The sequence below is a fragment of the Curtobacterium sp. 314Chir4.1 genome, from assembly GCF_900215175.1.
In the GTDB taxonomy this organism is placed as follows: Bacteria; Actinomycetota; Actinomycetes; order Actinomycetales; family Microbacteriaceae; genus Curtobacterium; species Curtobacterium pusillum_A.
On the sequence record NZ_OCMI01000002.1, the window covers coordinates 515,828 to 628,675 of the forward strand.

Here is a 112,848-nt window from a genome sequence, read left to right on the forward strand (position 1 = left end):
CGGCTGGTCGACGCTCGTGAAGGGGACGGTGAGCCCGATCGCGCGGTGCATCGCCTCGAGCTTCCGCAGGTACACGGGGTCGGAGCCGTACGCGCCGTACTCGTTCTCCACCTGCACGAGCACGATCGGGCCGCCGTTGTCGATCTGCCTCGGGACCAGCACCGGCGCGAGGTGCTCCAGGTACCCCTGCACGGCGTCGAGGAACCCGGGCTCGTCACGCCGCACCCCCACTGTCCCGTCGGCGAAGAGCCAGTAGGGCAGGCCACCGTTGGTCCACTCGGCGCAGATGTAGGGGCCGGGGCGGACGATGGCGTGCATGCCCTCCTCGGCGACGAGGTCGAGGAAGCGGCCGAGGTCCAGACCGTCCTCGAGACTGAACGAAGCAGGCGACGGCGCGTGCGCGTTCCAGGCGACGTACGTCTCGATGGTGTTGAGCCCCATCAGCTTCGCCTTGCGGATCCGGTCGGCCCACAGGTCGGGGTGCACGCGGAAGTAGTGGATCGCGCCGGACAGGATCCGGTGCGGCTCGCCGTCGAGCAGGAAGTCGGTGTCGCCGATGGCGAAGCGCATGAGATGACTCTTTCAGGAGACGGGGCCGTGCGGAAGGATCCGCACGGCCCCGGTCGAACGTGTGACGGACTACTTGGTCGAGACCGTGAAGCCCTGGTCCTTGCCGTACTTCACGAGGGCCTTCTGCCAGGCGGCGAGACCGCTCTCGAGCGAGGTGCCGTTCTCGTACGACTGCCCGACGGTGTCCGCGTAGACGCTGTTCGCGTACACCTGGTACGGCAGGTAGGTGAAGTCGTTGTCGGACGACTTCGACGCGTCGACGAGCACCTTGTTGATCTGCTGCCCACCGAAGTAGGAAGGCTTCTCGTCCAGGAACGCCGAGGAATCGAGGTCAGCGGTGGTCGACGGGAACCCGCCGGACTCCATGAAGACCTTGGTGGATGCCTTCGACGAGTTCAGCCACTTGAGGAAGCCCGCGGCGAGGGCCGGGTCCTTCGACTGCTTCATGACGACCTCGGCGCTGCCGCCGTTGTTCGCGGTCTGCGCGGTGCCGCCGTCGTAGGTCGGCATCGGGGCGACACGCCAGTCACCGGACGCGTCGGCGACGCTCGCCTCGAGGTTGCCGGGCATCCAGGCACCCGTGATCAGCGTGGCGATCTGGCCGTTGCCGAGCTGCTTGTACCAGTCGTCGCTCCAGCCGACCGTCTTCGACAGCAGGCCCTGCTCGACGAGCTGGTTCCAGGTGCTCGTCCACTTCTTCGTGCCGGCGTCCTCGAGGTTGATCGTGACCTTGTCGCCCTTGGTGGTGAACGGGGTGCCGCCGGCCTGGGCGATCATGCTCGTGGTGAAGCCGGCGTCGCCGGAGTCCGCCGCGATGTAGGCGTTCGGGTCGGCGTCGTGCAGCTTCTTGGCCGCGGCGACGTACTCGTCCCAGGTCTTCGGGATCGCGATGCCGTGCTCGTCGAACACCTTCTTGTTGTAGAACAGCGCCATGGGGCCCGAGTCCTGGGGCAGCCCGTAGATCTTCCCGTCCATCGAGACGGAGCTCCAGGTGCTCTTCGCGAACTTGTCCTCGAGCGAACCGAACCCGTACGAGGACAGGTCGAGCAGCGAGTCGGACAGGGCGAACTGCGGGAGCGCGTAGTACTCGACCTGGGCGACGTCGGGGGCACCCGACCCGGCCTTCACGGTGTTCTGCAGCTTCGTGTACTGGTCGGCGCCGGTGCCGGCGTTGACGAGCTTGACCTTCACCTTGGGGTACGCCTTCTCGAACGCGGCGACCTGGGCCTTCGCGGACGGGGTCCAGGACCAGTAGGTGAGCGTGCCGCCCTTCTCGAGGGCCTTGTCGATATCGTCCGACGATCCGCCGGACGACGAACCACCGGAGGCGCAGGCCGCCAGGGCGATGGCGGCGGTGACGCCGATGGCGAGGGCGCTGAGCCCGCGCCGGATGCGCTTGTGCATTCGGGTGCCTTTCACTTCTTCGTGTTGGGGGTGGTGCAGTGGTGCTGCTGTGTACCGGACGGGAGACGCGTGGCGGTGGTGGCCCGCGCCTCCAGTCCGGTGGTTCAGGCCTTGACGGAGCCGGCCGCGAGGCCGGACTGCCAGAAGCGCTGGAGGAAGAGGAACGCGACCACGATCGGGATGATCGTGAGGAGCGATCCGGTGACGACGAGGTTGTAGATCGGCTGCGCGCCGGATCCGGTGGCCTGCGCGTTCCACTGGTTCAGGCCGACCGTCAGCGGGTACCACTTCGGGTCGCTCAGCATGATGAGCGGCAGGAAGTAGTTGTTCCAGGTGGCGACGACCGCGAACAGCAGGACGGTGACGACGCCCGGAGCGAGCAGGCGGAGCGCGATGGTGAAGAAGATCCGGAACTCGCCGGCGCCGTCCATGCGGGCGGCCTCGAGGAGTTCGGCCGGGATCGCGTCGACTGCGTAGGTCCAGATCAGGTACATGCCGAACGGGCTGATGAGCGACGGCAGGATGATCGCCCACGGGGTGTTCGTCAGGCCGAACTGCGAGAACAGCAGGAACGTCGGGACGGCGAGGGCGGTGCCGGGGACGGCGATCGCGCCGAGGACGACGGCGAAGACCGCGCGACGGCCGACGAACTGGAACTTCGCCATGCCGTAGCCGGCGACGGTCGCGAGCAGGGTCGCCCCGCCGGCACCGACGACGACGTAGAGCAGCGTGTTGCCGAGCCACTGCACGAAGATGCCGTCGTTGTACGTCAGCGTGTCGACGATGTTCTGCCAGAGGTTGAACTTCCCGCCGAACCACAGCCCGAACGTCGACAGCAGCGATGACTGCGTCTTCGTGCTGTTGACGAGCAGGTAGAACAGCGGCGCGAACGAGTACACGACGAAGACGACCATCACCGCGGTGAGGAGGCCGGAACGCTTCTGCTTGCGTCCGCCCTCCGCGTTCCGCAGGCGGCGGGTGCGGGTCGGCCTGGAGGCGCGGCTCGCCTTCTCGCGCGGGTCGCGCTGCGTCGTGGTCGCCTCGGTGACCGTGGCCGGTCCGGTCGCGGCGGGTTGCTGCAGGGTGCTCATCGGTTCTCCTGGCGGGTTCCGCGGACCTGGACGACGTATGCGATCACGGCGGTGATGACGCCCATGACGATCGCCACGGTGGCGGAGTAGTTGAACTGCTGGCCGCTGAACGACAGCGAGTAGGCGTACATGTTCGGGGTGAAGGCGCTGCCGATGACGTTCGGGGCGAGGGTCTTCAGCAGGTTCGGCTCGTTGAAGAGCTGGAAGCTGCCGATGATCGAGAAGATCGTGGCGATCACCATCGGGCCGCGCAGGGCGGGGAGCTTGATGGAGAACACCGTGCGCAGGGGCCCGGCGCCGTCGAGCTCGGCCGCTTCGTACAGGTCACCGGGGACGACGCGGAGCGCGGCGTAGAAGATCAGCATGTTGTAGCCGAGGAACTCCCACGTGACCACGTTGCCGATCGACGTGAGGACCCAGTCGGGGCTGAACGGCTGCAGCAGGTCGATGCCGAGCGCGTGGTTCGCGGCGCCGGTCAGGCCGAACTGGTTGCCGTAGATGAAGCCCCAGATGAGCGCCGCGACGACACCGGGGACCGCGTAGGGCAGGAACACGGCGATGCGGAAGAACGACGTGCCCCAGAGCCGCGCGCTGTCGAGGGCCAGGGCGGCGACGAGTGCGAGCCCGAGCATGATCGGCACCTGCACGAGGAGGAACAGGGCGACCCGGCCGAGTCCTGACCAGAACTTGGCGTCCTGGAACAGCTGCACGTAGTTGGCGAACCAGACGAACTGGTTGCCGCCGATCAGCTGGTCGCGGAACAGGCTGAGCCAGAGCGCGTAGCCGATCGGGACGATGAGCATCGCGACGAGGACGACGACGAACGGGCCGACGAAGAGCCATCCCGTGTACCTGCCGCGCGGCTTGGCGCGGCGGCGCGGTGGCACGGTCGGAGCGGTGGCTCCGGCTGCGCGCGCTTCGAGCGTGCTCATGTGACTCCCTTGTCGTGCTGCGTTCCGGTCCGTCGATGTTGACGTCAACATCGAACGGCGCGACGATAGCATGGCAACGTCAACATGCGCTAGCGTTCGGGGACGCCGGAGTACTTCGTCCGGCTCTGGACAGAAGGGGCGCCCGTGACGACCGAGCTGTCCGCCGCCGCGCGCCGCTCCCCCTCGATGGCCGCCGTGGCCGAGGCCGCCGGGGTCTCGATGCAGACCGTGTCCCGCGTCGCCCGCGGCTTCGACAACGTCTCCCCGGACACCCGCGACCGCGTCCAGCGCGTGATGGACGACCTCGGGTACCGCCCGAACCGCGCCGCACGCGCCCTGCGCTCCGGCCGGTTCCGCACCATCGGCGTGATCATGTTCACGCTCGCCTCGTACGGCAACATGCGCACGCTCGAGGCCATCGCCGACGCCGCGGGAGCCGCCGACTTCACGATCACCCTGCTGCCGATGGCCTCCCGCACCGAGGAAGGCGTCCGCTCGGCGTTCTCCCGCCTGCACGAACAGGCCGTCGACGGGGTCGTCATCATCATCGAGTCGCACATCATCGACACGGCCGAAGTGGCACTGCCCGACGGCGTCCCGATGGTCGTGATCGACTCGACCGGCACGACGCAGCACCCCGCGATCGACACCGACCAGGCCGACGGGGCACGCCAGGCCACGCAGCACCTGCTCGACCTCGGGCACGAGACCGTCTGGCACGTCGCGGGGCCCGAATCGTCCTACTCCGCCGCACGCCGCCTCGCCGCCTGGCAGGCCACGCTCGAGGCCGCCGGGCGACCGGTCCCGCCGGTGTTCCACGGCGGGTGGAGCGCCGAGTCCGGCTACCGCGCCGGGCTGGTGATCGCTGGTCGGCCGGACATCACCGCCGTCTTCGCCGCGAACGACCAGACCGCGCTCGGTGTGCTCCGTGCCGCCCACGAGCTCGGTCGCGCCGTGCCGGAGACCCTGAGCGTGGTGGGCTTCGACGACTCCCCCGAGTCCGACTCGTTCTGGCCGCCGCTCACCACCGTGCACCAGTCCTTCGACGAGGTCGGCCGTCGCGCGGTCACGAACCTCCTCGCCCAGATCGACGGGCAGCAGGTCAGGGCCGAGGCCGACCTGGTCCCCGTCCGGCTCGTCGAGCGATCCAGCACGGCCGCCCCACCCACCCGGACGGCGCGCTGACGCGATCAGCCTCCGGGGCGTACCGTGCACTCGGAGCCGGATTGCTGTCCCGGCCCCGGGTGTGCGCCACTTCCGTGTGTCCGGAGGACGAGCCGTCGGCTGCGGTCCTCATCTCCCCACCTCGGCGTTCGGATCATGAAGAACATCGTCTACGGGCTCACCGCCGTACTCACCACCGACGAGGCGGCCGATGCGGTCCTCGACTACGCGGCCGCCCTCGCGCACGCCGGACTCGCAGACACCGTCGCCGTCCCGACCGTCGATGCTTTCGGGAGCACCACGACCACCTCGTTCCTACTGGCCCCCGCGCTCGGCCTGCTGGTCGAGGACGCGGCGGACGACCCGCTCGGCCCCGACACCACCGCGTTCGTCGAGGAGATCTCGTGGCGAGCGCGCGCCGTGCGCTGCACGCCGCCGCGCGTCTGAGCGGCGCGGACGGCGCGCGCGGCGCGCGGCCGCGGTCCGCGAAAGCGACACTTTCCCGCTGAACTCCCCCGGGCATCTGTCGCCCTGGCGGCACGGACGAACCCGGAAGGCAGCAGCGAGTCGCTTTCGCGGCACTGACGGCGACCACCCCTCGGCCGGGAGGCACGGCGCCAGCCCGCACCGCGCCTCCCGTCCGCCGTCGCGAAAGCGATAGATCCGCGCTGGATTACTGCGGACAGGTGTCGCCTTCGCGACACGGACGAGTGCGGCCCCCGGAACACCGTCGCGTTCGCGGGACACAGCCAGCACGGCAGAGGGCGCCGGGACCGCGAAGCAGCCCGACGCCCTCTGTGCTCACTCGACGCCCGCCGGAGCGTACGCCGAGGCGTCTCAGCCGATCGACACGGCGGTCCAGGAGACCGGCGGGAGCTCGATCGTGATGGTGTCGCCCTCGCGGCGGACGGACTCGTTGGTACGTAGCCCGACACGGGTGGTGTTCGCGAGGTCGTTCACGGCGTGCACGTCGTCGTCCCAGATGCCCTCGGCACGGACGTCACCGTCGACCGTCAGGCCGGCGAGGTCGATCGTGACGGTCGTGGACTCGGAGGGGTGGCGGTTCACGAGGAAGACCGCGGCCGTGCCGTCGGCGTCGACGGTGGCCGCCGAGTCGACGACCGGCACCTCGCCGTACTTGCCGCCGTCGACCGTGTCACCCGAGGCCTTGACCTGCAGCGACGTGCCGTTGGCGAGCTTCGACGTCAGCGAGAACGGGAAGAACGTCGTCTGTCGCCAGGCGGGGCCGCCGGGCTCGGTCATGATCGGGCCGATCACGTTGACGAGCTGCGCGAGCGACGCCGAGGCGACCCGGTCCGCGTGGCGGAGCAGCGAGATGAGCAGCCCACCGACGACCACGGCGTCGGCGACGGTGTAGACGTCCTCGAGGAGGCGCGGGGCGACCGGCCACTCCTCGAGCGTGAACTCCTTCGCCTGCTCGTGCCACTTCGTGAGCGACCAGACGTTCCACTCGTCGAACGAGATGTCGATCCGCTTGTCGGACTTCTTCTGCGCCTGCACGTGGTCGGCGGCGGTCGTGACCGTCTTGATGAAGTGGTCCATGTTGACGCCGGACGCGAGGAACGAGGCGAGGTCGCCGTCCTCCTCGTAGTAGGCGTGCGCGGAGATGTAGTCGACGTCGTCGTAGGTGTGCTCGAGGACGGTGCGCTCCCACTCGCCGAACGTCGGCATCGAGGCGCCGGACGAACCGCAGGCGACGAGCTCGAGGTCGGGCTGGATCTGCCGCATCGCCTTGGCGGTCATCGCCGCGAGCTTGCCGTAGTCCTCGGCGTTCTTGTGGCCGAGCTGCCACGGACCGTCCATCTCGTTGCCGAGGCACCACATCTTGATCCCGAACGGCTCGGTGCGGCCGTTCGAGCGGCGGTACTCGGACAGCGCGGTGCCGGCGTCGATGTTGGCGTACTCGAGGAGCTCGATGGCCTCGGCGGTGCCGCGGGTCCCGAGGTTCACCGCGAGCATGAGCTCCGAGCCGACCTGGTCGAGCCAGTGCTGGAACTCGTGCAGACCGACCTCGTTCGTCTCGGTCGAGTGCCAGGCGAGGTCGAGCCGGCGCGGGCGCTGCTCGACGGGTCCGACGCCGTCCTCCCACTTGTACCCGGAGACGAAGTTGCCGCCGGGGTAGCGGATCGCGGACACGTTCAGCTCCTTGACGAGGTCGACCACGTCACGACGGAAGCCGTGCTCGTCAGCGGTCTCGTGCGCGGGCTCGTGGATGCCGTCGTAGACGTGGCGTCCGAGGTGTTCGACGAACCCGCCGAACAGGCGACGTCGCACCGGCCCCACGGTGAACGCGGCGTCGAGGACGAGGTGTGTGCGGGGCATGGATCTCCTTCGATCGTGGGGCTGCCTGCGCTCGACGAAAGTGAGCGCTCACGTTCCTGAAACGCTAGCGGCTTTCCGCGCGACACGAAAGGGGCGGCCACGAACGTCACGGATCGGCCGTCACCCTCGCAGAAAGGGTGGCGGTGCACCGGGGCGCGCGCTAATGTGAGCGCTCACGGAGCACCGACCCTGCTCCGACTCGGCCCGTCCCGATGGAGTGATGCCATGCCGAACCGAATCCCCGTACCCACCCCGCACCCACGAGGCGGCGCCTTCACACGGCGGAGTCTCCTCGCCGCGGGCGCAGCCGCCGCGACGGTCCTGCCGCTCGCCGCCTGCTCCAGCCCCCTCGCCGCCGGCATCGCCGGGGCGCCGCTCAACCCGGAGACCCTCGTCTTCTGGAACCTGTTCGGCGGCGGTGACGGCCTCCGCATGCAGGAGATGGAGGCCGGCTACGCCAAACAGCACGGCGGCTCCTCCTCGCTGCAGGCGACCACGTTCGCGTGGGGCAACCCGTACTACTCCAAGGTCACACTGGCCACCGTCGGGAACAAGCCGCCGGACGTCGCGATCGCACACCTCACCCGCGCGAAGCCGCTCTGGGACGGCGACCTGCTCGACCCGATCACGAGCGACGACCTGGCGAGCGTGGGCCTGAGCGCGAGCGACTTCAACCAGAAGGCCTGGACGGCGCAGAAGACCGACGGCAAGAACATCTGCGTCCCGCTCGACACCCACCCGTTCGTGCTCTTCTACAACGTTGATGTCTGCCAGAAGGCCGGCCTCATCGACAGCGACGGCAAGCTCAAGGACCTGACCGGGATCGACGCCTTCGAGAGCGCCCTCGCCGCGGTCGCGAAGGTCACGGGCGGCACGGCCCTCAACGTCGCGAACGTCAGCGAGATCGCAACGCCGTGGCGGTTCTTCTGGACGATGTACAACCAGATCAACGGTGCGACGCCGTTCATCAGCGACGGCGGCTCGAAGCTCACGGTGAACGAGGACGCGTACACGAAGGTCACCGACATGACCCAGAAGTGGGTCAAGAACGGCTGGCTCAACAAGGGTCTCGACTACGCCACCGCGCAGACGCTGATGTTCACCGGCAAGGCGGGCTTCTTCATGCAGGGCGAGTGGGAGATCAGCACGGCGCAGTCGATCAAGGGCCTGAAGTTCGGCATGGCGCCGATCCCGCAGCTCTTCGACAAGCCGGCGACGCAGGCCGACTCGCACACGTTCATCCTCCCGAGGAAGGACCGCACGCCCGAGCAGCGCAAGGCGCACATGCTCTTCATCAAGCAGATGCTCGAGCAGAGCCTCACGTGGGCGCAGGGCGGACACGTCCCGGCCTACATGCCGACCTACAACAGCACCGCGTACAAGAAGCTCACGCCGCAGTCGAACTACGCCTCGGCCGCCGAGACCGCCGTGTTCGACGACCCGGCCTGGTACGGCGGATCAGGGTCGACCTTCGAGAACACGGTCGGCGCGCAGCTCGCCCTCGTCCAGCAGGGCAGCAGCTCCTCGGCGCAGGCCATGTCCGCGATCAAGTCGCAGCTGTCCACCTACCTCAACACCCCGAGCCCGCTGTAAGCCCGCGCGAAAGGCACGACGACGTGACCACAGCACCTGTCCTCGACCGGCCCACCGACGCCGCCACGGCGCCGCGTGCTCGCCGGGCCGGCTCCTTCCGAACCAGCCTCACGCGCGGCCAGGGCCGCTCGGGGTGGCTCTTCCTCGCCCCCTTCGGCCTGTTCTACCTGGCCTTCCTGCTCGGCCCCACGGTGTGGATGATCGTGTCGAGCTTCTTCAACACCTCGACGGTCCGCACCGGGCTCGGCAGCTTCGCCGGGTTCGCGAACTACGCGGAGATGCTCGGCCGTGACGACTTCTGGTCGTCGCTCTGGCACACCCTGCAGTTCACGCTGTACACGACGCCGCCGCTCGTCATCCTGGCGTTCCTGTTCGCCGTGCTCACGAACCGGATGAACCGCGGCCAGTGGTTCTTCCGACTGGCGTTCTTCCTGCCGTTCATCCTGCCGTCGGCGACGATCTCACTGATCTGGGTGTTCATCTTCACGCCCGCCACCGGTCTGTTCGCGTCGATCCAGTCGGCGATCGGCCTGACCCCCGGCGCCGGCGTCCTGGCGAGCCCGAACACCGCGATGATCGGTGTCGCGATCGCCACGGTGTGGTGGACGCTCGGGTTCAACTTCGTGCTCTACCTCGCCGGCCTCCAGGAGATCCCGCGCGAACTGTACGAAGCCGCTGCCGTCGACGGCGCGTCGAACTGGCAGCAGATCAAGTCGATCACGCTCCCACTGCTCGGCCGCACCACGACGCTCGTCATCCTGTTGCAGATCATCGCGAGCCTGAAGATCTTCGACCAGGTCTACCTGATGACGAACGGCGGACCGGGCATCTCGACCCAGGTCTCGCTGCAGCTCATCACCGGCGTCGGCTTCACCGACAACCGACTCGGCGCAGCATCGGCCGCATCGGTGCTCCTGTTCATCGTGATCGTCGCGATCGCGATCATCCGGCAGCTCGTCGAGCGCGCTGCCGCCAAGCGAGAGATGGGTGCCTGACGTGACCACCACCGAGAGCATCACGACCGACCGCCCGAAGCTCCGGACCGGGGTCTCCGCAGCGGCACCGGCGAACGCCGCGAAGATCGGCGTCTCCGGCAAGGGCTTCAACCTCGTCGCCGGCATCATCCTCGGCGTCTTCGCGGTGATCTGGCTCATCCCGAGCCTGTTCGCCCTGAAGACGTCCCTGTCCGACAACGGCGTCGCGGCCCTCGGCGCCAACTCGATCCTGTCGAACTGGAACCCGACGCTGCACTCCTACGCGGCACTGTTCCAGGCCGGCGACATCTGGAACTGGTACCTGGCGAGCGGCATCACGAGCCTCGTGACGACCGCCCTGACGGTACTGTTCGCGTCGATGGCGGCGTTCGCGCTGTCCCGGCTCGCCTTCCGCGGGCGGAACGTCGCGTTCCTGCTCATCATCCTGGGCATCATGATCCCGACGCAGGTCCTGATCATCCCGATCTTCCAGGAGCTCAACTCGGTCGGCCTGCTGAACACCTACTGGTCGGTCATCTTCCCGCAGGTGCCCGCCGTCATCGCGGTGTTCATCTTCAAGCAGTTCTTCGACGGCATCCCCCGGGAGCTCGAGGAGGCGGCCCGCATCGACGGAGCCGGCATGTGGAAGATCTACTGGTCGGTGATCCTGCCGCTGTCGCGTCCGGTCATCGCGGCGGTGGCGATCCTGACGTTCGTCGGGGTGTGGAACAACCTGCTGCTGCCGCTGTTCGTGCTGTCCAACCCGGACCTCATGACGATCCCGGTCGGGCTCGCCACGGTCCAGGGCAGCTTCGGGCAGCGTTACGCCGACATCCAAGCCGGGGCGATCCTGGCGGCGTTGCCGCTGATCATCCTCTACCTGATCTTCCAGCGGCAGATCGTGGAGGGTGTGACCGGGTCCGGGCTCAAGGGCTGACGCGACCCCACATCGGACTGGAGGCGCGGTGCCAGCTGGCACCGCGCCTCCAGTCCGTCCGTGGTCGGGTCCGCACCTGCCTGCCGGAGGTACGCGCCCCTGGTGGAATCGGGCGTACCCGGCGGAATCGGGCGTACCTGGTCGGAAGTTTCGTGGCGGTACGCCCGTTCCGACCAGGTATCGCACGCGCTTTGGGAAAGAACGGGCATACCCGGCGGCGTCGGCGGTACGGGGCGGAACGGCGATGCCCAGCGGAACCGGGCGTACCTCGCGGAACCGGGCGCACCCGGCGGAACCGGGCGAACCTGCCGGAACCGGGCGTACCTGGTCGGAAGTTTCGTGGCGGTACGCCCGTTCCAACCAGGTATCGCACGCGCGTTGGGAAAGAACAGGCACACCCGGCGGCGTCGGCGGTACGGGGCGGAACGGCGGTGCCCAGCGGAACCGGGCGTGCCTGCCGGGAACGGGCGTACCTGGCGGGAACGGGCACACCGGGCGGAACCGCGCGTACCTGCCAGAATCGGGCGTGCCTGGCAGGAACGGGCGTACCTGGCGGGGACGGGCACACCGGACGGAACCGGGCGTACCTGCCGGAATCGGGCGTGCCTGCCAGGAACGGGCGTACCTGGTCGGAAGTTTCGTGCCGGTACGCCCGGAAACGCCAGGTACCGCACGCGCTTTGGGAAAGAACGGGCGGAGCGCGCTCAGGCGGAGACGGACTCGCGCGCCTCGTGCTTCCAGAACCCGGAGAACGTGATGCGGGACTTCGGCAGGCCGGCACGGTGCAGGTGCCGACGCCCCTCGGTCGCGAGCGTCGACTCCCCCACGACGAACGCGTACCCGCGGTCGTCGGCCGGCACGTACCGCTGCAGTTCGGCGAGCGCCGCCCGACCGGGCACGCTGTGCTGGGTCTCCGCGCGGACGATCCACGTGACGGTGACCCCGGCCGGGGCGTCGAGTTCGCGGACGTCCCCGGCGGTGGGGACCTCCTGGATGATGCGGCCGACGGCGTCCCGCGGCAGGGCGGCCGCGATGCCGACGACGCCGGGCAGACCGGTCTCCTCGGCAGCGATGACGATCTCGCTCGTGCCCTCGGGGACGTCGAAGATGCAGCCCTGGTCGAGCATCGCCAGCTCGTCACCCGGGCGGGCGGCGCAGGCCCAGATGGCGGCGCGGCCCTCGGGTTCGCCGTCGGCTCCGGTGTGCACGACGAAGTCGATGTCCATCTCGCGGGACTCGGCGCGGAACTCGGCGACGGTGTAGTTCGCGCAGTGCGGGCGGACGTCCTCGGGGATCGCGAGGAACGTCGGCCACCACTTCTTGCCGTCGAGGTCCGGCATCCGGAAGGCGTCCTGGTCGGGGCGCTGGACGAACAGCCGGAACCAGTGGTCGAAGCCGAGGTAGCCGAACTCGGCGAGGTCGTCGCCGGTCACCGTGACGCGCTGCATCGACGGTGTCAGGCGCTCGCTCCGGAGGACACGAGCGCGGAAGAGCCGGGGGTTCTCGGGCAGGAGCCGCGGGGTCTTCGCCATGAGGCAAGGCTAACCTAAGATGATCTCCGTGCCAGCCCCCACCCCCGCCCTGGCTTCCGCTCCGGATGCCCGCGCCGTCGACCTGACGGATGCCCTCGGCGTCCACCGAGCAGCCGTCCGTCGCCGCGTCCTCGTGATCGTCGGCCTCCTCGCGGTGCTCGCCGCGGTGGCAGTGGCGAGCATGCTGCTCGGCAGCAACCGGATCGGTGTCGACCGGGTCCTCGACGGCCTGACCCGCTCCGGGAGCAGCACCGACGAGGCGATCGTCTGGGGCTCGCGGATCCCCCGCACGTTCATCGGTGCCGCCGTCGGCGCGGCCCTCGGCATCGCCGGACTCCTCATGCAGGGCCACACCCGGAACCCGCTCGCCGACCCCGGTCTGTTCGGTGTCTCGTCGGGTGCGGGGCTCGCGGTCGTCATCGGTGTGTACGTCTTCGGCGTGACGAGCACCGGCGCGACCGTCTGGTTCGCCCTCGTCGGGGCCGTCGTCGCGAGCGTCGTCGTGTTCTCCGTGACGATCGCGGGCAGCGGGACGGCGAGCCCGGTCCCCCTCGCCCTCGCCGGCGCTGCGGTCTCGGCGCTCCTCGGCGCACTGACGTCCTTCGTCGTGCTCACCGACCAGGACTCCCTCGACGCGTACCGACTGTGGGTGGTCGGGTCGCTCGCCGCCCGGCAGCTCGACGTGCTCGGTGCCGTGTGGCCGTTCCTCGTCGCCGGACTCGTGCTCGCCGTGCTGAACGTGCGGGCCCTCGACGCGCTCGGGCTCGGTACGGAGCTCGCGAAGGGCCTGGGCGAGAACATCGTCGTCGCGCGGCTCGTCGGGCTCGGCGGGATCACGCTCCTCGCCGCCGGGGCGACCGCTGCCGCTGGGCCGATCGGCTTCGTCGGGCTGACCGTCCCGCACGTCGCCCGCGCCCTCGTCGGCACCGGACACCGCTGGACGCTGCCCGTGTCCGCACTCGTCGGGGCGTCGCTCGTGCTGCTCGCCGACGTGGTGGGTCGGCTCGTCGGCGGGTTCGCCGAGGTCGAGGTCGGCATCGTCCTGGCCGTCATCGGCGGTCCGGTGTTCGTCGCGGTCGCCCGCCGCCGATCGCTGGTGTCGCTGTGAGCGCGACAGGCACCGGCGCGACAGGCACCGGCGCGGCCCGCCCCGACACGAGCCCGAACACGGTCCCCACCGCCCCCGGCCGCCGCGGCGTCGTCGTCGGCCCGGTCGGCCTCGCCTGGCGCCCCCGCGTCTTCTGGTACACGGTCGCCGCACTCGGCTCCGCCGTGCTGCTCGTCGTCCTCGGCGTCGCGATCGGCTCGACGTGGATCACCCCCGTGACGGTCGTGCGGTCGCTGCTCGGGCTCGAGACCGGCCCCGACGCGTTCATCGTCGAGAACCTCCGGCTCCCGCGCGTGCTCACCGGCGCCCTCGTCGGCCTCACCCTCGGCGTGGCCGGAGCCCTGACGCAGACCTTCACACGCAACCCGCTCGGCACGCCGGACATCATCGGCGTGACCTCGGGAGCGAGCGTCGGCGCCGTGGCCGCGATCGTGCTCGGTGGCGGCACGTACTCGGTGTCCGCGATCGTGCTCGGCGGCGGGATCCCGATCGCTGCGACCATCGGCGCGCTGGTCGCCGCCGTCGCGGTGTACGGCCTCGGGTGGCGGGGCGGCGTGCAGAGCTACCGACTCGTCCTCGTCGGCATCGGCGTGAGCGCGACGCTCGACGCCGTGACGAGCTACCTGCTCGTCCGGGCGAAGATCACCGCGGCGGCGGCCGCGTCGCAGTGGCTCGTCGGCAGCCTCAGCAGCACGTCGTGGACCACCGTGTGGCCGTTGCTCGTCGTCGCCGCCGTGGCGGTCCCCCTCGCCCTGGCGACCAGTGCGGCGCTCGGCATCGGGCAGCTCGGGGACGAGGTCGCGACCGGTGTGGGCCTGGCCGTCCAGCGCCACCGGCTCGTCGTGATCGCGCTCGCGGTCGTCCTCACCGCCGCTGCCGTCGCCGCTGCCGGCCCGGTCGGGTTCGTGGCGTTCGTGGTGCCGCAGATCGGGCTCCGGCTCGCCGGGACGAACCGTCCCCCGCTCCTGCTCGCGGGAGCGCTCGGCGCCGTCCTCGTCCTCGCCGCGGACCTGCTGGCCCGTGCGGCGTTCCCGTGGCAGGTGCCCGTCGGCATCGTCACGACCGTCGTCGGCGCCCCGTACCTGATCTGGCTGCTCGTCCGTCACCGCAAGGAGATGTCCCGATGAACAACGTCCCCGTCCTCGAGGCCCGCGGCCTGTCCGTCGGCTACGACCGCCACCCGGTGCTCGCCGACCTGGACCTCCGGATCGAACGCGGCACCGTGACGACGTTCCTCGGCGCGAACGGCTGCGGCAAGTCGACCCTGCTCAAGGCGTTCGGCCGGGTGCTCAAGCCACAGGCCGGCGAAGTCCACCTCGACGGCGTCCCGATCCGCAACGAGCCGAACCGCGCGGTCGCCCGGAAGCTCGCGATCCTGCCGCAGTCCCCGGTCGCCCCGGCCGGTACGAGCGTGCTCGACCTGGTGATGCGCGGCCGGAACCCGCACCAGTCGTGGGCGAAGCCGTGGACGGCGGGCGACGCCGACGTCGCCGAGCAGGCCATCGCCGCGACCGGGCTCACCGAGGTCGCACACCGTGACGTCGCGAGCCTGTCCGGCGGCCAGCGGCAGCGCGCCTGGATCGCCCTGGTCGTCGCGCAGCAGGCGGAGACGCTGTTGCTCGACGAACCGACGACCTACCTCGACCTCGCGCACCAGCTCGAGGTCCTCCGGCTCGTCCGACGTCTCAACCGCGAGCAGGGGTCGACCGTCGTGATGGTCCTGCACGACCTGTCCCTCGCCGCGCGCTACTCGGACCGGCTCGTGGTGCTGCACGAGGGCGGGGTCGCTGCGGACGGCACCCCGTCGGACGTCCTGACCCCGGAGCTCCTGGAGCGCGCGTTCGGACTGCACGCCCGGGTCGTCGCGGACCCGGTGACCGGCGCGCCGATGATCGTCCCCGAAGCGGACGAGCACGACGTCATCCACGACCGAGAACTGGCGAGTGCGGCGAACTTAGGTTAGCCTCTCCTAACGTGAAGATCCCCCGCCGCGGCTCCCTCCGTGCCGCCCTCGTGACCTCCGTGGCCGTCTCGGCCCTCCTCCTCGCCGGCTGCTCCAGCACGAGCAGCTCGAACGGCTCCGACTCCGCTGGCAGCGGCAGCACCGCCGCCGCCGACGGCGCCTGGTCGTACAAGGACGCCACCGGCGCGACCGTCAAGGTCGACCACACCCCGAAGCGCGTCGTCGTGCTCAACGACATCGCGCTCTCGTTCATCGAGTACGGCCTGCAGCCCGTCGGGACCTTCGGCCAGCTCACGATGGCGAAGGACGCCCGCTTCACGGGCCTCGACACGGACGGCATCACGCAGCTCGGCGAGGCCTACGGCGACATCGACCTCGAGCAGCTCGCAGCGCTCAAGCCCGACCTCGTCGTGACCTCGGTCTACCCGACCGACGAGCAGGGCACGCTCGACACGACGCAGCCCGGGTACGGCTTCAAGGACATGGAACAGCAGAAGCAGATCCAGGCGATCGCTCCCGTCGTGCAGGTGAAGTGGGGCGGCAAGGGCGAGGACGTCATCGAGAAGATCGCCGACCTGGCGGAGTCGCTCGGCGCGAAGGAGTCAACGGTCGACAAGGCCGAGAAGCGCTTCGACACCGCGGCCGACGAGCTCGAGAAGGTGGCGAAGGACAAGGACCTCTCGGTGGTGTCGATGTACGCCGACGGCGACGGCGCGTACGTCACCCGACCGACCGACGAACCGTCGCTCCAGATGTACTCGTCGTTCGGCGTCGACTTCGTGAACCCGAAGCCGAAGGGCTTCTACTGGGGCATCTACTCGTGGGAGAACGCGGGCCAGATCACCGGCGACGTGATCCTGCTGTCGCAGCAGGGCTACCAGGTCGCGGACCTCGAGAAGCAGCCGACCTTCGCGGACAACGCCGCCCTGCAGGCGGGTCAGGTCCACAGCTGGACCTTCCCGGCCCTCGACTACGCGTCGCAGGCCGACTACATGCAGAAGATGGCGGGCTGGCTCGAGGACAGCAAGAAGCTGTCGTAGACGCGACCGACCGGCGGACTGGAGGCGCGGTGCCAGCTGGCACCGCGCCTCCAGTCCGTTCCACTGGTCACCTGCAGAGCGTCAGTCGCCTCGCCGGATCCGGGCGAGCACTGCGCGCACCTGCTCCAGGTGCGCGGCGGGCACCCCAGCTGTCGCCGCCTCGAGCGCGCCGTCGAGCGCCGCGCGCGCCACGGCCAGGGCGCGGGCGCCCTCCGGCGTCACCTCCAGCCGCGAGGACCGGCGGTCGTCCGGGTGCGGGACACGGCGCACGCACCCCTCGCGCTCGAGACGATCGACGACCTTGCTCGCCGCGCCCACCGTGATGACGACGGTCTCCGCGACGTCCTGCACCCGTGCCGTGCCCCCTCGTCCGTCGACCACCCGGAGCGCGGTGACGCTCCCGAGGGACAACCCACTCGCCGCGGTGACCGCCGTGTCGGCGGCGTTCCACACCGCGATCTGCGTCCGGACGAGCGCATCGAAGAACTCGAGACGGTCCTGAGCACTCACGACCGACCACCCTCGACGCGCACGACGAGCTTGCCGCGCACGGTTCCCGACTCCATGTCACCGTGCGCCCGCACGACGTCCTGCTCCGTGAAGTCGTAGACCCGGCTGATCGGGAACGTCATCGTGCCGTCCGCGACGGCGTCGACCACACGCTGGAGGACCTCGGCCGGCAGGTCCGCCGCGGTGCCGGAGTACGCCGTGAGCCGGACGCCGTTCGGGATGACGTCGTTCGGGGAGAAGTCCGGCACGATCCACTCGTCCGAGAGCATCCCCGTGAAGCACACGGTCCCGTGCACGGCGACCGCGCGGAGGGTGTCGCGGAGGACTCCGGCACCGACGAGCTCGACCGCACCGTCCACCCCGTCCGGCCGGATCGCGCGGACCTGCGCGGCCACCGCCCCGTCATCGACGAGCACGTGGTCGACACCTGCGGCGCGGAGCACGTCGGCGTGTGCGGCCGATCGCGTGGTCGAGAACACCGTGGCCCCGCGCTCCTTCGCGAGCACCGCGATCGCCAACCCGACCGACGAGGTCCCGCCACGGACGAGGACCGTCCCGCCGTCACGCAGGTCGATCCCGGTGGTGAGCGAGCCGTACGCCGTCTGCACCATCTCCGGCAGGGCACCGAGCACCGCCGGGTCGAGCGTGCTCCGGACCGGGACGACGCTCGCCGCCGGGACGCAGGCGTACTCGGCGTACCCGCCGTCGATGGTCCGCCCCATCCCGCCCATCAGCGCGACGACCTGTTGTCCGGGTGCGAACTCCCCGCCAGGCGCACGGACGACACGGCCCGTCGCCTCGATGCCCGGGATGCGCGGGAACGACCCGAACGACCCGAGCCCCTGCCGGAAGTGCTGCTCGGAACGGTTGAGGCCGAATGCCTCCACCCGGACGAGGACCCACCCCTCCGCAGGTTCCGGAACGGGGACGGTCCGCATCCGGAGGGCATCCGGCGCCCCCGGTCCGTCGAGGACGATCGCGCGCATCGCATCAGCCATGCGACGAGATTAGCATTCCACGGAAGATACTTCCACAGACGGTTTCGTCGATCAGCCGGCCGGCAGAGCCGCGTTCACCCCCGTCTGCGCCTGCCGCCAGACCGCGGCACGCGTACCGGCGTAGGTGCCCTCGCCGCTCGAGTAGTGCCGCAGGTTCGTCGTGCCGCCGTCCGTGTTGCCCTGCCAGTAGGCCGTCACCGCGCGCTTCGTCCCGCCGACGAGCCAGATCTGGTCGGCGGCGTCGGTGGTACCGGTCTTGCCGAACAGCGTGGCGCCGTCCGGGGTCTGGCCACCGCTCGCGGTGCCGCCCCGGAACGCGCCCTGCATCACCTCGAACGCGGTCGACGCCACCGTGGGCGAGACGGCCTGCCGGCAGGTCTTCGGCTGCCCGCCGAGCTGCTTGCCGTCGCGGTCGGTCACCTGGTCGACGACCACCGGCGCGCAGTACACCCCGCCGTTCGCGATGCCGGCGTACGCGGCTGCCATCGTGAGCGGGGCGATGCTCGTCGTGCCGAGCACGGCCGCCGGGTTCGCCGGCAGGTCGCCGCCGCGAGCCGGATGCACGCCGAGGCTCGCGGCCACGTCGCGGATGTCGCACAGGTCGAGCTGCGCGGCCATGGACGCGTACGCCGCGTTCACCGACTGCGCCGTGGCGGCACGCACCGTGTAGGGACCGGTCTGGCCAGGCGAGTCGTTCTTCGGGTCCCAGAACGCGGTGATCGTCTGCCCGCACTGGGTCCAGGTGCTCTGCGCGTGCCGCGTGCCGTTCACGACCGCGTCGGGGCTCTTGCCCGCGGCGAGCCACGCCAGCAGCGTGAACATCTTGTACGTCGACCCGACCTGGAAGCCGCTCGATCCCCCGTACGCGTGGTCGGTCGCGTAGTTGAGCGACGTCGCGGTGGCCGGGGCACGGTCCGAGCGGTCGTAGTCCGTGTTCTGCGCCATCGTCAGGACGCGTCCGGTGCCGGCCTCCACCGTGTCGAGGGTGGCACCGAGGGCGAACCGGGACTCGGACGCCGGGTCGTACCGGTCGAGCAGGTCCTTCTGCTGCCCGTTCAGGTCGAGGTCGAGCGTCGTCTGGATCCGGTAGCCGCCCTTCCGCCACGCGTCCTCGCGGCGTTCCTCGGTCGGGCCGAGCTGCGGCAGCTCCTGCGCGACGCGCACCGCGTAGTCGCAGAAGAACTCCGCGCCGTGGGCGACCGCCTCGCAGCCCTGCTGCGGCGCGGTGATGCGGACGTAGTCGGCCGGCTTCGACGCGAGCGCCTCGGTCAACTCGGCCCGGGTCAGGTGCCCCTGGTCGTGCATCGAGCGGAGGATGACATCGCGCCGGGCGACGTTGCCGTCGTAGTGCGACGGCGTCGAGAGGTCGCGGCGTTCGGGCCACTGGACGATCGCGATCAGGGACGCCGCCTCGGCCGGGCTGAGGTCGGTGGCGTCCTTGCCGTAGTAGTGCTGCGCGGCCGACTGCACGCCGTACGTCTGGTCGCCGAAGTAGGCGATGTTGAGGTAGGCCGTCAGGATCTCCTGCTTCGAGTACTCCTTCGCGAGTCCGATCGCGAGCTTCATCTCGGCGAGCTTCCGGTTCGCGGACCGCTTGGTCGCCTCCTTGTAGCCCGCGTCGCGTTCCGCCTCGGTGGGGAGCTCGCTCGCCTGCTGGATCTTGATGTTCCGCACGAGCTGCATCGTCAGCGTCGAACCCCCGGAGCCGCCCTTGCCACCGGCCGCGATGACGCTCACGAGCGACCGGACCATGCTCGTCGCGTCGACCCCGCCGGTCTCGTAGAAGCGCTTGTCCTCGCCGTCGACTGCCGCGTGCTCGAGGGTGTCGCTGATCTGGTCGAGGGTGAGTTCCTGCCGGTTCTGCGCCCACACGTTCGCCAGGTGCACGGGCTGCCCGCCGCGGTACGCCCAGATCTCGTTGCGCTGCGGGAGGTCCCCGATCTCGATGTACTCCGGCATCGAGTCGAACACCCCGATCGCCGAGCTCGTCCCCACGCCCGCGACCGCGAGCACCGGCGTCACGCCGACCCCGACCAGCAACCCGGCGAGCACACTGCCACCCACGAAGCCGAACACGGCTCCCCCTGCACGTCTGAACGTCATGGCCGGAGCGTCCCAGCCGTCCTCGGACGACCGCCGGGACTTCGCCGGAGAAGTCCGACACGTCGACTGGGAAAGCGCCGAGGCGGTACGGATCGTTACGAAGCGCGAGCCAGCCCGTGTTCGTACGCGAAGATCACCGCGTGCACACGGTCCCGCAGGCCGAGCTTCGCGAGGACCCGACCGACGTGCGTCTTCACCGTCGACTCGCTGGTGTGCAGCGCCGCCGCGATCTCCTGGTTCGACAGTCCACCGGCGATCGCGAGCAGCACGTCCCGCTCCCGGGGTGTCAACACCGACGCCGCGTCTCCCCCGCCGTCCTCCGGGTCGGGCAGCCGCGTGCCGAAGAGCTCGAGCATCCGCTGCGTGACCCGCGGCGACACGACCGCCTCGCCCGACGCCACCGCCCGGACCGCGTCGAGCAACTGCGCCGAGCTGATGTCCTTCAGCAGGAAGCCGCTCGCCCCGGCGCGGAGCCCGCCGAACGCGTACTCGTCGAGGTCGAACGTCGTGAGGACGAGCACCCGCGTGTCGGGCACCTGCTCCACGATCGCCGCCGTCGCCGTGACCCCGTCCACCCGCGGCATCCGGACGTCCATGAGCACCACGTCCGGGTGGTGGGCGCGGGCGAGCTGGACACCGGCGGCTCCGTCCTCGGCCTCCCCCACCACCTCGATGTCGGGCTGTGCCTCGAGCAGCAGCCGGAACCCGGTCCGGATGAGCTGCTGGTCGTCGACGATCGCGACGCGGATCATGCGGTCACCTTCCTGATCGGGATCGAGGCCCGGACCTCCCAGCCGCCGTCGGGCCGGGGACCGGCGCCGACGCTGCCGTCGAGCGCGTGCACCCGTTCGCGGATGCCGATGAGTCCGCGGCCGGCGCCGATGGGGGTGTCGGGGGCGGAGCGGCGTCCGTCGTCGGCGACCAGGACGACGACGCTGTCCGTGGTCGACGTCACGACCGCCGAGACGGCGCGGGCGTCGGGGGCGTACCGGACGGCGTTCGTGAGCGACTCCTGCACGATCCGGTACACGGCGAGCTGGAGGGCGTCGTCGTCCGGCGGGGCACCGACGAGCTCGAGCGTGACGGGGGTGCCGAGCGTCCGGAAGCCGTCGACGAGCTGCGGGAGGTCCCGGATCGCGGGCTGGGGTGCATGTGGCGCCGGCGTGTTCGGCTGCGCCCCGGTGTCCCCGTCGTTCAGCACCCCGAGCATCCGCCGCATGTCGGTCATCGCGCTGCGGCCCACCTCGGCGACGCCGTGCATGGCGACCGCGGACGGCTCCGAGGGCGGGAGACCGGCGGCGGCCCCCTCGGCCAGCCGGACCATCACCGTCACCGAGTGCGAAACGATGTCGTGCATCTCGCGCGCGATCCTCGCGCGCTCCGCCACGGCGGCGAGCCGGGCCTGCTGGTCCCGTTCCCGAGCGAGTTGGCGTGCGCGTTCGATCAACGCCTCGGTGTAGCGGCGCCGGTCCCCTGTGGTGGTGCCGATCAGGACCGCGATCACGAGGAAGGCGGGCAGTGCCGGCGCGAAGACCTCGCCGAGGCCACCCGATCCCGGCGCGACGACCCACACCCGCACGGCGGTCGCGGCGGCTCCGAGCACCGACGCGACGGCGATGCTCCACCAGCCTGCCGCCCGGGACCACCAGACGCACGCGGCGAAGGCGGCGAAGAGCATCGGCGAGTACCCGGCCTCGGTCCACGCCATCGCGATGACCGACACGAGACCGGCCACCACGGTGACCTGCGGCCGGGTGCGGCGGAACGGGATGCCCGACACCGCGATGCCCACGAGGACCAGGACGATGACGGTGTTCGCGACGGACTCGTCCGCGCGCCACACGCCGGCGATCGCGAACGCGAACTCGGGACCGCCCCAGAACAGGATGAGCAGGGCGTCCGCGACGCGCGGGTGCCCGGCCCACAGGCGTCGGATCGGGCCGGGCGGGACGGGCAGCGTGACGTCCCCGGCGCCGTCGAGGGCGCCGGAGAACGTTCTCGCTGGCGTCACGCGTCTCGCTTCTGGGCGAGGACGAGGGCCGTCATCGTCGCGACGACCACCCACGCCGCCAGCACCGCGAATCCACTCCACCCGCTCAAGGCTAGGACGCCGTCGTGCCATCCGGACGTGTCCTCCGTGCCGAACTGCATCAGCGGCTGTCCGGCGTTCTGCGGGAGCACGTTGTTCACCGTGCCGAGCCACTTCGCGTTCGTGAAGCCCTGGACGAGCTGCACGATCACCGGGGCGACGAGCATGAGGCCGAGCACACTGGCGATCGCCCCCGCTGTGGACCGCAGGATGATGCCCACCGCGAAGGCGAGCAGGCCGATGAGCGTCAGGTACACGGACGCCCCGAGCAGCGGCATCGCGACGCCGCCGTCGAGCGATGCCTCGACGCCGTTGGCGTTGGCGATCGGCATCGTGATGAACGCCGTCGCCCACACGCTCACCGCGCTGGCGACGAACACGCTCGCGGCCAGGACGACCCCCTTCGCAGCGAGCGCCTCCCACCGCCGGGGCACGGCGGCGAAGGTCGACCGGATCATGCCGGTGCCGTACTCACCGGTGACGACGAGGGCGCCGATCACCGCGACGACGAGGACCGAGATCGTCGCGCCGCTCGTGCTGTACTGCACGAGCGCGTTGCGGGCGGCGTCGCCGGTGAGCGTCTTCCCGTCGGTGTTCGCCAACGAGGCCAGCAGGACCCCGATGCCGATCGGCAGCAGGATCAGGACGAGGTAGCTCCAGATCGTCGAGCGGAGCGACCGCAGCTTGACCCACTCGGAGTGCAGGACCCCGGAGAACCGCAGGCGGACGTCGTCGTGGTGGACGGTGGTGCGCGGCCGTTCGGCCGTCATGGTGGCGCTCATCGCGCGACCTCCGATCGGTACTCGACCTCGTCGTGCGTCAGCTCGAGGTAGGCCTGTTCGAGGCTCGCCGCGGTCGAGGCGAGCTGGTGCAGGACGATGCCGGACGCCGCAGCGGCCTCACCGATCTGCTCGGCGCCGAGGCCGCGGACGCGCAGGCCGCCGCCGTCCTCGTACGCGATCGCGACGTCCGGCCCGGCGATCGCCGTCATGAGCCGATCGGGTTCGGGCGTGCGCACCGACACCGACCGCTCGGTCGACGAGGCCACGAGGTCGGCGAGGTCCGTGTCGGCCAGTACCCGCCCGCGACCCATCACGACGATGCGGTCCGCCGTCAGCGCCATCTCGCTCATGAGGTGGCTGGAGATGAACACGGCGCGCCCCTCGGCGGCCAGGCTCCGGGCGAGCTGTCGCACCCACACGACACCCTCGGGGTCGAGGCCGTTGACCGGCTCGTCGAGGATCAGGGTCTGCGGGTCGCCGAGCAGTGCCGCCGCGATGCCGAGACGTTGCCCCATGCCGAGGGAGAACCCTCCGACGCGCTTCTTCGCGACGTTCTCCAGCCCGGTCATGCCGATGACCTCCTCCACCCGCGACTTCGGGATGCGGTGGGTGACGGCGAGGGCGAGCAGGTGGTCGTACGCGCTGCGGCCCTTGTGCACGGCCTTCGCCTCGAGCAGGGCCCCCACGCGGCGCAGCGGGTCGCGGAGCTCGCGGTACGGACGTCCGTCGACCACGGCGCTGCCGGACGTCGGGCTGTCCAGGCCCATCACCGCGCGCATCGTGGTGGACTTCCCGGCGCCGTTCGGCCCGAGGAACCCGGTGACGACACCGGGCCGGACGGTGAACGACACGTCGTCGACGGCGGTCTTCTCGCCGTAGCGCTTCGTCAGGTTCTGGATCTCGATCATGCGGCAACGCTACGAATCCGCGCCCCTCGCCCACATCGCCGCCAGCGCCCATCTTCCGGCACCGCAGGTGGTACCCCGGTACCACCTGGCCGGCGCACGGCACGGCCCGGAGGCTGCGCGGATACGCTCGACGGATGGCGGACTCCGGCTGGCACGAGGACGTCCTCGGGGCGCCGTTCGAACGCCTCGAACTCCCGCTGGGCGAGGACTCCGAGGGGCCGGTCGTCGCGACCCTGGTCCGCCGTCGCCGGTCCCCCGCCGACCTCCTGCTGCACGCGCACGGCCCGCTGCATGGTGTCGACGTCCTGTACGTGCACGGCTGGTCGGACTACTTCTTCCAGGTCGAGCTCGCCGACCGGGTCGAACGACTCGGGGCACGGTTCCACGCACTCGACCTCCGCAAGTACGGGCGCAGTCTCCGGCCGCACCAGACACCGGGGAACGTCGACGACCTCGCCACGTACGACGAGGACATCGGCGCCGCCCTCGACGCGATCGCCGCCGAGCACCACGGCGACTCCCGTCGACGACTGGTGCCGATGGGGCACTCGACCGGCGGGCTCACCCTGTCCCTGTGGGCGGCACGGCACCCGGAGCGCGTCGACGGCCTCATCCTGAACAGCCCGTGGCTCGAGTTCCAGGCGAGCGCGGTCGGCCGGGCACTCGTGGCACCGGTGATCAAGCTCGGGGCACGGCGGAACCCGCTCGCCCCGATGCCGGCCGTCGACCCGGGCTTCTACACCCGGACGGTCTCAGCAGCGGGCGAGGGCTCGTGGACCTACGACCAGCAGTGGCGGCCCGACCGGGGCTTCCCGCTGCACCCGGGCTGGCTCGCCGCGGTGTTCGACGGCCAGGCCACCGTCGAGGCCGGCCTCGAGCTCGAGGTCCCGGTGCTCGTGATGCTCAGCGACAAGAGCATGCTGCAGCCGCGGTGGGACGACGGGATGGCCCGGGCCGACGTCGCCCTCAACGTGGACGTCGTCGCGCACCGCGCCCTGTCCCTCGGCAGCGAGGTCACGGTCCGCCGGCTGCACGGGGCCGTGCACGACGTCGTGCTGTCGACGCCCGACGTGCGCGAACACGCCTACGAGTCGATCGACCGGTGGGCCAGGTCCCTGCCGCGCTGACCCGTCGGCCGTTACCCTGAGCGCCATGACCGCATCGTTCAACCACACGATCATCGCGGCGAAGGAGCCCGCGGTGTCCGCGGCGTTCTTCGTCGACCTCCTCGAGGCAGCCGAGGCTCCGTCCTGGGGTCCGTTCACCAACCTGCAGCTCCCCGACGGCGTGCTCCTGCAGTTCGCCGCTCCCCCGATCGACTTCCCGCCGCAGCACTACGCGTTCCTGCTCGACGACGAGCACTTCGACCGCGCCTACGCCCGCATCACCGCCGAGGGCCGCGAGCACTGGGCCGACCCGCAGCGCCAGCGACCGGGCGAGACGAACACCGAGCACGACGGCCGTGGCGTCTACCTCCTCGACCCCTCGGGCCACTACGTCGAGCTGCTCACGAGGCCGTACCTGTGACGATCACGCTCGCCCGGCTCGACCCGACCGGCGCCGACCGTGCGGACCTCGTCGCGTTCCTGACCGGCGAGGACTTCCCGTTCCACGTCCGCCGCACGATCGCCCGCGTGGACGCCGAGGCCGCGATCGACGCCGGCGCCTACCGCGACGACGAACACGACACGTACTGGCTGGAGCACGACGAACTCGGACGCATCGGCATCGTCCGACTCGAGGACCTCGCCGATCCCGTTCCCCTCTTCGACCTGCGCATCGCCGGCCGGTTCCGCGGCCGGGGCCTCGGCGTGCCGGCGCTCCGGGCGACCACCGACCACGTGTTCCGCACGATGGGCGACGTCACACGCTTCGAGGGACAGACCCGGGAGGACAACGTCGCGATGCGCCGTGTCTTCGTCCGCGCGGGATGGGTGAAGGAAGCGCACTACCGCGAAGCGTGGCCGGTCGAGGGCGCTGCACCCGTCGCGTCGGTCGCGTACGGGATGCTCCGGCGCGACTGGGAATCGGGCACGGTGACGCCCGTCCCGTGGGACGACGACGTCATCGCGAGCAGCGAACGGGGTCGCTGAGGCACCGGCCTGGAGGCGCGGGTCGTCTCCGCCACGCGACGAACGTCGACAGGCGCGAACCGCCCAAGGCATCCGACCCGTGAGAGCGTCACTTCGGGCTGATGGGTACTGTGTACGAGGCGGCGCCGTTCCCGGCGGCGTTGACGGCGGTGACCCGCACCATGTTGTTCCCAGAGGGCAGGCCGGTGAGGGTGAGCGGGCTCGACGTTCCGCTCACCGTGTACGAGCCGTACATGGTGGACAGCACGTAGCTGGTGATCGGCAGTCCGCCGTCACTGGCCGGTGCGGTGAACGCCACTGTCGCGGACCCGGTGCCGTTGGTCGTGCTGGTGATGGTCGGCCGGCCGGGTGTCATCACCGTCACCGGAGCGGTACCGAACCGGACGACGGCGGCCTTGCTGACGTTGCCGGTCGCGTCGACGGCGAACAACGCCACCGTGTACTGCTGCCCCGTGGGAACTGACGGCACCGCCGCTGAGGTCCCGGTGACGGTCAGCGGGGTGCCACTCTGCGGTGTCGCGTTCGCGCCGGAGCCCTGCACGAGCCGGGCGACGACGGACTTCGCGTCCTTGGACGCCGACGCCTTCCACGTGACCTTCCGCGGCGACGTCGCTGAGACCGCGACCGAGGTCGGCGCTGCCGGTGCCGTGACGTCTGCGCGGGCCTGCCACTGGAGCGTGCCGGTCTGCGGGTACTTCTCGCCGTTGTCGCAGTACTGGGTGAACGACATGTCCACGGTGTCTGGCAGCCCGGTCACCGGGTCGTTGATGAACTGCTTCACGGTGACAGTGCCGTTCGAATCGCAACCGCTGGAGTTCACCGTGTCGACGAGGCTGTAGTCACCGCTGACGGTGGTCTTCGTCGTCCCGACCGGAAGGGGCCGGCTGTTCGGACTCGTGAGCCGGATGTTGAGGGCGCTGCCGGAACCGTCGAGACGGTCCGCGTTGAACGTCCACCCGGAGACGCCGGAAACGACCGTCATGGCCGTGTTCGCCGCGGTGACCTTGGTCGTCTTGCCCTGGTCGACGATGCCCTTGCCGGATGAGGTGATCCCGGTCGTTCCGAGGAACGCGGACCCGGTGAGCGGCACGCTACGAGTCGTTGCTCCGACCTTCATGCTCACCGCAGCAGTGGCAGGACCGGGAGCCATCGGCGCGAACCCGACCCTGAACGAGCAGGTGGCGCCGGCAGCGAGGGTGGTCTTGCAGGTGCTGCCGCTGACCGAGAACGACGATGCGTTCACCCCGACGACTGCAGGCGTGCCGAGCGCGACAGCCGCGGTACCGGTGTTGTGCACCGTCTCGACCTGCACCGTCTTCGGCAGTCCGATGAACGTCTTCGCGAAGACGACGTTCCGAGCTCCGAAGACCACGGATGCGGCGGCGTCCTCTCCGAACCGGAACTCACCGACGCCGGGCACGACGCCGTCGAAGCGGGTGATCGTGCCGTTCTTCGGGTCGGACGCGATGTCGACGATGTCGAACTCGCCGTACAGGTACTCCCCGTTGATGGCCAACGTGGGCACTTTCGCACCGTACGGCTGCTGCCCGACGAGGCGGTACACCCCGGTGGTCAACGGCTTGTCGTCCGGTGGCGTCAGGATGAACGACGCGCTACTGGTGCTCGAGACAGTCATCCGGGCGTCGATGCCCCGGGTGGTGTCGGAGAGGTACCGCTGCACGTTCGACCCGTCAGCGAACTGCGGCGTTCCGCGGTCCGAGTAGTGCGGGGAGAGGATCTGCAGCACCCCTCCGGTCGGCGTGGCTGCTTCGGCCGGTCCGGCACCGATCGTGCCGACGAGCCCAGCGGTGAGAAGCACGGCAGCACCGAGTGCTGCTGAGCGGGCGATGCGCTGCATTGCGTGGTCCGTTCCGTCCCCGTGCGCGCCTCGGGTAGGCGGCGCCGCAGACGCTACTCCCGAGCGTCCTCGTTGCGCCGGACGCAGGTGGTTCGGTTGGGATGCGACGGAGGGTGTGCGCAGTGGTGCGGACGGGAGCCTCCCGCCGCACGGCTACGGAGTCAGCGTCACCGATCGGATCCACGTGTGACGATGAACGCGTCGAACAGTGCTCGCTCGGAGGTGTCGGTGGTGGTCGCCTCGAGCGTGATGCCGTCGCGGCCCTTCGGCACGTCGATGGGGATGCGGGTCGTCGCTCCGCAGTGGATGCTCGCGTCGCCGATGAGCGCGTCGGTGTCGTACGAGTAGCCGTACTTGTCGTGCTTCGTCGTGATGTCGTGGATCGCGAGGTGCACCGTCTCCGTGGATCGGCACACGGCGAGGACGTCGTACGGGCCGGCGAGCTCGGTCTCCAGTGTGATCGCTGCGCGGGCCTGCTTCGTGTTCTCGTCGTCGACGAGCAGCTGCCCGCCACCGCCGCCGTGATCGCCACCGAGCTGCGATGACATCTGGCTGAGCCAGTCCTGCCCGTAGTTCTTGGGGAGGCCGTTCCCGGTGCCGTGACTGGTGCATCCGGCGAGGAGGAGCGCCGAGCCGATGGTCAGAACTGCGACGGTCAGTCGGCGGCGAGTGTTCAGCACTCGTTGATCATGCCTGTAGTGCAACGACGCGGCCACCCCATCATCGCGGGGTCTTGCTCCCACGGCTATGGGTGATTGCACCCTGTCGAGCTTCGGAAGGGCTCACTCTCGGGAAAGCCCCACGCTCCAGCGTTCGTTAGACGATCGGCTATCGGAACTCACGCATGGTGACCACTAGGCCTGTCCGCCTGAGTTGACCGCATCACCCGACCAGGTCAGGTCATCGCTGTCGGCGATGGCGAACGCCTCGAAACGAGGGTCTTCGAGCACACCGTCGATGAGGCCGTGGCTGCCGGCGACGATGGTGAAGTCCCAGTCGATCTCGGTCGCGAGCACCCAGCTGTGGTCCTCCGACCACAGCATCTGCGGCGTGTGCCCGGCGGCGGGCCAGACGTCGACGGAAGCTGTATCGAGCCAGTCTGGCTCCGCGAACAGAGCGAGGGACGCGGACATCAGGTGGAACTCCCGTCCCGGCCACTCGAACGTCGGACCACCCAATGCGTCCGCGACGGCGGCTTCTCGGAGCCGTCGCCGTTCCGCATGCTCTTGCAACTGTCGCAACTGTTCCTCGCTCGGTTCCCCGACCACGAAAGAGCCTGACGCGGAACCGCCGTTGAGGTCGCCCCAGCCGTTCCACACGGCTGCGACCAGGTCGTCCGGCGTGGTGGTGGCTCGTCCGAGGTGCTCCGTGAGTGCTGCGAGGATCGCCGAGTCGAGCTGCCCCTCTTCTGGAGGACCGACGGTCCACCCGTCCTCGAACTCGATGCCCTGAGGTGGCTCCTCTCCGGACAGACGCACCCACTGCACGAGGGGATGCACATGTCGACCGTTCAGGGCTGCGAGCTCTGCCCAGGTCCACGCGCGATGTTCGACGATCGGATGTCCTCCCCAGCCGTCGAACGCCCTGAGGTCCTCCCGGTGAGCGGGCAATGGGTGCAGGACCCGGGCATATGCCTCAAGCCCAGTTCCCGCGACCCCACCCGCAGTCGCCCAGTGTCCTGCGCGCTGGCGCAGCCAGTCGCCTCGACTGGTGTCCGAGATGAGAGCCATGACCGCACAGTATCGCCGCAGCAGCGACGTCTTGTAGGGAAGCCGATCGATTACCGGAACGACCCAGGACGCTCAGTCAGACGGAGCCGCCACCGTGCCATCCCCGGGGTCCGGCGGCAGCGGTGAGGCGTGCGTGTTCTTCGGTGTCGGTCTGGTGCCATCCGTAGTTCGCGACGACGACGTAGCTCTCGCCTCCGTGTTCTTCCCGGAGGCGTCCCGGTCCCAAGCCGTCGGTGAACACCTCTTCGTCGATCCAAGTGAGGAGTTGCCCGACCCAGTCAGCAGCATCCCCTGGTCGGGCGTAGACCCAGTACTGATGCGAGCCGGAAGCGGGCATCCCGATGAGCAGACAAGCGGACTCGCCGTCGCGCTGTGTGATGCGCACGTCGAGGACGTGTCCGTCTCGCGCGCGGACGTCCGTGAGTCGGTAGTCCAGCCGACTGCTCTTCCGAGGGTCGAGAAGGCGCCATGCTGTTTGCCGGCGCAGAACCTCAACGATGGCATCGTCACTCAGCATGATCGGATCCTCCCATGCGCCCGGTGGCCGATCCATCGAGACAATGACCGGTCGCTGAGGGGCGGTAGCATCCACGGGAACCCGCCCAAGGCGCATCTACCCGGTGAGGAAGCGTCCTGCCCGCAGCATGGCGAGGGTGGCTGCTCGTTCAAGCCGGGCCGGGTCCGTAGGCCTCACTTCGCTGCGGGCGATGTCGGAGGTCATCAACGGCGACGTCCGATGAGCGATCGGCCACCGGACGCGAAGAGGCGACAGTGGCAAGCTCGGCTCATGAAGGTTCCGGGTTGGCTCGCGGCACTCGTCCTGGGTGCGCTCGCCTTCGTAGTCGGGCTTGTCCTCCAGCTCACCGGTTCTTGGCACATCGGCCTCGCTATTTCGATGGTCGGCATGATGGTGGGAGTCGTCGGCGGCATGTGCCGTCCCCGAAGCTCGCACTAGGGCAACTCGCGCTACTGTGCGCGAACCCCGCCGTGCAGGACATGGCAGCCGTCCGGTAGCCGATCGGCTACCGTTCGCCTCATGCGATTGCCGCTGAACGAGTTCGACGACGACGCGATCGTGCGACCCTCTCCTGTTCGCGTTGACGGGCGGTTTCCGTCCTCCGCGGTCCTCTGCTTCTTCCCGGAAGCGATCGAAGAAATGGAGCGCCACGGAGAGCTCGAGCGGATCGGGAAGTTCAGCGCTCAGCTCGGCGGGATGGCGATCTACGCGACTCCCGGCCAGCAAGTGGCCGTGTTTCACCCAGGAGTGGGTGGTCCGTTGAGCGCCCACTGCTTCGAACAGGCGATCGCGTCGGGGGTGCGTGCAGCGATCGCCGTCGGGGGCGCGGGAGCGATCGCTCCCTCATTCGGGAAGGACGACGTGTTGGTGGTCTCGGGTTCCATCCGAGACGAGGGGACGTCGTTCCACTACGTCCCGGCGAGTCGGTTACTGCAGTTCAACGAGGACGAGGTTCGACGTCTCGTCAACGGATGCGTCGAAGCAGGACTGCCGGCCGCCGCCGGTGTGACCTGGACCACTGACGCGGACTTCCGTGAGGCCCATGGACGAATGGCTCGCCGGCGGGCGGAAGGATGTGTCGCTGTCGAAATGGAGGCCGCTTCGCTCGCGGCCGTCGCGCGGTTCCGCGCGGTCCGCTACGGCCACGTCCTGTACAGCGGCGACGACTTAACCGGCGACGTATGGGCAGAACGAGCATGGACGGGATCCAGCCGTCGGGCCGCGCTGCTACGAACCGCGATCAAGCTCAGCGTCCGGTAGCTGATCGTTGAACGGAGAGCGCAGCTACCGGTCATGCTTCAGCCGTGGGGCTGTCGATGCAAGGTAGGTGGCAGCGAGCTGGGCGACCTCCTCGCGGTAGCGGCGTTCGACTGCGCGGTGCTGGGAGCTGCCCGTGAGTCCCTGGGTCGCGTACAAATCGTCAAGCACGTCGTCGACTTCGACAAGGGTCTGCGCCGCTTCGGGGCCATCGTGTCCGATGCTGTTGTGAGCCCAGGAGGAGAACTCGCGCAGGCAGAGCTCGCCGTCCAGGAAGCGTCGGCACGCGACCCGCAGGGCGAGAAGCGGGATCTCCTCACCATCTCGGTCAAGCGGTGGGACGCCCGCTTCGGTGAGGACCGTTGAACTGAGGTCGACGACATCCGCAGAAGTCGCGCTTGCATAGAGGGAGGCGAGGGCGAGCAGCGACGGGCTGTTGTGTCCTTCCGCGACGAGATCCGCCGCTAGCGCGATGACGTCGCTGCTACTGCAGAGGCCTAGTACCAGGGCCGCAGTCACTTCGCGCAGGTCAGCCATCGCAAGACGAAACAACTCTCTCGCCTCGTCGTCCACACGATCTCCTCACGACAGGAGTCACGCTAACGCCTCTCAGCTGACCTGGCCTGCTCAAGAGTAACTAGCACGCCTCTTATGAGGATCGCTCTGCGGACTAGTCCTGGCGGGCGAAGGTACGCGCCCTCGCGACGGCGCGGCGTCGAAGATCAGCAGGGGTAGGTACATCCCTGCTGATTGACGATCGAAATGAAGATGGTGACGGCCCCGCCGATGAAGGCAATGGCCAGGATGCTTCCGATGATGATGGCTGCCACCGCGAGCTTTCGACCGCGCTGACCCGTTTCCGCGATCTGGTGAAGAGCGACAGCGCCGAGGATGACCCCCACGATGCCCATGACGAAGGCCAGAACGAATGCGAGGACCGCCAGCTCGTTGCGAGACGCTTGCTCGCTCGGGTTCGGTGATGCAGTCAACGTCATCACTCCAACTTATCGGCCCAGTCCCGATCAACGATCGGCCACCGGACTGAACGTCAGTCCTTGGCCTGGTACCGAACGGCGCCATCGGTGGACCGGTACGGAATCGAGAAGCTCGAACAGATCACGCCGTTCTCGTAGTCGTCCTTGACCGTGTCCATGAAGGCGTACGCCTCGTCGTCCGTGGCGAAGACGCCCAGGACCGTGTTGTGGGGTGACTCGTCGTGCTGGACGATCCATACCTCCCCGCCAGCGAAAAGCTTCGGGCGTCGGAAAAAGCGTGGCCGAGGACTCCATCTACTCACGAGGGAGAGTGTAGGAGGGCGCTGTCCGTGAGCCGATCCATCAGGAAGACTCGAACACATGCCCGCAGACCAACTCGCTGTACCCGCGTTCGTGCTGTCGATCATCGGGGTCGTCGTCGCCAGCGTCGGCATGATTATCGGCGTAGCTGCATCCGCCTGATCAATGCTCCCGGTGGACCGGCGGGACCGTACATCCAGGTAACCCTCCGCAACCGAGGAGCTGCCCCCGTCGATGTCGAGAACTGGTTCATCCTGCTCGATGACGGTAACGCTCTTTGTCATTCCGGCGCCGTTCCGGCCTAACTCGCCACTACCCCACTCACTGGCGGCCGGCGCTAGCGTCACGTTCTACACACTCGCCTCCGAGATCAAGAAGGCCGCCGGAAAGCGGGACCTCGCACGTGCACGCGCCGCAGCACAGCTCGCCACCGGGCAACGGGTCCGGAGCAGGAAAGGCATCACGGTCAGATGACCATGATCGAAACAAGGACCGGCCCACGATTGAAGCCCTGTCTGCGCGAGTGGCTGCAATACGTTCACTGCATGAGTGACCAGAAGAGCGCACGCGACACCCGGGAATCTGATGAAGACGCGCAGCGCGGCTTCCGGTTCCTGCAACTCGGTTTCGCACGGCTCACCGCGCTGGAACAACAGATTGAGTCCCTCGAGGTGCGCGAGGGCTCATCACTCGATGGTGACCGCGAAGCGACGCGGTACAACCCGATCCCGGATCAACTGGTCGGACTGCTAGTGGCCGCTACTGACCACCTCCGGGCGGTGCAGGTGACTGTCGAAGACTCCGGAGGGAAGATCCTCGCGATGGCCCTGTTTACCCTCGTACGCAGTGCCATCGAAATGAGTGGAACGGGACTCTGGATCCTCGCGCCAAAGAGCCGCGACGAGCGCGTGCTGCGCTCGCTCGCACTGACGTGGGACAACCGCCGACAGGTTCGATCTGTGAAGACGGCGCTCGGCCAGGACCCTGCGCAGGACGCCGGGTTCAACCGGATGCAAGCCCGGGTGGAACAGCTCATCGACCAGCGTCCGGGGATCGGCGGCACACGGATATCAAAGGTTGAATCCGTCACCGGACGTCTCGGGTCGATCTCGGATCTCGTGCCACATCTCGTGGAACCGCCTCTGATCCTCTGGCAGATGGCCAGCGGAATCGCTCACGGGAACACGTCGATGATGCAGGGCGTCCTGGAACAGAAGCAGCTCAGTCCCTTCGTCGGTGGTTCAGCCTCGTTCGAGCTCACAACATCGGTAGTGACACTTGCCATGTTCTACGACGCGGCCCTGACCCTCGTCGCCCGCCTACTCGAGCTGCACGAGACCCGGAACACGTCTCGATAGCCGGTCCCCCGATGATCGTCCCGGCGCCCCGGTTCACCGGGTCACCCCACCCATGCTGCTGGCCGCTGGCGCTGTCTCACATGGGTGGTCCGCAGTCGTTCGCGACAGCGGCCCGCCAAACGAACACGACCGAGACCCTTCCTCGTTGGCCGTTGCTCTGCCCGCGACCTCCTGCGTCAACGTCACGACGAGCCAGGAGGAGGACCCCCAGACGCGCAGCGTCCGAGCACGTCATGGCCCCGGACCGTCTCGACGAGCGCGACGACGTTCAGGGCCGACGGCCCGACGGAGCAGTTCGTGGCGCGCCTGGTCAGACCGGACGGCTGAACAGGTTCACCAGGTTCCCGTCCGGGTCCCGGAACAGCGTCGACCGGTTGCCCCACGGCATCGTGGACGGCGGCAGCACCACATCGCCGAGCCCGTCGCGGAGCCGTTCGAACGCAGCATCGACGTCCTCCACGAGGAACTCGACGATGACGCTCCCGTTCGACGCCGCGGTCGGCGCGGCGTCCCCGAGCATCCCGACGGTCGCGGGCGTCCCGAGCGCCAGGACGGCTCCACCGGTCACGATCTCCGCGAACACCGGCGCCGGACGCCGCGCGGCGGTCCCGGTGACGCGCTCGTAGAACGCGACCATCCCGTCCAGGTCCTCGGTGATGATCCGGATCGATGCGAACTCCATGGTGTGCCTTCCCGGGCGGCCTCGGTGACCGCCCGGGTCGAGCATCCTCGCCCGGTGCGACAGCGTCCTGTCGGTGTTTCCCGGATCGGTCGGGTCAGTCGCCGAGGACGGGCCGGAGCACCCCGTGCGGGATGTCGAGCTCCTCGACCCGGACCACTCGTGGCGGGGCGGCCTCGTCGGTCTCCTCGACGGCGAGGACCCGGTCGCCGCGGAACGCCCGGACGCCGTCGCGCAGCCGGCACCAGGCGACGAGGTACCAGTCCTCGCCCTTGCCAATGTACCCGAGCGGTTCGACGGTCCGCTCGGACTCGGCTCCGGCTCGGTCGCGGTAGCGCATCCGCACGACACGGCCCCGGGTGAGTGCTGCTGCGAGCGCCGTCGGTGCGGGCACCCGGTCGCCGGCCTCGAGCAGGTGGACCCTGCCGGCGAGGCGTGCCGTTCGTCGGGCGTCGTCCTCGGTGAGGACCGCCGTGACCTTCCGGGCGGCGTTCCGGGCGGCTTCGCGGAACGGGCTGTTCCCGAGGGTCGCGAGGCCGATCGCCACGGCGAGGGCTTCCTCGACCGTGAACCCGAGCGGTGGGAGCGTGGCGCGCGCGTCGATCGTGTAGCCGCCCGTGCGTCCCGGTTCGGCCCAGATCGGGACCCCGGCCTCCTGCAGTGAGACGAGGTCTCGTTCGACCGTGCGTGTGCTGACGCCGAAGTCCTCGGCGAGCCGACGTGCGCTCCGGCGCTCGGGTGCGGCGGCGCGCAGCGCCTCGACGAGCGCGTACAGGCGGTCGGTCCGGTTCACGACGCGACCATAGCGCCCTGGACGCGACGGCTGACAGCCTGGAGGCGCGGTGCCAGCTGACACCGCGCCTCCAGTCCGATCGTCGGTCGCGTCTCAGGAACGCGACAGGCGCGTCACCGTCGCGTGCGCACCCTCGGTGATGAGCCCGTCGAGGGCGTCGCGGTACGCCGCGACGAAGCGCTCGTCGTCGACGAGGTCCCCGAAGACCTGCCGGTTCGCGATGAAGGCGAGTCGGTCGTCGCGCTGGGTCTTCGCGATCGCCGTGAGCTGATCGGCCAGGCGGTCGACGACGGTGATCGGCTCGCCGGACTCGTCGGTGCCCTCGGCGTACCGCGCCCAGGACGCCACGATCCCGGCGGACAGCGTGACGGGCCCACCGGACGCGAGGTTCTCGCGGACGACGGGCAGCAGCCACTTCGGGATGCGGTCGCTCGACTCGGCGCAGAGGCGTGCGAGCGTGTCGCGGACCTCGGGGTTCTGGAAGCGCTCGATGAGGGTGGACTTGTAGTCCTCCAGGTCGATGCCGGGGACGGGCGTGAGCGTCGGCGTTCCTTCCTCGTCCATGTAGCGGCGCAGGAAGGTCGCGATCGCCGGGTCCTGTGTGGCCTCGTGGGCGTAGCGGTAGCCGGAGAGGTACCCGAAGTAGCAGAGACCCTGGTGCGACGCGTTGAGCAACCGGAGCTTCATGAGCTCGTACGGTTCGACGTCGTCGACGAGCTGCACCTCGGCCTGCTCGTACGGCGGGCGTCCGGCGGGGTGGTCGTCCTCGAGCACCCACTGGAAGAAGGGCTCGGCGACGACGGGCCAGGCGTCCTCGATGCCGAGTTCGTCCCGCACCCAGGCACGGTCCTCGTCGGCGGTGACCGGGGTGATCCGGTCCACCATCGAGTTCGGGAACGACACGTGCTCGTCCATCCAGTCGGCGAACGCGGGGTCCTGCAGGCGGGCGTAGGCGGTGAACATGTCGCGCGCCACGTGGCCGTTGCCCTGGATGTTGTCGCACGACATCACCGTGAACGGCTCCGTCCCGCGGTCACGGCGTCGGCGGAGCGCCTCGACGACGAGCCCGAACACGGTGCGCGGCGGCGCGTCACCCCGTAGGTCGGCTGCGACGCCGGGCTCATCGGCGACGAACTCGCCGGTCACGTGGTCGAAGTTGTAGCCGCCCTCGGTGATGGTCAGGCTGACGATCTTCGTGTCCGGGTGCGCCATCTTCTCGACGACGGCGTCCGGGTCGTCGACGGCGAGCAGGTAGTCGACGATGCTGCCGATGACGCGAGACTCCCGGGTGCCGTCCGGGTGCTTGAGGACGAGCGTGTACAGGCCGCCCTGCTCGGCCATCGCGGTCGCCATCCGACGGTCCTGCTCGAGCACGCCGACACCGCAGATGCCGTAGTCGCGGGCCTCGCCCTGCTGCAGGAGCCGGTCGACCACCATCGCCTGGTGGGCTCGGTGGAAGCCGCCGACGCCGAAGTGGACGATGCCGGCGGTGATCCCGTCGCGGTCGTAGGTCGGGACGGCGACACCGCTCGCGGCGATCTCGTCGAGGGTCTCCGGGGACAGGCGGACGGGCATCGGGTACTCCTTCGTACGGCGAACGTGCTCGGGCCAGTCAACCACGCACAGTTGTGCTGCACATCGTTTCTAGGTGAGCAGAACCCTCCGGGGTACGAACCTGAGGATGCACTCCTACTCGTTGCACCGAGTGCATCGATGCACCTAGTGTGCTCATCGTGACCCTGTCGATCGACCGCCGCGCTGCCCTGAAGGCGAAGCACCGAGCGGCGATCCTGCAGGCAGCGCGCGACCTCGTCGAGGAGCGCGGCGGCCGCGGGTTCAGCGTCGACGACCTGGCATCGCGGGCGGACATCGCACGCCGGACGGTCTTCAACCACTTCGGGTCCCTCGACGAGGTCCTGCTGGCCGTGTGCGAGCAGGAGCTCTCGGTCATCATCGACCGCTTCCTGGCCGACATGGCGAAGACCCCGGTCGGCGACGGCAGCCGGGCCTCGATGTTCGACGAACTCGAGTCGGCGGCCCGTGGCGCGGACCTGGCGCCAGCCATCGCCGGCATGTACCGGATCCTCGGCGACCCCGGCAAGGACGACCCGAAGGCTGCCGTCCTCACCCAGACCGCGTTCGCCCGGGTCACCGAGCGCCTCCGAGAAGAGGTCGCCCGACGCCACCCGGCCGCCGACTCCCTCGACGCCGCCCTGCTCGTCGAGTCCCTGATGAGCGGGATCGTCGTCATCGCCGAGCACTGGCTCACGACGACCGGCCCCCGGCTCGACCAGGACGCGCTCGACGCCTGGGACGCCCTGCTCGCCCGCCTCGTGCACAGCGTCCGCAGCGGCTACATGCCCACCGACTGACTCCACCTCCAGGGGTTCACCGGCGCACCCCACCTCCTCCACAGCACCTGACACGAAAGGAACGGGGCAACCGCATGGCCGGTCTCCTCTACCGTCTCGGACGGTTCTCCGCACGACGCCACTGGCTCGTGATCATCGCCTGGGTGGTGATCATGGGCATCGCCGGCGTCACGTACACGCTCTTCGCCGGGACGATCTCGTCGTCGATCACCATCCCGAACACCAAGACCAGTCAGGTGCAGGACGAGCTGGCCGACAAGTTCCCGTCCGCGAACGGCGGCAACGGGACGATCGTCTTCGAGACGAAGAACGGCAAGGCGTTCACCGACACGCAGAAGTCCGACGTCGCGGACTTCCTGAAGGACATCGAGCAGCTCGACGGGGTCAAGGGCGCCACGAGCGGCTTCGACACCCAGAAGCAGCTCGACGACGGCCGCCAGAAGATCACCGACGGTCAGGCGCAGATCGCCGACCAGGAGTCGCAGATCTCCGACGGCCAGAAGCAGATCGACTCCGGGAAGCAGCAGATCGCCGCGGCCCAGAAGCAGCTCGACGCGCAGAAGCAGCAGGTGGCCGCCCTCACCGGTGCCGCCCAGAGCGCCGCGCAGGCGCAGCTCGACGCCGCCCAGCAGCAGCTCGACGCGCAGCAGCAGACGATCGACGCATCGCAGCAGAAGCTCGACGACGGCAAGACCAAGCTCGCCGACGCGAAGCAGACGCTCGACGAGAACGCGCGACTGCTCGACCTGTCGAAGGACATCCGGTTCGTGTCGTCGAACGGCAGCGCCGTCATCGGCACCGTGCAGTTCACGAAGTCGACGTTCGAGGTCCCCGCGGACACCAAGACCGCGATCGCCGACAAGGCGGACGACGCCGACATCAGCGGCGTGAGCGTGTACGTCTCGAACGACATCGCGCAGGGCGTCCCGTCGATCCTCGGCCCCGGTGAGATCATCGGCGTGGTCATCGCCGCGATCGTGCTGTTCCTCATGCTCCGCACGATCATCGGCGCCGCCGTGCCGCTCGTCAGCGCCGTCCTCGGCGTCGGGGTGGCCTCGCTCGCCGCCCTGTCGTTCTCGAGCCTCGTCGAGTTCATCTCGGTGACGCCGGTGCTGGGGGTGATGCTGGGCCTGGCGGTCGGCATCGACTACTCGCTGTTCATCCTGAACCGACACCGGACCCAGCTGAAGCAGGGCATGCAGGTGCACGAGTCGATCGGGCTCGCGAACGGCACCTCCGGCAACGCCGTGGTCTTCGCGGGTGCAACCGTCATCGTCGCCCTGCTCGCGCTGAACATCACGGGCATCCCGTTCCTCGGCCTGATGGGCACGGTCGGCGCGGTCGCGGTGTTCTTCGCGATCCTCATCGCCACGTCCTTCACCCCGGCGCTGCTGTCGCTCATCGGCATGCGGATCCTCCGGAAGAAGGAGCGCGCGAAGATCGGCAACACCGACTCGACGCGGGTGCCGAACAAGCCCATGTCGACCTGGCGCGCGGTCATCACGCTCGTCGCCGGCGTCGCGGTCCTCGGCACGATCGCCCTCCCGGCCACGCAGATGCGCCTCGGCCTGCCGACCGGTGCGTCCGAGTCGGTCGACTCCAGCCAGTACAAGGCGTACAAGGCGCTCGACGAGGAGTTCGGCGCCGGCCAGAACGGCCCGCTCCTGGTCGTCGCGACCCTGCCGAAGGCGGTCAGCAAGGACGACGTCACCGCGACCGAGGTCACGATCGGCGAGGCCCTGGCGAAGAACGACGACGTCAAGGCCGTCCTGCCGATCGGCGCCTCGAAGGACCGCGACATCATCGCGTTCCAGGTCAAGCCCGCCGGCGGCCCGGACAGTGTCTCCACCGAGACGCTCGTGAAGGACCTCCGCGCGCAGGACGTCACCGTCGACGGCGGGAAGGCCACGCTCGGCGTCGCCGGCAACGCCTCGGCGAACATCGACGTGTCCGAGAAGCTCGCGGACGTCCTGCCGCTCTACCTGGTGGTGGTCGTCGGCCTGTCGCTGATCATCCTCATCATCGTGTTCCGGTCGTTCCTGGTGCCGATCACCGCGACGGCGGGCTTCATCCTGTCGGTGATGGCGTCGTTCGGCGGCCTGACCGCGATCTACCAGTGGGGCTGGCTCGGCAGCGTGTTCGGGGTGCACGACCCCGCACCGATCCTGAGCTTCCTGCCGATCATCGAGATCGGCATCCTGTTCGGACTCGCGATGGACTACCAGCTGTTCCTGGTGTCCGGCATGCGTGAGGCCTACGCCCACGGCGCCTCGGCCAAGGTGGCGGTCCAGCGCGGCCTGCACGCCGGCCGCGCCGTGGTCACGGCGGCCGCGATCATCATGATCTCGGTGTTCGCGGGCTTCATCTTCTCAGACTCCTCCACCATCAAGCCGATCGGGTTCGGCCTGGCGTTCGGTGTCCTGGTGGACGCGTTCGTCGTCCGGATGCTGCTCATCCCGGCCGCGATGCACCTGCTCGGCACGAGCGCCTGGTGGTTCCCGAAGTGGCTCGACCGGATCGTGCCGGACGTCGACGTGGAGGGCGCGAAGCTCGAGCGGTCGCACCCGGTCGCCGGGCACGAGAGCACCCACACCGGGTCGCACGCGCTGCCCGTGGAGCCGGACGCGCACGCGCACGAGTCGGGGCACCCGCCGGCGCACCGCGCGTAGTCGACGCACCCAGCCTGGAGGCGCGGGTCGACCCACGTGGGTCGACCCGCGCCTCCAGGCGGTTGCGGCGCACCCCCGCGCGATCGCGCGCCGCGACGCTTCGTGGGCGAACGGTATGGTGGGCGGATGACCGAGACCGACGTCGACCCGCTCGCCCTCGACCGGCAGCTCTGCTTCGCGCTCGCGGCGACCAGCCGGAGCGTCATCGGGCTCTACCGCGACCTGCTCGACCCCATGGGCCTCACCCACCCGCAGTACCTCGTGATGCTCGCGCTGTGGGAACGCGACCCCCGCTCGGTCCGCGAGATCGCCCGCGAACTGCGGCTCGACTCCGCCACCCTGAGCCCACTGCTCAAGCGGCTCGAGGCCTCCGGCTACGTCCGACGCTCGCGGAGCGCCGCCGACGAACGCCAGCTCGAGGTCTCGCTGACCACGGCCGGCCGGGCACTCCGCGACCGCGCTCGAGCCGTCCCCCTCGCGGTGGCCGACCGGCTCGGCTGGCCCCTGGCTCGACTCGAGGCCCTCAAGGACGAGCTCACCGAGCTCCTCGAACGCGTCGACACCGTGTGATCCGGAGCCATTCGTGGCACAATGGTTCGTGCACGAACGAAAGGACGGACCGTGGGTCGCTTCGGACAGTGGTACGAACGGTGGAACAGCACGCTCATCGCCAAGATGGGGCCGTCCCAGATCGGCGCCGGGCACCCCGAGGGCATCGACGACCGCACGATCGACCGCGGCTGCCCGATCTGCGGTCAGCCCCTCTCGCTGCACCAGGTGATCCGCCCGGAGGGGCAGGTGCGCTCGTCCACGCTCGTCTGCCCGCGATCCTGACGATCCCCTGCGCGCGGGAATTGCACCGAGCAACACGTCGTTCCAGCCGGGCGTGAAGCTCTTCGAACCCGCCGACTTCGGCGCACTCCCCCTGTCGAACCGCATCGTCATGGCGCCGCTCACCCGCGTGCGCGCCGGCGAGCACGGCGTCCCGAACGACCTGCTCGTCGAGCACTACGCGCAGCGCGCCGGCCTCGGCCTGATCGTCACCGAGGGCACCTGGCCCGTGCAGGAGGGCCGCTCGTACCCCGGCCAGCCCGGCATCGAGACCGAGGAGCAGATCGCCGGCTGGCGTCGGGTCGCCGATGCCGTGCACGCCGCGGGCGGCACCATCGTCATGCAGCTCATGCACGGCGGCCGCGTCTCGCACACCGACATCTCGCAGACCCCGCGGATCGTCGCCCCCTCGGCCCTGGCTGCACCCGGCCAGACCCACCTCGCCGACGGGTCGAAGGTCGACATGCCGGTCCCCCACGAGCTGACGACCGACGAGGTCCAGGAAGCCGTCCAGGGCTTCGTCCAGGCCGCGCGCAACGCCGTCGCCGCGGGACTCGACGGCGTCCAGGTGCACGGTGCCAACGGGTACCTCGTGCACGAGTTCACCTCCTCCGCGTCGAACACCCGCACCGACCAGTACGGCGGCTCGCCCGAGAACCGGGCCCGCTTCGCGATCGAGGTCACCACCGCCGTCGCCGAGGCCATCGGCGCCGACCGCACCGGCATCCGCCTCTCCCCGGAGCACGGCATCCAGGGCGTCATCGAGGACGACCCGGCCGACGTCCGTGCCGTCTACACCGCCATCGCCGAGGGGCTCGCGCCGCTCGGACTCGCCTTCGTCGACGTCCTGCACGCCGAACCGACGGGCGACCTCGTGCAGCACATCCGCCGCACCGTGCGGGCGCCGTTCATCGCCAACTCCGGCTTCAGCGCGCTGACCACCCGCGACGAGGCACTCGCCCTCGTCGAGGACGGCCACGCGGACGCCGTGGGAGTCGGTCGCGCCGCGATCGCCAACCCGGACCTCGCCCACCGCTGGGAGCACGACACGGAACTCAACGAGCCGCGTCCGGAGCTGTTCTACGGCCAGGGTGCCGAGGGCTACACCGACTACCCGACGCTGGCCGAGGTGCGCGAGCGGGTCGCGTAGTCGACGCAACCGCCTGATCGACGGGAGGCGCGGTGTCAGCCGGCACCGCGCCTCCCGTCTGTGGAGAGACCGCTCGCAGTCGGACGATCACGGTCGGTGCCGTCCCAGAGGTCCGTGCAGTCGACCGGCGCCACGCCCGCTCGCCGCAACCACAGACCCGCACGACGGTCCCCCGGGTCCGCTGCGACCGCCGAGACGAGCGATGCCCGGTGCGCCGAGCCGACGAGCACGGGGTGCCCCGGTCGGGCCCCGAAGACCGCACGACGGAGCGTCGTCGGGCCGCCGCCGTCGCCGAGCACCCGCCGGACGGCGGCCGCGGGGAGTCCGGGCAGGTCGACGAGGGAGACACAGGCCGTCGCCGACCCGGTGACCGCGGTGAGCCCGGCGACGAGGGACGCACCCGGGCCCGCGGCCCAGTCCTCGGCGACGACGACGGTCACGCCGTCCCGTCGTGGAAGGAGCGGTCGCGCACGCTCCGCCGCGGCGCCGAGGACGACGACGACCCGGTCGCAGCCGCCGTCGAGGAGGGCGTCGACACCGACGTGCAGCCACGGGGTGCCGTCCGGGTCGGTGACGAGCGCCTTCGGCCGGCCCATCCGCGTACCGGCGCCGGCGGCGAGCAGGACGCCGACCGCCTCGGTCACACGAACGCCGGGACCGACTGCCACGCGGCCGGCGCCTCGGCGACGCCGTCCCGCACGACGGTCCCGGAGATCAGGCCGTAGGGGCGGTCGGCGGCGTAGAACACCTCGCCGGGGTTGTCCAGACCGAACGGCGCGAGGTCGACCAGGAAGTGGTGCTTGTTCGGCATCGAGAACCGGACCTCGGCGATCTCGGGGAACGCCTCGATCGCCGTGCGGCCCATCGCGAACAGGGTCTGCTGCAGCGCCAGGGAGTGCAGGTCGGCGAAGGTCGCGAGCATCCGGTCGAGGACCCCGGCGTACAGCGCGTCGTAGTCGATGCCGGCGGCCACGGCCTCGGGCGTGTACCGCCAGCGTGCCGTCACCGAGGTCGCGAGGATCCGGTCGTCGGTCTCCGCGAGCGTCGTGTAGCCGTCGCGGGGGAACCCGTGGAACTCGCTGCCCGTCGACTTCAGGACCGTGAGGTCGGTGACCCCGGCGAGCACGTGCACGTCGTCGCCGTCGACCTGCACCACGGCCGTGCGGGTGCCGCGGCCGGCCCGGACGAACGAGTGGTCGTGCTCCCGGCCGTCGACGACGATCCGCTCCCACGTGTGCTGCTCGGCGGACAGGGTCGAACCGTCGTACCAGTCGAAGGCGGTGCTGAAGTGCCGGCCGAGTCGCAGGAGGAAGTCCTCCGGCGTCCCCACCCCGTGCTCCTTCGCGAAGGCGTAGACCGTGTTCTTCTGCGTGTCCGTCGCGACGACCTTGGCATTGTCGCCCTCGGTGTACGAGTCGGCGAGCGCCGCGCCGCGCAACTGCGTCGTGACGGTCAGGTCCTCGATCTCGTGCCGGTCGGTGTCGCGTGTGACCCGGACGAGCCGGACCTCGGCCTTGCCGTACTGGTTCGCACCGAGGTGGACGGTCGTGGTGGTGGGGACTGGCTGCACGTCGGTGATCTCCATGGAGGTGACGATGACACCCGTGTGTTTCGGCGGTGGGTCGAACAGGTCACGAGCTCCGTCAGCGGCTGCGGCCCGGTCGTGACGCACCCGTCGAACGCCCGTAACCACACGGAAACACCCGTTCCATAACGTTGCCGCCACGACGCACCCGATCGAGGAGGGCCCCGTGGCGCACACATCCGCACCCCGGCGGTCCTCGGCGTGGAACCGCGGGATGATCGCGCACGGACGACGGTCCGACGGCGCCATCGACATCCGCTCCCCCATCCCGATCGGACCCTGCAATGGACCTCGTCTCCGTCCGCACCGTGCGGACACCGTCGCACCGCGACGACCTCTCCTTCGGTCCCGGTGAGCAGCCGCTCGCCGGCGGCACCTGGCTGTACTCGGAGGAGCAGCCCGGTCTGACCGGGCTCGTCGACCTCACCGCACTGGGGTGGCGCGACACCGAGCCGACCCCGGACGGACTCCGGATCGCGGCGACGTGCACGATCGCCTCGTTGCGTCGTGTGGTCCCCCGAGACGACTGGGCCGCCTGGCCGCTCGTCGACCGGTGCGCCAACGCCCTGCTCGCGTCGTTCAAGGTGTGGAACCAGGCGACCGTCGGCGGCAACGTCGCAGTCGCGTTGCCGGCGGGGGCGATCACCGCGCTGCTCGTGACGCTCGACGCGGTCGCGGAGGTCTGGACCCCGGGCGGCGGGGAGCGCCGGGTCCCGGTGGCGGAACTGGTCACCGGGCCGCGGACGACCGACCTCGCGCCGGGTGAGGTCATCCGGGCGTTCGACGTGCCACGAGCGGCCCTCGAGGCACGCACCGGGTTCCGCCGGGTGTCCCTCAGCCCCCACGGCCGGACCGGCGCGCTCGTCACGGCACGGTGGTCGGCGTCGGGATTCGTCCTCGTCGTGACCGGCGCGACGCCGCGTCCGCTCGTGCTCCGCCACCCCGGGGTCCCGACCGCCGCGGAGGTCGACGCACGGCTGGAGGCCCACGACGCCTGGTACGACGACCCGCACGGCTCACCCGACTGGCGTCGCGCGGTGACCCGGCGGTTCGCGGCGGAGCTCGTCGCCGAGGCGCGCGGGACGACGGGCGGTGCGGCATGAGGTTCGAGGTCGACGGCGCGACGGTGGACGCCGAACCACAGCCAGGTCAGGTCCTCCGCACCCTGCTCCGCGAGCACGGTGTGACGTCCGTGAAGAAGGGCTGCGACGCGGGCGACTGCGGCGCGTGCTCGGTCCTCGTCGACGGTGTGCCGGTCCACTCCTGCATCACGCCGGCGCACCGGATGGCGGGTCGCGCGGTCACCACGGCGGCCGGGCTCGGCACGCCGGAGGACCCGCACCCCGTGCAGCGCGCGTTCGCCGAGGCCCCGGGCTTCCAGTGCGGCTTCTGCACCGCCGGGTACGTCGTCACGGCGTCCACGCTCGACGAGGACGCCCTGGCCGACCGGCACCGCGCGTTGAAGGGCAACCTCTGCCGGTGCACCGGGTACCGGGCGATCGAGGACGCCCTGGACGGGGTCGCGAACACGTCGTGCGCACCGGCCGGCCAGGCGATCGGCACGTCGGTCGCGGCTCCCGCCGCGATGGCGATCGTGACCGGGCGCGAGGAGTACACGCTCGACGTGCGGCGGACGGAGCGGCTGCTGCACCTCGCGGTCCTCGGCAGCCCGCACCCGCACGCCCGCATCGTGTCGATCGACACGGCGGAGGCCGAAGCCCTGCCGGGTGTGCACGCCGTCCTCACCCACCACGACGACCCCGGCGTGCTGTTCTCCACGGGCCGGCACGAGTCCCGCCTGGACGACCCGGACGACACCCGGGTGCTCGACCGGGTGCTCCGCTTCCGCGGGCAGCGTGTGGCCGCCGTCGTCGCGGACAGTGTCCGGATCGCCGAGCAGGCCTGCGCCCTCGTGCGGGTGCGCTACGAGGTGCTGCCGAGCGTGCACGACCCGGACGCGGCCCGTGCCGCCGGCGCTCCGCTCCTGCACGGCGACAAGACGACGGAGGAGCACCGGATCGCTGAGCCGGGGCGCAACGTGGTCGCCGCCCTGCACGGCGAGACGGGCGACGTCGAGGCGGCCCTGGCGACCGCCGCGGCCACCGTCGAGGGCACCTGGACGACGGGCCGTGTCTCGCACGCCGCGCTCGAGACCCACGCGACCCGCGGGTCCCTCGACCCGGACGGACGGCTCGTGCTCCGGACCGCGACGCAGGTCCCGTTCCTGGTGCGGGACGAGATCGCGCACGTGTTCGGTCTCGACCCGAGCCGTGTCCGTGTGGTCGCGAAGCGCGTCGGCGGTGGGTTCGGAGGCAAGCAGGAGTTGCTGACCGAGGACCTGGTCACCCTCGCGGTGCTGCGGACCGGTCGCGCGGTGCAGTACGAGTTCAGTCGCCGTGACGAGTTCACGATCGCCCCGACCCGGCACCCGATGCGTGTGCGGGTCCGGCTCGGGGCCGACGCCGACGGGCACCTGGCGGCGCTGCACGTCGACCAGACGATGGACACCGGCGCGTACGGCAACCACGGCGTCGGCGTCATGTTCCACTCCGTCAGCGAGTCCGTCGCCGTCTACCGGTGCCCGTCGAAGCGTGTGGACGCGGAGTCCGTGTACACGAACAACCTGCCGTCCGGGGCGTTCCGCGGGTACGGGCTCGGCCAGGTCGTGTTCGCGATCGAGTCCGCCATGGACGAGCTCGCCCGGGAGCTCGGCATCGACCCGCTCGACCTGCGGCGGCGGAACGTCGTGGTCCCCGGCGACCCCCTCGTGGTCACGGACCCGGACGAGCAGGACGACCTGCGCTGGGAGGGCAGTTACGGACTCGACCAGTGCATCGACCTGGTGGAGGACGCCCTCCGCGCGCCGGTGCCAGAGGTCCCCCGGATGGACGGTCCGCCGTTGGACGACTCCGACGACTGGGCGTACGGCACCGGGGTCGCCCTCGCGGCGATCGCGACCATGCCCCCGCGCGGGCACCACGCGCACGTGTCGGTCGAGGCCACGGCGGAGGGCCGCTACCGCATCGGTGTCGGCACGGCCGAGTTCGGCAACGGGACCACGACGGTGCACACGCAGCTCGTCGCCACCGCCCTGGGCACCACCACGGACCGGGTCGACGTGCACCAGTCCGACACCGACGCGGCCCGGCACGACACCGGGGCGTTCGGGTCCGCCGGGGTCGTGGTCGCCGGCAAGGCCCTGTACGCCGCGGCGCAGGCACTGCGGGAGGACATGACCGGGCGCGCCCTCGGGATCGTCGCCGCCCGGACCCCCCGGACCGCGTCGGGGCCGCTCGGGCCGGCGGTCTCGGTCGGGCCCGACGGCGTCCGGATCGGGGAGGAGCTCGTCGGGCACGCCGAGTTGCTCGCCGACGGTCCGCTCGTCGCGCACGGCAGCCACGACGGCACGCCACGGTCGCTCGCGTTCACCGTGCACGGAGCCCGGGTGGCGGTGCACCGGCCGACGGGCGAGGTCCGCGTGCTGCACAGCGTGCAGGCGGTCGACGCCGGCACCGTCCTGAACCCGGAGCAGCTCCGCGGCCAGGTGGAGGGCGGCGCCGCGCAGGCGATCGGCTCGACGCTGTACGAGGAGGTCGTACTGGACGACACCGGTCGGGTGACGACCGACGCGTTCCGGGCGTACCGGGTGCCGAAGATCTCCGACGTGCCCCGCACCGAGGTCCGCTTCGCCGACACCCACGACCCGCTCGGCCCCCTCGGCGCGAAGTCGATGAGCGAGGCGCCGTACAACCCGGTCGCGCCGGCCGTCGCGAACGCGGTGCGCGACGCCGTCGGCGTGCGCCCCCACCGGTTGCCGATGACGCGCGACCGGGTCTGGGCGATGCTCCAGGACGCGACCGACGCCGGGGGTGCGTGATGTTCGAACTGGCACCGCGCCTCCTGGCAGCCCTCGACGCAGGGGACCCCGTGGTCGTCGCGACGGCCGTCGCGATGACGGGCAGCGCACCGACCGGCGTCGGCTCGTCGATGGCCGTCCTGCCCGGCGGACAGGTCGTCGGCACCATCTCCGGCGGGTGCGTCGAGGGGGCGCTCTTCGACACCGCGGAACAGGTCCTCGAGACCGGCGACGCGGTGCTCGAACGCTTCGGGTTCGACGACGATCCGGACGACGTCGACGCGATCTGGGCTCCGGCGCTCCGCTGCGGCGGTCGCGTCGAGGTCCTGGTCCGTCGCGTCCGTCCCGACGACGCCGACGTCGTGGACGCGCTCCGGCGCGCGGCGACCGGGATGCCGACGTCACTCGGCCTCTCGCTCGACCCCCCGACGCTCGGCGCGGTCGTGCACGTCCCCGACGGCTGCCGCGGTCGCGTCTTCGTGGAGCGTGCGGACGTCCGGCCGCGGTGCATCGTGGTGGGCGCCGTCGAGTTCGCCGTGGCCCTGACGAACGCGGCCGCGGTGCTCGGCTACGCCGTGACGGTCGTCGACCCGCGCCCGGTGTTCCTGACCGACGAACGCTTCCCGGCCGCCGACGAACGCATCGTGGGCTGGCCGACACGCGTGCTCGAGGCGCTGCCGGTGGACGCGACGACGGCCGTCGTGGTGCTCTCGCACGACGACCGGTTCGACGCCGCCGTGATCGACTCCGCACTCCGACGGGGCGCCGGGTACGTGGGGGCGATGGGCTCCCGCGCGACGAACGCGCGCCGGACGGAGGAGCTCCGGGCGCTCGGCACACCGGACACCGACCGGCTGCGGTCCCCGATCGGGCTCGACATCGGTGCGTCGACGCCGGCCGAGATGGCGGTGGCGATCATGGCCGAGGTGATCGCGGTGCGGACGGGCGCCGGCGGCGGTGCGCTCGTCGACGGGTCCGGTCCCATCCACCGCCGCCCGGTGGCGACGGGCTGAGCGGGCCGGGCGTACTTGGTCGATCCGGGCGATCCGGGCGTACCTGGTCGATCCGGGCGTACCCGGTCGATCCGGGCGTACCTGGTCGATCCGGGCGTATCCGGTCGAACCGGGCGTACCTGGTCGGAAGTTTCGACCAGGTACGCCCGTTCACGCTTTCCACCGCACCCGTTCTGGGAAGGAACGTGCGCGACGCCGCCCGCCCGCTCCCGTCAGGCGACCGCGGGCGTCCGAGCCAGCCGCTCCGCGAGCCGCGCCGCGAGCTCGTGCTCGTCCGCCTCGACGAGCACACCGTCCCGCACCACCACGCGCCCGCCCACCACGACGTGCCGCGGCCGACGACCGGGCGATGCCCAGAGCAGCCCCGCGACGGGGTCGGCCACGCCCGCGTCCGCCACCCCGGAGACGTCCCACACGCACAGGTCCCCCGCGCTCCCGGCACCGAGGTGCCCGAGCTCCGGCCGACCGAGCCCCGCCGCGGAGCCCTCCGTCGCTGCGCCGAGCACCTGGCGCGCCGGCAGCTGGGGACCGACGAGCGCCGAGACCTGCATCGCGAGCCGGGCGTCCGCGAGCAGGTGTCCGGCGTCGTTGCTGCCGCCGCCGCTCGTGCCGAGACCGACCGGCACCCCTGCCGCGAGGAGCTCGGCGACGGGCGCGACGCCCCACCCCATCGGCACGTCGCACCCGGGGGCGTGCGTCGCGGTCACGCCGGCCGCGGCGAGTCGGGCGATCTCGTCGTCGGTGACGTCGCAGAGGTGCGCAATCGTGACGTCCGGCGCGAGCCACCCCCACTCCTCGAGCAGGTCGAGCGGACGACGGCCGTAGCGCTCGAGTGCGATCGCGGTGTCGACCTGCTCGTTCGCCTGGGTCCGGCGGCGGAGTCCGTGCCGCGCCGCCACCTCGCCGAGCGCCCGGAAGGTCGCCTCGCCGTCGGAGTGCACGCCTGCCGGGCCGACGGCGACCTGGAGCCTGCCGTCCGGGTCCACACCGCCGACGGCGTCGTCGTGCAGCAGCCGCGACGCGATCGCGTCCGCCGAGGCCGCGGCGCGGTCCGGGTCGTCCCGTGCCGAACCACGGACGAAGACGAGCCGACCGCCGAGACCGCGGACCGCCCCCACCGTGGCCGCCGCGAGCGCGACGGTGTCGTCCGCGGTCGCGTCCGCTGGCCAGTTCAGGTGGTGGTCGGCGATGGTCGTGACACCGGACAGGAGGCCCTCCGCGGCTCCGGCGGACGCGGCCAGTGCGTAGAGCTCGGGATCGTGCCCCACCCGGCCGTACGCCGCGGCCATCGCCGGGAGCCAGTCCGCCATCGGCACGCCGCGGGTCCCGGGCAGGGTGCGGAACGCGGTCTGCAGGAGGTGGTGGTGCGCGTTGACGAGACCGGCGGTGACGACGCACCCGGACGCGTCGAGGGTGGTGGCGAGGTCGCTGCCGTCGTCGACGACGACGTCGCCCTCCCGTTCGGTCCGGGGGTCGACGAGGACGCGGAGGGCTCCGGTGACGGTCAGCATGGTGGTGTTTCTAGCAGTCCCCTGTTTCCGGCCCGTGACGGGGTGGGGCACGGACGACGCACCTGCTCGGTCCCGGCGTTCCGGGTCCCCCGGCCGGCACCGCGGGGTAACCGGGCGGAAACACCCGGGGAACACGCCGACCGTAGGTTCGCCCCATGACGCAGACCCTGATCCGCGCCGGATGGGTGCTCACCGCAGCACCCGACGGCGCCGCCACGCCCGCCGCGATCCGCGACGGGGCCGTGCTCCTCGACGGCGACCGGATCGCCGCGGTCGGCACGTACGCCGACCTCGCCGCCGCCCACCCGGACGCACCGGTGCGCGGCGGTGCGTACGACATCGTCACGCCCGGTTTCGTGAACACCCACGGCCACTTCAGCGAGGGGCTCATCACCGGGATCGGTTCGCAGTACACGCTGTGGGAGTGGCTCACGGCGTTGATCGGACGCGTCAACCCGGTGATGACCCGCGACAAGGCCCACGCGGGCACGGTCTTGCAGGGCATCCAGCTGCTCCGGAGCGGGGTGACGACGGCGAACGACATGTTCTGCGCCGACCCGGTGCCGGACGAACCGGCGACGCCCGGTGTGGTGCAGGCGCTCGAGGAGCTCGGGCTGCGCGGGGTCGTGTCGTTCGGCTCCGGCGACGTCGACCGCGACTTCGGCGCGACGCCCATCCTGGAGGAGTTCGAGGCCCTGCGCGAGGCGGCCGCCGCCAGCCGGTACAGCACCTTCCGGGTCGGCGTCTCGTCGATCGGGCGGTACACGGACGACACCTGGCAGGAGCACGTCGACTACGCGGTCGCCGGCGGTCACGGCGTGCACGTGCACTTCCACGAGGTGCGGGAGGAGGTCACCGCGGCCCGACAGCGCACCGGTCGGACGGCCATCGGGCACGCCGAGGCGACGGGCATGTTCCAGGTCCCGGTGATCGCCGCCCACAGCGTCTGGGTGGATCGCGAGGACCGGGAGCGGTACGCGGCCAACGGCGTCGGTGTGGCCCACAACCCGGTCGCGAACGGGATCCTCGCCAGTGGCATCGCGCCGATCGCGGAACTCCGAGCGCTCGGCGTGCCGGTGGGCATCGGGGTCGACGGCCCGGCGTCGAACGACTCCCAGGACTTCCTGCAGGCGATGAAGACGGCCGCGCTGCTCGCCCGGGTGCGGGACCTGCAGGCCACCGCGATGAGCGCCCGCGAAGCATTCGAGATGGGCACGATCGGCGGCGCCCGAGCCCTGCGCATGGAGGACGAGATCGGCTCGCTGGAGCCGGGCAAGCGCGCGGACCTGGTCGTCCTCGACGGCGACTCCCCGACCCTCGCCAACGTCCACGACCCCTACCAGGCGGTGGTCTTCGTCGCCGGCAGCCGCGAGGTCCGCGACGTCTGGGTGGACGGCGAGCTGAGCGTCGCGGACGGCGACGTCACCCGGGTGGACGTGCGTGAGGCGGTCGAACGAGCACGTCCGCTGGCCCGACAGCTCGTGGCCGAAGCGGGGCTGGAGCGCCTGTCCGTCCTCACCGGCGGCGCGCTCGACGGCACCGAGCGTCCGTAGTCCCGCCGGTCAGAGCTCCAGCACCAGCCGCGGGCAGCCGCGCCGGGCGCGGGACACGCAGACCATCATGGTGCGGTCGTCGGCCTGCTCCTCCGGGCTGAGCACAGTGTCCCGGTGCTCCACCGAGCCCTCGAGCACGGGGGTCTCGCAGGTGCCGCACGTGCCTTCCCGGCAGGACGAGAGCACGAAGGCACCGGCGTCCTCCGCGACTTCGAGCAGGGTCCGGTCGGCGGGGACCGTCACGGTGACGCCGGTGACCGCGAGCTCGACCTCGAAGGCCTCGCCGGGGGCGTCGACGTCCGCGGCGGGCTCGAAGCGCTCGACGCGGACGCTGCCCGCCGGCCAGTGCGCGGCAGCGGCCTCGACCGCGTCCATGAGCCCGCGCGGCCCGCAGCAGTACACGACCGCGTCGCGCGGTGCGGCGAGGAGCGCGTCGACGTCGAGCCGGACGCCCTCGTCGGCCGCGGCCACCGCGACCCGGTCGGGGTACGCGGCGACGAGCTCGTCCACGAACGCCATGCGGTCGCGGGACCGCCCCGCGTAGTGGAGCTCCCACGGGGTGCCGGCGCGTTCGGCGGCGGCGATCATCGACCGGATCGGCGTGATCCCGATGCCCCCGGCGACGAAGACCGCGGGGCGCGCCGGGTCGTGGCCGAAGTGGTTCCGCGGTCCGGCCACCACGACCTCGTCGCCGACCGCCAGTCCCTCGTGCACGGCGACCGATCCACCGCGGCCGTCGGGCTCGCGGAGCACGGCGATCCGCCAGTGCCCGTCGGGCGTCGTCGTGACGAGCGAGTACTGCCGCTCGGTCCCGGGAGCGACCTCGAGGTCGACGTGGGCTCCGGGTTCCCAGTCCGGCAGCGCCGGCCCGTCGACCGGGGCCAGGTCGAGTGCGACGACCTCGGTGGCGACCTGGTGGCGAGCGGCGACGCGCAGCCGCCGACGCTCCGGCACGGCGCTCACGCGATCGCTCCGGCGCGCGGGGTCTCCTTGACCACGATCATGTGGAAACGGGTGCCGTCCGCGCTGCACCACCGGTGGCCGGTGCCGCCGCGGTAGTACGCCGAGTCGCCCGGACCGAGGTCGAGTGGTCCCTGTCCGCGCAGGTCGAGGTGCACGCGGCCGGCGAGCACGGTGAGGAACTCGTCCTCGTGGTGCTCGAAGTACTCGCCGAGGTCCGTGTTGTCGCCGACCCACTCCAGCGGCTCGAACGCGTGCGGGCCCGCGTGCACGAGCAGCCGGGCCTCGCCGCTCGAGAACGGTCCGCGGGCACCCTCGCCGGCACGAATCACCTCGGGCAGGCGGACGTCGCGCTCCGGTCGTTCCGGGGCACCGGCGGCGAGCAGTTCGACCTGGGTCGTCCCGAGCGCCGCGGCGATCTTCTCGAGGGACACCATGCTGGCGCGCGAGTGCCCGCGCTCGACCTGACTGAGGAACGGGTGCGACAGACCGGTCAGCTCGGCGACCTGCACGAGCGTCAGTCGTGCGGCGCGTCGACGGGCACGGATGTGCTCACCGATCCGCTGGGTCTGGTCGTCGACGACGCGGTCGGTCTCGGTGGTGGTGCCGGTGCTCACGCGCGCTCCTCTCGTCCTCGGTGGGGCCGTCCCGACCGGTCGGCCGGAACACTCGTTCCCGCTCCCGGTCGCGTCGGGGCGGGCGTCACACACGGCAACCGCCTCGAAACGAGAGGGAAACACTGCCGCCCTAGCATCGGAGATGTTGATGCGATCAACATTCTCACACACGATCGAGAGGCTCCGGATGGACTCGTCAGCGCCCCGCCCGATCGCCCTCCTGCGCTCAGCGCTGCTGCCGGACGGCCGCTCCGTCGACGTCGCGATCGAGGGCGCGACCGTCTCGACCGTGGCACCGGCCGGCACGCTCGCTGCCCCGGCGGAGGAGACGATCGACCTCGGCGGCCGGCTGCTCCTGACCGCACCGGCAGAACCGCACGCCCACCTCGACAAGGCCCTCAGCGCCGACGCCATCCGGCCGCCGCTCGGAGATCTCGGTGCCGCGATCGCCTCGTGGACAGCGCACGCGACGACCATGACCGTCGAGGACATCGCCGACCGGGCCCGGACCGCCGCCCTCACGCTGCTCGCCGCCGGCACCACGGCCGTCCGGAGCCACGTCGACGTCCTCAGCGGCCGGCACAGCGCGGCCGACCGGCCCGCCACCACGGAGCAGGCCCTGCGCGGCGCCCGTGCCCTCGTGCAGGTCCGCGACGAACTCGCTGGCCTGATGGACATCGAGCTCGTCGCCCTCGCCGGTCCGCTCGCCCCCGACGAGCACGTCGAGGCGGTGCTCGACCTCGGCGTGGACCTCGTCGGCGGTGCCCCGCACCTCGCCGAGGACCCCCTCGCCGACGTCGACCGGCTCCTCGCCATCGCCCGCCGACGGGGCCTCGGGGTCGACCTGCACGCCGACGAGAGCCTCGACGGCCCGGTGACCCTCGACCACTACGCCCGGGCGTCGCGCTCGCTGCGGCGGGACCGGCAGTACTCCGCCGGGCACTGCGTCCGGCTCGGCACCCTGGGGCCCGAGCGTCTCGCCGAGGTGGTCGCCGACGTGGCCGCAGCCGACCTCGGGGTGATCACGCTCCCGATCACGAACCTGTACCTGCAGGGCTGGCAGCACCCGGTCGCCACGCCGCGGGGACTGACCGCCATCCAGGCGCTCCTCGACGCCGGCGTCCGCGTCGCCGCCGGCGCGGACAACGTCCGCGACCCCTTCAACCCGGTCGGCCGGAGCGACGCCTTCGAGACCGCGTCGCTGCTCGTCTCCGCCGGCCACGTGACGCCGGACCAGGCGTTCGCGATGGTGAGCGACACCGCCCGGAGCGTGATGGGCCTCCCGGCCGCCGGTCCCGTCCCCGGGCGGCGCGCCGACCTGCTCGCCGTGGCCGCGACGAGCGTCACCGACGCCGTCGCGAACGCTCCAGCCGACCGCATCGTCCTGTCCCGCGGGCGACTCGTCGCCCGCACCGAGGTGCGACGGACCGTCGCCGCGCCGGCCACGGCCGCCGTCCCCGCCTGACCCCACCGCCCGCCCGCACCGAGACCCCGAGGTGATCGTGACCACCACCGCCCCGCCACCCGTCGCCACGACGGACACGCTGCTCGACTTCCGCAACGTCGAGATGACCTTCCCGAACGGCACCATCGCCCTGCAGGGCGTCGACCTCACCGTGGACCGCGGCCAGTTCGTCTCGGTCGTCGGCCCGTCCGGCTGCGGCAAGTCCACGCTGCTCCGCATCGCCTCCGGCCTCGAGACCGCGTCGGACGGGTCGGCCGGTGTCGCAGCCGACCGCATCGGCTACGTCTTCCAGGACGCCACGCTCCTGCCCTGGCGCACCGTCCAGGGCAACGTCGAGCTGCTCGCCGAGCTCGGACACGTCTCGAAGGCCGAGCGAGCCGCGAAGGCCGCCCACGCCATCGACCTGGTCGGCCTGAACGGCTTCGAGACGAACCTGCCGAAGCAGCTCTCCGGCGGCATGCGGATGCGTGTGTCACTCGCCCGGTCGCTCACGCTCGACCCGGAGCTCTTCCTGTTCGACGAGCCGTTCGGTGCCCTCGACGAGATCACCCGCGAACGACTCAACGACGAGCTCCTCCGGCTCTTCGTCGAGCAGCAGTTCGCCGGGCTCTTCATCACCCACTCGGTCTCCGAAGCCGTCTACCTGTCCACCGAGGTGATCGTCATGTCCGGACGCCCCGGCAGCATCGTCGGCCGGTTCGACGTGCCGTTCCCGATGCCCCGCGACCCCGACATCCGCTTCACCCCCGAGTTCGCCGAGCTGGTCGGCGAGGTCTCGCACGCGCTCCGGGAAGGACACCGCTGATGGTCACCCTGCAGGAGGCCGCCGAGACCCGGGCGGTCCGGGCCGCCGCCCGTCGCGCCGCTCCCCGGACCCGGCGCGGCATCGCGTGGTGGCAGCCCGTCGTCGTCCTCGCCGTGCTCGTCGGCATCTGGTACGCGGCCGCCGCCTACTACGACCACGTCCGCGGCCTGGCGTTCCTCGTGCCCTACCCGCACCTCGTGGCGAAGGCGATCGTCGCGCCGACCATGCCGGACGGGTCGCCGTCCACCTTCGGCTCCGACCTCTGGTCCGCCCTCGGACGCACCACCGTCGTGTCGCTCACCGGCCTCGGCTTCGCGATCGTGATCGGCGTCGTCTGGGCCATGGCGATGGCGCAGGCGAAGTGGCTCGAGAACTCGCTGTACCCGTACGCCGTGGTGCTGCAGTGCGTGCCGATCCTCGCCCTCGTGCCGCTCATCGGCGCCCTGTTCGGCTACGAGTTCGTCAGCCGCGTCATCGTCACCGTGATGATCGCGCTGTTCCCGATGGTGTCGAACACGCTGTTCGGCCTGCAGTCCGCCGACCGCGCGCAGCGCGAGCTGTTCCAACTGCAGCGCGCCGGCCGGTTCGCCCAGCTCGTCAAGCTGCAGTTCCCCGCCGCGCTGCCGTCGATCTTCGTCGGCCTGCGCACCTCGGCCGGGCTGAGCGTCATCGGCGCGATCGTCGGCGACCAGTTCTTCCAACGCGGAAACCCCGGGCTCGGGGTCCTCATCCAGGTCACGGCCTCGCGCCTGATGGGCCCCGAGCTGTACGCGACCATCCTGATCGCCTCGCTCTACGGCGTCGCCGTCTTCCTCGTGTTCGGACTGATCGGCCGCCTGGCCGTCGGTCGCTGGCACGACTTCAGCTGACCACCTTCCCCGTACCCACCCCCTTCCCACCACAGCACCACGAGACCCGCACCACGAACGGAGCCTCCATGCGCACCACCTCCCGCCTCGGCGTCGCCACGGCCGCCTTCGCCGCCACCGCCATCGCCCTGACCGGCTGCGCGGCCGGCTCGGCCGGCAGCACCGGCACGACCGCCGCGACCTCGACGACCGCCTCCGGGCCGAAGGTCGACCTCTCCGGCGCGTGCCCCGCGACCGTCGTCGTCCAGACCGACTGGAACCCCGAGGGCGAGCACGGCCACCTGTACCAGATGCTCGGCCCGAACCCGTCGATCGACGCGTCCGGCAAGACCGTCACGGGCGACCTCTACGCCAACGGCAAGAGCACCGGCGTCAAGCTCGAGATCCGTGCCGGCGGCCCGGCGATCGGCTACACCAAGGTCGCGTCGCAGATGTACCAGGACAAGGACATCACCCTCGGGTACATGTCCACCGACGAGCAGGTGCAGTTCTCCGGCAACCTGCCCACCACGGCGGTGTTCGCCGAGAACGACCAGTCCCCGATGTCGATCATGTGGGACCCGAAGACGTACCCGGAGGTCGACAGCATCGAGAGCCTCGGCAAGGCCCTCGAGAAGAACGACGGCGTCGTGCGCTACTTCAACGGTGCGGCGTACATGACGTACCTGGAGCAGTCCGGCATCCTGCCGAAGAAGGTCCTCGACGGCAGCTACGACGGCACACCGTCGAAGTTCGTGTCCGCGGGCGGCAAGGACGCGCAGCAGGGCTTCGCGACCGCCGAGCCGTACATCTACCAGAACCAGGTCGCGGCCTGGGGCAAGAAGGTCGACTACGCGCTCGTCTCGAGCACCGGCTGGAACCCCTACCCCGAGGCGATGTCCGTCCGCACCGGCGACCTGACCAAGCTCGAGCCGTGCCTGAAGAAGCTCGTGCCGGTCATGCAGCAGGCCGACGTGGACTACCTGAAGTCCCCCGGTGCCACGAACGACCTCATCACGAAGCTCGTGCAGCAGTACAACAACGGCTGGACCTACGACTCGAAGGTCGGCGCGTTCGCCGCGGCCCAGATGGTGAAGCTCGGTCTCGCGAAGGACACCGACGGCTACATCGGGTCGATGGACGAGCAGCGCATGCAGGACTTCATCGAGAAGGCGACCCCCGTGTTCGCCGGCACCGGTGACGTCAAGAGCGGCCTGAAGCCCTCCGACCTGTACACGAACGAGTTCCTCGACAAGTCCATCGGTCTGGGCAACTGACACCGGTCGGCTCGCGTCGTCCGCGGGCCGACCACCCACCGGACGGGAGGCGCGGTGCACCACCGCCCCGCGCCTCCCGTCCGCTGTCTCCGCACCACCCACATCCCAGGAGTGAGCATGACCACCGTCACCCCCGTCTCCCCCACCGCCGTCGAGGCGCTCCGCGCCGAGCTCGTCGCCCTGCTCGGCGAGCGCGGCGTGAGCGCCGACGAGCGCACCCGGGCCCGCGCCTCCGTCGACGAGGCGACCATGAGCCCCATCCTCAGCGAGCAGCTGCCGCTCGGCCTCGCCGACCTGGTGGCGTCGCCGGCCTCCGCCGACGACATCGCCGCCACCCTGCAGGTCGCCGTCCGGCACGGCGTCCCCGTCACCACCCGTGGCAAGGGCACCGGCAACTACGGCCAGGGCATCCCGCTGCACGGCGGACTCGTCCTGGACACGTCCCGGGCACGCGCCGTCGTCGAGGTCGGCGACGGTTGGATCACCGCGGAGGCGGGCGCGTCCATGGTCGCCCTGGAGCAGGCGGCCGCGGCCACGGGCCAGCAGCTCTGGATGTACCCGTCCACCGCGCAGTCGACCATCGGCGGTTTCCTGTCCGGGGGTTCCGGCGGAACCGGGTCGATCGCACACGGGTCGAACTGGCAGGGCTTCGTCACGGCGCTCGACGTCGCACTCCCCGGCGCCGACGACCTGCTGCACGTCGAGGGCGACGAGGCGCAGCCGTTCGTGCACACCTACGGCACCGCCGGCGTCATCGCCCGCGCCACCGTCCGGCTCGAACCCCTGCAGGAGTGGCGCGCGGTCTACGCGGCGTTCCCGACCTTCGAGGACGCGCTCGTCGCGGTCCGCACGCTGCGTGGACTCGACCCCGTGCCGCGCCTGGTGAGCGCCGACCGCGCCGAGGTCGCCGCGACGCTGCCGTCCGACCTCGCGATCCCCGACGACCGCGCGAGCCTCCGGGCGATCATCGACGACGCCGTGCTCGACGAGGCACGTGCGCGCATCGAGGCTGCCGGTGGCGAGGTCCTGGACGTCCGCGAGGGGCTCCAGCAGACCACGAAGGTGTCGATGCTGTCGTACAACCACCCGATCTGGTGGCTGAAGCGGAACACGGCGGACACCGAGTACTTCCACGTCGAGGTCGGCGGCGAGGCGCTCATCGACAGGATCGCCGAGGTCGAGGCCGTCTACCCGGGCGGCATGCTCCACATCGAGGCCGCGCACGTCGGCCCGATCGGGATGCTCACCGCGCCGTACACCGGGGCCGAGGACGTCTACGCCGGCTACCCGGTGCTCCGCGAGCTCGGCGTCCGGGTGCACAGCCCCCACCAGTACTACGTCGACCACGGGGTGGAGGAGCTCGTCGCGCTGAAGCAGCGCACCGACCCCGCCGGACTGCTCAACCCCGGGCACGTCATCGACCCGTCGCTCGTGGTCAGCGGTGGCTCCACCGCGTCCGCGCAGCCCGTCGTGCCGGGGTTCGGGAAGTGAGCACCGTGGGTACCGCGCGCTCGCGTCGGCTCGCGGAGCTGTCGGGGCCCGCCGTCGCTGCCGGCTTCGGGCCGGACACGATCGTCGTCCAGCCGACCGGTGCCGTCGAGCACCACGGTCCGCACCTGCCGCTCCTCACCGACCACCTCCTCGCCGAGCACATCGGTGGGGCCGCCGTCGAACAGGCCGCGGCGGAGGGCCTCGACGTGTGGCAGCTCCCGACGCTGTCGTTCACGAAGTCCGACGAGCACAGCTGGGCGCCAGGCACCGTGTGGCTCGACGCGGACACGATGTTCGACACCGCGGTGCAGATCGGTCGCGCCGTCGCCCTCACCGGCGCCGGCACCCTGGTGTTCGCCAACGGGCACGGCGGCAACGTCGCCCTGCTGCAGGTCGCGCTCCGGGAGATCCGGAAGCGCTACGGGCTGAAGACCTTCCTCATGCCGACCCTCGCCCGCGTACCGGGCCCGGACGGCGAGGACGCCGACGAGCTCGGACTCGGGATCCACGGCGGCGCGGCGGAGACGTCGATGATCCTGCACCTGCGCCCCGACCTGGTCGACATGTCGCTCGCGGAGCGCTGGGTGCCGGAGCACATCGCCGGCTTCGAGAAGATCGCCTTCAACGGCGGCCCGGTGTCCTTCGGGTGGCTGTCCGACGACTTCGGCACCCCCGGGGTCGTCGGTGACGCCAGCCGAGCGTCGGCGTCGTACGGTGCCGCCCTGTGGGAGCACTCCGTCGCCGAGGCCGTGGCGTCCCTGCACGAGATCGCACGGTTCGACCCGGCGGTGGCCCGTCCGCTGCCCGTCGCCGCCACGGCGGTCTCGTGACCGTGCCGTCGGGGCCGGACGTGGTCGACCAGGAAGCGCCGGCCCCGGCGGACCCCCTCGCACTGGCCGCCACCTGGCTCCCGTCCGCGGCCGACGGACCGGGTCCGACCATGACGCTCTCCACCGTCGGGCTCGACGGCTACCCCGCCGCCCGCACGGTGCTGCTCTCGCTCTTCGACGGGGAGCGCCTGCACTTCCACACCGACGCGCGCAGCCGCAAGGTCGCCGAGCTCGCTGCGCTCCCCCGCGCCGCCGTCACCCTGCACTGGCCGGAGGACGCCCGCCAGCTCGTCGTGGTCGGCGACGTGGCAGCGGTCACCGACCGGGAAGCACGGCTCGCCTACCTGGCCAGGTCGCGGTACCTGCAGGTGCTCGCGTGGGTGAACGACCACGCCGCCGCCGCGGACACCCCGGACCGGCGCCGCGAGGTCTGGGCGGCGTTCGACCGCGAGCGGGCGGGCACCGACCTGCAGCCGCCGAGCACGTGGGCGGGGTTCGCGCTCACCCCGATGCGGATGGTGTTCTGGCGCGGGGCGACGGACGCGGCGAGCAACCGGGTCGCGTACGAGCGGCGCACGGACGGTTCGTGGTCGACGGCGTCATGGCCGGGGTGATCGACGCGATCCTGTTCCGGTCCGGGAACGACGAAGGCCCCGTCGCGATGCGACGGGGCCTTCGGTCTGTTCGGTGTTGCGTGCGCTCGAAGGGACTCGAACCCCCAACCTTCTGATCCGTAGTCAGATGCTCTATCCATTGAGCTACGAGCGCAGGTGGCCTTGCGGCCGTGGAAGACTCTACAACAGGTGCCGCCCCGACGCCAATCGAGCGGGGCGCAGCACGACCGTCCGGCGTGTCGCCCGCTCAGAGCCCGCCGAGCTCCTCGTCGAACACCTCGGCGAGGAACACCTCGAGCGCCTGCCAGGACCGACGATCCGCACGAGCCTGGTACTGCGCCCCGTGGTCCGGCGCGTCGGTGCCGGGCACCGCGAACGCGTGCATCGCCCCGGCGTACGTGACGACCTGCCAGTCGACGTGCGGCGCACCACGCATCTCGTCCTGCCACGCCGCGACCTTCTCGTCCGGCACGACGGGGTCCGACGCCCCGGTGAGGACGAGGAGCTTCGCGCGGATCGCGTCGGCGTCGGACGGGTCGTGGGCGAGCAGGTTGCCGTGGAACGACACCGCCCCGACGACGTCGGCCCCGGTACGGGCGAGCTCCAGTGCCGCCGAGCCACCGAAGCAGTAGCCCATCACGACGATGCGTGAGTGGTCCACGTCGGGATCCGCGCGCAGCCGGTCCAGGCCGGCCTGGGTCCTCGCCCGCATGAGCGGGAGGTCCTGGTAGAACGAGCCCGCGACCTGCCCGGCGGTGTCGTCCCCCGGGCGCACGCCTTCGCCGTAGACGTCCGCGCCGAACGCGACGTACCCGAGGCGGGCGAGCATCGTCACGCGCGCCTCGACGTGCTCGTTGACGCCGTGCCAGTCGTGCACCACCAGCACGGCCGGGCGAGGACCGGCGATCGCGGCGTCCTTCGCGAGGACGCCGCGCAACGCGGTGCCCTCGTGGTCGTAGCGCACCGGCTCGACACGGATGTCGGATCCGGCGGGTTCGGGAACGGTCTGCAGGACGTCGTCGATCGTGGTCACGTGGGGGACGTTACGCGGCGGTGCTCGTCACGCGTCGATGTTGTCCCAGGACCCGGGTCCCGCCGAGCCGGCTGCGTACTCGTCGAGCGGGGCCTTCCCGTCGCGCCAGGCCTGCAGGAACGGCTCGACGACCTTCCAGCCCTGCACGGCGCTGTCGCCGCGGACGGAGAGCGTGGCGTCGCCCTCGAGCACGCCGGCGAGGACCTCGCCGTAGGCGCTCAGCCGACCGGGGTTGAAGGTCGTCTCGAGCGTGGTGTGGTCGATCGTGTACGGATCCCCTGGACCGTTGACGTTGAGCTCGAGCTGCATCTCGTCGGGGGCGATCCAGATGCGCAGCCGGTCGGGACGCTGCGCGCCGGTGAGTCCGACGGGGACGTGCGGTGAGTCCTTGAACGTGATGACGATCTCGCGCCGCTGCTCCGCGAGCGCCTTCCCGGACCGCAGGGTGAACGGCACACCCGCCCAGCGCCAGTTCGCGATCTCCAGGGTGAGCTGCGCGAGGGTCTCGGTGCCGAGCGAGGGGTCGACCCCGTCCTCGTCGACGTAGCTCGGCAACTCCCGATCGCCCACCGAACCCGCCGTGTAGCGAGCGCGCTTGCCCGCGGCCACGACGTCGCCGCCCCACGGCCGCACGGCGCGCAGCACGAGTTCCTTCTGGGTCCGGAGGTCGTCGGCGTCGATCGACGCCGGTGCCTCCATCGCGACCACGGCCATCACCTGCAGGAGGTGACTCTGGATCATGTCGACGAGCGCGCCGGCCTTGTCGTAGTACCGGGCACGTCCCTCCAGACCGAGGGTCTCGTCGTAGACGATGTCGACGCGCTCGACGTGCGCGCTCGAGAGCAGCGGCTCGACGATGCGGTTCGCGAAGCGGAGGCCGAGCAGGTTGAGGACCGTGGAGCGCCCGAGGAAGTGGTCGACGCGGTGGATGCGCTCCTCCGGCAGGAACGAGTGCAGCAGGTCGTTCAGGGACTCGGCGCTCGCCGCGTCGGTGCCGAACGGCTTCTCGAGCGCCAGTCGGGTCCCGGCGGGCAGGTCGATGCCCTTGAGCACGGCGCAGCTCTTCTCGGTGACGGCGGGCGGCAGGGCGAAGTAGATCGCCGGGTCGTGCTCGCAGTCACCGAGCAGGGCGCGCAGGTCGTCGGCGTCGGTGACGTCGGCCTTCCGGTACGACGAGGCCTCGATGACGTCCACGAGCCGCTTGCTCAGCCGCTCACCGCCGTCCTTCGCCCCCTCGTCCTCCTCGTTCTTCGACGCCTGCGCGTTCTCGAAGGACTCGCGGACCTGCGCCTTCCAGTCGGCGTCCGAGATGTCCTCCACGCCGGCGCCGACGAGCTGGACGTCCCAGTCGGTCTTCACCTCGAGCAGGGTGGCGAGGCCGGGCAGCAGCAGGCGCTTGGACAGGTCGCCGCTGGCACCGAGGATGAGCAGGGAGGTCTGGAGGCTCGACATGCCCCAGAACGTACTCATGCGTTCCGGCGCGTGGCCGGGAGACGCCGATACGGTGGGACCAGTTCGGCGCGAGGGAGCACCATGAGCAGTGGGTACGGAGGGCGACGCCTGCGCGTCGCCGTGGTCGGGACCGGGATGATCGCCGGGGTCCACGCGCGGGCCGCTCGCGCGGCCGGGGCAGAGGTCCTCGGGGTGCTCGGCAGGAACCAGGCGCGGTCCGAGCAAGTGGCCGCGCAGCTCGACCTCCCCCGCGGGTACGCCTCCCTCGACGAGGTGATCGCGGACGCACCCGACGTCGTGCACATCTGCACGCCGAACGACCAGCACCACCCGCAGGCCCTGGCAGTGATCCGTGCCGGCATCAACGTCGTGTGCGAGAAGCCGCTCGCGATCGACGCCGCAGAGGCCGCCGAGCTCGTGGACGCGGCACGTCAGGCGGGCGTCGTCGCGACGGTGCCGTTCGTGTACCGCTACCACCCGATCATCCGCGAGATCCGGGGCCGCATCGCCGACGGTGACCTCGGCCGCGTGCTCGCCGTGCACGGGCACTACCTGCAGGACTGGATGCTCGACGAGGACGCGTCGTCGTGGCGGGTCGACGCCGGGTCGGGCGGGCTCTCCCGGGCGTTCGCCGACATCGGCTCGCACTGGTGCGACCTCGTCGAGTTCGTCACCGGCGACCCCTTCGCCTCGGTCTCCGCCGCGACCGACGTCGTCTACCCCACCCGACCGGCTGCCTCCGGCCCCTCGTTCTCGGGCTCCCCCGACCCCGACCCCGTCGCGGACGCCTCGCAGCGGGCCGAGGTCACGACGGAGGACACCGCGGTCGCCACCTTCCGCACCGGCACCGGTCGGATCGGCAACGTCGTCATCTCGCAGGTGTCGGCCGGGCGGAAGAACCGGCTGTGGTTCGAGGTGGACGGCACCCGCGGGTCGGCGGCGTTCGACCAGGAGCAGCCCGAGTCGGCGTGGTTCGGCAACGAGCGCGGCGCGCAGATCGTCGTCCGCGACCCGGCGCTCGGCGTCCCGGACCAGCGACGGCTGGCGCTCGTGCCGGCCGGCCACCCGCAGGGCTACCTCGACGCGTTCGCCGCCTTCGTCGCGGACACGTACGCCGCCGTCCGGAGCGGGTCGGACCCAGCAGGCTGGCCCGAGGGGCTGCCGACCTTCGCCGACGGGGCACGCTCGGCACGCATCATCGACGCCGTGATCGGCAGCGCAGCCGACGGCACGTGGAGGGAGATCCGATGAAGCTCGGCATGCTGACCGCCTGCCTGCCAGGGTGGTCGCTCGACCGCATCGCCGGGTTCGCCCAGCAGCAGGGGTACGAGCGGCTGGAGGTCGGTGTCTGGCCGGGAACCGGCGGCCGCGACTTCGAGGCGGCGCACCTGCCCGTGGCCACCTTCACGGACGACGATGCCCAGGCCACGCGGGAGCTGCTGGACCGCACCGGCCTCGAGATCTCGGCGTTCGCGTACTACGAGAACAACCTGCACCAGGACCTCGACCGCCGAGCGTCGGTGCACGAGCACCTCAAACGGTCCGTGGACGCCGCGGCGAGGTTGGGTGTGCCGTACGTCGGCACGTTCATCGGCCGCGACAACGGCAAGTCGGTGCGCGACAACATGCGCCTCGGCGACCGGGTCCTGCCGGAGCTCGTCGACTACGCCGGGGAACGCGGTGTCCGGCTCATCGTCGAGAACTGTGTCATGGAGGGCTGGCACCCGGACGGCTACCCGGGCAACCTCGCGTACTCCCCCGAGCTCTGGGACTGGGTCACCGGGCTGGGCTTCGGCCTGAACTGGGACCCGTCGCACCTGACCTGGATCGGCATCGACCCGCTGGAGACGATCCTGCCGTTCGCCGAGCACATCGTGCACGCGCAGGCGAAGGACCTCGAGCTCTTCCCCGCGAAGCGCAACCGGTACGGGTTCTTCGGCAAGGTCGACAAGGGCGACGACCCGTGGGACATGGGCTGGTGGCGCTTCCGGGTGCCCGGGCGCGGGGTCGTGGACTGGCCGCACGTGGTCGACCGGCTGTACGAGGCGGGCTTCGACGGCACGCTGAGCGTCGAGCACGAGGACCCGCTGTGGGGCGGCACCGACGAGAAGGTCCTCGAGGGGCTCCGCATCGCGCACCGGACCCTCCGTCCGCTCATCGCCGAGGAGGCCTGAGCGCGTACAGGAATCGCCGAGCACCCTGGTCGCATGAGCACGACCGTGAGCGACTTCGTCATCGACCGCATCAAGGCGTGGGGAGTGTCCCGCGTGTTCGGGTACCCCGGCGACGGCATCGGCGCCTTCGACGGGGCCCTCGGCAAGGCGGACGGCAGCGACCGGGCGCTCGAGTACGTCCGGCCGACGCACGAGGAGATCGCGGCGCTGATGGCCACCGCGCACGCGAAGTTCACCGGCGAGGTCGGGGTCTGTGTCGCGACGTCCAGCCCGGGCGCCTTCCACCTCCTCAACGGCCTGTACGACGCCCAGATGGACAACCAGCCGGTCGTCGCGATCGTCGGGCAGCAGGGGCTCGCCTCCGTCGGGACGTTCACCCAGCAGGAGTCGAACCTCGAACGCGTCTTCGCAGACGTCGCGTGCTACGTCGAGACGGTGGCCACCCCGGACGCCGTCGGGGTCGTCGTGGACACCGCGTTCCGGACCGCGATGCTCCGGAAGCAGCCCGCGGTCGTCGTCCTCCCCCACGACGTGCAGGCCATGGCGTACGAGGCGCCCGCGGCCGAGCACTGGGTGTCGCGGTCGAGCGATGTCGCGCCGTCCACGCGCATCACGCCGCCGGCAGACGAGATCGCCAAGCTCGCGGAGCTGGTGAACGCCGGCGAGCGGGTCACGTTCCTCGTCGGTGCGGGCGCCCGGGGTGCGACGCACCAGGTCCTCGCCGCCGCCGAGAAGGCCGGCGCCGGGATCATCACCGCGCTCCGCGGCAAGGACGTCGTGCCGTCGGACGTGCCGTGGCACACGCAGCAGGTCGGACTGCTCGGCTCCCGGCCGAGCCTCACCCAGATCAAGGAGTGCGACACGATCGTGCTCCTCGGCACGAACTACCCGTACGGCGAGTACCTGCCGGCGACCGGACAGGCCCGCGGAGCACAGGTCGACATCAAGCCCGAGCAGCTCGGCCTCCGGTACCCGACCGAGCTCAACCTCTGGGGCGACGTGGGTACGACCCTCGATGCCCTCCTTCCGCTGCTGACCGAGAAGACCGACAAGTCCTGGCAGGAGCGGCTCGCCGACGAGATGCGCGAGTGGGAGGCAGAGATGGCCCGCCAGGCCGAGGTCGCCTACGACGACGGCGTGAACCCGCGCCGGGTGATCCGCGCCGTGAACGAGCACCTGCCCGAGGGCGTGACCGTCACGTGCGACGCCGGCACCACCGCGGACTGGTACGGCCACCACATCCGGCTCCGGCGCGGCATGCACGGCGACATGTCCGGGCGTCTGGCGACCATGCTCGCCGCGATGCCGTACGCCGTCACCGCGAAGTTCGCCTTCCCGGACCGGCCGGCGGTGTGCACCATCGGCGACGGCGCGTTCCAGATGCTCGGGATGAACGAGCTCATCACCGTGAAGAAGTACATGGCGGACTGGCCGAACCAGCAGCTCGTCGTCGTGATCATGCACAACGACGACCTCGGGCAGGTGTCGTGGGAGATGCGCACCGAGGACGGCAACCCGATGTGGCGTGGCTCGCAGGACGTCGAGACCATGGACTACGCCGGGTACGCCGAGCTCCTCGGGTTCACGGGCATCGCCGTGCACGACGACGACGAGGTCCAGGCTGCGGTGGAGCGTGCGTTCGCGAACCCGGGCGTGACGGTGATCGACGCGTACGTGAGCCGGAACGTCCCGCCGCTGCCGCCGCACATCACGGCCGAGTACGCGGTGAACACGGCGAAGAGCCTGCTCAAGGGCGACCCGGTCGAGCTCGGCGTGGTCAAGGACTCCGCGAAGGCGATGGCCGCCGAGGCGGTCGAGCGGGTGAAGGGCGCCCTCGGCCGCGACTGAGGGCCCGGCCGCAGGGGCATCGGCATGTGAACAACACGTGACGTGTTGTTCCAACTCTGGCGCGGCGGCTGTGCGGTTTCATAGGTTCGAGCGCGATGAACGCTCACACCTCACCGCGCCGACGTCGGCGCCTCGTCGGCGGCGCAGCACTCGCCACCGCCGGCGTCCTCGTCGCCCTGTCCGTCCCGTCAGCCGCCCTCGCCGCCGACGGCGACACCACGATCGACATCCTCGACGTGAACGACTTCCACGGCCGCATCGAGTCGGAGGGCACCGCCGCCGACAAGGCCGCCGGCGCCGCCAAGCTCGCCGGCGTCGTGCAGTCCTACCGCGAGGCCAACCCGAACACCATCTTCGCGAGCGTCGGCGACAACGTCGGCGCCTCGACGTTCACCTCGCTCATCCAGCAGGACGCGCCGACGATCGACGCCCTCAACGCGATGGACCTCGACGTCAGCGCGATCGGCAACCACGAGCTCGACAAGGGTCAGAGCGACCTCACCGGCCGCATCGAGGACCGCGCCGACTGGCCGTACGTCTCCGCGAACATCGTCAAGCAGGGCACGACCGACCCGGCGTTCACCCCCTTCGAGGTGGTCGAGAAGGGCGGCGTCAAGGTCGGCTTCATCGGCGCCACGACCGAGGACCTCATCCCCGGCCTCGTCAGCCCCGGCGGCGTCGAGGGCCTCGCGATGGCCCCGATCGTCAGCCAGGTCAACCGCTACGCGACCGACCTCACCGACGGCGACCCGGAGAACGGCGAGGCCGACGTCCTCGTGCTGCTCGTGCACGAGGGCGCCACCACCGGCGCGATCGCCGACGCCACGGGCACGGGCGCGTTCGGCAAGATCACCGCCGGCGTCTCGTCGAAGGTCTCCGCCATCGTCTCCGCGCACACCCACGCCACGTACGACCACTCGATCGCCGGCCCGGACGGCACGAAGCGCCCGGTGATCCAGACCGGCTCGTACGGCGTGAACTACGGCCACCTGCGCCTCACGGTCGGTGCGGACAAGAAGCTGACCGGCATCACCTCCGAGGTGAAGTCGGTCAACGCCGAGACCACGGTCCCCGCCGACCAGACGTCGGTGGACGCGGTCTCCGGGATCGTCACCGCAGCGAAGGCCGTTGCCGACGTGAAGGGCGGCGAGAAGCTCGGTGAGATCACCGGCGACCTGCGCCGCGCCGTCCAGTCCGACCGCACCTCCGAGAACCGCGGTGGCGAGTCGGCGCTCGGCAACTCCATCGCCGAGGTCCAGCGCGCCGCCACCGAGCGGAACGGCTCGCAGGTCGCCTTCATGAACCCGGGTGGCCTCCGCACCGACATGCTGTACGCGTCGAGCGGCGCGGGCGACCCCGACGGCACCGTCACCTACAAGGAGGCGGCGCTCGTCCAGCCGTTCGCGAACACCCTCGTCACCGAGGACATGACCGGGCAGCAGATCAAGGACGCACTCGAGCAGCAGTGGCAGCCCGACGGCCTCGAGCGGCCCTTCCTCAAGCTCGGTGTCTCGAACGGCTTCGCCTACACCTACGACCCGTCCAAGGGCCGCGGCGAGCGCATCACCGCGATGACCCTCGACGGCGAGCCGATCGCCCTCACCGACACGCTCACGGTCACGGTCAACTCGTTCCTGTCGACCGGTGGCGACAACTTCGCCGCCTTCGCGACCGGCACGAACAAGGCCGACTCGGGCCAGGTGGACCTGCAGGCCCAGGTGGACTACTTCACCACCAACCCGAAGGTCACCCCGCCGACCGACCAGCGAGCCGTCGGCGTGACGGTCACCCCGACCCCCGAGGGCGGCTTCCAGCCCGGTGACGAGGTCTCGGTGCGACTCTCCTCGCTCGTGTTCTCGAGCGACGACCCGGCGAAGGCCGGCACGGTCTCGATCGCCGCGGGCGACGGCGACCCGCTCGCCACCGCCGACGTCGACCCGACCGTGATCGACAAGACCGACGAGCAGGGCACCGCGACACTGACCTTCCGGGTGCCCGGAGCGACCACGAACCCGGTCGCTGCCGCTGCCAGTGCGTTCGCCACGACGACCCTCGCCGCCGCGGTCACGCCGGCCGCCACGACGGACGAGCCGCTCGTCGTCTCGCTGCCGAACGGGCAGACGATCACCCTCGCGGTGACGATCCCCGTCGCCGCGGTCGTCGACCCGACCGACCCCACGGACCCGACCGACCCCGGCACGCCGGGTGCGGGCGGCGGCGACGACGGCGCAGCCGGTGTCGACACCGACGGCGACGGCGTCGTGGACGGCACCGTCCCGGCGAACGCCGGCGGAGCACTCGCGTACACGGGTGCCGAGATCGCGGCGCCGGCCATCGCGGCGGGCGTGCTGCTCCTCGCGGGCCTCGTTGCGCTGGTGCTCGTGCGACGGAACCGGGCACGTCGCGAGGCGACGGTCGCGACGGACTGACACCGTCCCTCCCGGCACGGCCGCCACGCCGCTGACGCGTCGCGTCGGGACCGGCGGGTGGGGCCCACCTCCAGGCAGGGAACGGGCCGTCTCACCATGGTGGGACGGCCCGTTCCCGTCCGCACTGGAGGCACGGTGCCGGTCCGCCGCGTCGGCCCGCGTCGGCGGGTGGGAAAGAAGCCTGTCCCATCCCGGTACTTCCCTGCGGTTCCGGCGATCTGCGGGGTACGCTCTGCCTGTCGCATCGCGACGCGTCGCGCTGGGTCGCCTCTCAGCCCGGACGGTGGTTCCGCCCGGGGGACTCCGCGACGCGGGTGCTCTCCGTCTCCAGGGAAACGACGGAGGGCACCCACTCACCGCGTCAGCGGAAGAGCTGCTCGCCGATGTAGGAGCCCTTGCGGGGCGCGGGCGGCACCGCGAAGACCGCGGACCCGATGTGCGAGATGTACTCGTTCAGGCGGTCCGAGGCACCGAGCTTCCGCTGGAGCATCGTGAAGTGCTCCGGGTCGTTCATGTAGGCCGTGAAGAGCAGTCCGGCGTCGAGCTGCCCGTACTGGTTCAGGCCGTCCGTGTAGTTGTACGGACGCCGGAGGATCTTCACACCGCCGTTCGCCTCGTGCGCGGCGAGGGCGATGTGCGACGTCGGGTCGATCTTCGTCTCGCCACCCTCGTGCACAGCAGCGAAGTCCGGGGTGGTGTGCTCGGAGCCTCCGGAGAGCGGTGCGCCCTCGATCTTCGTCCGGCCGAACACCCGCTGCTGGTCGCTCACGACGTCGGCGTCCCAGATCTCGATGTTCATCCGGATCTTCCGGGCCACCTGGTACGTGCCGCCGCGCATCCAGTCCGCGCCGTCGCCGGCGTCGTCGATCCACACGAAGCGGTCGTAGTCCTCGTCGGTGGTGATGTTGCGGGTGCCGTCCTTGAACCCCATGAGGTTCCGCGGCGTCGACTGGTCCGGCCCCGCCGAGGCACGGCCGAAGCCGAGCACGGTCCACCGGACGGTCGCGGTCCCCCGAGCCATCCGCGCGAGGTCGCGGACGGCGTGGTACGCCACCTGGGGGTCGTCGGCGCAGGCCTGCAGGGAGAGGTCACCGCCGGTGAGGCCCTCGTCGAGGTTGTCGCTCGGCAGGGTCGGGATCGCGGCGAGGTGCGCCGGCTTCCTCGACGCGAGCCCGAAGCGCTCGTCGAAGATCCCCGGGCCGAGTCCGACCGTCACGGTGAGGGACGCGGGTCCGAGGTCGAGCGCCTCCCCCGTGTCCGCGCCGACGCCGTCGCCGTGCGCGGGTTCGACACTGCCGACGGTCTTGCCCGCCTGCAGCTGCGCGATCGAGGCCGACCAGCGGGCGAGCAGCACCTGCAGGTCCGTCACCACGGTCGACGACACGTCGAACGTCATGAACACGCAGTACCGCTGGGGTGCGGTCCGCACGCCGCCCTGGGGCTGCCGGGCGGCGGTCGCGTAGAACGGGTGGCTCTGCGAGAGGTCGATCGACTCGTCGCCGTTCGTCGCCGCGGCGAACGGGTTCACCCCGGTCGCGGCGGTGGCTCCGGCGATCCCGGCCGCCGCTCCGACGCCGGCGCCGGCTGCGGCGACACCCGCGCCGAACAGCCCGCGCCGGGAGACGGGTGGGGTCGTCACGCGGTCGCGACCTTCTCGGCGAGGCGGGACAGCGGGTCCTGCAGCGCCTGAACCTGCTGCGAGATCGTGTTCGCGTCGGAGGCCTTGGTCGCCGCGTCCCACGTGTCGAACCCACCGAGGTCGTCCGCGTTGCGGTACCCGTCCATGAGCGTGTTCGTCGCGTCGAACTGCTTCGCGATCTGCTTCGTCAGCGTCGGGTCGAGCTTCGTCAGGCCCGGCTTGAGGTACGCGAAGGCCTGTCGTGCGCCCTCGACGTTCGCGGCGAGGTCGACGAGGTCGATGTGGCTGTACGCCTCTTCCTCGCCGGTGACCTTGTTCGACTGGACCTCCTCGAGCAGGCCGGCGGCACCGTTGGCGAGGTCCTCCGGCTTGTAGTCGAGGGTCGGCACGAGCTTCGCGAGGAGCTCGACGTTCTCGGTCAGGTCCGCCGCGGTCTGCTTCGTCGTGTCGGTGATCGCCCCGGCCTGGAACAGGTCCTTCTCGACCGCGTGGAACCCGCTCCAGCCGACCGCCGGATCGAGGTTCGACGCGCGCATGTCGATGAGGTAGTCGAGGTTGCCGGCGTTGTCGGTGGCCTTGTGGCCCTTCTTCACGAAGCCGTCGACGTCGCTCTCGACGTGCTCGTAGAACGGCCGGGCGTTCGCGTAGTCGGTCTTCGCCGCGGCGAGGTCGCCCTTGTCGACGTCGGCCTGCAACTGCTGCACGGCGGTGACCATGTCGGTGACCTGGCCGTCGACGTACTCGGCGTAGCCCTTGGTGCCCTCGTCGAGCAGCGTGGCGGCGCTGCTGTTCGCCGTCGAGGTCACCTTGCCGGTGACGGTGAAGTCGGTGAGCTCGTGCTCGGCACCGGGGCAGTACACCTGGTACTTCCCGCCGGTGAGCGTCGCGGTGAACCGCACGGCGTCGAGACCGGGCGCGAGGTTCTCCTTCTCGCCGAGGATGCGCTGGTCCTGCAGCAGCTCGACCTCGGTGATGGCGGTCGACGACTCGTTCTTCACGGTGAACGTGACCGGGCCGGCCGGGACCTTCGTCTCCGAGACGGCGCACTCGTCGGATCCGTCGTTCGTCAGCGTGACGGAGACACGGGAGACCTTGCCGGAGCTGCTCGCGTCGTCACTTGCCGACGGCGACGAGTTCGCGCAACCGGTGAGGGCGAGGGCGGTGACGACGCCGAGGGCGCCGAGGGCGATCAGGGGGCGGGCTGTCCTAGCGGAGGGCATACTCAGTGCTCCTTGTGGGGTCGTCCGCGGGTGGGCCGCGCGACGGATCGGTTTCCGGGGTGGTGGTCGTGGGCTCGGGCCGGCGTCGTCGGTCGCGCAGCGCGAGCAGTGCCTGGGCAGCGGCGGCGATGCCGAGGGCGATCGGCAGCCAGGCCTTCCAGAGCAGCAGCTCGGCACTGCGGGTGTCCGCGGCCGCCACGGCGGCAGCGGATCGCTGGACGGTCGCGTTCGGCACGGACCACACGGTCCGGTCGAGCGTGGTGGTGCGAGCGGCCGGGAGGCCCCCACCGCTCAGCGTGAGCACCGTGCGTTCCGCGCGGCTCGCGTCCAGGACCCCACCACGGACGGTCCACAGGCTCACCGTGTCACGGACGGACCAGCGTGCGGTGAAGGGACCCGGGTCGGTCGAGGGCGAGATCCCGACCGGCACGCGGCCGAACAGGTCGACGAGGTCGTCGAGCGTCAGGCTCGTCGGCCGCTGCGCGGCCGTGGCGTCCTCGGTCAGCCGCCAGCGGTCCGCGGTCACGCCCGCGCGGGTGACGCGACGGTGGGCCGATGCCGGCAACGCGAGTCGCGCCTCCTGTCCGCTGCCCGTGGTGCGGAGGACGCCCGTCGCACCGTCGACGGACGCCGTGACGGACGTGGCGTCGCCGGTGACGGCGGTGGTGCGCGGGAGGTCTGCACCACCGGTCGGCACCGCGATCGCGAGTGCCGCTGCCGCGACGGCGAGGACACCGGCGATGCCGAGCCGTACGACGGGGACCCGCGCGCGGGACGGACGCCAGGCGCGGGGCCACAGCGAGATCGCGAGGACCGGGACGACGTAGAGGACCCAGCCGAGGACCTCGATGACGCGAGGGTCCGGCGGGATGCCGAGGACGCCGGTGACGAGGGCGCCCTGCACGGAGCCGTTCGGCGCGAGCCAGCTGAGGTCGACGGTGCGCTGCTGCCCGATGACGATCCAGCCGGCCTCGTGCGCACGGCGGAGCACGGTCAGCACGAGGCCGCCCGCGACGAACACCAGGAAGACCCCGGTGCCGGTGAAGAACTTCGACAGGTCCAGCCGGACGCCGCCGGTGTAGATGCCGTACCCGACGACCACGGCGCCGGCGATGCCGATGACCGCGCCGAGCGCCGCGAGTCCGGTGTCCGTCGAGGCCTGGAACGTGGCGAGCAGGAAGACGGCGGTCTCGAAGCCCTCCTTGAGGACGGCCAGGAACGCCATGCCGGCGAGGGCCCAGGCGGTGCCACGGCCCAGGGCCTCGGTCGCGCTCGCTTCGAGTTCCTTCGTGAGGCTGCGCGCGTGCGTGCGCATCCAGACGATCATGCCGGTGACGAAGACGACGGCGACGATGCCGATGATCGCCTCCATGCCCTCCTGCTGGGCCTGCGGTAGTGCCTGCTCGACGACCTGCAGGCCGAAGCCGACCGCGACGCTGAGCACGACGGCCACCCCGACGCCGAGCCACATGGGGGCGAGCGGGACACGGTTGCGACGGAGGAACGCGGCGATGATGCCGACGATGAGCGTCGCTTCGAGGCCTTCGCGGAGGCCGATGACGAGAGTGGCGAGCATGACGAAGGTGAGGCTAACCTAACCGCACTCCGACCCGCCACTCCCCGCGGGTGATGTTTGATGGTTCTCATGAACCTGCTGTCCGTCGACGGCCTCGCATCGGTCACCAACGTGCTCGACCTGGCGGGCGTCTTCGCGTCCGCGCTGCTCGGCGGATCACTCGCCCGCACCATGGACTTCGACCTGTTCGGGTTCCTGGTCGTCGGGTTCGTCTCCGGGCTCGGCGGCGGCATCCTCCGCGACACGCTGTTGCAGAACGGACCGCCGGTCGCCCTCGTCGACCCGCTGTACGTGCCCGTCGCCATCGCCGGCGCGCTCATCGCGTTCCTCGTCTCGTTCTCCGAGCTGACCTGGGACCGACTGTTCACCGTGCTCGACGCCGCCGTGATCGGCTTCTGGTCGGTGGTCGGCGTGCAACGCACCTTCGACGCCGGACTCGACTGGCCGGCCGCGATCATCATGGGCACGATCACGGCGGTGGGCGGCGGCGCGATGCGGGACCTCATGCTCCGCCGCGTCCCGGCGGTGTTCGGCGGCAACGCGCTCTACGCCACCGTGGCGGTCGCCGCGTCGGCCGTGATGGTGATCGCCTCGCACCTCGGATCGCCGTCCATCGGGATCGTCGCCGCGATCGTGCTGTCACTCGTCCTGCGGTGGGGTGCCGTCCGGTGGGGCTGGGGCCTGCCGAACGGCCGCGACTGGCAGCCGAAGTCCACCCTGGGGTCCCTCCTGCAACGGGGCCGGAAGCTCCGTCCCGACGCGATCCGGCTGCTCCGGCGGCCCGGTCGGCGGTCCGGCGCGGGGAGCGTGCACCACGAGAACGAGTCGGGCGTCGACACCTCCGGCGACTGAGGGGTGTCATCTGTCGGTGCTCCGGCGTACGATCGGTACCGCCGGGTATCGACTCGGCACACGTCGTCCGTTCCCAGCACCGACGCGACCCGAACGCGGCGGTTCGAACGGACGTGTGGATGGGGGCTTCGCTGATGCCGCGCGGGATCAGACGCGCGGCGCGGCAGGTCTCCCACCGCAGCACGCCTGCACCAGAATGGCCGTGACCCACCACCACGCCAGCCCGCCGAAGCCGGACCCGACGGACCGCGACGGGCCCCGTCGAACCAGGAACCGATGAGCGACGACGCTTCCGTCCCCGCCTCCCCCAGCCCGCGCACTCCCCGCGCGGAGGTCCGCGAACGCCTGCTGCTGGCGGGTGCCGCCGTCTTCGCCGAGCAGGGCGTGCACGAGGCCCGGCTCGACGACGTCGCCGCGCGCGCCGGGTTCAGCAAGGGCGCCGTCTACTCGAACTTCTCGTCGAAGGAGGACCTGCTCGCGCAGGTCATGCAGCGCGCGACCAACCTGGTCCTCGGGTCACTGCGGGAACTCGTCCGCGCGGACATCGCCGCCGTCGACATCGGGGACGTCGTCCGGGCCGCGTTCGGCCGGCACGACCAGGGGCCGCAGTTCGCGCTGCTGTCGGAGTTCCGCGGCTACGCGATGCGGCACCCGGAGTTCCTGCCCGAGTTCGTCCGGCAGCGCCGCGAGTTGCAGGACGGCGTGCTCGAGCTCGTGCAGCTGTGGTTCGGCGCGCACCCGGAGATCGACCCCGGGATGCCGCTCGAGGACTTCGCCACCGTGCTCATCGGTGCGAACGTGGGCATCGTGTTCGACGCAGAGGCGCTGCCCGGGGTGAACCCGGGCGAGGTCGTGGCGGCCCTCGTCGAGGCGGTCATCCGCCGCCGCTGACGCGCGCGCGGCGCGCCGCGGCGCGTGCGCCGCGCCGCGCGCTCTCCGCAGTGTGCGAGGTTCCGTGCAGTGTGGGAGCCTGCGGGCCTCGCACCATGCGCGGAACCTCGCACACTGCGTGCCCGCGGGATGCGCGGCGCCGGGGCTACGCCGGGCGGCGCCTGCGATGACCTTCGTGGGACCACGCCGACGAGGGCAGCAGGCTCGGCGGGAGCACGCGCGACCGCACCACCCGGGCACCAGAGACCGATGCGTCGAGGGCGACACGTGCCTCCAGGACGGCGGCGAGCAGCGCATCGGTGTCCACCGCCGCTGCACCCCCGGCGGCGAAGCGTTCCCGGTCGACCGCGTCCACCACCGCGTCGAGATGCGGGACGACCGCCGCCGGCAACGACGGCCGGAGTCGCCCGAGGACCGCACGCGCCGTCCGGGCGGCCGCAGCGGCGTCACCCGGCGGTGCGAGCCCTGGAGCGTACCCGTGGTCGGCGACGTCGTCGAGGACCTCACGCCACGCGTTCACCGCCGGTGCACGACCGGACCGGATCGCTCCGAGCCGGGAGCGTCGTCGAGCGGCTCGCACGACGGCGGGCGAGACGAGGAGCGCGAGCGCCAGCACGATGCCGACCGCCAGCCCGAGCGGCCCGTTGCCGTCACCGGTCGAGCCGACCGCTCCGGGAGCTGCGGAGGCGGAGGGCGTCGGTGTGGCCGAGGACTCCGCCGGCGCCGACTGCCCCGGAGCCGGCAGCGGCGTCTCGGGAGCGGCCGCCGAGGGCGTCGACGTGGCCTCGGTGGAGGACTGCGCGGCCTGGTCGGAGTCCGGTGTCGGCTCGAACGCCACCCAGCCGGCGCCCTTGATGTACAGCTCGGGCCACGAGTGCAGCTGCCGGTTCGACACCGTGTACTCGCCGTCGGCCTGGGTCGCCCCCGCCCGGTACCCGACCGCGATGCGCGAGGGGATGCCGAGCGTGCGGGCCATCACCGCCATCGCCGAGGAGAAGTGCACGCAGTAGCCCTCGCGGACCTGCAGGAACTTGGCGACGACGTCCATGCTGTCGCCGTCGTAGCCCTGCTCGACCGGTGCCGTCTCGGAGTACGTGAACAGGTCGCTGCGGAACCACTGCTCGAGCGCCCGGGCCTCCTGGTAGTCGGAGCCCGCCCTGCCGGCCACGCGCTGGGCCGTGCTGGCGATGCTCTTCGGCAGGTCCTTCGGGAGCGCCCGGTCCGTCCGGAGCTGGTTCGCCGAGGGGGTCGCGTACCCGCGGCCGTCGGCACGACCGAGCAGCCCGGACGCGGCGATCGCGTCGAGGTACTCCCCCGACCACGTCGAGGCACCGTAGACCTCGTAGGTGGAGCCGCGCGGCGTCGCCGGCCCGGTGGAGCGGACCGTGCTGGACTCGCCCATCCACCGCCACTGCGACAGGTCGAGGTTGGTCGACCGCGACTCGATCGAGACCGCGCCCGACGGCACCGGGAGGTAGTTGCTGGACAGTCCGGTGATGCGCACGGTGACGTCCCCGCGGGTCGACAGCCGCGGGTTCACGCCGACGGCCCACTGCTGCTGGTCGGCGGTGTCGGACTTGCTGGCGTCGGTGGTCGTCGGGACCCAGTCGCCGGTCCCGAACTCGTCGAGGTCGGCGAGCTTGAGGTACTCCGGCTGCCCGTCCGACGACCGGTACCGGAACACCTCGAGCTCGTTCGGCTGCCGGAGGTCCTTGCCGAGGTTCAGCAGCGTGCCGGGGCGACCCGGCTGCACGGGCGACTGGATCGCTCCGGTCACGCCGGACAACCAGCTGGCGTTGAGCGGCACGATCGCGGGCAGGCCCACGGCGACCACGAGACCGATCGCGCCGACGACCGCCGCAGGGAGGGCGCGCTGGACCGGCCGGACCGAGAGCCACAGCAACGCGAGGAACGCGATCGCGGTGGCGATGACGAGCCCGGGAGCTGCCGGGACGCCCGTGACGATGCCCGGCACGATGAGGATGACGAGGGCCGGCGCGGCGGCGAGTGCCGCGGTCGGGGCGACGGCCGCGAGGAACAGGGACACCCCGGCGACCCACCCGATCGCGACGGTCACGATGAGCCGGATGGCGTCGGACTGCGGCAGGGGCGCGGGGTTCAGGCGGATGGCCGCGAGCGTCTCGCCGAGGGCGCCGTCCTTGTCGAGCCACCCGAGCGGTTGGACGCCGCCCACGACCGCGGCCGCGCACGAGCAGACGACGAGTGCGGCGACGAGCGCGACGAACCGGACGCCGGGAGCACGGCGGCGGACGGCGAGCATCGTGCCGACGAGCACGGCGGCGACGAGGACGCCGGAGACCCACCACGCCACACCCTGCACGAGCGGACGCATGGCGAGGGCCGCGATGAGGACGGGCACCGGGGCGAGTGCGACCACCCACGGGTTCGGTGAGTCGGCGCGGTCCTGCCGGGCGGTCGCGCGACCGCTGTCGGCGCGCGACGACGGGGGCGCCGCCGGCCGTGTCGAGACGCCGCTCACCGGAGGCTCCCGGGGGCGTGCGCGCCGGCGACCGGGACCACGAGCGTCCGCCAGCCGCCGCGGTCCAGGATCCCGCGCACCACCGGGTCCGGCGGGACGATGGTCGCCAGGATGCCGCGGCTCGACCCGGTCGTCGAGGAGACGAGTTCGGCGGCCTGTTCGGCCGTGCAGTGCCCGGTGACGACGGCGGTCATGCCGTGGACGTCGCGTCCGCGCACGTCGGGCAGGACCTCGGTGACCTCGCGCGCATCGGAACGGACCCGCACGTCGGCGAGCCCGACCAGCACGTCGGTCAAGCCACCGGCGTCCCCCGCGTGCCGGGTGCTGCCGGCCGGGCCGTCGCTGACGAGCAGCACGCGGGACGTCCGGGCGGCGAGGGCCCGCGCGACGCTGGCGGCCACGACGACCGCGTGCTCGAAGGCCGCGTCGCCGCCGAGGTCGGAGAGCTCGGCGAGGTCGTCGCGACCGAGCCGCTGGTACGACTCGCGTCGGACGTCGAGGGCGATGACGGCCTCCGGTGGCTGGGCCTGCGTGGTCTGCCGGACGTGGAGCTCCCCGCGTCTTGCGCTCTGGGCCCAGTGCACGCGACGGATCGGGTCGCCGGGGCGGTATGGCCGCAGTTCACTGTCGTCCGCCGACCCGCCCTGGCCGACCCGGCCCTCGTCCGCGGAGACGGCACCGGCGAGCGCTCCCGTCTCGATCGCGCCGAGCGGTGTCGTCGCCGGGACGACCACGACCTCCTCCGCGGCGACCACGGGGCGGTCGATCCGGAGCAGGCCGAACGGGTCCTCCACCCGGATGGTGACGGGCCCGACGAGGCTCCGACCACGGTGCATCGCCAGCGCTTCGACGTCGAGGACGGCCGGCGGCAGGTTCGGTCCGACGGCCGCGTAGGTCTCGGCGGTGGACACGCTCACGAGGCCGTCGTCGAGCTGCTCCCGCACGAGCAGCGTCGACCGCGGGCCGATCGGCAGACTCGTGCCACGGAGCGTGATGCGCTCCCGGTAGACCTCGCCCACCTGGACGATCGCGCGTGCCGAGCCCCGGCTGCCGCGCAGCGGAGCGGCCACGACGAACGCCATCACGACGCCGAGCACCACGAGGACGAGCAGGAGCAACCCGGCCGACACCGCCACGCTCGTGGTGCCGACGAGTCCGCCGCCGACGAGTCCGATGCCGACGGCGATGACAGTCCACCCGCGGCCGGTCGGTCGCGGGAAGGGCGTCCGCCGCAGCAGTGCGAGCCCCCGGCGGCCGTACCGCGCCGCCGTCGAGCGGGCGGCACCGGCACGCAGGGCGAACGACGGCGGTGCCGAGGGACCGGACATCAGGAGCGGACGGGCGTGGCCGTGAAGGGCACGGCGGTGTCGGACACGATGCGGACCACGATCTCGCGGACGGTGTCGTCGCCGGTGCCGCCGAGACCGCGGGCGACCGGGACGAGTCGGTGGGCGAGGATGACCGGCGCGAGCACCGCGACGTCGTCCGGGGTGACGAACGGTCGACCGAGCAGCGCGGCGTGGGCGCGGGCCGCCTGGGCGAGGTGCAGCGTGGCACGCGGGCTGGCGCCGAGCACGATGTCGGGGTGCGATCGGGTGGCCCGGACGATCGCGACGATGTACGCCTCGACGTCGGGGGCGATGTGCACCGTGCGCACGGAGTGGATGAGGTCGCGGAGCGTGTCGACGTCGACGATGGGCCGCAGGTGCGCCAGTGGGTCGCCACCGCCGCGGTTCGTCAGCATCTGCCGTTCGGCGTCGGCGCTCGGGTAGCCCATGGTCAGGCGCGCCATGAAGCGGTCGCGCTGGGCTTCCGGCAGCGGGTACGTGCCCTCCATGTCGATCGGGTTCTGCGTCGCGACGATCATGAACGGGCTGTCCAGCTTCCGCGTCACGCCGTCCACGGTCACCTGCGCCTCGGCCATCGCCTCGAGCAGCGCCGACTGGGTCTTCGGGCTCGTGCGGTTGATCTCGTCGCCGATGACGACGTTCGCGAACACCGGTCCTGGTGAGAACCGGAAGGTGCCGGAGGACTGGTCGAAGATGTTCACGCCCGTGACGTCCGACGGGAGCATGTCCGACGTGAACTGGATGCGGTTCACCGACCCGCCGACCGATGCACCGAGCGCCTTGGCCAGCACGGTCTTGCCGACACCGGGGACGTCCTCGACGAGCAGGTGCCCCTCGGCGAGCATCACCGTCAACGCGGTGCGGATGGCCTCGGCCTTGCCGTCGACGACGGTGGAGACGGCCGCGATGACGTCGTCACCGACGTCCCGGATGCGCTCGATCGGGAAGGCAGGGTCGGTCGGTTCCGGCACGCAGGCCTCCTCGTCTCGGGACAGGTGTCGTGCATGCTACAACGGCCCGGTGACAGCGCCCGGAGGATGCGTCACCGACTGGGCCACCGGACACACGGTGGCGGACTGGAGGCGCGACCCACGTGAGCCGATCGGCTCACGTGGGCCGCGCCTCCAGTCCGGTTCCCGCAGCGCGTCAGACGCGAGCCGCCAGCGATGCGTCGGCGGCCAGCAGGACGCGCGCCGCCACGGCGACGCCCTCCTCGCGCCCGAGCTCGGTGTCCTCGTGCTCGATGTTCACCCACATCCCCGGGTCGACCTCGCGCAGGGCCTCGAGGAACGCCGACCAGTACGCCTCGTCGTGGCCCTTGCCGAGTGCGACGAAGTCCCACGCCGAGGGCTTCGGCCACTCGTTCGCCCACTCGTCCCCGCCGAGGTTCGTGCGCGGCTCGTCCGGCGACAACCGGCGGAACGAGTTGTCGAGCACGCCGTTGATCGCGGCGTGCGGGTTGATCCGGACGTCCTTCGCGGCGGCGTGGAACACGAGCGGGCCGAGGTCGCGGACGACGGCCACCGGGTCCATCTGCTGCCAGAACAGGTGCGAGGCGTCGAGTTCGACGCCCACGTTGGTCAGGCCGCCGCGTTCGACGAGCTCGCGGATCGTCGCCGGGTTGAAGACGACGTTCTGCGGGTGCAGCTCGAGCGCGACCCGCACGCCGTGCTCCCGGGCGAGGGCGTCGATCTCCTGCCAGAACGGCACGGCGACGCTCCACTGGTACTCGATCACGTCGAGCGCCGCGGAGTTCCAGGCGTTCACGATCCAGTTCGGGCGCGTCCCACCGGGCTCCCCCGCGGGCAGACCCGACATGGTGACGACGCGGTCCTGGCCGAGGCGTGCGGCGAGGCGGATGCTGCGGCGGACGTCCTCCGCGTGCTCCGGTCCGATCGCGGGGTCCGGGTGCAGCGGGTTGCCGTTGCAGTTCAGGCCGGCGATCGAGACGCCGGTCCCGTCGAACTGCGCGAGGAAGGCGTCGCGGGCCTCGTCGTCGTCGAGGATCTCGTCGACGTTCGGCACGTGCACCGGCGGCAGGAACCCGCCGGTGTTCAGCTCGATGCCGGTGAGCCCATTGCCCGCGATGGCCTCGAGCGCCGCGGCGAGCGGGCGGTCGTGGAAGATCGCGTTGTAGAGACCGAGCTTCATGCGTGCACTCCTGCCGTTGCGGTGAGGTCGACGGTTGCTCCCCCGTCGGCGGCGGACCGGGCCACCGCGTCGAGGACCTCCATGTTGTGGACGCCGTCGTCGAACGTGGCGTTCGCCGGCAGCGGGTCGCTCGTGGTGCCCACGACCTCGTCGAGGAAGGCGCGCGCCTGGTACTCGAACATCTGGTTCTGGCCCCAGCCGACACCGGGTGCGTCCATCGCCATGCCACCCGCGACGTAGGGGTGGTCCGGGCCGAGGACGACCTGGCGGTACCCACCGAGGCGGGAGCCGTCGGACTGCACGGCGAGGCCGATCTCGGACGCGCGCTCCTGGTCCCAGCGTGCGGCGCCGTTCTCGCAGAACACCTCGACGACGAGGCCGTTCGGGTGCGACGTGGCGACACGCGACACCTCGAGCGAGCCCACCACGGAGCCGTCGCCGAAGCGTGCGTTGAACGTGGCGTAGTCGTCGTTCTCGACGTCGGCGAACTCGCCGGTGAGCGGCACGGCCTGGCCGCGCAGAGCGAACCCGGCGGCGATCGGGCGCTTCGTGATGGCGGTCGTGAACATGCCGCCGTTGACGCTCTGCACCTCGCCCGCGAGGAACTCGGCCACGTACGCCAGGTGTGACCCGACGTCGGCGAGGGCACCGGTGCCCGGCGCTCCCGCGAAGCGCCACGAGAACGGGACGTCGGGCGAGGAGCCGTAGTCGGTCCAGTAGCGGGCGGAGACGTGCAGGACGCGGCCGAGGGTCCCGTCCTCGACGAGCCGCTTGATCGCGGCGAGCCCCGGAGCGCGGCGGTAGGTGAAGCCGACGCGGGCCACGAGCCCACGCTGCGCTGCGTCACGAGCGGCGTCCGCCATCGCCCGCGCGTCCTCGAGCGAGTCCGACAGCGGCTTCTCGCACAGGACGTGCTTGCCTGCGGCGAGCAGGCCCTCGACGATCTCGCGGTGGAGCGTGTTCGCGACGACGACGCTCACCACGTCGATGTCGTCCGCCTCGGCGATCGCTCGCCAGTCGGTGTCGTGCCGGGCGTACCCGAAGCGCTGCGCGGACGCGGCCGCCAGTGGTTCGTACACGTCGCCGACCGACACGAGCCGGACGGGCGGCAGCGTCGGTCCGAACAGGGACGGTGCGTTCCGCCACGCGGCCATGTGGGCCTTGCCGGCCATGCCCGCGCCGATGACGGCGACGCCGATGCTGTCGCTCATGTGCTCTCCTTCGAGACGGTGTGATGCGCTTCTGGAACGTTCCAGAACATGTCGCTAGACTGTAGCCCCACCACCCCATGTCCTGTCAAGGAGCCGCGTGTCCCGACCACCGACGATCATCGACGTCGCCGCCCGCGCCGGTGTCTCGAAGTCGCTCGTCTCGATGGTCATGCGCGACGACCCCGGGGTCTCCGACGCACGGCGGTCCGCGGTCCTCGCCGCCGCTGCGGAGCTCGGGTACCGCCCGAACCGCGCCGCCGCGATCCTCGCCGGCACACGCACCCGCACGATCGGCGTCGTCGTCGACGACTTCCGGAACCCCTGGTACGTCCCCATGCTCGACGGCGTGCGCGAGGCCCTCGCCCCGCACGGCCTCCGGCTCACCCTGGCGGACACCAGGGCGAACGCGCACCTGGACTCGTCGCCCTTCGACGACCTCGTCTCGCTCCGGGTCGACGGTGTCGTCCTCGCCGCCGAGGGCTTCCCCGACCTCGTCGTCCCCGCCGACACCCCGGTCGTCGTCGCCGGTGAGCGCACGGAGGTGCCCGGCGGGCTGGACGTCGTCGCCTCCGACGAAGCCGCGGGAGGACGGTTGGCAGCCGACCACCTCATCGACCTGGGTCACCGCCGCATCGTCCACGTCACCGGTTCGGGAGGCCCGGCAGCGGTCCGCCGCGCCGCCACCGTCGCGCGGATGGCCGAGTCCGGCATCGAGCCCCTCGTGGTCGGCGCAGGGCCGACCTCCGAGCAGACCGGCTACCAGGCGACGCGTCGCGCCCTGGAGGAGCGACCGGACCTGACCGCCGTGTTCGCCGCCAACGACGTCATGGCGATGGGCGCGATCGCCGCGGTCCTCGAGGCCGGGCTCCGGGTACCGGAGGACGTCTCGGTCGTCGGCAACGACGAGACCCCGCTCGCCGCCTCACCCCTGCTGCGCCTGACCACGGTCGACCCGCACAACGACGAGGTCGGGCGGCTCGCGGCGAACCGGCTCGTCGAACTGATCGGTGCGGCCGAGCGGCCGGAGCCGACACGGGCCCTCGTGCCACCGTCGCTCGTCGTCCGGTCGACGACCGCTGCGCCGCGGACCTGACGGTCCGGATCGACCGTCGTTCCAGGACCGCGCAGCCGCCCGGGTCAGCCCTGCCCGAGGTTCGTGACGAGGTTGATGGCGACCGCGATGAGGACGGTGCCGAAGAAGTAGGACAGCAGCGCGTGCGGGAGGACCTTGCGACGGACGATCGTGTCGTTGGGCTCGACCTCCGGCCCCGCGTACGACATGCCGATCGTGAAGGCGAAGTAGGCGAAGTCGCTGTAGGTCGGCCGAGCGTCCTGCTTCGCGTCGAACCCGTCGTCGTCGTGGTCGAGGTAGTAGAGACGCGCGTACTTCAACGCGTACACGGTGTTCACGAGGGCCCAGGCCACCATCGTGCCGAGGACCCCGAGCACGACCAGTGCGACCGAGGTCGGTGACCCGGACCGTTCCCGGGACTGCAGGAGCGCGACGACGACGGCGACGATGCTCGCGAGGCAGGCGACCACGATCGCGTCGTCGGTGACGCGCGACGACGACTCCTCCTCCGCCAGCCGCCGCGTGCCCTCGGCGTCCTGCCGCCAGCACTGCAGCCACACCCCGACGAGGGCGACGATGCCGGCCGTGCACCACGCCACGAGCGGCGAGAGCGCAGGCGAGGTGGTGACACCGACGACGACGCCGGCCACCACCCCGACCGCGACGCACACGCCCGCACGTCGGCCGGACAGGCTCCGATCGGACATGGGACTCCCCCGCGCCTCACGTCCCGGAGGACACCGTGTCGGGGTGCAGGACGACCTTCGTCCAACCCGCTTCCCTGCTGTCGAAGTGCTCGTACGCCGCCGGTGCCTCGTCGAGGGACAGCTCGTGGCTCACGATCCACGACGGCGTCGCCTTCCCCGCGACGATGAGGTCACGCAGCCGGCGGTCGTACCGCTTCACCGGACACTGCCCGGTGCCCATCGTCTGGCCCCGGAACCAGAACTGTCCGAAGTCGAACGCGACCTGACCGGACTTCGCCAACTCGTCCGGGCCGCCGGGGTCCTGCGGGACGAACACACCGACGACACCGATGCGACCGGTGAAGCGGACCGACTGCACGAGCCGGTTCAGCGTCTCGTTCGGGTGCTCGGTGCCGCCGGGGTCGTGCGCCTGGTAGCCCACGCACTCGCAGCCGTTGTCCGCGCCGAGACCCATGGTGAGCTCGTTCACGGCCTCCACCGGGTCGACGGCGGAGTCGTCGATGGGCACCGCCCCGATCGCTTCCACCTTCTGCAGCCGATCGGGATGGCGGTCGACGACCATGACCCGACTCGCTCCCTTGAGGATCGCGGAGTAGGCCGCCATGCACCCGACGGGGCCAGCACCGTAGATCACCGTCTGGTCGCCCGGTCGGACGCCGGCCATCTCCGTGGCGTGGTAGCCGGTCGGGAAGATGTCCGCGAGCATGACGTAGTCGCTCTGCTTCTCCTCGGCGTCCTCGCCGAGCCTGAGGCAGTTGAAGTCGCCCCACGGGACCCGGAGCAGCTCGGCCTGCCCGCCCGCCCACGGCCCCATGTCCGCGAAGCCGTACGCGGCCCCCGCCCACGACGGCTCGGGCTGCGCGGTCAGGCAGTAGTTCGTCAGCCCCCGCTCGCAGTTCTTGCAGTGCCCGCAGGCGACGTTGAAGGGGATGACGACGAAGTCGCCGACACGGATCTTGTCCACCGCGTCACCCACCTCGATCACCTGCCCCAGGTTCTCGTGGCCGAACCACCGTCCGGTCTCGAAGTCCGTCCTGCCCTCGTACATGTGCAGGTCGGAGCCGCAGATGTTCGTGGTGGTGATCCGGACCAGGACGTCGGTCGGACGCTCGATCCTCGCGTCCGGGACATCTCGCACGGTCACGTTCCGCGGACCGTCGTACACGACAGCCTTCATGGTGTTCTCTCCTCTTGCGTCTCGTCGTACGTGCGTCGCGTCGTTCTCGCGTCGCGACGCTCCGAGGAGCCCGGGCTCAGCTGCCGGGCTGGAAGACGGCACGGACACAGCCGTCTTCCTTGTTCTTGAACATCTCGTAACCCTTCGGCCCGTCGTCGAGCGGCAGGACGTGCGTCGCGAGGTGCTCGGTCTCGATCTCCCCCGCCGCGATGCGGTCGAGGATGGTCGGGATGTACCGGTGCCCGTGTTGCTGGGCGCCGCGGACGGTCAGGCCCTTGTTCATGACGGCACCGAACGGGAACTTGTCGACCAGCCCGCCGAAGACACCGAGCGCGAAGAGGCTCCCGCCCTTCCGGCAGGCGTAGACGGCCTCCCGCAACGCCGTCGGTCGGTCGGACTGCAACCGCAGCTGCTGCTTGACCTGGTCGTACAGGTACATCGGGCCGGTGCTGTGCGCCTCCATCCCGACGGCCTCGATGCACACGTCCGGGCCGCGCCCGCCCGTCCGCTCCTTGAGGTCCGCCAGCACCGCTCCCTCCGAGTAGTCGATCGTCTCCGCGCCGATGTGCTCGCGGACCTGCTCGAGGCGCTCCGGCAGTCGATCGATCACGACGACCTGTTCCGCGCCGAGGAGCATCGCTGCCCTGGCCGCCATCTGACCGACCCCGCCCGCACCCCACACGGCGACGGTGTCGCCTGGGGTGATGCCGGCGAGGTCCGCGCCCGTCCACCCGGTCGGGGCCGCGTCGGACGCGAAGAGCGCCGCGGTGTCCGACACGCCGTCCGGGACCGTGAAGGCCCCCTGGTCGGCGTACGGCACGCGGATGTACTCGGCGTGACTGCCTGCGAACCCCCCGAGTGCGTGGCTGTAGGCGAAGCACCCGCCGATCGGCGACCCCCACAGCGTCTCCGTGATCGCCGGGTTCGGGTTGCCGTTGTCGCAGAGCGAGTACAGCCCGCGGTCGCAGTACCAGCACTGCCCGCAGGCGATGAAGGAGCAGACCACCACCCGGTCCCCCACGCGGTGGTTCTGCACGGCGGCACCCACCTCGACGACCTCGCCCATGAACTCGTGGCCGAGCACGTCCCCGGCGCGCATCGTCGGGATGTACCCGCCGAGGAGGTGCAGGTCCGAGCCGCAGGTGGTGCTCAACCGCACGCGCACGATCACGTCTCGTTCGTTCAGGATGCTCGGGTCGTCGACCGTCTCGACCGCGACCTTGTTCACGCCCGTCCAGCACAGTGCCTTCACAGCAATCCCTCCTCTGGTCCTCGATCGGTCGCGAACTCCACGGCTGCCCCGGTCGGCGTGCGCTTCCGCTCCCCGTGCGGGACCGGGTCGACCCGGAGGACCTCCCCGACCTCGACCACCTGCTTCGACTCGCGGAGCGCCCGCCGGAGCCGACGGACGGCGTCCTTCCCGGCCACGGCGCCACCCGGTGTCCGCAGGCGTGCGCGGACCTCGGTCCCCTTGCCGCCCGGCGCCGGTCGCAGGTCGATCTCGACCGACGATCCGAGCGCAGCGAGCGGGGTGGGCACGCGGCCGTCCGGCCAGATCTCCTCGCGGGGGCGGAAGACCGTCACGGCGTGCCACCCGGAGCCGGACGAGGGTGGACCGGCCTGCGCGGCCGATCGGAGGCGTCGTCCTTCGAGGAGCAGCGCGGCGACCCCGACGGTCACCACCGCGACTGCTCCTGCCCGTGCCGCCTTCACCGGGTGCTCCCGGTGGTGTTCCTCGGTCCTCCCGAGGCCGTACTGTTCCTGATCCTGCGTGATGTCACCGCTGCCTCCTGAGTCGCTTCGGTGCGCGTCCACTGGGCGGTGAGGATTGAGGTGGGAGTGTCGGACGGCACTCCGTCGAGCCTCTCCTCCGCAGGTCAAGGGTGCGACGGAACGGCTCCACGGGCCTCCAGGAAGAGCAGCACTCCGCGCATGTTGGCCACGATCGCGGCGTGGCGGACGGGCCGGGAGCCGACTCAGCTGTTCGTCGTCACCGCTGGGGTCGTGTCCGCCACCGGCGTCGTTCCGCGAACGAGAGCGGAGAACCTACGCTGGGGTGATGCTCTCCCGACGTGACGCCGCCGTCCGGCTCGACATCCCCCTCGAGATGGCGGCCCACCACGGGATCCCGCCGCGACTCAGCGAGGCCGACCTGGCGGCGATCGAGCAGGACCCGCCCGCCTGGCTCGTGCAGTCACGCGCGAACCGCACCGGCGGCAAGAAGGTCTGGGTGCGCCTGGAGTGCGTGGTCTGCGGGTACAGCGAGACCGCACGGCCGAAGAAGTGGTGGCCCGACTGGGACCACCTGATGTGCGACTACCACGCCCCCTACCAGGCGCCGGAACCCACCGCAGGGTTCACCCGCCGCGAGGTCGACGGCGTGGGCAGCCGGTTCGTCGCACTCGTCGACGAGCGTCCCTAGCGTCGTCTCAGTCGCGCAACTGCACCCAACGACCCTCGGAGACGAACCGCACCGAACTGCCGTCGACCGCGATCGCGGTCTGCTCGTCGATGGCGTAGGCCGGCCCGCCGATGTCGGCAGCCCACCGCTCGGCGTGCTCGAGGGTGTTCTCCGGGAACGCGTCGAGGTGCGGGAAGACGGAGAAGTCGACGATCCCCAGGGTGCGGTCGTCGGCGGCGCCGTGCCACTCGACGAAGGACGCGCCGATCCGCGGTGTCATGACCATGCTCCCGGCGCTCACACCCACCCACACCGTGTCTGGCAACGACGGCAGCACCTCGGCGAGTCCGGACGCCCGCATCCAGTGGCTCAGGTACGTCGCGTCACCGCCGTCGACGAGCAGCACGTCCGCCTCGCGCACCCAGGCCCCCCACCGTTCGACACCGATCGTCGGCAGCGCGGTGAGCTCCAGCACGCCGACCGAGGCCCACCCCAACCCGGCCAGGTACCGGGAGTCGCTCCCGCCGGCCACCAGGCTCCGCACGGAGGCCGGCCCGCACATCGGGTGCCCCCACTGCGCGGTCGGGACGACGAGCGCGTGGCACTCTCGACCGGTCTGCCGAGAGCTTCACGTCGTCTCCGTTCCGGGCAGGGCCAGGGTGTTCAGGGACCAGAGCGCGACGCCGTGCAGCCCGAGGTGCTGAGCGAGCGCGACACGGGCGCGGTAGGACCGGGCGTCGGACCAGTGCAGTTCGCGTCCGTCGTCGAGCGTGGCCGACCACTCGCCGGTCCGGGCCGACCACGTCGCGGCACTCCCCGCGGCTGCACGCGCGGCGTCCGGGCTGAGCTGCGGGTCGCCGGAGCCACCCCAGACGTACCCGTACCCGGCGATGCCGAGGTCGATCCGGTCGGCGGGGACGCCGGAGCGTTCGGCGGCCGCGACCACACGCTTCGCCCACGGCAGGGACCCGATCGTCCCGGGGTCGCTCCAGGGGCCGTGCTGGTCGTAGGTCATCAGGACGAACCGGTCGACGTGGTCCGCCAGCGCACCGAGGTCGTACCCGGTGTCGCGGTACCCGCCTACGCTCGTCGACGCCATCACCGCCATCGACACCTCGGCGTCCTTCCCGAGCCGGTCGTGCACGGCGGTCTGGAGCGCACCGGCGAACGCCACGAGTCCGGCACGGTCGCGGCCCCGGAGCGACTCGAGATCGATCTGCACCCCGCGGACGTGCTGCTCGGCCGCGAGTTCCGCCAGGCGCGACGCGACCTGCGACCGGTTCCCGGCGTCGGAGAGCAGTGCCGTGCCGACCTCGGGCGAGAAGTCCCCGATCGACTCGGAGTAGTTGCTGACGAGCAGTTCCGGAGCCGCTCCACCGTCGGTCGCCGTCCGGGCGAGCGCCTCGACACCGACCGGCAGGTCGTTCAGACCAGCGCCGTCGTCCGCGACGGTGACCCCGTCGATCCCGATCGTCGTCGCGCGACGGGACGCGTCGGAGACCAGGCCGACCGAGCCGTCACCCGGCTCGACGTACGCCTCGACGGCGAGACCAGCACCCGCACCGGCACCGGCACGGGCCGCGCTGCCGGCATCCGGCCCGGCGGCGCAGCCGCCGAGGACCAGCGCGACCACGACCGCACCGGTGACCACGAGACCGCTCCGCCGCACCATCCGCACACCGTAGCGCGCGGGGCGGGGAGGAGCCGCGCCTCCCGTCAGACCGTCGCGCCCTCGAGCCGGTCGACCGCGATCGCGAGTTCCTCGAGCTCCGGGACCTCTCGCGCTTCGGCGAGCGCGTCCTCGAGCGCGGCGGCGTGGATCGGCGTGGCCGCGTCGAGCAGCCGCTGGCCGGCGTGCGTCAGCTCGGTGTAGAGCCCGCGGCGGTCGTCGGCGCAGAGCACGCGGGTGAGGAGCGAACGCTCCTCGAGCCGGTTCACCAGGCGGGTGGTCGCGCTCGGGCTGAGCGCCGCGGCACGGGCGAGCTGCTGCATGCGCATGTGGAAGCCGTCCTGACGACGGAGAGCGTCGAGGACGGTGAACTCGACGACGGACAGGTCGACCTCGCGCAGGCCGCGCTCGAGCCGCGCCTCGATCAGGCCGTGCAGGGCTGCGAGCGTGCGCCAGCCGTGGGCGCGGACGGCGACGGACATGTCGTCGACGGACATGGACTCTCCCAACTCGTGATCGCGGGCACAGATGATTGCTTGCGCGGATACCCCGCGTGTGCAACTATCGATATCCCGCGTCTGCAACAACCAGCGTACGCGGCCCAGCTGCACCGCACAACGGAAGGACATCCATGCCCGCGGGACTCATCGCCCTCGCACTCGGCGGATTCGGCATCGGCCTGACCGAGTTCGTCATCACCGGGCTCCTGCCCGAGGTCGCCGCCGACTACGGCGTGACCGAGACGACCGCCGGCTGGCTCGTCACCGGGTACGCCCTCGCCGTGATCGTCGGGGCGCTCGGCCTCACCGCCGCCACCACACGACTCCCCCGCAAGCCCGTCCTGGTCGGGCTGCTCGTGCTCTTCGTCATCGGCAACACCCTCTCCGCGGTCGCGCCGGTGTACGGCGTCATGATGCTCGGCCGCGTGATCGCCGCCCTGTGCCACGGAGCGTTCTTCGGGATCGGCTCCGTCGTCGCGTCGAACATGGTCGCCCGCGAGAAGCGCGCCTCCGCCGTCGCACTCATGTTCACCGGACTCACCGCGTCGAACGTGCTCGGCGTCCCGTTCGGCACGTTCCTCGGCCAGGCACTCGGCTGGCGCGCCACGTTCTGGGCGATCGCGGTCATCGGGATCGTCGCCCTCGTCGGCGTGCTCGTGCTCGTGCCGGCCGTCCGGGTCACCGAGACCCCGTCGCTCGCCCGGGAGCTCAGCGCCTTCCGCTCCGGCCAGGTGTGGCTGTCGCTCGGCATCACCGTGCTCGGGTACGGCGGCATGTTCGGTGCCTTCACCTACATCGCGTACACGCTGACCTCGGTGTCCGGTTTCGCGTCCAGCTCGGTGCCGTGGCTCCTGATCGTGTTCGGCGTCGGACTGTTCGTCGGGAACTTCGCCGGCGGCAAGCTCGCCTCGAAGTCGATCGACGGCACACTCCTCGTCGTCCTGGTCGTGCTCACCGTCGTGCTCGCGGTGTTCGCCCTCGTCGCGACCTCACCCGTGCTCACCGTCGTCTCGCTCGTGCTCATGGGAGCGTTCGGGTTCGCGACCGTGCCCGCCCTGCAGACCCGGATCATGCAGTACGCCGACCACGCGCCGACCCTGGCGAGCGGGGCGAACATCGCCGCGTTCAACCTCGGCAACGCGCTCGGCGCGTGGATCGGTGGACTCACGATCGCGGCAGGGCTCGGCTACACCTCGCCGATCTGGGCCGGTGCGGGCATCACGCTGGCTGCGGTCGTGCTGACCGCCGTCGCCGCCGCCGCGGCACGCCGCGGCCGTTCGCGCGGTGCGGTGGCGACGGGAAGCGTCGCGACGGTCTGATGGTGCGCACCCACCGGACTGGAGGCGCGGTGTCCGCTGGCACCGCGCCTCCAGTCCGTCCGTGGTCGCGTCGGGCGTCCGTGGTCGCCGCGCCGTGTTCCGGAACGACGAAACCCCGGTCCGACTGGACCGGGGTTTCGTGTGGTGCGGAGACGGAGGGATTTGAACCCTCGGTCCCCTCAAAGGGGACTCCACCTTAGCAGGGTGGTGCACTCGGCCGGACTATGCGACGTCTCCAAGCACTCTCGCGAGCACTCCGACCACCATACAGGAGGACGCGGCCACTCTCGACCTCGGCGCGTCACCGTAGAGCGCGGCCGGTCCCCCGAAGTGGGGACACGTGGGGCTTGTCCGGCCGTACCCCGCTCAATAGCATCGACGGGACGCGGCGATCACGTTCCGGAGGGTTCCCCTCCGTAGTCGCGACACAGCACCGACGTCGCTCCCCGGAGCCGAGCCCGACGCGCCCGATCGCGGCGCTCGGCCGGGGAGCGACCGAGGGGGCGCGGCCCACCACCGCGCCCCCGATCTCGGTGGTGACTCGCCCGGCTGCGCCCGGCGAGACTCGGCCCGCGCGGCGCGAGGCTCGGCGAGCGCGGCGCGAGACTCGGCCCGCGCGACAGTTCTCGGCCTCCGGGGCGCGAGAAGTGTCGCTGACCGCGAGACTCGCGCGCCGGGATCCGTCGCGGCAGAGCGACACGTCCGCGCAACATCCGGGCGTGCGTACCGCCGGAGCGACAGTCTGGCGCCGGGGTACTGCGGGAATCAGTCGCTTTCCCGGGGTGGGCCGGCGAACGCGAGGCTCGCGCGCGGGCTCAGGAGCCGAAGGCCTTCGAGCAGGTCTGCTGGTCGGCGGACTGACCCTGCAGGCCGTCGATCGTCTCGGACGGGGCCGTCGCCGCGGGGGTCTGCGCCGCCGGAGCAGCACTCGCCGACCCCGCAGCGGACGTCGACGGCGCGGCGGACGATCCGGCGGCGGGCGCCGAGCCGGCAGCGCTCGACCCGGCCGACTGGCCTGCGGACGCCGCACTCTCCGACCCGATGCCGGTGCTGTCGGCCCCGAGGGAGAAGGACTGGTCCGCCTTGATCTTCGTGAACAACTGGGCCGCGAGCTCGGTGGACGGCTGCACCTTGCCGGCGTAGACCCCGGTCCCCCCGGTCGTGCCCGGGTACTGCACGAAGTTCACCTGGGCGAGCGGGAGGTCCTGCAGCGCCCGCCCCATCTGCACCATCGTGCCGACGTCGTTCAGGCTCTGGGACAACTGCATGTTCGACGCCGCAGCGCGGGCCAGCTTGTACAGGGTGGTCGGCGAGGTGAGGGTGTCGTTCGACTTCACCGTGCGGAGCAGCGAGGACAGGAAGACCTGCTGGCTGGAGATGCGGCCGAGGTCGGAGCCGTCGCCGACGCCGTGCCGGGAGCGCAGGAACGCGAGAGCCTGGTCCCCCTGGAGGGTCGTCGTGCCCTGCTGCAGGTCGAGGCCGGTGTAGCGGTCGTGGATCGGCTGGGCGACGCAGACGGGCACCCCGCCGATGGCGTTCGACATCTCGATGACCCCGTTGAAGGACACCGCCGCGGAGTACTGGACGTCGAGTCCGGTGAGCCCCTGCACGGTCTGCACGACGCAGTTGAGCCCGCCCTCGCCCCACGCGCTGTTGATCGGCTGCGCCGCCATGGCCGGTGTGGTGCCGGAGCCGTCCGGCTTCTGGCACCCGGGGATGGGTGTGATGAGGTCGCGCGGGATGCTCACGGCCGTGGCGTTCGTGTGGTCGGCGGACACGTGCAGCAGGATGTTCACGTCGTTGAGCGTGGCGTCGCGTTCGCCGTACGCGGTCCCCTGCTCCGGGTCGTTGTCCGTGCCGACGACGAGCATGTTGAACCCGCCCTTGTACGCACTGAGCGCCGTGGCCCCCTTGGCCTTCGGCGCTGTCTGCCCCTGGATCTGCACGCCGTCGCCGAGGTCGTCGGTCACCTGCTTGGCGGCGATCGCGGCGACCGAGGCCGAGCTGACGAGGGCGACGGCCACGACGCCGGACAGGACTTTCGTGATCGTGCCGACGGGGTGACGGTGCCGGAGACGTCCGTGTCGTGCGATCCCGGTTGCTCGGTTGAGACGGTGGGATCGATCGCGGACGTCGTTCACGGGCACTCCTGTCGTGTGCGGACACGGTGCACGCCGGTGGGGCTGGCGTGCGGGCAGCGCCCACCCTGTCGGGCGCCGGGGCGTCCCGCACGAGCCCGGGCTGACCCGGGCAGCGGAGACGGCAACCGGACCACCCTGCCACGGGCACACCTGGCGATTCAGTGCGAGCGACCCCGGAATCCGCGGTGAGTGCTCAGGCCGCCGTCCGGAACCGATCCGGCAGCGCGATGAGCGCATCCGCCAGCTCGACGAGTGCCGCGGCGCACTCGTCGAGGGCGTCCCGTTCCGCCGCGATCGTCGCGCGTTCGGCGATCGACCGGCGTTCCCGACGGGCGACGACGGCGTCGATGCCGTTCGCGAGTGCGACCTCGTCGGAGAAGAAGGCGTCGAGGACCGCGTGCTGCGAGAGGAGCCAGTCGGCGCTGACCGCGGCACCGTTCCGCCGCAACCACCACGATCCGAGTTCCACGAAGACGCCACCCTCGGTCTGGCACTCCCGCACCCAGGCGACGTCGAACCGGTCGGCGCAGCCGGTCGGACCGGACGACGGCTCGGTGATCATCGTCCGCGCGATCCGGATCCGTTCCGTCATGTGGTCGACGGTCCAGTGCGCGACGACGACACCGACGTAGCGCTGCACGCTCACCAAGCGCAGGTTCTCGAGCGGCATGAGCGCTTCACGCACCGGGGTCCGGGACACCCGCATGTCCTCGGCGATGGCGTCGAGCCGGATGCGCTGGCCGCGGCGGTACACCCCGCGCAGCACGTTGTCGAGCAGCCGGGCGAAGACGGCATCGCGCAGCAGGCTCCTCCGGATGCCGTTCGGATCGTCGTCGCCGCGGCCCGCGCGGTGGTCTGCTCGCCCCATGCCGTCAGGATCACGCACGGCCCACGCCGCCGCGATCGGACGAGGACGGACCGTGGACCGTGCGGTCGGATGCCGCGCTGTGGAGGAGTGCCATGGGAGCACGATGACAGTCGCACGCTCGACGCGCTAAACACTCCGTATACGGAATACTACTTCCGTGGAGCGTCGGCCTCCTTGGTCAGGACCGACAACGGCTGCGTGACGTCCTCGAGCCCCTTCCGAGCCGCGTCGACGCCGAAGACCAGCGCCACGACACCGCCCGCGATCATCACCGCCGACCCGAGCAGGTACCCCCAGAACAGCGGCTCGCGGGACGACCCGTCGCCGATGAGCGCCCCGTAGATGAGCGGCGCGATCGCACCGAAGATCTGCGCCAGCGCGAAGAAGTACGAGATCGCCTGCGACCGGAGCTCGAGCGGGAAGATCTCGCTCACGGTCAGGTACGCACTCGACGCCCCCGCCGAGGCGAAGAAGAACGAGACGCACCAGAAGACCACCTGCACGCCGGCGCTGATCGCGTCCGCCTGGAACAGGAACGCCGACGTCGCGAGCACGAGCCCGGAGACCAGGTAGGTCGAGAAGATCATCTGCCGACGGCCCCAGGTGTCGAAGAACCGGCCGAGGATGATCGGTCCGAGCAGGTTGCCGATCGCGAACGGGAAGAAGTACACCGACGTCTCGGCGGTCTTCAGGCCGAAGAAGTTCGTGAGCACCAGTGCGTACGTGAAGAAGATCGCGTTGTAGAGGAAGGCCTGCGTGATCATCATCGTCGCGCCGACCAGGGTCCGGGTCGGGTACTGCCGGAACAGCACCTTCACGATCGTGCGGAACTTGACGTTGTCGGTCGGTGTCACCGTCATCGCCTTCGACTCGTCCACGTCGGGCAGCCGGTGCCCCGTGGACTTCTCGACGGACTCCTCGATCTGCGTGACCGTGGCCTCCGCTTCCTCCTCGCGCCCGTGCGTCATCAGCCAGCGCGGACTCTCCGGGATGTGCCGTCGCAGGAAGATGATCGCGATGCCGAGCACCGGGCCGAGGAAGAACCCGATGCGCCAGCCGATGTTCTCGGCGAAGTTGGCCGTGTCGAGCAGGTAGATGTTCGCGAAGGCGCCGAGCGCGGCACCGCCCCAGTACGTGCCGTTGATCGCGATGTCGACGTGCCCGCGGTACTTCGCCGGGATGAGCTCGTCGATCGCCGAGTTGATCGCCGCGTACTCGCCGCCGATGCCGAGGCCCGCGACGAACCGGAAGGCCGCGAGGAACCAGAAGTCCTGCGCCAGCCCGGCGATGCCGGAGCCGATCAGGTAGATGGCCAGCGTGAGGATGAAGAGCTTCCGTCGGCCCAGGCGGTCGGACATCCGACCGAAGACGATGGCGCCGACGACCTGCCCGACGAGGTAGATCGTGCCGAGCGAGGTCACCTGCTGCGTCGACAGGTTCAGATCGGCTTGGAAGCCGGCGTTGGAGACGATCTGGATCTCCAGACCGTCGAGGATCCAGGAGACCCCGAGTCCAACCACGACACTCCAGTGGAACCGTGTCCACGGCAGTCTGTCCATCCTGGCGGGGACCAGGCTCTTGATCGCCCCGTTCGTCGTCGCGCTGCTCACGAAAGGGGAACCTACGCCGAGATCGCCGCGATGGTTCAGAGACGGAACGACGCGTGTCCGAGGGCGGAGCCGGATCCCCCTATCGAATCCGGCTCCGACGCCGGAGCCCCAATCATTGCAATTGCTATGTAAACCCACAAGCGGACGGGAGGCACGTGGCGGGCCCGCCACGTGCCTCCAGTCCGCAACGGCGTAACGTCGAAGACGTGACCCGACCCACCATCAGAACGGTCGGCGAGCTCCGCGCCTCTGGTCACGTCCAGAAGTCGGTCCGCGCCGAGATCCGCGACAACCTCCTCCGTGCCCTCCGCGAGGGCTCCGACCCCTGGCCCGGCCTGCACGGCTTCGCCACCACGGTCGTCCCGCAGCTCGAACGCGCCCTCATCGCCGGACACGACGTCGTCCTGCTCGGCGAACGCGGACAGGGCAAGACCCGCCTGCTCCGCACCCTGCAGGGCCTGCTCGACGAGTGGACACCGGTCATCACCGGCTCCGAACTCGGCGAGCACCCCTACGAACCGATCACGACCGCGAGCATCCGACGTGCCGAGGACCTCGGCGACGCGCTCCCGATCACCTGGCGGCACCGCGACGACCGCTACGTCGAGAAGCTCGCGACGCCGGACACCTCCGTCGCCGACCTCATCGGCGACGTCGACCCGATGAAGGTCGCGGAGGGCCGCAGCCTCGGCGACCCGGAGACCATCCACTTCGGCCTGGTCCCCCGCGGCCACCGCGGGATCGTCGCCATCAACGAGCTGCCCGACCTCGCCGAGCGCATCCAGGTCGCGATGCTCAACGTCATGGAGGAACGCGACGTGCAGATCCGCGGCTACGTGCTGCGGCTGCCGCTCGACGTCCTCGTGGTCGCGAGCGCCAACCCGGAGGACTACACGAACCGCGGCCGGATCATCACACCGCTGAAGGACCGCTTCGGCGCCGAGATCCGCACGCACTACCCGATCGAGCTCGAGGACGAGATCGCCGTCATCCGACAAGAGGCCCAGCTCACCGCCGACGTGCCGGACGCGCTGGTGGAGATCCTCGCGCGGTTCACGCGTGCACTGCGCGGATCGAGTGCGGTCGACCAGCGCAGCGGTGTCAGCGCCCGCTTCGCGATCGCGGGCGCCGAGACGATCTCCGCCGCGGCCGTCCACCGTGCCGCTCGTCAGGGCGAGGAGCACGCGGTCGCGCGACCGATCGACCTCGAGACGGCGGTCGACGTGCTCGGCGGCAAGATCGAGTTCGAGAACGGCGAGGAGGACCGTGCCGACGAGGTGCTCGAGCACCTCCTCCGGACCGCGACGGCCGAGACCGTGCGCGCCCGGTTCCGCGGCCTCGACTTCGCGGTCCTGGTCGAGGCGCTCGACGGGGGCACGATGGTGACCACGGGCGAGCAGGTCAGCGCCCGCGCCTTCCTGGAGGGGCTGCCGTCGATCGGCGAGTCCGACCTCTACGACCTGGTGTGCGAGCGGCTCGGGGCGACGAACGACGGCGAGCGTGCCGGCGCGATCGAGCTCGCACTCGAGGGCCTCTACCTGGCCCGACGCATCAGCAAGGAGTCCGGCGGGGGCGAAGCCGTCTATGGCTAGGCAGAACCGCCGGCTGACGCGCGACGCCCGCTACGGCAGGTACGAGGACGGTCCAGACCCGCTCGCTCCCCCGGTCGACCTCGCCGAGGCGCTCGACGCCATCGGCGAGGACGTCATGGGCGGCACCTCGCCCGAGCGCGCCATCCGGGAGTTCCTCCGTCGGGGCGGCCGCGACCAGCGCGGCCTCGACGACCTGGCCCGCCGGGTCGCCGAGCGCCGTCGGGAGCTCACGGCGAAGAACAACCTCGACGGCACGCTGCAGCAGGTCAAGCAGCTGCTCGACGAGGCCGTGCTCGCCGAACGCGGTCAGCTCGCCCGCGACACGGACATGGACGACGGCGACCGTGCCCTCGCCGAGATGCAGCTCGACAGCCTCCCTCCGTCGCCGGCGTCGGCCGTGCAGGAACTGCGCGACTACGACTGGAAGAGCCCCACCGCGCGGCAGAAGTACGAGGAGATCAAGGACCTGCTCGGCCGCGAGGTGCTCGACCAGCGCTTCGCCGGCATGAAGCAGGCGCTCGAGGGAGCCACCGACCAGGACCGCGAGGACGTCGCCGCGATGATGCGCGACCTCAACGCCCTGCTCGAGGCGCACGCCCGCGGCGAGGACACCCCCGAGCAGTTCGACGCGTTCATGGCGCAGCACGGGCAGTACTTCCCGTCGAACCCGCAGAGCGTCGAGGAACTGCTCGACGACCTCGCCGCCCGGGCCGCCGCCGCGCAGCGGATGCGGAACTCGATGACCCAGGAGCAGCGCGACGAACTCGACGCCCTCGCGCAGCAGGCGTTCGGCTCCCCCGACCTCATGGGCCAGCTCTCCCAGCTCGACGGCAACCTCCGCGCGCTCCGGCCCGGCGAGGACTGGGGCGGGTCCGAACGGATGGAGGGCGAGCAGGGGCTCGGTCTCGGTGACGGCACCGGCGTGTTCCAGGACATCGCCGACCTCGACGCCCTCGCCGACCAGATCGCGCAGTCGGGGCCGGGGTCCGACCTGGACGACCTGGACCTCGACGCCCTCGCCCGACAGCTCGGCGCCGAGGCCGCCGTCGACGCGCAGACCCTGCAGCGGCTCGAGAAGGCACTGCGGAACTCGGGGGCGATGCGCCGCGGCGCGGACGGGGCGCTCCGGCTCACCCCGAAGGCGATGCGGCAGCTCGGCAAGAGCCTGCTCAAGGACGTCGCGGAGCGGATGTCCGGCCGACAGGGCGCACGCGACCTCCGGAGGTCCGGAGCCGCCGGGGAGCCGTCCGGCTCGACACGGCAGTGGCAGTACGGCGACACCGAGCCGTGGGACGTGACGCGGTCGATCACGAACGCCCTCACCCGGACGGCGGCGTCCGGTCGGATGGGGCCCGGCGTCCGGCTCGAGATCGACGACGTCGAGGTGCAGGAGACCGAGGCGCGGACACAGGCCTGCGTGGCGCTGCTCGTCGACACGTCGTTCTCGATGGCGATGGAGGACCGCTGGGTCCCGATGAAGCGCACCGCCCTCGCGCTGCACACCCTCGTGTCCACGCGGTTCCGCGGGGACGACCTGCAGCTCATCGCCTTCGGGCGGGAGGCCGAGGTGATGGACATCGAGCAGCTCGTCGGCCTCGATGCCATGTGGGACAAGGGGACCAACCTGCACCACGCGCTGCTGCTGGCGAACCGGCACTTCCGGAAGCACCCCACCGCCCAGCCCGTGCTGCTCATCGTCACCGACGGCGAGCCCACGTCGCACCTCGAACCGAACGGCCAGGTGTGGTTCGGCTACCCGCCGGACCCGATCACGATCGCGCTGTCCGTCCGGGAACTCGAGAACGCCGGACGCCTCGGCGCGCAGACGACGTTCTTCCGGCTCGGTGACGACCCGGGCCTCGCGCGGTTCGTCGACGCGATGGCGAAGCGGGTCGACGGCACCGTGGTGGCTCCGGAGAACGACGACCTCGGCGTCGCCGTGGTCGGGTCGTACCTCGGGTCCCGACGCGGCGGGAACACCCTGTTCGACGGGTACGGCCGCGACCCCTGGGGGTCGTGAACCGCGGCTTCCGTACCGACGCTTCTCCCGACGACGACGTCGTCGTATGCTGACGCCACAGCTGCCCCAGACCCCGGCCGCGACCACTGTTCCACGCGTACCGACGACATCGGCGCGCGTGGATCCGGCCGACCGAGTGCACCTGATCCGCCCTCGACCGGCCGACCCCCGTGGAGTCCCGGAGATCGAGGATGCTCTCCGTCAGGCACGCCACGGGCTTCCGCGCCCCGGCAGGCGGGGCGCGGTGCGGGTCGGTGGGCTCCGGACCCGACGGAGTCCACCGACCCGATCTCCGTCGGTGTCGGTGCTAGAACAACGGCCAGGGCACCGCGGGTCCGTGCCCGGGGGGCGGCGGGAACACCGCGACCGCCCGGAGCGCGGCGCACCGCGCACGGAGCGTGTCGACCTCGGCGACGGTGAGGTGCTCGTCGAGTGCCGCCCCGAGGTCACCGTGCAGCGCGTCGGTGACACGGTCGATGCCCTCGAGCTCGTCGGCGTCGAGCGGCTCCCCGATCCACCCCCACAGCACCGTGCGGAGCTTGTGCTCGACGTGGAACGCGAGCCCGTGGTCGACGCCGAACCGGTGCCCGTCGGGCATCGCGAGCACGTGCCCGCCCTTCCGGTCCGCGTTGTTCACCACGACGTCGAACACGGCCATGCGTCGGAGGGCCGTGGTGTCCTCGTGCACGAGCGTCACCGGACGGTCCTGCTCGTCGATCGCCTCGAGCACGGGCAGCCACGGGGCGTCCTCGGCGTCGGCGTCCTCGGTGGGGACGAGGTCCACTGCGTCCTGCTCGGGGTCGACGTCCTGCCAGCGCTGGACCATGCCGCGGCCGAACGGCCCGTCGCCCATCCACGTGGGCGGGACGATGCCCCACCCGAACGCCTCGGACACCAGGTAGGCGGCGACCTCGCGATCGGCCAGCGTGCCGTCGGGGAAGTCCCAGAGCGGGCGTTCACCCTCGATCGGCTTGTAGACCACCGACTCGCCGTCGAGGTCGGCCAGGAACGTGGCGTTCGACGCTTCACGGATGCGTGCCCGGATGGACAGCGATCCGTCGCTCATGCGTCGCCGGGAGGACGGCCGGCAGCGACGATCTCGCGGGTGCGGGCGACGAAGGCGCGGGCGGTGCCGACCGGGATCTTCACCTGGAACAGCTCGGCGGGTTCGGGGATCTCGACGACCGCCTCGATCTCCTCGCCGTCCTCGTCCGTCTCCGCCACGATCTCGAGCTCGTCGTCGATCGGGTAGGCCTCGATGACCACCTGCGCGGTCGCCGGGTCGAACCCGAGGCTCAGGGCACCGGCGCGGAACTCCGGCTCGACCGGCTGGTCGAGCGGGGCACCGTCGTGGAGCTCGGTCGGAGCGGACGGCGGGACGCTGAAGCGGTTGTCCTCCACCGTGGCGACCTCGTCGAGGAGCTCGTCGATCTTGTCCGCGAGGACCGCCGACTGCTCCTTCTCGAGCGCGACGCTCGTCACGCGGCGGCCGTCGCGCGCCTGGAGGTAGAAGGACCGCTCGCCCGGGAGGCCGACGGTCCCGACGACGAGACGGTCCGGCCAGTCGAAGCCGTGCACGATGGTGGGCATACCGGCATTGTAGGAGCGCCGACCGACACGCGTTCAGGCCCTGTCGGTACCCGTCTGCGTGTCCGGCGTCGCGCCGTCCCCGTGACCGGCGCCACCGCCGACCGCCGCGTCCCCGGACGGCGCGGGAGCAGCAGCGAGCCAGGCGAGGTCGCCGGACTCGGTGTTCGACGCGACGACCTCGGGCCGGTGCTCCCCGTAGCGCACGATGGACACCGACGCCGGGCCGACCGCGATCCGCTGGAACAGGTCGAGATGCATGCCGAGGGCGTCGGCGAGCACGGACTTGATGACGTCGCCGTGGCTCACCGCGACCCACACGGCGTTCGGGCCGTGCGCCGCCTCGACCTCGGCGTCGATGCGCCGGATCGCCGCGACCGCGCGGGACTGCATGCCCTGCATGGACTCACCACCAGGGAACACGACCGCACTCGGGTTCGCCTGCACCGTCCGCCAGAGCGGCTCCTTCGCGAGGTCGGCGAGCTTCCGCCCCTGCCAGTCGCCGTAGTCGCACTCGGTGATCGCCCGTTCGATGCGGGTCTCGGGCGTGCCCGGCTGCCGTTCGAGCAGGGCACGGGAGGTCTGGCGGCAGCGCTCGAGGGGGCTGGACACCACCGCGGCGAGGGGCACCGCGGCGATCCGGTCCGCCGTCCGCGCTGCCTGCTGGCGTCCGACCGCGTCGAGTGCGACCCCCGCGGTCCGTCCGGCGAGCAGGCCGGTCGCGTTCGCGGTGGTGCGTCCGTGCCGGACGAGGAGGACGGTCGCCATGTGCCCGATCCTAGGCGGCGTTCGCCACGGGAGCCGCGGGCGCCGCGTCGACCACCCGCCCGTCGACCACCGTCACGAGTTCGTCGAGGACGTCCCGGTGCACCATGTCGTGGGTCACGAGCATCGTCGCCGTGCCGCGGTCGTGGGTCAGCTGCGCGATGAGGCCCATGATCGCCGCGCCGCGCTCCTGGTCGAGGGCGCTCGTCGGTTCGTCGACGAGCAGCACGTCGGGCGCGTGCACGAGCGCCCGGGCGATCGCGACGCGCTGCCGCTCGCCGTGCTGGAGGTGCCGTGATCCGGGTCCTCATCGCCGACGACCACCCCGTCGTCCGGGCCGGGTTGCGGGCGCTCCTCGACGCCGAGGACGACCTCGAGGTGGTCGGCGAGGCGTCGACCCCGTCCGTCGCGGTCGCCCTCGCGGAGTCCCTGACGCCGGAGCTCGTCCTGATGGACCTGCAGTTCGGACAGGACGCCACCGGTGCCGACGCCACCCGCCGGATCCGAGCGCTCGACGCGGCACCGTACGTGCTCGTGCTGACGAACTACGACTCCGACGGCGACATCCTCGGCGCGGTCGAGGCCGGCGCGAGCGGGTACCTGCTCAAGGACGCGCCGCCGCACGAGCTCGTCGCGGCCGTCCGCGCGGCGGCGTCCGGGCAGAGCGCACTCGCGCCCGCGATCGCCGGTCGGCTGATGGCCCGGATGCGGTCGCCGCAGGTCGCGCTGTCGGCGCGGGAGATCGAGGTGCTGCGGCTCGTCGCCGAGGGCGCCTCGAACGGTGACGTCGCCGCACGCCTGCACATCAGCGACGCCACCGTGAAGTCGCACCTGGTCCACGTGTTCTCGAAGCTCGGGGTGTCGTCCCGCACGGCCGCCGTCTCCGAGGCACGCTCCCTCGGCATGCTGCGCTGATCCCTTGACTCCGCCCGTGTGAAACGTTCTGATGGACGCATGATCGGGCGCCACCGCGCGGCACTCTTCGCCACGTCGACGATGACCGGGTTCGGGATCGCCTCGTGGATCACCCGCACACCCGCGGTCCGCGACGAGCTCGGAGCGTCGATCGAGGCGATGGGCATCGTGCTGCTCGGCCTGTCGATCGGCTCGATGATCGGGATCCTCGGCGCCGGGGTGCTCGTCCGCCGCCTGGGCACACGGCCGCTCATCGTGCTCGGCGGGATGTTGCCCGTCGCCGGCATGCTGCTCGTCGCCCTGCTCGCCCCCGCGCAACTCGCGGTCGGGGTGTGGGCCGGGCTGTTCCTCATCGGGTTCGGGTCTGGTGTCGCCGAGATCGGGCTCAACGTCGAGGCCGCCGCCGTCGAACGACAACTGTCCCGACCCGTCGTCCCCGTGCTGCACGCGTGCTTCAGCCTCGGCACCGTCATCGGCGGCGCCGCCGGGATCGTCCTGACCGCCGTCCGCACTCCCGTGCTCGTGCACCTGCTCGTCGCCGCCGTCGTGATGGCCGGGCTCGCGACCTTCGCCGCGGCGAACCTGCGGCCGGTCCCCCGCGTCGCGCCCGACCCGTCCGCGACAGCCGTCGCCACGCCGCGCCTGCGGTCGGTCATCACCTGGCAGGTGCTGCTCATCGCCGTGATCACCCTCGCGATGGCCTTCGCCGAGGGCGCGGCGAGCGACTGGCTCCCCCTGCTCATGACGACCGACCACGGCGCCCCGGAAGCAGTCGGCTCGCTCGTGTTCACCGGGTTCGCCCTCGCCATGTTCGTGGGGCGGTCCGCCGGGACGCCGCTCGTTGCCCGGTTCGGGCGCGCACCGGTGATCCGGGTGTGCGCCGCGGTCGGGGCCGTCGGTGTCCTGCTCGTCGTCGTCTCGCCGAACCCCGTGCTGACCGCGGCGGCTGCCGGCATCTGGGGCCTCGGGATCGCACTCGGGTTCCCGCTCGCGATCTCCGCCGCCGGCGACCACCCCACCGACGGCGACCGACGGGTGTCCGTCGTCGCGACCGCGGGCTACATCGCGTTCCTCGCGGGGCCGCCCGCGCTCGGGTTCCTCGGGGAGCACCTCGGGTTGCAGGCGGCGATGCTCGTGCCGGCGGCGCTGCTGGTCGTCGCGTTGCTCGCGGCGCCGGCCACCCGCGGTCGGGCGGTGGTCGACACCTCTGAGCGATCAGTCAGTGCACCGAGCGCGTCCGGAAACTGATCGGGCCCGGGACCACTTGTCGACAACATGTCGCGCCGCGCGCGACGGGATGCGGACAGCGGTTCGCGCCCGCGCCCGACCCGCACCAGTATGGAGCCGTGCTCGTCTCCATCGTCTACATGAGCCGCGCGACCGAGCCCTTCGACGACGCTGCGCTCGCCCAGCTCCTGCGTGACGCCCGGCTCCGGAACGAAGCCCTCGGCGTCTCCGGCCTGCTGCTCGCGAAGGACGGCCGGTTCATGCAGCTGCTCGAGGGCCCGGCGTGGAGCGTCGACGACCGGTTCGCGGCCATCTCGCGCGACCCACGGCACGGTGCGGTGAAGTCCCTCATCCGCGAGGACGTCGAACGCCGGCGGTTCGACGGCTGGTCCATGGCCTACCGTGCGCTCGACGACGCGGACGTGGATGCCGAGGAGGGGTTCAGCCCGTTCCTGACGGACACCGTCGACTTCCCCCGCTCGTTCGACCGCACGAGCGCCGCCTGGCTGCTGAAGTGGTTCCGCGACCGCGAGCTCCACGACCGCTGACCGGCCTCAACCGCGTGCGAACGCCAGGCTCTCCTCTACGATGCCGACCACCGTCGCGAGCTCGTCCTCGTCGCGGGGGCCGTAGACCATGAACTCCGTGCCGAAGTCCGCGTAGCCGTGCGGTTCTGCCCACCCCAGGTCGATCAGCTCGCGCCCGCGGTCCTCGGGCAGGACGAGGTGGACGCTCGTGTCGTCGACGCCGTGCAGGTGCACGGGTTCGAGCCGCTTCCCTGGAGCGAGGGACCGCTCGGGGGACGACTCGACCTGGCGGTCGGTGAGGAACACGGCGCGCGAGCTCGCCGGCGACACCTGGCTGTGGCCTTCGACGACCTCCGGCAGCGCGAACACGGCCGCGACCAGGCGTCCCCACAACTCCGGCGGTGCGAGCTGGTCGATCTGCCGGTGCGGCCCTTCCGTCGAGGTCGTCGGCGTCGATCCGCGTCGAGGAAGTGTCATGCCGTCAGTCTGCCGCGGGCCCGGGCGACTCCGGCGACGACACCCGTGACGGCGAGCAGCACGAGGCCGACGCCACCCACTGCGGACGCGAACAGGGCGAGGATCCCGGCACCGATGTTCGCCCCGCCGCCGTCGTCCGCGGTGATGAACAGCGACCACATAGCGACGCCGAGTCCCGTGAACCCGACTGCGAGCAGCACGGTCGCGACGACGTGGAGTGCTCGGAGGGCGGTGCGCATGCCGTCAGTCTGACGCGCTGAACGTCTCCGCCACGACCCCCAGCAAGCGGGTCCGGTGCCGCGGGTCAGCGATGCCGGAGAGGAGCACGTGCCACATCGTCGCGACCGCCGGGTGGAGGTCCGCTCGCCCGGTGCGGACGTCTGACACGAGCTGCACGCCGGTGAAGTACGGCACGACCGTCGCCCCGAGTTGATCGGCGGAGAGCTCGGTACGCAGTTCCCCCGCGGCGACGGCCAGCCGGAAGACGTCGACGATCCCCGCGATCCACTGCTCGTAGAAGCTCGCGGTCGCGGCGGCGAACTCACCGCGTTCGAGAGACAGCCGGATGCCCGCGCGCACGATCGCGTCGGTGCGGAGCAGGTCGGCGATGCCCTTGGACGCGCCGATCAGAGCCGACGTGGGTGAACTGTCGGTGCGGCTGACGACGTCGAACGTGCGGACGTTCTGCTCGTCGATGACGGCGAGCGCCATCGCGAGCTTCGTCGGGAAGTGGAAGTGCAGCGCCCCCTGGGACACGCCCGCCGTGCGGGCGATGCCCGCCACCGTCGCGCTGGCGAAGCCGGCGCGGTCGAACTCCTGCGCCGCGGCCTGCAGGATCTGCTCACGTCGTTCCACCCCACCAGAGTCACAGGCTCCGTCGGCGTGTCGCGCGCACCGCTCCGCATCGCCGCCAAGCGCGACACGCCAGTCCGAGGGTGGCTGTGTCAGGCGGCGTGCCGTGCCAGGGTGATCCGCGCCTCCGGGACGTCCTGCAGGTCCCGTCCACGGAACCACCGCAGCAGCCAGTCGGCGGGGGAACCCGCCAGCTCGGACGGCAGGCCGGAGCGCTCGGTGAGGAACGTGCTGAAGCCCGGTTCGTCCCGGACCTCGGTGTCCGACGGGTTCCCGAAGGCCATCGCCCACCCGTCGAATCGGCGCGTCGCGATCCGCTCTCGCGAGAGGGACTTCACGTCACGGTGGCGGGGGTCCCGCTCGATCGCGGCGAAGCGGTCCTCGACGGCCCACGCGGGGCCCTCGAGGACCTGCATGAACCGACCGCCCTTCGCCAGGAGAAGACCGGAGACGCCGAGCGCCTGGTTGGTGAGCCGCGCCTCGCGCAGCATGTCGACCAGCTGGCCGTCGGTCAGGTCGTCGACGGCGACGGACATGTACACGAGGGTTTCGAGGGAAGTCATCGCCTGCAGTCTCGGTCGTGTCCCCGGCGTGGAGCAAGGATCGTCCGCACACCGCACCGAGGACTGCGGTGTGCGGACGAACACGCCGCTCAGGTGAGCGCGAGCAGGGTGTTCACCTGCTCGTTGATGCCGGTCAGGGTCGTGATCGACTTGCCGTTGGCGTACACGTCGTCGAACGCGGGCTGCAGCAGGGCCTGCACGTCCGCCGGGTTGCGGGTCACCGGGAAGAGGAACGTGGTCTTCTCCTCGACCTGTCGGGTGAACGCCGAGACGTCCAACCCGCGCTTCCGGAACGACGCGACCGCGGCTTCGGTGCCCGCGGGCCGCGCGGGGAACACGATGCCGGCCTTGCCGACGATCGTCTGCGCGGCGTCGCTGCCGAGGTACGCCACCCACTTCGCGGCGGCCTCGGGGTCCTTCGCCTGCTTCGTGATCGAGTCGCCGAGCCCGTTGAACATCGACGCGCGGTGCCCGACCGGGCCGACGGGCGTGGGGGCGACTGCGATGTCGAGGTCCTTCATCCCGAGGTAGGTGCCGATCATCCACGAGCCGTTGAACGACAGCGCGCACTTGCCGGAGCCGAGCTGCACGTCGGGCCCGGTGGTGGTGGAGAACACCCCGTACTTCGCCATGTATCCCTTCTCGGCGAGGCGGTAGTACCAGGCGAGGGTGTCCTGCACGACCTGCTCGTCGTAGCGGAACTTGTCGCCCCAGGGGTTCTCGTTCGTGTAGAACCAGTCGATCGACCCGGTGAACGGCGACCACTGGGTCTGCCCGAAGCCGTCGCCGCCGGACCCGTTCGACGAGATGCCGTAGACCGCGACGTCGTGCTTGTCGAAGCCCCGTTCGTCCCCGCGCCGACCCTTGGAGTCGACGGTGAGGTGGGCGACCATCCGTTCGAACGAGCCGCCGTCGTCGGGGTTCCACTCGAGGTCCGCGAGGTCGGCGTCGGACACGTCGGCCTTCGCCATCGCCTTCCGGTCGTAGAACATCGCGATGGTGTCCCAGTCCTTCGGTGACCCGTACCGGTGGCCGTCCTTGCCCTTCCAGAGCTCGGCGAGCCCTGATTGGTAGTCGGCGTCCCGGATGCCCTTGGTGGCCTCGAGTTCGTCGAGCTTGTAGAGCACGTCGAGGTCGGAGTACTGCGGGAACTTCGTCAGGTGGTCGGTGAACACGTCGGGCGCGGTGCCGGCGATGAACCCGGCGGTGAGCTTCGTCCAGTAGTCGTTCCACCCGAGCTGCGTGATCTTCACGGTGATGTCGGGGTTCTCGCGGTGGAAGGCGTCGGCGACGGCCTGGTAGGCGGGCAGCTGGTTGGAGTCCCAGAGCCAGTAGCTGACGGTCCGGGTGCCGGTCCCCGAGGCGGAGCGGCGTCCGGGCGACGAGCACGCTGCGAGCGCACCGAGTGCCAGGGCGGAGGCGCCGCCGGCGAACAGGGCGCGGCGGGAGAGCGAGTTTGTCATCTGGTGCCTACTTGATTCCGGAGAAGCCGATGGAGTTGACGATGCGCTTGGCGAAGACGCCGAACAGCACGATCATCGGGAGCGCCGCCACCAGGGTCGCGGCCATGAGCCCGGCCCAGTCGGTGCCTGATTGCGGGGTCTGCGACTTGAAGACGCCGAGCGCGACGGTGAGGACCCGAGAGCTGTCCGTGTACGACACCATGAGCGGCCAGAAGTAGTCGTTCCAGCTCGTGATGTACGTCAGGACGGCGAGGGTGGCGATGGGTGCGGCGGCCATCGGGATGACCAGGCGGAAGAACACCCGGACCTTGCCGGCGCCGTCGATGAGGGCCGCCTCCTCGACCTCCTTCGAGATGCCGAGGAAGAACTGCCGGAGGAAGAACACCGCGAACGGGGTCATGAACATCGTCGGCAGGGCGATGCCGAGCAGGTTGTCGACGAGCCCGAGCTGCTTGATGAGGGTGAAGTTCGGCAGCAGCGTGAAGATCGCGGGGACCATGAGGCCGGCGAGGAACACCGCGAACACCTTGTCGCGTCCGGGCCAGCGCAGACGGGCGAAGGCGTAGGCAGCTGCGGCGGAGAAGAACACCTGGCCGACGGTGACGAGCGTCGACACGATGACGGAGTTGCCGAGGTAGCGCCAGAAGTTCAGCGCGGCGCCGGAGCCGCCCTGCTCCAGGGCTTCCTTGGTGGACTGCAGGCCGAAGACCCGCTCGAACCCACCGAGGCTGAACCCGACGGGGAGCAGCGAGGTCGGGTCGGAGTTGATCGCGCCGTTCGACGACAGCGCGGTGCGGAGGATCCAGTAGAAGGGGAACAGCGTGATGACGATGACGGCGATCATCGCGACCCACGCGAGGATCCGGCCGATCGACGGGCGTCGACGGTGTGCGGCGCCCGGGCGGGGCTGACGCTTCGTGGTGACGGAACGGGTGAGTGTCGTGGTCATGGTCGGGACGCTCCGTTCAGTCCAGGTCCGACTCACCCGAGCGGGTGAGGCGGTACTGGATGATCGTGATGATGCTGAGGACGATGAGGAGCGCGACCGACACGGCGGACGCGTAGCCGAACTGGAACCGGCCGAAGGCCAGGTTGTAGATGTAGTTCTGCACGACGTTCGTGGCGTTCGCGGGTCCGCCCTGCGTGGTGACCGCGACGGTGTCGAACACCTGGAACGAGCCGATGACGGTGATGATGAGCACCAGCGACAGGATCGGGCGGAGCAGCGGCACGGTGATGCGCCAGAACATCTTCCACTCGCTCGCGCCGTCGATGCGCCCGGCCTCGTAGACCGTCTCGGGCAGCGACTGCAGGCCGGCGAAGATGAGCAGCGCCGTGTAGCCGACGTGCCGCCAGACGTTGATGAGCGCGATCGAGGGGATGCCCCACACGTCGCTCTGCAGGAAGGGGATGCGGTCGAGGCCGAGGGCCGCGAGCATCTCGTTGCCGATGCCGAGCTGGGTGTCGAGGATCCAGAGCCACACGAGCGCCGCGACGACGTTCGACACGAGGTACGGCGCGAGGACGATGCCGCGGACGAAGGTCGACTTCGTCAGGCGGTGCATCATCACCGCGATGAAGAGCGCCACGACCGTCTGGATCACGATGTTGATGACGACGTACTCGACGGTGACGACCATCGAGTGCCAGAAGATCGAGTCCTGCGCGAGTCGGACGTAGTTCTGCAGGCCGGTGAACTCCGGCGGGGTGAGCAGGTTGTACGAGGTGAAGCTGAGGTAGATGCCCCGGACGGTCGGCCACGCGAGGAACACGGCGAAGCCGATCGCCGCCGGGGCGATGAACACCAGCGCGAGCCAGAGGTCGTTCCGGGGTCGACGCCTCGGCGAGGTCGTCCGGGCACGGGCGAGGGTGGTTCCCCTGCTCCGTGGGCGGGTGGTCGTCAAGGGTGACGACACGGGGCTCTCGGTGGCCATCGCGACTCCTTCGTCTGCGGTGGACTGACGTGCAGCAGTCCGTGAGCCGGGAATCTACACGTGGGGACCGATCGTGGCAAGGGTTCGTTTCCAGGCCGAATCAATGGTTGTCACGTGTAGACAGCATGTGTCAGGATGGCCCCCGATCGCATCGGAGCGACCTGCTCGGCGACGCATCCCACACCCCTGGAAAGGTCACTGATGATCTCAATCGGAATGGTCGGCGCAGGCCAGTTCGCCCCGCAGTTCGCGAAGCTGTTCAAGCTCCACCCCGACGTCGACCGGGTCTTCGTGACCGACCTCGTCGACGACCGCGCATCGGAGCTCGTCGAGTCGCAGCACCTCGACGGCACGTTCGACGACTTCGACGCCGTCCTCGCCTCCGACGTCGACGCGGTGGCGATCTTCACGCAGCGATGGACGCACGGCCCCCTCGTGGTCAAGGCCCTCCGCGCCGGCAAGCACGTGTACTCCGCCGTGCCGATGGCGATCTCCGTCGAGGAGATCAGCGCGATCATCGAGGCCGTCCGCGAGACCGGACTCACCTACATGATGGGCGAGACGAGCTACTACAACCCGGCGACGGTGTTCGCGCGGAAGCAGGTCGCCGAAGGCGCGTTCGGCCGGGTGTTCTACGCCGAGGGCGACTACGTCCACGACATGGACCTCGGCTTCTACGCCGCGTACCAGTTCAGCGGCGGCGACCAGTGGAAGCGGACCGCCAGCTACCCGCCCATGCTCTACCCGACGCACTCGGTCGGTGGCGTCCTCGGCGCGATCCCCGGCCACGCCGTCAGCGTCAGCTGCATCGGCATCAAGGACGACCGCGGCGACGGGGTGTTCGACAAGGACGTCAGCCAGTTCGACAACGACTTCTCGAACGCCACCGCCCTGTTCGAGCTCGACAACGGCGGGGTCATGCGCATCAACGAGATGCGCCGCGTCGGCTACCCGTCGCACATCCGCGAGTCCCGCTTCCGCTACTTCGGCACCGAGGCCAGCTTCGAGCAGCTCGCGAAGGTCAGCGTCTGGCAGGACAAGGAGGACTCGTACGACATCAGCGACCGGATCAACACCAAGGCGACGATGGACCTCGACGACCCGCGCCTGGCCGGGGTCGACCCCTCGCTCCGCGACGCGTTCGTCTCGGGGTACGCCGAGGTGCACGACACCGACCGTCTGCCGGCCGAGTACGCCGGAGTGCCGACCGGGCACGAGGGCAGCCACCAGTTCCTCGCCGACGACTTCGTCCGCGCCGTCGTCGACCGCACCCTGCCGCCGGTGAACGCCTGGACCGCCGCGCGGTTCACGCTCCCCGGCATCATCGCCCACCAGTCCGCACTGCAGGGCGGCGTGCGCCTCGAGGTGCCGGACTTCGGCGACGCCCCCGCGACGGCCGATGCCGCGTCCGCCACCGGTGCGAGTGCCGTCTAGGATCACAACCACCGTCGTTCGGGTGCCGATCCGCACGGATCGGCACCCGAACTCGATCCAGGAGGCGTCCGTGACCAGCCCGACGACCCCGAGGGCGGTCACCCGCGCGGACGTCGCCCGGTACGCGGGCGTCAGCACCTCCGTCGTCAGCTACGTCGTGCACGACGGGCCCCGCCCCGTGGCCGCCGAGACGGCCGCCCGGGTCCGGGACGCCATCCGGGTCCTCGGGTACCGCCCGAACGCGAGCGCGCAGGCACTCCGCACCGGGTCGTCGAAGATGCTCGGGCTCATCGTCCCCGAGCTCGACAACCCGCTCTGGTCCGAGGTCGCGATCGCTGTCGAACAGGCCGCGGCCGACCGGGGCTACGACGTCCTCATCTCGAGCAGCGACGGCGACGTCGCCCTCGAACGCGACCGCATGCGCAGCTTGTCCGCACGCCAGGTCGACGGGCTCATCGTCACGAGCATCATGACCCGCCCGGACCTCTCCACCGTGGTCGACCCCGGACTGCCGATGGTGCTCCTCAACACCTTCTTCGAGGTCCCCGAGTTCGCCAGCACCGGCGTGGACGCCCGCCGCGGCGCCTTCGACGGGACCGCGCACCTCGCCGGGCACGGCTACTCGTCGATCGGGC

The 112,848-nt window shown here is 71.0% G+C and carries 103 protein-coding genes, 2 tRNA genes and 2 pseudogenes (2 of these 107 only partly in view); 46 read left to right on the forward strand and 61 right to left on the reverse strand.

What is annotated here, in order from left to right:
• The 4 genes from CRP27_RS07390 to CRP27_RS07405 form a co-directional block, all read right to left on the reverse strand.
• Positions 1–570 carry the 5' end (the start) of a beta-galactosidase family protein gene (locus CRP27_RS07390; RefSeq protein WP_097180043.1) on the reverse strand. Its footprint begins 1,245 nt before the window's first position, so only the first 570 of its 1,815 coding nucleotides appear in the window; it begins with the start codon at positions 568–570; its stop codon lies off the left edge, out of view.
• Between the two features lie 69 nt (positions 571–639).
• Positions 640–1,974, reverse strand: a complete 1,335-nt coding sequence (locus CRP27_RS07395; protein ID WP_097180044.1) for a sugar ABC transporter substrate-binding protein — start codon at positions 1,972–1,974, stop codon at positions 640–642.
• A 104-nt stretch (positions 1,975–2,078) separates the two neighbouring features.
• Positions 2,079–3,065 carry a carbohydrate ABC transporter permease gene (locus CRP27_RS07400; RefSeq protein WP_097180045.1) on the reverse strand — a complete coding sequence of 329 codons (987 nt, stop codon included), beginning with the start codon at positions 3,063–3,065 and terminating at the stop codon, positions 2,079–2,081.
• A complete protein-coding gene (locus CRP27_RS07405; RefSeq protein WP_079236796.1) occupies positions 3,062–3,997 on the reverse strand; it encodes a carbohydrate ABC transporter permease in 936 nt (311 codons plus the stop codon). Before CRP27_RS07405 ends, CRP27_RS07400 begins: the two co-directional genes overlap by 4 nt.
• Positions 3,998–4,141: 144 nt before the next feature.
• On the opposite strand from CRP27_RS07405, the gene CRP27_RS07410 reads away from it, so the two are divergent.
• A complete protein-coding gene (locus CRP27_RS07410; RefSeq protein WP_255257471.1) occupies positions 4,142–5,182 on the forward strand; it encodes a LacI family DNA-binding transcriptional regulator in 1,041 nt (346 codons plus the stop codon).
• A 135-nt stretch (positions 5,183–5,317) separates the two neighbouring features.
• Positions 5,318–5,608, forward strand: a complete 291-nt coding sequence (locus CRP27_RS07415; RefSeq protein ID WP_097180046.1) for a hypothetical protein — start codon at positions 5,318–5,320, stop codon at positions 5,606–5,608.
• 390 nt (positions 5,609–5,998) lie between these two features.
• On the opposite strand, the gene CRP27_RS07420 is transcribed toward CRP27_RS07415, so the two are convergent.
• Entirely contained in the window at positions 5,999–7,504 is a 1,506-nt protein-coding gene (locus CRP27_RS07420) for an alpha-N-arabinofuranosidase (RefSeq protein WP_097180047.1), read from the reverse strand.
• A gap of 225 nt (positions 7,505–7,729) precedes the next feature.
• Between CRP27_RS07420 and CRP27_RS07425 the strand changes: the two genes are divergently transcribed.
• From CRP27_RS07425 to CRP27_RS07435, 3 genes are read left to right on the forward strand one after another with little or no spacing between them, the layout of a single operon-like run.
• Positions 7,730–9,097 (forward strand): extracellular solute-binding protein, encoded by a 1,368-nt coding sequence (locus CRP27_RS07425; protein ID WP_097180048.1) that lies wholly within the window; start codon positions 7,730–7,732, stop codon positions 9,095–9,097.
• A 23-nt stretch (positions 9,098–9,120) separates the two neighbouring features.
• Positions 9,121–10,092: a carbohydrate ABC transporter permease gene (locus CRP27_RS07430; protein ID WP_097180049.1), complete on the forward strand. Its 972-nt coding sequence runs from the start codon at positions 9,121–9,123 to the stop codon at positions 10,090–10,092.
• Position 10,093: 1 nt separating this feature from the next.
• Positions 10,094–11,008 carry a carbohydrate ABC transporter permease gene (locus CRP27_RS07435; RefSeq protein ID WP_083413944.1) on the forward strand — a complete coding sequence of 305 codons (915 nt, stop codon included), beginning with the start codon at positions 10,094–10,096 and terminating at the stop codon, positions 11,006–11,008.
• 704 nt (positions 11,009–11,712) lie between these two features.
• On the opposite strand, the gene CRP27_RS07440 is transcribed toward CRP27_RS07435, so the two are convergent.
• Positions 11,713–12,540 (reverse strand): siderophore-interacting protein, encoded by an 828-nt coding sequence (locus CRP27_RS07440; protein ID WP_097180050.1) that lies wholly within the window; start codon positions 12,538–12,540, stop codon positions 11,713–11,715.
• 28 nt (positions 12,541–12,568) lie between these two features.
• Between CRP27_RS07440 and CRP27_RS07445 the strand changes: the two genes are divergently transcribed.
• Genes CRP27_RS07445 through CRP27_RS07460 form a run of 4 tightly spaced genes read left to right on the forward strand, consistent with a single transcriptional unit; the run spans position 12,569 to position 16,651 of the window.
• Positions 12,569–13,648, forward strand: a complete 1,080-nt coding sequence (locus CRP27_RS07445; RefSeq protein WP_255257472.1) for an iron ABC transporter permease — start codon at positions 12,569–12,571, stop codon at positions 13,646–13,648.
• Positions 13,645–14,775 carry an iron chelate uptake ABC transporter family permease subunit gene (locus CRP27_RS07450; protein WP_097180052.1) on the forward strand — a complete coding sequence of 377 codons (1,131 nt, stop codon included), beginning with the start codon at positions 13,645–13,647 and terminating at the stop codon, positions 14,773–14,775. Before CRP27_RS07445 ends, CRP27_RS07450 begins: the two co-directional genes overlap by 4 nt.
• On the forward strand, positions 14,772–15,611 hold the full coding sequence (locus tag CRP27_RS07455) for an ABC transporter ATP-binding protein (RefSeq protein ID WP_097180053.1): 840 nt from the start codon (positions 14,772–14,774) through the stop codon (positions 15,609–15,611). The genes CRP27_RS07450 and CRP27_RS07455 overlap by 4 nt, the downstream gene beginning before the upstream one ends.
• Before the next feature lie 11 nt (positions 15,612–15,622).
• Positions 15,623–16,651, forward strand: a complete 1,029-nt coding sequence (locus CRP27_RS07460; protein WP_097180054.1) for an ABC transporter substrate-binding protein — start codon at positions 15,623–15,625, stop codon at positions 16,649–16,651.
• A gap of 81 nt (positions 16,652–16,732) precedes the next feature.
• Here the strand turns inward: CRP27_RS07460 and CRP27_RS07465 are convergent, their stop codons facing one another.
• From CRP27_RS07465 to CRP27_RS07495, 7 genes are all read right to left on the reverse strand, one after another.
• Positions 16,733–17,161, reverse strand: coding sequence for a MarR family winged helix-turn-helix transcriptional regulator (locus CRP27_RS07465; protein ID WP_097180055.1), 429 nt, complete (start codon positions 17,159–17,161; stop codon positions 16,733–16,735).
• Positions 17,158–18,159, reverse strand: coding sequence for a zinc-binding dehydrogenase (locus CRP27_RS07470; protein WP_097180056.1), 1,002 nt, complete (start codon positions 18,157–18,159; stop codon positions 17,158–17,160). Before CRP27_RS07470 ends, CRP27_RS07465 begins: the two co-directional genes overlap by 4 nt.
• A gap of 51 nt (positions 18,160–18,210) precedes the next feature.
• On the reverse strand, positions 18,211–20,262 hold the full coding sequence (locus CRP27_RS07475) for a transglycosylase domain-containing protein (RefSeq protein ID WP_255257473.1): 2,052 nt from the start codon (positions 20,260–20,262) through the stop codon (positions 18,211–18,213).
• A 95-nt stretch (positions 20,263–20,357) separates the two neighbouring features.
• On the reverse strand, positions 20,358–21,014 hold the full coding sequence (locus tag CRP27_RS07480) for a response regulator transcription factor (RefSeq protein WP_097180057.1): 657 nt from the start codon (positions 21,012–21,014) through the stop codon (positions 20,358–20,360).
• Positions 21,011–22,273 (reverse strand): sensor histidine kinase, encoded by a 1,263-nt coding sequence (locus CRP27_RS07485; RefSeq protein WP_176505499.1) that lies wholly within the window; start codon positions 22,271–22,273, stop codon positions 21,011–21,013. The genes CRP27_RS07480 and CRP27_RS07485 overlap by 4 nt, the downstream gene beginning before the upstream one ends.
• Positions 22,270–23,133, reverse strand: coding sequence for an ABC transporter permease subunit (locus CRP27_RS07490; protein ID WP_097180059.1), 864 nt, complete (start codon positions 23,131–23,133; stop codon positions 22,270–22,272). Before CRP27_RS07490 ends, CRP27_RS07485 begins: the two co-directional genes overlap by 4 nt.
• Positions 23,130–24,041 (reverse strand): ABC transporter ATP-binding protein, encoded by a 912-nt coding sequence (locus tag CRP27_RS07495; RefSeq protein ID WP_097180060.1) that lies wholly within the window; start codon positions 24,039–24,041, stop codon positions 23,130–23,132. The genes CRP27_RS07490 and CRP27_RS07495 overlap by 4 nt, the downstream gene beginning before the upstream one ends.
• Positions 24,042–24,175: 134 nt before the next feature.
• On the opposite strand from CRP27_RS07495, the gene CRP27_RS07500 reads away from it, so the two are divergent.
• From CRP27_RS07500 to CRP27_RS07510, 3 genes are read left to right on the forward strand one after another with little or no spacing between them, the layout of a single operon-like run.
• On the forward strand, positions 24,176–25,168 hold the full coding sequence (locus tag CRP27_RS07500) for an alpha/beta hydrolase (RefSeq protein ID WP_097180061.1): 993 nt from the start codon (positions 24,176–24,178) through the stop codon (positions 25,166–25,168).
• A gap of 25 nt (positions 25,169–25,193) precedes the next feature.
• Positions 25,194–25,568 (forward strand): VOC family protein, encoded by a 375-nt coding sequence (locus tag CRP27_RS07505; protein ID WP_097180062.1) that lies wholly within the window; start codon positions 25,194–25,196, stop codon positions 25,566–25,568.
• Positions 25,565–26,134 (forward strand): GNAT family N-acetyltransferase, encoded by a 570-nt coding sequence (locus tag CRP27_RS07510; RefSeq protein WP_097180063.1) that lies wholly within the window; start codon positions 25,565–25,567, stop codon positions 26,132–26,134. Before CRP27_RS07505 ends, CRP27_RS07510 begins: the two co-directional genes overlap by 4 nt.
• A gap of 88 nt (positions 26,135–26,222) precedes the next feature.
• On the opposite strand, the gene CRP27_RS07515 is transcribed toward CRP27_RS07510, so the two are convergent.
• The 4 genes from CRP27_RS07515 to CRP27_RS17955 all read right to left on the reverse strand — a co-directional run bounded on the left by CRP27_RS07515 (position 26,223) and on the right by CRP27_RS17955 (position 30,239).
• The gene (locus tag CRP27_RS07515) at positions 26,223–27,992 is read right to left on the reverse strand and encodes a choice-of-anchor D domain-containing protein (protein WP_097180064.1); all 1,770 of its coding nucleotides are present in this window, start codon (positions 27,990–27,992) and stop codon (positions 26,223–26,225) included.
• A 167-nt stretch (positions 27,993–28,159) separates the two neighbouring features.
• On the reverse strand, positions 28,160–28,672 hold the full coding sequence (locus CRP27_RS07520; protein ID WP_097180065.1) for a hypothetical protein: 513 nt from the start codon (positions 28,670–28,672) through the stop codon (positions 28,160–28,162).
• A 174-nt stretch (positions 28,673–28,846) separates the two neighbouring features.
• Entirely contained in the window at positions 28,847–29,722 is an 876-nt protein-coding gene (locus CRP27_RS07525) for a hypothetical protein (RefSeq protein ID WP_141399710.1), read from the reverse strand.
• Between the two features lie 76 nt (positions 29,723–29,798).
• Positions 29,799–30,239: a hypothetical protein gene (locus CRP27_RS17955; RefSeq protein WP_141399711.1), complete on the reverse strand. Its 441-nt coding sequence runs from the start codon at positions 30,237–30,239 to the stop codon at positions 29,799–29,801.
• A gap of 519 nt (positions 30,240–30,758) precedes the next feature.
• On the opposite strand from CRP27_RS17955, the gene CRP27_RS07530 reads away from it, so the two are divergent.
• Entirely contained in the window at positions 30,759–31,499 is a 741-nt protein-coding gene (locus CRP27_RS07530) for a nucleoside phosphorylase (RefSeq protein WP_097180067.1), read from the forward strand.
• Between the two features lie 24 nt (positions 31,500–31,523).
• Here CRP27_RS07530 and CRP27_RS07535 read toward each other — a convergent pair whose 3' ends face one another.
• The 3 genes from CRP27_RS07535 to CRP27_RS18440 all read right to left on the reverse strand — a co-directional run bounded on the left by CRP27_RS07535 (position 31,524) and on the right by CRP27_RS18440 (position 33,075).
• Positions 31,524–32,069 carry a hypothetical protein gene (locus CRP27_RS07535; protein WP_097180068.1) on the reverse strand — a complete coding sequence of 182 codons (546 nt, stop codon included), beginning with the start codon at positions 32,067–32,069 and terminating at the stop codon, positions 31,524–31,526.
• A 149-nt stretch (positions 32,070–32,218) separates the two neighbouring features.
• On the reverse strand, positions 32,219–32,491 hold the full coding sequence (locus CRP27_RS07540; RefSeq protein WP_141399712.1) for a DUF4190 domain-containing protein: 273 nt from the start codon (positions 32,489–32,491) through the stop codon (positions 32,219–32,221).
• Positions 32,492–32,544: 53 nt separating this feature from the next.
• Positions 32,545–33,075, reverse strand: a complete 531-nt coding sequence (locus CRP27_RS18440; protein WP_255257474.1) for a hypothetical protein — start codon at positions 33,073–33,075, stop codon at positions 32,545–32,547.
• A gap of 261 nt (positions 33,076–33,336) precedes the next feature.
• On the opposite strand from CRP27_RS18440, the gene CRP27_RS07550 reads away from it, so the two are divergent.
• Positions 33,337–34,149 (forward strand): hypothetical protein, encoded by an 813-nt coding sequence (locus tag CRP27_RS07550; RefSeq protein WP_141399713.1) that lies wholly within the window; start codon positions 33,337–33,339, stop codon positions 34,147–34,149.
• Between the two features lie 310 nt (positions 34,150–34,459).
• Here the strand turns inward: CRP27_RS07550 and CRP27_RS07555 are convergent, their stop codons facing one another.
• From CRP27_RS07555 to CRP27_RS07565, 3 genes are all read right to left on the reverse strand, one after another.
• A complete protein-coding gene (locus CRP27_RS07555) occupies positions 34,460–34,831 on the reverse strand; it encodes a VOC family protein (protein WP_097180071.1) in 372 nt (123 codons plus the stop codon).
• A gap of 94 nt (positions 34,832–34,925) precedes the next feature.
• On the reverse strand, positions 34,926–35,621 hold the full coding sequence (locus CRP27_RS07560) for a YafY family protein (RefSeq protein ID WP_097180072.1): 696 nt from the start codon (positions 35,619–35,621) through the stop codon (positions 34,926–34,928).
• Between the two features lie 93 nt (positions 35,622–35,714).
• A complete protein-coding gene (locus CRP27_RS07565) occupies positions 35,715–37,196 on the reverse strand; it encodes a mannitol dehydrogenase family protein (RefSeq protein ID WP_097180073.1) in 1,482 nt (493 codons plus the stop codon).
• Between the two features lie 158 nt (positions 37,197–37,354).
• Here CRP27_RS07565 and CRP27_RS07570 point away from each other — a divergent pair, with 158 nt between their 5' ends.
• The 5 genes from CRP27_RS07570 to CRP27_RS07590 all read left to right on the forward strand — a co-directional run bounded on the left by CRP27_RS07570 (position 37,355) and on the right by CRP27_RS07590 (position 42,643).
• A complete protein-coding gene (locus CRP27_RS07570; protein WP_145954364.1) occupies positions 37,355–37,993 on the forward strand; it encodes a TetR/AcrR family transcriptional regulator in 639 nt (212 codons plus the stop codon).
• A 74-nt stretch (positions 37,994–38,067) separates the two neighbouring features.
• A complete protein-coding gene (locus tag CRP27_RS07575; RefSeq protein WP_097180074.1) occupies positions 38,068–40,662 on the forward strand; it encodes an MMPL family transporter in 2,595 nt (864 codons plus the stop codon).
• A 126-nt stretch (positions 40,663–40,788) separates the two neighbouring features.
• The gene (locus tag CRP27_RS07580; RefSeq protein ID WP_079236819.1) at positions 40,789–41,232 is read left to right on the forward strand and encodes a MarR family winged helix-turn-helix transcriptional regulator; all 444 of its coding nucleotides are present in this window, start codon (positions 40,789–40,791) and stop codon (positions 41,230–41,232) included.
• Positions 41,233–41,283: 51 nt separating this feature from the next.
• On the forward strand, positions 41,284–41,496 hold the full coding sequence (locus CRP27_RS07585; protein WP_176505501.1) for a hypothetical protein: 213 nt from the start codon (positions 41,284–41,286) through the stop codon (positions 41,494–41,496).
• 52 nt (positions 41,497–41,548) lie between these two features.
• Positions 41,549–42,643 carry an alkene reductase gene (locus tag CRP27_RS07590; RefSeq protein WP_097180076.1) on the forward strand — a complete coding sequence of 365 codons (1,095 nt, stop codon included), beginning with the start codon at positions 41,549–41,551 and terminating at the stop codon, positions 42,641–42,643.
• Positions 42,644–42,678: 35 nt separating this feature from the next.
• Here the strand turns inward: CRP27_RS07590 and CRP27_RS07595 are convergent, their stop codons facing one another.
• Together CRP27_RS07595 and pucL are read right to left on the reverse strand one after the other, a co-directional pair.
• Positions 42,679–43,311, reverse strand: a complete 633-nt coding sequence (locus CRP27_RS07595) for an NTP transferase domain-containing protein (RefSeq protein WP_255257475.1) — start codon at positions 43,309–43,311, stop codon at positions 42,679–42,681.
• Complete coding sequence (gene pucL / locus CRP27_RS07600; protein ID WP_097180349.1) at positions 43,284–44,228, reverse strand: factor-independent urate hydroxylase; 945 nt, start codon at positions 44,226–44,228, stop codon at positions 43,284–43,286. Before pucL ends, CRP27_RS07595 begins: the two co-directional genes overlap by 28 nt.
• A 284-nt stretch (positions 44,229–44,512) precedes the next feature.
• Here pucL and CRP27_RS07605 point away from each other — a divergent pair, with 284 nt between their 5' ends.
• From CRP27_RS07605 to CRP27_RS07615, 3 genes are read left to right on the forward strand one after another with little or no spacing between them, the layout of a single operon-like run.
• Positions 44,513–45,331 (forward strand): xanthine dehydrogenase family protein subunit M, encoded by an 819-nt coding sequence (locus CRP27_RS07605; protein WP_097180077.1) that lies wholly within the window; start codon positions 44,513–44,515, stop codon positions 45,329–45,331.
• Positions 45,328–48,105 (forward strand): molybdopterin cofactor-binding domain-containing protein, encoded by a 2,778-nt coding sequence (locus CRP27_RS07610; RefSeq protein ID WP_097180078.1) that lies wholly within the window; start codon positions 45,328–45,330, stop codon positions 48,103–48,105. The genes CRP27_RS07605 and CRP27_RS07610 overlap by 4 nt, the downstream gene beginning before the upstream one ends.
• Entirely contained in the window at positions 48,105–49,097 is a 993-nt protein-coding gene (locus CRP27_RS07615; RefSeq protein ID WP_097180350.1) for an XdhC family protein, read from the forward strand. Before CRP27_RS07610 ends, CRP27_RS07615 begins: the two co-directional genes overlap by 1 nt.
• Before the next feature lie 212 nt (positions 49,098–49,309).
• Here the strand turns inward: CRP27_RS07615 and CRP27_RS07620 are convergent, their stop codons facing one another.
• Positions 49,310–50,608, reverse strand: coding sequence for an amidohydrolase family protein (locus tag CRP27_RS07620; protein ID WP_097180079.1), 1,299 nt, complete (start codon positions 50,606–50,608; stop codon positions 49,310–49,312).
• Positions 50,609–50,763: 155 nt separating this feature from the next.
• Between CRP27_RS07620 and CRP27_RS07625 the strand changes: the two genes are divergently transcribed.
• Positions 50,764–52,161 (forward strand): amidohydrolase family protein, encoded by a 1,398-nt coding sequence (locus tag CRP27_RS07625; RefSeq protein ID WP_097180080.1) that lies wholly within the window; start codon positions 50,764–50,766, stop codon positions 52,159–52,161.
• A 9-nt stretch (positions 52,162–52,170) separates the two neighbouring features.
• On the opposite strand, the gene CRP27_RS07630 is transcribed toward CRP27_RS07625, so the two are convergent.
• Positions 52,171–53,124, reverse strand: coding sequence for a PDR/VanB family oxidoreductase (locus CRP27_RS07630; RefSeq protein WP_097180081.1), 954 nt, complete (start codon positions 53,122–53,124; stop codon positions 52,171–52,173).
• On the reverse strand, positions 53,121–53,738 hold the full coding sequence (locus CRP27_RS07635; protein ID WP_079236828.1) for a helix-turn-helix domain-containing protein: 618 nt from the start codon (positions 53,736–53,738) through the stop codon (positions 53,121–53,123). The genes CRP27_RS07630 and CRP27_RS07635 overlap by 4 nt, the downstream gene beginning before the upstream one ends.
• A gap of 187 nt (positions 53,739–53,925) precedes the next feature.
• On the opposite strand from CRP27_RS07635, the gene CRP27_RS07640 reads away from it, so the two are divergent.
• The 7 genes from CRP27_RS07640 to CRP27_RS07670 all read left to right on the forward strand — a co-directional run bounded on the left by CRP27_RS07640 (position 53,926) and on the right by CRP27_RS07670 (position 61,068).
• Positions 53,926–55,203: an amidohydrolase family protein gene (locus CRP27_RS07640; RefSeq protein ID WP_097180082.1), complete on the forward strand. Its 1,278-nt coding sequence runs from the start codon at positions 53,926–53,928 to the stop codon at positions 55,201–55,203.
• Between the two features lie 37 nt (positions 55,204–55,240).
• Positions 55,241–56,008, forward strand: coding sequence for an ABC transporter ATP-binding protein (locus CRP27_RS07645; protein ID WP_255257476.1), 768 nt, complete (start codon positions 55,241–55,243; stop codon positions 56,006–56,008).
• A complete protein-coding gene (locus tag CRP27_RS07650) occupies positions 56,008–56,877 on the forward strand; it encodes an ABC transporter permease (RefSeq protein ID WP_097180083.1) in 870 nt (289 codons plus the stop codon). Before CRP27_RS07645 ends, CRP27_RS07650 begins: the two co-directional genes overlap by 1 nt.
• A 68-nt stretch (positions 56,878–56,945) precedes the next feature.
• Positions 56,946–58,133: a nitrate ABC transporter substrate-binding protein gene (locus CRP27_RS07655; protein WP_097180084.1), complete on the forward strand. Its 1,188-nt coding sequence runs from the start codon at positions 56,946–56,948 to the stop codon at positions 58,131–58,133.
• Positions 58,134–58,250: 117 nt separating this feature from the next.
• Positions 58,251–59,624 (forward strand): FAD-binding oxidoreductase, encoded by a 1,374-nt coding sequence (locus tag CRP27_RS07660; protein ID WP_097180085.1) that lies wholly within the window; start codon positions 58,251–58,253, stop codon positions 59,622–59,624.
• Complete coding sequence (locus tag CRP27_RS07665; RefSeq protein ID WP_176505502.1) at positions 59,621–60,454, forward strand: creatininase family protein; 834 nt, start codon at positions 59,621–59,623, stop codon at positions 60,452–60,454. The genes CRP27_RS07660 and CRP27_RS07665 overlap by 4 nt, the downstream gene beginning before the upstream one ends.
• Positions 60,451–61,068, forward strand: a complete 618-nt coding sequence (locus CRP27_RS07670) for a pyridoxal 5'-phosphate synthase (protein WP_141399714.1) — start codon at positions 60,451–60,453, stop codon at positions 61,066–61,068. The genes CRP27_RS07665 and CRP27_RS07670 overlap by 4 nt, the downstream gene beginning before the upstream one ends.
• 81 nt (positions 61,069–61,149) lie before the next feature.
• Here the strand turns inward: CRP27_RS07670 and CRP27_RS07675 are convergent.
• From CRP27_RS07675 to CRP27_RS07685, 3 genes are all read right to left on the reverse strand, one after another.
• A tRNA-Arg gene (locus CRP27_RS07675) sits at positions 61,150–61,222 on the reverse strand.
• A gap of 93 nt (positions 61,223–61,315) precedes the next feature.
• Entirely contained in the window at positions 61,316–62,101 is a 786-nt protein-coding gene (locus CRP27_RS07680) for a dienelactone hydrolase family protein (RefSeq protein ID WP_097180086.1), read from the reverse strand.
• A gap of 27 nt (positions 62,102–62,128) precedes the next feature.
• Positions 62,129–63,553 carry a glucose-6-phosphate dehydrogenase gene (locus CRP27_RS07685; protein ID WP_097180087.1) on the reverse strand — a complete coding sequence of 475 codons (1,425 nt, stop codon included), beginning with the start codon at positions 63,551–63,553 and terminating at the stop codon, positions 62,129–62,131.
• A gap of 81 nt (positions 63,554–63,634) precedes the next feature.
• On the opposite strand from CRP27_RS07685, the gene CRP27_RS07690 reads away from it, so the two are divergent.
• From CRP27_RS07690 to CRP27_RS07705, 4 genes are all read left to right on the forward strand, one after another.
• The gene (locus CRP27_RS07690; RefSeq protein WP_097180088.1) at positions 63,635–64,804 is read left to right on the forward strand and encodes a Gfo/Idh/MocA family protein; all 1,170 of its coding nucleotides are present in this window, start codon (positions 63,635–63,637) and stop codon (positions 64,802–64,804) included.
• Entirely contained in the window at positions 64,801–65,727 is a 927-nt protein-coding gene (locus CRP27_RS07695; RefSeq protein ID WP_097180089.1) for a sugar phosphate isomerase/epimerase, read from the forward strand. The genes CRP27_RS07690 and CRP27_RS07695 overlap by 4 nt, the downstream gene beginning before the upstream one ends.
• A 33-nt stretch (positions 65,728–65,760) precedes the next feature.
• Entirely contained in the window at positions 65,761–67,575 is a 1,815-nt protein-coding gene (locus tag CRP27_RS07700; protein ID WP_097180090.1) for a thiamine pyrophosphate-requiring protein, read from the forward strand.
• Between the two features lie 95 nt (positions 67,576–67,670).
• On the forward strand, positions 67,671–70,004 hold the full coding sequence (locus CRP27_RS07705) for a bifunctional UDP-sugar hydrolase/5'-nucleotidase (RefSeq protein WP_097180091.1): 2,334 nt from the start codon (positions 67,671–67,673) through the stop codon (positions 70,002–70,004).
• Positions 70,005–70,365: 361 nt separating this feature from the next.
• Here CRP27_RS07705 and efeB read toward each other — a convergent pair whose 3' ends face one another.
• From efeB to efeU, 3 genes are read right to left on the reverse strand one after another with little or no spacing between them, the layout of a single operon-like run.
• Entirely contained in the window at positions 70,366–71,643 is a 1,278-nt protein-coding gene (gene efeB / locus CRP27_RS07710; protein WP_097180092.1) for an iron uptake transporter deferrochelatase/peroxidase subunit, read from the reverse strand.
• Positions 71,640–72,863 carry an iron uptake system protein EfeO gene (gene efeO, locus CRP27_RS07715; protein ID WP_097180093.1) on the reverse strand — a complete coding sequence of 408 codons (1,224 nt, stop codon included), beginning with the start codon at positions 72,861–72,863 and terminating at the stop codon, positions 71,640–71,642. The genes efeB and efeO overlap by 4 nt, the downstream gene beginning before the upstream one ends.
• Positions 72,850–74,439, reverse strand: coding sequence for an iron uptake transporter permease EfeU (gene efeU, locus CRP27_RS07720; protein ID WP_097180094.1), 1,590 nt, complete (start codon positions 74,437–74,439; stop codon positions 72,850–72,852). Before efeU ends, efeO begins: the two co-directional genes overlap by 14 nt.
• Before the next feature lie 69 nt (positions 74,440–74,508).
• On the opposite strand from efeU, the gene CRP27_RS07725 reads away from it, so the two are divergent.
• Both CRP27_RS07725 and CRP27_RS07730 read left to right on the forward strand, forming a co-directional pair.
• Positions 74,509–75,291: a trimeric intracellular cation channel family protein gene (locus tag CRP27_RS07725; protein ID WP_097180095.1), complete on the forward strand. Its 783-nt coding sequence runs from the start codon at positions 74,509–74,511 to the stop codon at positions 75,289–75,291.
• Positions 75,292–75,567: 276 nt separating this feature from the next.
• Positions 75,568–76,182 carry a TetR/AcrR family transcriptional regulator gene (locus CRP27_RS07730; protein WP_097180096.1) on the forward strand — a complete coding sequence of 205 codons (615 nt, stop codon included), beginning with the start codon at positions 75,568–75,570 and terminating at the stop codon, positions 76,180–76,182.
• Between the two features lie 145 nt (positions 76,183–76,327).
• Here CRP27_RS07730 and CRP27_RS07735 read toward each other — a convergent pair whose 3' ends face one another.
• From CRP27_RS07735 to CRP27_RS07755, 5 genes are all read right to left on the reverse strand, one after another.
• Complete coding sequence (locus CRP27_RS07735; protein ID WP_097180097.1) at positions 76,328–78,682, reverse strand: DUF3488 and transglutaminase-like domain-containing protein; 2,355 nt, start codon at positions 78,680–78,682, stop codon at positions 76,328–76,330.
• Positions 78,679–80,010 (reverse strand): DUF58 domain-containing protein, encoded by a 1,332-nt coding sequence (locus CRP27_RS07740; RefSeq protein ID WP_097180098.1) that lies wholly within the window; start codon positions 80,008–80,010, stop codon positions 78,679–78,681. Before CRP27_RS07740 ends, CRP27_RS07735 begins: the two co-directional genes overlap by 4 nt.
• Positions 80,010–81,002, reverse strand: coding sequence for a MoxR family ATPase (locus CRP27_RS07745; protein WP_255257477.1), 993 nt, complete (start codon positions 81,000–81,002; stop codon positions 80,010–80,012). The genes CRP27_RS07740 and CRP27_RS07745 overlap by 1 nt, the downstream gene beginning before the upstream one ends.
• 175 nt (positions 81,003–81,177) lie before the next feature.
• Positions 81,178–82,182 carry a sugar phosphate isomerase/epimerase gene (locus CRP27_RS07750; RefSeq protein ID WP_097180099.1) on the reverse strand — a complete coding sequence of 335 codons (1,005 nt, stop codon included), beginning with the start codon at positions 82,180–82,182 and terminating at the stop codon, positions 81,178–81,180.
• Positions 82,179–83,393: a Gfo/Idh/MocA family protein gene (locus CRP27_RS07755; protein ID WP_097180100.1), complete on the reverse strand. Its 1,215-nt coding sequence runs from the start codon at positions 83,391–83,393 to the stop codon at positions 82,179–82,181. The genes CRP27_RS07750 and CRP27_RS07755 overlap by 4 nt, the downstream gene beginning before the upstream one ends.
• Before the next feature lie 97 nt (positions 83,394–83,490).
• Between CRP27_RS07755 and CRP27_RS07760 the strand changes: the two genes are divergently transcribed.
• A complete protein-coding gene (locus tag CRP27_RS07760; protein ID WP_097180101.1) occupies positions 83,491–84,486 on the forward strand; it encodes a LacI family DNA-binding transcriptional regulator in 996 nt (331 codons plus the stop codon).
• A gap of 44 nt (positions 84,487–84,530) precedes the next feature.
• On the opposite strand, the gene CRP27_RS07765 is transcribed toward CRP27_RS07760, so the two are convergent.
• From CRP27_RS07765 to CRP27_RS07780, 4 genes are all read right to left on the reverse strand, one after another.
• Positions 84,531–85,172, reverse strand: a complete 642-nt coding sequence (locus CRP27_RS07765; RefSeq protein ID WP_097180102.1) for a DUF1345 domain-containing protein — start codon at positions 85,170–85,172, stop codon at positions 84,531–84,533.
• Positions 85,173–85,188: 16 nt separating this feature from the next.
• Entirely contained in the window at positions 85,189–86,349 is a 1,161-nt protein-coding gene (locus CRP27_RS07770) for a glutathione-independent formaldehyde dehydrogenase (protein ID WP_097180103.1), read from the reverse strand.
• Between the two features lie 76 nt (positions 86,350–86,425).
• Positions 86,426–87,601, reverse strand: coding sequence for a zinc-dependent alcohol dehydrogenase (locus tag CRP27_RS07775; RefSeq protein ID WP_097180104.1), 1,176 nt, complete (start codon positions 87,599–87,601; stop codon positions 86,426–86,428).
• Positions 87,598–88,029 carry a hypothetical protein gene (locus CRP27_RS07780; protein WP_217990705.1) on the reverse strand — a complete coding sequence of 144 codons (432 nt, stop codon included), beginning with the start codon at positions 88,027–88,029 and terminating at the stop codon, positions 87,598–87,600. The genes CRP27_RS07775 and CRP27_RS07780 overlap by 4 nt, the downstream gene beginning before the upstream one ends.
• A 379-nt stretch (positions 88,030–88,408) precedes the next feature.
• Between CRP27_RS07780 and CRP27_RS07785 the strand changes: the two genes are divergently transcribed.
• A complete protein-coding gene (locus CRP27_RS07785; RefSeq protein ID WP_097180355.1) occupies positions 88,409–88,771 on the forward strand; it encodes a hypothetical protein in 363 nt (120 codons plus the stop codon).
• Positions 88,772–88,778: 7 nt separating this feature from the next.
• Here CRP27_RS07785 and CRP27_RS07790 read toward each other — a convergent pair.
• The 3 genes and pseudogenes from CRP27_RS07790 to CRP27_RS07800 form a co-directional block, all read right to left on the reverse strand.
• A pseudogene (locus tag CRP27_RS07790) lies at positions 88,779–89,348 on the reverse strand (Type 1 glutamine amidotransferase-like domain-containing protein); the annotation flags it as partial.
• A 30-nt stretch (positions 89,349–89,378) separates the two neighbouring features.
• Positions 89,379–90,422 carry a glycosyl hydrolase family 18 protein gene (locus CRP27_RS07795; RefSeq protein ID WP_097180107.1) on the reverse strand — a complete coding sequence of 348 codons (1,044 nt, stop codon included), beginning with the start codon at positions 90,420–90,422 and terminating at the stop codon, positions 89,379–89,381.
• Positions 90,423–90,466: 44 nt separating this feature from the next.
• A complete protein-coding gene (locus tag CRP27_RS07800; protein WP_097180108.1) occupies positions 90,467–90,916 on the reverse strand; it encodes a MarR family winged helix-turn-helix transcriptional regulator in 450 nt (149 codons plus the stop codon).
• Positions 90,917–91,050: 134 nt separating this feature from the next.
• On the opposite strand from CRP27_RS07800, the gene CRP27_RS07805 reads away from it, so the two are divergent.
• The gene (locus CRP27_RS07805; protein ID WP_097180109.1) at positions 91,051–92,238 is read left to right on the forward strand and encodes an MFS transporter; all 1,188 of its coding nucleotides are present in this window, start codon (positions 91,051–91,053) and stop codon (positions 92,236–92,238) included.
• A gap of 147 nt (positions 92,239–92,385) precedes the next feature.
• Here CRP27_RS07805 and CRP27_RS07810 read toward each other — a convergent pair.
• The 4 genes from CRP27_RS07810 to CRP27_RS07825 all read right to left on the reverse strand — a co-directional run bounded on the left by CRP27_RS07810 (position 92,386) and on the right by CRP27_RS07825 (position 96,857).
• Positions 92,386–92,475: transfer RNA gene (locus tag CRP27_RS07810), tRNA-Ser, on the reverse strand.
• A gap of 578 nt (positions 92,476–93,053) precedes the next feature.
• The gene (locus tag CRP27_RS07815; RefSeq protein ID WP_097180110.1) at positions 93,054–94,379 is read right to left on the reverse strand and encodes an LCP family protein; all 1,326 of its coding nucleotides are present in this window, start codon (positions 94,377–94,379) and stop codon (positions 93,054–93,056) included.
• Between the two features lie 193 nt (positions 94,380–94,572).
• Positions 94,573–95,247 (reverse strand): GntR family transcriptional regulator, encoded by a 675-nt coding sequence (locus CRP27_RS07820; RefSeq protein WP_097180111.1) that lies wholly within the window; start codon positions 95,245–95,247, stop codon positions 94,573–94,575.
• A gap of 149 nt (positions 95,248–95,396) precedes the next feature.
• The gene (locus tag CRP27_RS07825) at positions 95,397–96,857 is read right to left on the reverse strand and encodes an MFS transporter (RefSeq protein ID WP_369680013.1); all 1,461 of its coding nucleotides are present in this window, start codon (positions 96,855–96,857) and stop codon (positions 95,397–95,399) included.
• A 206-nt stretch (positions 96,858–97,063) separates the two neighbouring features.
• Between CRP27_RS07825 and CRP27_RS07830 the strand changes: the two genes are divergently transcribed.
• Both CRP27_RS07830 and CRP27_RS07835 read left to right on the forward strand, forming a co-directional pair.
• A complete protein-coding gene (locus CRP27_RS07830) occupies positions 97,064–98,449 on the forward strand; it encodes an AAA family ATPase (protein ID WP_097180112.1) in 1,386 nt (461 codons plus the stop codon).
• Positions 98,442–100,469: a VWA domain-containing protein gene (locus CRP27_RS07835; protein ID WP_097180113.1), complete on the forward strand. Its 2,028-nt coding sequence runs from the start codon at positions 98,442–98,444 to the stop codon at positions 100,467–100,469. Before CRP27_RS07830 ends, CRP27_RS07835 begins: the two co-directional genes overlap by 8 nt.
• A gap of 307 nt (positions 100,470–100,776) precedes the next feature.
• Here CRP27_RS07835 and CRP27_RS07840 read toward each other — a convergent pair whose 3' ends face one another.
• The 4 genes and pseudogenes from CRP27_RS07840 to CRP27_RS18585 form a co-directional block, all read right to left on the reverse strand.
• Positions 100,777–101,535: an SCO1664 family protein gene (locus tag CRP27_RS07840; protein WP_097180114.1), complete on the reverse strand. Its 759-nt coding sequence runs from the start codon at positions 101,533–101,535 to the stop codon at positions 100,777–100,779.
• On the reverse strand, positions 101,532–102,059 hold the full coding sequence (locus CRP27_RS07845) for a DUF3090 domain-containing protein (RefSeq protein ID WP_097180115.1): 528 nt from the start codon (positions 102,057–102,059) through the stop codon (positions 101,532–101,534). Before CRP27_RS07845 ends, CRP27_RS07840 begins: the two co-directional genes overlap by 4 nt.
• 33 nt (positions 102,060–102,092) lie before the next feature.
• Positions 102,093–102,824: a histidine phosphatase family protein gene (locus CRP27_RS07850; protein ID WP_097180116.1), complete on the reverse strand. Its 732-nt coding sequence runs from the start codon at positions 102,822–102,824 to the stop codon at positions 102,093–102,095.
• Between the two features lie 10 nt (positions 102,825–102,834).
• Positions 102,835–103,101: pseudogene (locus CRP27_RS18585) on the reverse strand (ATP-binding cassette domain-containing protein); the annotation flags it as partial.
• 14 nt (positions 103,102–103,115) lie between these two features.
• Between CRP27_RS18585 and CRP27_RS07860 the strand changes: the two are divergent.
• The 3 genes from CRP27_RS07860 (at position 103,116) to CRP27_RS07870 (ending at position 105,511) form a co-directional block, all read left to right on the forward strand.
• Positions 103,116–103,736, forward strand: coding sequence for a response regulator transcription factor (locus CRP27_RS07860; RefSeq protein WP_097180117.1), 621 nt, complete (start codon positions 103,116–103,118; stop codon positions 103,734–103,736).
• A gap of 39 nt (positions 103,737–103,775) precedes the next feature.
• Positions 103,776–104,984 carry an MFS transporter gene (locus CRP27_RS07865; protein ID WP_097180118.1) on the forward strand — a complete coding sequence of 403 codons (1,209 nt, stop codon included), beginning with the start codon at positions 103,776–103,778 and terminating at the stop codon, positions 104,982–104,984.
• A 98-nt stretch (positions 104,985–105,082) separates the two neighbouring features.
• Entirely contained in the window at positions 105,083–105,511 is a 429-nt protein-coding gene (locus CRP27_RS07870) for a BLUF domain-containing protein (RefSeq protein WP_097180119.1), read from the forward strand.
• Between the two features lie 6 nt (positions 105,512–105,517).
• Here the strand turns inward: CRP27_RS07870 and CRP27_RS07875 are convergent, their stop codons facing one another.
• From CRP27_RS07875 to CRP27_RS07905, 7 genes are all read right to left on the reverse strand, one after another.
• Positions 105,518–105,967 carry a luciferase family protein gene (locus tag CRP27_RS07875; RefSeq protein ID WP_255257478.1) on the reverse strand — a complete coding sequence of 150 codons (450 nt, stop codon included), beginning with the start codon at positions 105,965–105,967 and terminating at the stop codon, positions 105,518–105,520.
• The gene (locus CRP27_RS07880) at positions 105,964–106,206 is read right to left on the reverse strand and encodes a hypothetical protein (RefSeq protein ID WP_097180120.1); all 243 of its coding nucleotides are present in this window, start codon (positions 106,204–106,206) and stop codon (positions 105,964–105,966) included. The genes CRP27_RS07875 and CRP27_RS07880 overlap by 4 nt, the downstream gene beginning before the upstream one ends.
• A 4-nt stretch (positions 106,207–106,210) precedes the next feature.
• Positions 106,211–106,822, reverse strand: coding sequence for a ScbR family autoregulator-binding transcription factor (locus tag CRP27_RS07885; RefSeq protein ID WP_176505503.1), 612 nt, complete (start codon positions 106,820–106,822; stop codon positions 106,211–106,213).
• A gap of 89 nt (positions 106,823–106,911) precedes the next feature.
• Complete coding sequence (locus CRP27_RS07890) at positions 106,912–107,382, reverse strand: BLUF domain-containing protein (protein ID WP_097180122.1); 471 nt, start codon at positions 107,380–107,382, stop codon at positions 106,912–106,914.
• An 89-nt stretch (positions 107,383–107,471) separates the two neighbouring features.
• A complete protein-coding gene (locus tag CRP27_RS07895; RefSeq protein ID WP_097180123.1) occupies positions 107,472–108,845 on the reverse strand; it encodes a sugar ABC transporter substrate-binding protein in 1,374 nt (457 codons plus the stop codon).
• Between the two features lie 7 nt (positions 108,846–108,852).
• Positions 108,853–109,794: a carbohydrate ABC transporter permease gene (locus CRP27_RS07900; RefSeq protein WP_176505504.1), complete on the reverse strand. Its 942-nt coding sequence runs from the start codon at positions 109,792–109,794 to the stop codon at positions 108,853–108,855.
• Between the two features lie 16 nt (positions 109,795–109,810).
• Positions 109,811–110,779 (reverse strand): carbohydrate ABC transporter permease, encoded by a 969-nt coding sequence (locus tag CRP27_RS07905; protein ID WP_079236878.1) that lies wholly within the window; start codon positions 110,777–110,779, stop codon positions 109,811–109,813.
• A 198-nt stretch (positions 110,780–110,977) separates the two neighbouring features.
• Here CRP27_RS07905 and CRP27_RS07910 point away from each other — a divergent pair, with 198 nt between their 5' ends.
• Both CRP27_RS07910 and CRP27_RS07915 read left to right on the forward strand, forming a co-directional pair.
• Entirely contained in the window at positions 110,978–112,213 is a 1,236-nt protein-coding gene (locus tag CRP27_RS07910) for a Gfo/Idh/MocA family protein (RefSeq protein ID WP_097180359.1), read from the forward strand.
• 70 nt (positions 112,214–112,283) lie between these two features.
• A protein-coding gene (locus CRP27_RS07915; protein WP_255257479.1) for a LacI family DNA-binding transcriptional regulator crosses the window boundary here: on the forward strand, positions 112,284–112,848 show its 5' portion. Its footprint extends 452 nt past the window's final position; only the first 565 of its 1,017 coding nucleotides appear in the window; its start codon is at positions 112,284–112,286; its stop codon lies off the right edge, out of view.

Bases quoted from the DNA above. Each gene is read 5' to 3' on its own strand.
- CRP27_RS07895 (WP_097180123.1), bottom strand. From the start codon at position 108,845: ATGACAAACTCGCTCTCCCGCCGCGCCCTGTTCGCCGGCGGCGCCTCC.
- CRP27_RS07805 (WP_097180109.1), top strand. From the start codon at position 91,051: ATGCCCGCGGGACTCATCGCCCTCGCACTCGGCGGATTCGGCATCGGC.
- CRP27_RS07725 (WP_097180095.1), top strand. From the start codon at position 74,509: ATGAACCTGCTGTCCGTCGACGGCCTCGCATCGGTCACCAACGTGCTC.
- CRP27_RS07620 (WP_097180079.1), bottom strand. From the start codon at position 50,608: ATGCTGACCGTCACCGGAGCCCTCCGCGTCCTCGTCGACCCCCGGACC.
- CRP27_RS07530 (WP_097180067.1), top strand. From the start codon at position 30,759: ATGCGATTGCCGCTGAACGAGTTCGACGACGACGCGATCGTGCGACCC.
- CRP27_RS07615 (WP_097180350.1), top strand. From the start codon at position 48,105: ATGTTCGAACTGGCACCGCGCCTCCTGGCAGCCCTCGACGCAGGGGAC.
- CRP27_RS07865 (WP_097180118.1), top strand. From the start codon at position 103,776: ATGATCGGGCGCCACCGCGCGGCACTCTTCGCCACGTCGACGATGACC.
- CRP27_RS07705 (WP_097180091.1), top strand. From the start codon at position 67,671: ATGAACGCTCACACCTCACCGCGCCGACGTCGGCGCCTCGTCGGCGGC.
- CRP27_RS07750 (WP_097180099.1), bottom strand. From the start codon at position 82,182: ATGAAGCTCGGTCTCTACAACGCGATCTTCCACGACCGCCCGCTCGCC.
- CRP27_RS07505 (WP_097180062.1), top strand. From the start codon at position 25,194: ATGACCGCATCGTTCAACCACACGATCATCGCGGCGAAGGAGCCCGCG.
- CRP27_RS07835 (WP_097180113.1), top strand. From the start codon at position 98,442: ATGGCTAGGCAGAACCGCCGGCTGACGCGCGACGCCCGCTACGGCAGG.
- CRP27_RS07625 (WP_097180080.1), top strand. From the start codon at position 50,764: ATGACGCAGACCCTGATCCGCGCCGGATGGGTGCTCACCGCAGCACCC.
- efeU (WP_097180094.1), bottom strand. From the start codon at position 74,439: ATGCTCGCCACTCTCGTCATCGGCCTCCGCGAAGGCCTCGAAGCGACG.
- CRP27_RS07515 (WP_097180064.1), bottom strand. From the start codon at position 27,992: ATGCAGCGCATCGCCCGCTCAGCAGCACTCGGTGCTGCCGTGCTTCTC.
- CRP27_RS07770 (WP_097180103.1), bottom strand. From the start codon at position 86,349: ATGAAGGCTGTCGTGTACGACGGTCCGCGGAACGTGACCGTGCGAGAT.
- CRP27_RS07565 (WP_097180073.1), bottom strand. From the start codon at position 37,196: ATGCCCGTCCGCCTGTCCCCGGAGACCCTCGACGAGATCGCCGCGAGC.
- CRP27_RS07690 (WP_097180088.1), top strand. From the start codon at position 63,635: ATGAGCAGTGGGTACGGAGGGCGACGCCTGCGCGTCGCCGTGGTCGGG.
- CRP27_RS07880 (WP_097180120.1), bottom strand. From the start codon at position 106,206: ATGCGCACCGCCCTCCGAGCACTCCACGTCGTCGCGACCGTGCTGCTC.
- CRP27_RS07840 (WP_097180114.1), bottom strand. From the start codon at position 101,535: ATGAGCGACGGATCGCTGTCCATCCGGGCACGCATCCGTGAAGCGTCG.
- CRP27_RS18440 (WP_255257474.1), bottom strand. From the start codon at position 33,075: ATGACAAAGAGCGTTACCGTCATCGAGCAGGATGAACCAGTTCTCGAC.
- CRP27_RS07495 (WP_097180060.1), bottom strand. From the start codon at position 24,041: ATGATCGAGATCCAGAACCTGACGAAGCGCTACGGCGAGAAGACCGCC.
- CRP27_RS07395 (WP_097180044.1), bottom strand. From the start codon at position 1,974: ATGCACAAGCGCATCCGGCGCGGGCTCAGCGCCCTCGCCATCGGCGTC.
- CRP27_RS07470 (WP_097180056.1), bottom strand. From the start codon at position 18,159: ATGGCTGATGCGATGCGCGCGATCGTCCTCGACGGACCGGGGGCGCCG.
- CRP27_RS07765 (WP_097180102.1), bottom strand. From the start codon at position 85,172: ATGTCCGATCGGAGCCTGTCCGGCCGACGTGCGGGCGTGTGCGTCGCG.
- pucL (WP_097180349.1), bottom strand. From the start codon at position 44,228: ATGGAGATCACCGACGTGCAGCCAGTCCCCACCACCACGACCGTCCAC.
- CRP27_RS07525 (WP_141399710.1), bottom strand. From the start codon at position 29,722: ATGGCTCTCATCTCGGACACCAGTCGAGGCGACTGGCTGCGCCAGCGC.
- CRP27_RS07900 (WP_176505504.1), bottom strand. From the start codon at position 109,794: ATGACCACGACACTCACCCGTTCCGTCACCACGAAGCGTCAGCCCCGC.
- CRP27_RS17955 (WP_141399711.1), bottom strand. From the start codon at position 30,239: ATGCTGAGTGACGATGCCATCGTTGAGGTTCTGCGCCGGCAAACAGCA.
- CRP27_RS07575 (WP_097180074.1), top strand. From the start codon at position 38,068: ATGGCCGGTCTCCTCTACCGTCTCGGACGGTTCTCCGCACGACGCCAC.
- CRP27_RS07905 (WP_079236878.1), bottom strand. From the start codon at position 110,779: ATGGCCACCGAGAGCCCCGTGTCGTCACCCTTGACGACCACCCGCCCA.
- efeO (WP_097180093.1), bottom strand. From the start codon at position 72,863: ATGCCCTCCGCTAGGACAGCCCGCCCCCTGATCGCCCTCGGCGCCCTC.
- CRP27_RS07740 (WP_097180098.1), bottom strand. From the start codon at position 80,010: ATGTCCGGTCCCTCGGCACCGCCGTCGTTCGCCCTGCGTGCCGGTGCC.
- CRP27_RS07420 (WP_097180047.1), bottom strand. From the start codon at position 7,504: ATGCCCCGCACACACCTCGTCCTCGACGCCGCGTTCACCGTGGGGCCG.
- CRP27_RS07415 (WP_097180046.1), top strand. From the start codon at position 5,318: ATGAAGAACATCGTCTACGGGCTCACCGCCGTACTCACCACCGACGAG.
- CRP27_RS07755 (WP_097180100.1), bottom strand. From the start codon at position 83,393: ATGAGCGACAGCATCGGCGTCGCCGTCATCGGCGCGGGCATGGCCGGC.
- CRP27_RS07800 (WP_097180108.1), bottom strand. From the start codon at position 90,916: ATGTCCGTCGACGACATGTCCGTCGCCGTCCGCGCCCACGGCTGGCGC.
- CRP27_RS07550 (WP_141399713.1), top strand. From the start codon at position 33,337: ATGAGTGACCAGAAGAGCGCACGCGACACCCGGGAATCTGATGAAGAC.
- CRP27_RS07820 (WP_097180111.1), bottom strand. From the start codon at position 95,247: ATGGGGCGAGCAGACCACCGCGCGGGCCGCGGCGACGACGATCCGAAC.
- CRP27_RS07685 (WP_097180087.1), bottom strand. From the start codon at position 63,553: ATGTCGAGCCTCCAGACCTCCCTGCTCATCCTCGGTGCCAGCGGCGAC.
- CRP27_RS07875 (WP_255257478.1), bottom strand. From the start codon at position 105,967: ATGACACTTCCTCGACGCGGATCGACGCCGACGACCTCGACGGAAGGG.
- CRP27_RS07850 (WP_097180116.1), bottom strand. From the start codon at position 102,824: ATGGCGACCGTCCTCCTCGTCCGGCACGGACGCACCACCGCGAACGCG.
- CRP27_RS07655 (WP_097180084.1), top strand. From the start codon at position 56,946: ATGCGCACCACCTCCCGCCTCGGCGTCGCCACGGCCGCCTTCGCCGCC.
- CRP27_RS07650 (WP_097180083.1), top strand. From the start codon at position 56,008: ATGGTCACCCTGCAGGAGGCCGCCGAGACCCGGGCGGTCCGGGCCGCC.
- CRP27_RS07700 (WP_097180090.1), top strand. From the start codon at position 65,761: ATGAGCACGACCGTGAGCGACTTCGTCATCGACCGCATCAAGGCGTGG.
- CRP27_RS07845 (WP_097180115.1), bottom strand. From the start codon at position 102,059: ATGCCCACCATCGTGCACGGCTTCGACTGGCCGGACCGTCTCGTCGTC.
- CRP27_RS07605 (WP_097180077.1), top strand. From the start codon at position 44,513: ATGGACCTCGTCTCCGTCCGCACCGTGCGGACACCGTCGCACCGCGAC.
- CRP27_RS07580 (WP_079236819.1), top strand. From the start codon at position 40,789: ATGACCGAGACCGACGTCGACCCGCTCGCCCTCGACCGGCAGCTCTGC.
- CRP27_RS07890 (WP_097180122.1), bottom strand. From the start codon at position 107,382: ATGACTTCCCTCGAAACCCTCGTGTACATGTCCGTCGCCGTCGACGAC.
- CRP27_RS07640 (WP_097180082.1), top strand. From the start codon at position 53,926: ATGGACTCGTCAGCGCCCCGCCCGATCGCCCTCCTGCGCTCAGCGCTG.
- CRP27_RS07475 (WP_255257473.1), bottom strand. From the start codon at position 20,262: ATGACGTTCAGACGTGCAGGGGGAGCCGTGTTCGGCTTCGTGGGTGGC.
- CRP27_RS07490 (WP_097180059.1), bottom strand. From the start codon at position 23,133: ATGAGCGCCACCATGACGGCCGAACGGCCGCGCACCACCGTCCACCAC.
- CRP27_RS07425 (WP_097180048.1), top strand. From the start codon at position 7,730: ATGCCGAACCGAATCCCCGTACCCACCCCGCACCCACGAGGCGGCGCC.
- CRP27_RS07455 (WP_097180053.1), top strand. From the start codon at position 14,772: ATGAACAACGTCCCCGTCCTCGAGGCCCGCGGCCTGTCCGTCGGCTAC.
- CRP27_RS07540 (WP_141399712.1), bottom strand. From the start codon at position 32,491: ATGACGTTGACTGCATCACCGAACCCGAGCGAGCAAGCGTCTCGCAAC.
- CRP27_RS07480 (WP_097180057.1), bottom strand. From the start codon at position 21,014: ATGATCCGCGTCGCGATCGTCGACGACCAGCAGCTCATCCGGACCGGG.
- CRP27_RS07660 (WP_097180085.1), top strand. From the start codon at position 58,251: ATGACCACCGTCACCCCCGTCTCCCCCACCGCCGTCGAGGCGCTCCGC.
- CRP27_RS07500 (WP_097180061.1), top strand. From the start codon at position 24,176: ATGGCGGACTCCGGCTGGCACGAGGACGTCCTCGGGGCGCCGTTCGAA.
- CRP27_RS07785 (WP_097180355.1), top strand. From the start codon at position 88,409: ATGCTCTCCCGACGTGACGCCGCCGTCCGGCTCGACATCCCCCTCGAG.
- CRP27_RS07795 (WP_097180107.1), bottom strand. From the start codon at position 90,422: ATGGTGCGGCGGAGCGGTCTCGTGGTCACCGGTGCGGTCGTGGTCGCG.
- CRP27_RS07730 (WP_097180096.1), top strand. From the start codon at position 75,568: ATGAGCGACGACGCTTCCGTCCCCGCCTCCCCCAGCCCGCGCACTCCC.
- CRP27_RS07695 (WP_097180089.1), top strand. From the start codon at position 64,801: ATGAAGCTCGGCATGCTGACCGCCTGCCTGCCAGGGTGGTCGCTCGAC.
- CRP27_RS07405 (WP_079236796.1), bottom strand. From the start codon at position 3,997: ATGAGCACGCTCGAAGCGCGCGCAGCCGGAGCCACCGCTCCGACCGTG.
- CRP27_RS07440 (WP_097180050.1), bottom strand. From the start codon at position 12,540: ATGGCGAAGACCCCGCGGCTCCTGCCCGAGAACCCCCGGCTCTTCCGC.
- CRP27_RS07400 (WP_097180045.1), bottom strand. From the start codon at position 3,065: ATGAGCACCCTGCAGCAACCCGCCGCGACCGGACCGGCCACGGTCACC.
- CRP27_RS07555 (WP_097180071.1), bottom strand. From the start codon at position 34,831: ATGGAGTTCGCATCGATCCGGATCATCACCGAGGACCTGGACGGGATG.
- CRP27_RS07610 (WP_097180078.1), top strand. From the start codon at position 45,328: ATGAGGTTCGAGGTCGACGGCGCGACGGTGGACGCCGAACCACAGCCA.